This is a genomic window from Citricoccus sp. NPDC055426 (genome assembly GCF_040677445.1).
GTDB lineage: Bacteria > Actinomycetota > Actinomycetes > Actinomycetales > Micrococcaceae > Citricoccus.
Genome location: NZ_JBFARZ010000001.1, coordinates 167975 through 281961 on the forward strand (window position 1 = coordinate 167975; position 113987 = coordinate 281961).

A 113987-nucleotide genomic window follows, 5' to 3' on the forward strand; every position below is an offset into this window, starting at 1 on the left:
TCCTGCCGGTCGGCCTGACCGCGCCAGGGGGATCGTGGCTCGACCGCGGTGGGATCTGATCGGTCTGTGGTGTCGGTCATGGGGATCTCCTCTGGAGGGGCGACTGGGAGCCGGCTCAGCGTCCGAGCACGGCGTGGGGGGTCAGCGAGGCGTCGATGTCCGCGGCGGAGGGACGTCCCGCGTAGGCGCCGCGGTAGGCGGCGGCCGGATGGGTGTCCGCCACTTTGGTCTGGCCGGGACCGGCGACGTACTCGCGCAGCGTGCTGCCCTGGTAGTCATCCCAGACCCGGCCGCGCTTGCGCAGCTCGGGCACCACCAGGTCGATGAACTGCTCATACGAGCCCGGGGTGATCGCGTAGGCCAGGTTGATTCCGTCCAGTCCGGCGACATCCACCCACCGCTCGATCTCATCGGCCACGGTCTCCGGTGAGCCGACCAGCACCGGGCCGATCCCCCCGATGCCGAGGTACCGGGCGATGGAGTCGGGCGTCCATGACCGGGAGGGGTCCGCCGTGGTGAAGATCGACAGCGCCGAGCGAGCAGCGTTGGTGTCCAGGTACGCGAGTTCCTCGTCGCTGGCGTACTGGGAGAGATCCAGGCCGGACCAGCCCCCGTAGAAGGCCAGGGCGCCCTCGCGACTGGAATACGACTGGTACTCAGTGAAGAGTTTCTCGGCCGCGGCGTCCGAGTCGGCGACAACGGCAGTCACCAGTGCATAGAACCGGGCGGCGTTCCGGGGCCGCCCGGCCTCTTCGAAGGCATCGCGGGTGGCGTCGGTCGCCTTGCGCGTGATCTCCGGGGCGATGGAGTTCAAGAAGATTCCCTCCGCGTGCCGGGCCCCGAAAGCACGGCCCCGGGGCGAGGCCCCGGCCTGGAAGATCGCCGGCGTCCGCTGGATCGAGGGTTCGGACAGATGAATGCCCGGCACGGTGTAGTGCTCCCCGCGGTGGTCGATGGGATGGACGAGAGCCGGGTCGGTGAAGACGCCGCGCTCGGCATCGCGCACCACCGCCCCGTCCTCCCAGCTTCCTTCCCACAGCTTGTAGACCACCTCCATGAACTCCTCGGCGAGATCATACCGGGTGTCATGGTCGAGCTGGCGGCTCAGCCCCAGGTTCCGGGCAGCGGACTCCAGGTAGCTCGTCACCACGTTCCAACCGATCCGCCCGCGCGTCAGGTGGTCCAGAGAGGAGAACCGGCGGGCCAGCAGGTACGGCTGTTCGTAGGTCAGGGCGCTGGTGACGGCAAACCCGAGGTTCTTCGTCACCGCGGCCATCGCGCTGATCTGCAGGAAGGGGTCATTCAGCGGAACCTGGTCGCCGTCGGCCAAGGCCGGGGCGGACGAGTTGCGGTAGACGTCGTAGATGCCCAACACGTCGGCCAGGAAGACGGCGTCGAAAGTCCCTCGCTCCAGCAACCGGGCCAGATCGGTCCAGTACTCCAAGGTGTTGTAGTCCGCGGCCCGGTTCTCCGGATGCCGCCACAGCCCCGGGCTCTGGTGAGTTGGAGTGGTCATCGTGAACGCGTTGAGACTGATGCGGGACATCAGCGGCTCCCTTCGGTGGTCGGGGCTACGGGCTGGGACGTTTTCGGGCTCTGGGTCCGTGGTGGAGGGCGCCGGAACAGTGCATTAAGAGCGCTCGGTGACCCCGCGCGTCGGGTGAGGAGGACGCCCAGCACGAGGATGGCCAGCAACACCACACCTCGGCCGAGGCCCTGCCAGAAGAAGGACAGGCCGATGAGGTTCATGCCGTTGCTCAGCAGCGCAAACAGGAGCACGCCGACCAGGGTCCCGGGAACGGTCGCCCGGCCGAACTTGCTCAAGGTGGCGCCGATGAACACGGCACCGATGGCGTCCATGAGGTATGACTGACCACTGCCGGGGACGAAGCTGGTGGTGCGCGAGGCTAGGACAACACCGGCGAACGCGGCAACAAGGGAGCAGAGGATGTACGCGGAGGCCCCCAACCGGCGGACGCGCAAACCGCCAATGGCGGCGGCAGTGGGTTGCTCGCCGGCCATCGTGACGGCTCGTCCCCAGCGAGTGGCACTCAGCAGCAGGCCGGTGCCCAGAGCCACCAACACCAAGATGAGGATGGTGCCGTCAATGGTGTCGAGGAACCAGCCATGGCCCAGCAGGGCAAAACCTTCCGGGACCGGCCTCGAGGAGAGGTAGGTCGGGGCCCCTCCACCGGTGAGAAGTTGCTGGACGCTGGTCCCGATGAACCAGACGCTGAGGGTGGCCAGGAACGGCGGAATCCGCAGCAGAAAGATGAGCGCGGCGTTGATGGCGCCGACGAGCAGGCCGAACAGCAGACCGGCCACGATCGCCACCCAGGCACGGTACCCGTCGTAGATCAGAGCTGCTGCGGCCAAGGCGGACAGGTCTAAGGCCACGCCAATGGACAGATCGATGCCGCCGGCACGAACCGCGATGGTCAGACCGGTCGCGACCAGACCCAGGATCGACAGCTGGGCGAGCACGCCGAGCAGGTTCCCCGCGGTGAGGAACACCGGCGACATGGTCCCAAAGACGAACAGGACGGCGGCCAGAGCCACGGGGGTAATGAGGCGGGGTGCGAGGGCACCGGCCCGGCGCGCCGCCGTCGTCCTAGGGGTGCCGGCGGCTGTGCCAGTGCCGGGCGGCAGGTTGGCCGGTGTGGTCGGGGCGGGGGTGGAGCGTTCCTGGGTGAGGTTCATCGGGCGTTCCTTCCACGGAGGGCGACGACGGCAAGCACCAGCAGGATCAGCGCACCCTTGGCGGCGCCGGTCCACTGGCTGGTCACGCCGAGCAGTGTCAGTCCGTTGCTCAACCCGGCCACGAACACTGCGGCCACAACGGTGCCGGGCACGTTGACCACCAGGCGGCGGGAGAAGACGGCGGACATGTAGGCCACGAGAATGATGTCCAGCAGCACTTGGGCCCCGATGCCGGGAACGGCCGCGGAGAGCCGCGAGGCCAGCAGGATGCCGGCGGCCCCGCCGAGAACGGAGCTGATGACGTAGCTGCCGAACCGGTAGCGGTTCGGGTTCAGTCCCGCGACCGCGGCGGCCGTGGCATTGTTGCCGACCGCGTAGCTGTTGATCCCGAAGGGTGTTCGACCCAGCGCCCACCAAGCGAGGGCACCGATGGCGACGAGCACGAGCACGGCGGCGGGAAGGCCGGCGATGGAGCCCTCGCGAAGCCAACGGAACAGCTCCCCGTCAAGGGCGGTCTTGATGTTGCCGCTGATCACGAGCTCCAGAGAGGTCGCGATGCCCATGGTGGCGAGGGTCGCCAGCAGCGGCCGCAGACCGAGGACGACGGCGGCTCCGTTGGTGACGCCGATCGCTGCGGCCGCGGCGAGGGACACGAGGATAGCCGTTCCAGCCGGCAAACCGGCCGTCGTGGCGACAGCGGCGATCGTGCCGGCCAACCCGCAGACCGCACCGACGGACAAGTCGATACCGCCGGTGAGGACATCGTCGCCACCGGTGGCGATGACGGTGCTCAGGCCGATTCCGGCGACCGCGAAGACGGTGGCCTGGGTCAGCACCGCGCCGATGTTGCCGGGGGTGGCGAAGTGGGGGGAGGCCACGGCGAAGAAGCCGAGGACGAGGACCACGGCGGCGTAACCGGCCCAGGCGAGCACACTCTTCCGGGTCGCATTCCGGGGAACAGCCACGGGTGCTGTCGGTGTGGCGGTCGTGCTCATGCGGGTTCCTTCACGGATTCGGCGCCGGAGGCGATGGTGAGGACTCGGTCGGTGGTCACACCGTGGCCGGATAGGTCGGCGACGACGCGTCCCCGGTGCAGGACCAAAATCCGGTCGGCGATGCCGACCAGCTCTTCGAGGTCGACAGTCACCACCAGCACGGCGGCGCCGTCGTCGACCAAGCCGTTGAGGTGGGCGTAGATCTGGGCGCGACTGCCGACGTCGACGCCGGAGGTGGGCTGGTCGAGGATGAAGACGGACGCTTCGGTGGCCAGCCACTTTCCCAGGACGACCTTTTGCTGGTTGCCACCGGAGAGGCTTCCGCCGACGGCGTCGCCGTCCGCGGGGCGAACATCCAGCCGGTCGATCAGGCGTCCCGACAGGGCCCGCTCCCGGGCCTTGGAGAGAAAGCCGCCGAAGCGACTGATTTTTCGAAGGCTCGCGGCCGTGAGGTTCTCGGCCACGGTGTGCCGGATGAGCAGGCCGTCACGACGCCGGTTTGAGGGCACGTAGGCGCCACCGGCCGCCACGAAGCCCGCACTGTCCCGGACGGCGTGGCCGTTGACCCGGACGCTGCCGCTGGCGCGGATAATGCCGGTGATCGCGTCGGCCACCACGTCCACGCCGGAACCGACGAGCCCGGTGATGGCGACGACCTCACCGGGGCGGATCTGCAGGTCAAGCCCCTCGAGGGCACCGGGGACCGCGAGGGCCTCAATCTCCAGCGCTGGCTCGGCGGTAATCGGGGTGCGGGGCGTGCGGGCGTGGTCGAACTCGGTGACGGTCCGTCCGACCATCAGCTCGACAACGTCCTGGAGGGTGCCGCCGGCCCCGAGGTGGATGTCCCCGGCATTGCGGCCGTTGCGCAACACCGTGATCCGGTCCGTGATGTCCTGCAGTTCCTGCAGGTAGTGGGAGACATAGATGATGCCCACGCCTTGGCCCCGGAGTCGGCGGAGCGTGCCGAACAACTGCTCGACTTCACCAGAGGCCAGTGGCGCGGTCGGCTCGTCGAGGATCAGGACGCGCGGTTCGGCGAGCACGGCCCGGGTAATCTGGATGAGCTGCTGCTGGGCGACGGTGAGTTCGTCGGTGAGCAAGCCAGCGTCCAGTGACTGGCCGGTGCACCGTTTGATGTCCTCGGCGGCACGGCGCTCGAGTCCGCCGCGATCCAGCCAGCCAGTGCGTGGCAGATGGCCCAGGTAGAGGTTCTCGGCGACGGTGAGTCGACCGGCGAGGTGCCGTTCCTGGTGAATGACATGGATGCCCAAAGACTGGGCGTCGGCCGGTCGGTTGATCTGCACGGCGCCGCCGTCAAGTTCTATGGTTCCGCCGTCGGCGGTGTACAGGCCGGTGAGGATCTTGATCAGCGTGGACTTGCCGGCCCCGTTCTCACCGACCAGGCCCAGGACTTCCCCGCGGCGCACGGTGAGGTCGACGTCGTCCAGAGCACGAGCGGAGCCGAAGGACTTGGCAATGCCGCTCAGGCAGAGCAGCACGGGCTCAGATACCGAGGTCACTACGCACCTGCCCGACGTTCTCCTTGGTGATGAAGATCGGGTCGACATAGCTCGTGGTGCTGACTTCGTCCTCCCGGCCATCCAGGAAGAGCGCCACGTTGCTGACCGAGGACGCGGCGATCTCGTCTGTGGGCTGGGCGACCGTGAGCTCGTACGAGCTCTCCGGATCGGCGATCAGATCCAAAGCGCCGGGCTCGGCATCCACCCCGTAGAGTCCGATCCCCTCCCGACCGGCCCCGTCCACGGCTTGGGCGGCACCGATCAGAGGCATGTCCCAGCAACTCCAGATGGCGTCGACTTCCCCGTCGGGAATGCGGCGCAACTGGTCGTCGATCTGACGTCGGGCGTCCTCGATGGTGCCCTCGTACTTGTCCTGCAGCTCGGGTTCGATGATCTCGATCCCGGGATAGTCCTCGAGCACCAGTTGCAGGCTGTTGTAGCGGATCCGGCACGGGGCGACACCGGGGAACCCGTTGAAGGCCAAGATCTTGCCTTCCCCGCCGGTGTCCTCGGCGAGGGTCCGGGCAAGCGTGGTGCCGACGTTCCAGTTATCGCTGGTGACGTTGTTGACGCTGTACTCGGTCTGGAAGTCCACCGTGAACAGCGGGATCCCGGCCTCGTCCACCTTCTTCAAGGCAGGGGTAAGCGTCTGAGCATCGCCGAGAACCACGATGATCGCGTCCGGACGCTGAGCGATGAGGTTTTCAACGTCCGTGACGTGCTTACTATCCTGCGCCTCAGCCTGGGTGGCGATCACCGTGCCACCGCGGGCCTCAACATCGTCCTGCAACTGCTCATAGATCACACGGCTGTAGTCATGGAGGATGTCCTTCGCCGCGATCCCGACAGTCTTGCCCTCAAGTGAGGGCCCCTCTGCAACGATCGCCTCCGCGGCACCACCAGAGGAGGCAGCTGCGGCAGGCACTGCCCCAGACTGTCCCACGGGTTCCTTGAGCGAGCAGCCGGTTAAGGCCGCCGATCCCGCAAGCACGACGGTCAGCATCCTTATGCGAAACGACCGGGATGCATGTCTTGTCGTCGTCATCGTGTACTTCCTCCGGGTTTGGTACGGAAAATTACGCACACACCGCCGAACCCCTCCGGGCTGGACGGCTCGTGTGGAACTTCATCGGTCCTGGCTGGAGCACTCGCCGCGACGACAGTCACGGCCTTGCTGCGGCGTCGACGAGCCAGGTCTCTCAGCCGCTCTGGATGGTGCGCTCCGATAAAACCAGCCTCCCGGCGCAGGAACAGAATCACCCGTCAAACAGATGCCATGCGACGCCACGGGAGGACGCATTCGGCACACACCGGCCAATTTCGATGTGTGACGCCCGCCCTGGCGTCACACAGCGTCATACGTGCCGCACAGACCACTCCACGGCAAGCCGAGACTCCAAGGCCTGTCGAAAGGGAACACCATCGTCTTCTCCCCAGGGAAAGGGACAATTGGCGCAGTAGCGTGATGGACTCGGAGTGAGCGAGGTTGATGTGGAGAGTACTTCGCACCCACCGCGGACCGCGGTCAAGTGCTCATGCAATCCGAGGTCAAAACCCGATCTCTCACCTCGCGGTTAGACGCTAACCGGCCGCGTCCTACCAAGACAGCAGCCAGAAATCGGCCACACAGCCTCCAACATGGGGAAGTCATTCACACTGGCGGATTCGCATCCACCGCGAATACGGCAGTTTCTACCTTGACGTAATCAGGCTTCTCGGTCTTGGGGTCATTCGAGGCGGTGTCCATGCCGGTGACCATTCGACACTTCTGTCCACCGCACATCATGTGGTCACCAATACTGGGGCACGGGTATACCTACCTTGACACCCATAAGACGGGGAAATTGCCCACGCCTGTCGATGGACGGAATTCGAGGTCCCTGAGGTCAAGACGGTGCAGTGTCCTGGCCTCCGTTGGCATCACAACAGTCCCGCTTACTGTGACTATGAAGACCCGGCGACGGCGTTCTTCTGGAGCCACGTGGCGAGACCGGAAGGGACTGGCGCCGGCGCTGCGGTGGACGTCGGCTCGTGAGAGGTCACCCGGAGGCTCGTCCAGGGAGAAGCCCGGGCTTACTCGCCGCGTGGGAACTGCGCGGCGCCGGCGAAAATTGTGGGCTCGCGGATCACTCCCTGAGGAGATGGGTGTCTACGGAGGGTATGGTCTCGGACGTCGTGAGTTGGGCAGCGGAACCCTGGAGTTCCGAACAGGGACTCGTTTGAAGGCTCTACGCCATCATCCGCTCTGTGCGGATTGATGGTGACGGACCGACTACCGTGGAGCGGGTGAGCACGAACCAGCCAGCCGCCGAGAACGCCCGCCCCGCAGACCACGAAGGCGGACCGGGGGACGACTCCGGACTCGACCACGGGACAGGCCATGGCGCCCAAGTCTCCTCCATGTTCGACGGCATCGCCGATCGCTACGACCTGATGAACCTCGTCATGACGTGGGGCCAGGAGCCGCGCTTTGTCCGCCGGACCGTGGAGCGTGCCGAGCTGCCGGACGCCCCGGTGGTCCTGGACCTGGCCACGGGCACGGGGGACATCGCCCTTGAGGTGCTGCGGCGGCATTACGGTGCCACCATCACCGGCGCCGACTTCGCCCCGGAGATGATGGAGGTCGGCAAGCGCCGCCCCGGCGGCGAGCAGATCGAGTGGGTCGAGGCCGACGCCATGGACCTGCCCTTCGCCGAGGGCGCCTTCGACGCCGTGACCCACGGTTACCTGCTGCGCAATGTGGCGGACATCCCCGCCACCCTGGCCGAGCAATTCCGGGTGCTCAAGCCCGGCGGGCGCATGGTCGCCCTGGAGACCTCCCCGGCCCCGGACAACCTCATCAAGCCGTTCTCCACGGCCTACATCAAGTACGTGGTGCCGCAGATCTCCAAGCTGATCACCCAGGACCCCGACGCCTACGAATACCTCTCCGCCACGTCCCGCGGCTTCAAGACCCCGGCCCAGATCCAGGGCCTGCTGGAGGACGCCGGATTCACCGACGTCGGCCATGAGACGCACCTGTTCGGCACCCTGGCGATCCACTGGGCCACCAAGCCCCGCTGATCCGCCCCGCCCTCGTCGCGGCACCGGTTCCCCATCACGGCATCAGTTGATGTCGACTTCTCCGGCGAGTCTCGACCAGTAGCGCTCTCGTAATCAAGGGTGTCGAACTCTCGTGATGAGAGCCGGTCACGGACCGTTCACCTTCCCCGCCGGCAGATCTACGCTGGAGTGAAGGCCGGTGCCCCGGCATCGGCTCGCTCTGGGAGGCACGCCATGCATGAGAACGAGAACGAGAAGGTCCATCCCGTGGTCCGGGACAACACCGGGCTGTCCCTCGGATACCGCCTGCTCTGGCGGATCCGCTATGCGGCCAACGACGTCTACGGCCCGGCGAGCCGACAGGCCGGCCTGAACCCCCGCGAGGGGCTCCGGGCGGAACGTGCGCAACGGGTGGCGGCGGCCTACCGTGCCCACGGCGAGGAGCCGCCCCCCGCCGTCAAGCGTGCGGCGGGCGAAGCCGGTGCGCCCGCGTCCGAGAAGTCGGAGTTCTTGAGCCACCACGGACAGCCCCCGAAGCCGTTCCAGGAGGGCTACCGCTACATCATGGTGGACCAGGACGGGAACCCCGTGGACCCGGAGCAGACCGTGCAGACGGTCGAGCGGACTCCCCAGCCCGAGGACCCGCCCGCGTCCGAGGATCCCCGGCCCCGGACCGACGACTGACCGGCGCCCCACCCGGCCCGTGCGGCCAGATCGCGGCGCTACGCCGCCCCCGGGTGGACGCGCTCCATCAGCATCGTCATCAGCCGCTGCAGTTCGCGCAGCTCGGTCTCGTCCATCCGCAACCGCCGCATCATCTGGACGGGAACCTGTTCGGCCTGCCGTCGCAGGGTCCGCCCCGGCTCGGTGAGGGAGAGCGCCAGGCCGCGGCCGTCGTCGGGATCCCGGTCCCGGCGGAGGTAGCCCAGCGCCTCCAGGCGCCGCGTCATCGGGGAGAGGGTGGCCGTCTCCATGTGCAGCCGCTCGGCCAGGGCCTTCAGGGACAGCGGGGCGTGCTGCCACAGCGCGAGCATCACCAGGTACTGCGGGTGCGTGAGCCGCAGCGGCTCGAGCACGGGCCGGTAGGCGGCGATCACCCCCCGGGAGGCCACGGACAGCGCGAAGCAGATCTGGCTCTCGAGGGCCAGGGGGTCGGTGGCGGGGGTCGGCTCGGGCATGCCTCTAGGATGCCTGATGTGCCCGGCAGGCGGGCGCGCGGTGCCCGGCCTCCCCGTGGCTGCGGTGGAGGGAGGCGGCATGGTGGCGGATCCGCAGGGGGCGGACAGGCCCCAAGCACGACGTCGGCGCGGCAGGACCGCTGTCCTGCTCGCCTGCGCGGTGCTCGCCGGCGGCCTGGCGGTGCTGCCCCACCCGGCCATCACCGTCCCGTGGGTCGTCGTGCCGTTGCAGTCCCTGGTCCCGGTGTTGTGCCTAGTGGCTGTGGCTTTGGCCATGGTGATGGCCGTGGCGCGCCAGCGATGGGCCGCCCTGGTCCTGGTTGCCGGTGCGGTGGCGGGACTGGTGCCGGCGCTGGTGCCGATGGCCCCGCCCGCGGCGTCCGTGGCCCCGGATGATGCCGCCGGCGCTGGTGCGAGTGGTGGCGCGGGCAGCCCCCAGGCGCCCGCTGAGCTGACCCTGCTGAGCCTGAACGCCGAGTACGCCGGCGTCGATCCCGCCGCCCTGGCCTCGGTCATACGCGAGAACGGGGTGGACGTCCTCGTCCTGGTGGAGGCGGACGAGAAGCTGCTCGATGGTCTGCAGGCCCGTGGCGCCCTGGACGGGCTGCCGCACCGCACGGCGGCGATCCCAGAGGAGCCGCAGGGTGGGAAGGCCGGCGGAGCCGTGATCCTGTCCGCCCATCCGCTGCGCTCCGAGGGCGTGCTGCCGCGGTTCGCCGGGTACCGCCATTTCGACCAGCCGGTGGCGGTGGTGCAGGATCCGGGGCTGGGGGCCGTGCGCGTGGTGGGCATCCACCCGGTGCCGCCGATCGGGCCGGACTTCGTGCCCTCCTGGGATCAGACCCTGCGGGGCCTGGCCGGTTGGCAGGCGGAGCGGTCGGATCTGCCCCTGGTGCTGGCCGGGGACTTCAACGCCAGCGGGGCCCATCCGCAGTTCCGGACCCTGGCCGAGGGGTTCATCCCGGCGGCCGCAGCGGCCGGGCCCTGGCCGGGGGCGACGTGGCCGGTGGGCTCCTGGGTGCCGCCGTTCACGCAGATCGACCACGTGTTGCTGCGGGGGCTCGTGCCGCAGGACTACCGGCGGCTGACGTTGCCCGGGACGGACCACCGCGGCATCCTCACCACGGTGACGGCGGGCGGGATCTGAGGGATGTCTGAGGGGTGCTGAGGGGGCGCTTGGCCGGTCCTCAGTCCATGGCCGGCGCGTTGGCCCGGAACAGCTCGGTCATCGCCTCCGCCACCTGCGCGGCCCGCTGCTCACCGAGGACATCGATGAAGACCTCGTGGTTGGTGCGTGCGGCCATCGCAGTCAGCCGGCCGGCGACCTCGAGCCCCTCGGGGGTGAACTCGAGGAAGGTCACCCGCCGGTCGTCCGAGCAGGCGGCCCGCGTGACATACCCGCGTTTGGTGAGCTTATCCGCGAGCTTGGTGAACCCGCCGGTGGAGAACGAGGCCGCCTGCGCCAGTTTGGCCATCGGTGCGCGGTGCCCGGGCTGGCGGTGCAGGTTCAGCAGGACCTGCGTCTCGGCCGCAGTCAAGGAGAACTCCCGGTCGATCGCGTCGTGGAGCCGGCGGTTGGTCACCTCGAAGCCGTTGATGACCCGGCCCCAGAGCTCCACGGCCCGATGGTCGGTAGTGTGCTTCTCGTCGGCCCGCATGCTGCGGATGGAATCCATGACCTGGTCCTCCTCGTCATTCCTTCCTTCATAATACCTTCCCAGGAAACAGAATGGCAGTGCAGCACCACCCCGAACGACGACCACCCGATTCTCCGGAGGGAAACACCATGAGCAAGAAGGTCCTCATCACCGCAGGCGCCGGCGGCATCGGCTTCGCCACCGCCACCGCATTCGCCGCCGAAGGCCACCGCGTGCACATCGCGGACATCAACGCCGAGGCCGTGGCCGCCGCCGTCGCCTCCCACGAGAACATCACCGGCTCCGTCACCGACGTCTCCCAGGCCGACTCCGTCCAGGCGCTCTTCGACGACCTCCAGAAGGAGCTCGGCGGCCTGGACGTGCTGATCAACATGGCCGGCATCGGCGGTCCGACGGTGCCGGCCGAGGGCCTCGACCCTGAGGCCTGGAACGCCATCCTGGGCATCAACCTGACGGGCACCTTCATGGTGACCCAGCGGGCGATCCCGCTGCTCAAGCAGTCCGAGGCCGGCACCATCGTGACCATGTCCTCCCTGGCCGGCCGCTTCGGCTACGAGAACCGGATCGGCTACTCCACCACCAAGTGGGGCCTGGTCGGCTTCGCCAAGACCCTGTCCCTGGAGCTGGGCCAGTACGGCATCACCTCCAACACCATCCACCCCGGTGCCGTCGCCGGCCCCCGCATGGACAGCGTCCTGGCCGGCCGCGCGGAGGCCAACGGCACCTCGCTGGAGGCGGAGCAGGCCAACGCCCTGCAGAACCAGTCCGTGAAGGAGTTCATCGACGCGGCGGACATCGCCGCGCTGATCATCTTCCTCGCCGGCCCGCACGGCCGCACCATCACCGGCCAGCAGCTGCCGATCGACGGGGACTCCAAGGCCGCCTCCTGAGCGGAGCGGGCAGGACATGAGAGAACTGGGAGGGGCGCGGTGACCCCGGAGACGGCCTCGCCGGTTCCGCGGGTCACCGCCTTCGCCACCGCCGTCCTGGTCTTCGGGGCGGTCAACGCCCCCACCGTGCTCTACGCCGCCTGGCGTGCGGAATTCGGGTTCTCGGCCACGGTCCAGACCCTCGTCTACGCCATGTACGTGGGCGGGCTGATCCCCGGACTGCTGCTCACGGGCCGGTGGTTGCGGCGGCACAGCCCCCGGACGCTGATGGTGCTGGCGGCGGCCGCCTCGGTGGTGGCCGCCCTGGCGCTCGCCCTGGCGGGCGGGGCCGGGATGCTGCTGGCCGCCCGGTTCATCCAGGGCCTGGCGCTCGGGGTGGTGATGTCCGCCTCCAGCGCCGCCCTCTACGGTGCGGCCCCGCCGCGGGCCCGGTCCTTCACCGCGCTGCTGGTCACCCTGACCGCGCTGGTCGGGGCCTGCCTCGGTCCCGTGCTCGCGGGGGCGCTGGCGGACCTCTCCGCCGGAACCACCCTGCCGATGCTGGTGGCGGGCGCCTGCGTGGCCGCCGTGATGCTCCTGCTGCTCGTGCACGGGCGCTCCCCGGCCCCACCGGCGACGCCGGCCCCCACCGGTCCGTCCACCGGCCCCCTGGTCCTGGGGGAGGCAGGGGCCTCGGCGGTGGTTCCGGCCGAGTCCCCGGCGGCGGAACCGACGCGGGAGACAGCGCCGGCTTCCGCCCCGATGCTCGCGCCGCGGTCCCACCTGATGATCAGCCTCACCGCCGGCACCAGCTGGGCCATGGTGGGGCTCTACCAGTCGGTGGGACCCGGCCTCATCGGCACCGCCCTCGGCGTGGAGAGCCTGACGGTGCTGGGCGGGATCGTGGCCGCGGTGCTGGCGGTGGCCGGCATCGTCCAGGTGTCGGCCCGGAACGTGCCCGTCCAGCGGGGCCGCCGGCTGGGCCTGTCGGCCCTGCTCGTCGGGATCGGCGGCTTTGCCGCCATGCTGGCCACGGGGCAGGTGTGGTGGGCGCTCATCGCGGCGGTGGGGGCCGGCGTCGGGCATGGCTTCACGTTCTTCAGTGCCACGCAGGAGATCGGTGAGTTCAACCGCCGCCGCCCGCTCGGGGCGGCCGCCTCCATGAGCCGGTACTTCACGATCGCCTACCTCTGCCTGGCGGCGTTCACGCTGCTGCTCGGGATCGTCGGGGACCTGTGGGCCATGGTGCCGGCCGCCGTGACCCTGCTCGGGATCCTGGCCGCCGGTTGCGTGGCCATGCTGTTCTCCCGCAACGCCACCCCCACCCCCTGATCACGAGAGCGGCAACTGTCGATTTCATCGGCGATTCTCGACGTCAACTGCGGCCGTGATGGGGGTCGGGGTCATCCTGTGGGTGGACCCGCGGCGGGGCAGGATCGGAGCCGGGGCCGACGACGGTACGGGGCGGAGCGGCGAGAGTGGAAGCATGATGAATCGACCCGCAGCCCTGCCCGCACCCCTCCTCGTTGCCCGCGGCCTGAGGAAGTCCTATGGCACCACCCATGCCCTGGACGGCGTGGACTTGACCGTCGAGGCCGGGGAGTCCGTGGCCATCATGGGGCCCTCCGGTTCCGGCAAGACCACCCTGATGCACATCCTCTCCGGAATCCTGACGCCCGACGCCGGCTCGGTCCAGTTCACCGGTACCGGCACCGGGCCCACGGCGAGCGGCACCGAGGTGACCGCCTTGAACGAGGAGGCGCGCGCGAAGCTGCGCCGCGAACGTTTCGGCTTCGTCTTCCAGGACGGACTGCTGCTGCCTGAGCTGACGGCCGTGGAGAACGTCGCCCTGCCGCTGATGCTCTCCGGCGTGCCCCGTCCGGCCGCCGAGTCCCATGCCGCCCAGTGGCTGGCCGGCCTCGGGCTGGACGGGATGCAGACCCGCCGCCTGGGCGAGCTCTCCGGCGGACAGGCCCAGCGCGTGGCCATCGCCCGTGCGCAGGTGGCGGACCCGCACGTCGTCTTCGCCGACGAGCCCACCGGCGCACTGGACTCCGCCACCTCCGCCTCCGTGCTCGCCGCCCTGCTCGACTCCACCGTGGGCCGCGGGCGCACCCTGGTGATGGTCACCCACGACCAGGCCACCGCCGACCGCTGCTCCCGCCTGGTGCGCGTGGCCGACGGCCGGATCGTCGCCGACTCGGCCGCCACCGCCACCGGAGGTGTGCGATGAGGAACGAGACCGTTCGTACTGGCCGCCAGTCCGACCGGTCTGACCATCCCGGCGCGACGCCGGACGGTGACCTGGGCGCGCTCCCCGGCCGGCCGCCGTCGGGCACGGGCCGGGGGCCCACGGCCGGCACCGCCGCGGTGCTGAGGCTGTTCCTGACCAAGCTGTTCGCCGACCGCCAGGTCTGGGGGCTGCCCGTGACCGCGTTCGCAATCGTCGGCACGCTGGCCCTGCTCGTGGCCGGCGGCGCCGCCTCGTTCTGGACGATCTCGGGCGACCTGGCCGGCTTCTACCTGATCCTCTCGGTCTTCGCGCTGATGCTGCTCGTGTTCCCGCTGGCCGGGCTGGCCGGGTCCGCCGCCCGGCTGCTGGCCCGGCGCCGGGACGAGCGCCTCTCCTCCCTGCGCCTGCTGGGCGCGGGGACCCTCACCGTGCGGACCCTGGCCGTGGTCGAGTCCGTGGTGCTGGCCGCCGCGGGGCTGCTGCTCGGCGTCGTGGGGTACCTCGTGTTCATGCCCCTGGTCGGGCTGATCCCGTTCGCGGGGCGGCCCATCGGGCTGGAGGGCATGTGGCTCGGGACCGGCTGGCTGTTCGCCGTGGTCGGGGCCCTGCTGCTGATGGCCGCCGCGAGCTCGATGGCCGGGCTGCGACGGATCGAGATCACCCCCTTGGGCGTGCGCACCCGGCAGCAGGCCGCCACCGTCCACTGGGTCCGCGTGGTGCTGGCCGTGGTGGGACTGGTGCTGGCCCAGGTGCTGCTCAACGCCTTCGGGGCCGGGGAGATGATCGTCGTGCTGATCATGCTGCTCGCGGGCTTCGGTCTGCCGATGCTGGCCCTGCACTTCATCGGCCCCTGGCTGGTGGGCCTCGTGACCCGCCGCACCTGGCGCCGGGCGGAGACCGCCGAGCAACTCGTGGCGGCCCGGAACGTGCTCGAATCGCCGCAGCAGGCCTGGCGGCAGATCGGCGGCCTGGCGGTGACCACCTACATCGGCGTGGTCGGCGGGGCCGGCATGGGCCTGGCGAACACGGTCTCCGCCGAGGGGGCGCGGCCGGAGGACCTGGTGCTCATCGGTGACCTGCAGACCGGGGTGCTCCTGACCATGCTCATCGCCTTCGTGCTGACGGCCTGCTCCGTCGGCATCACCCAGGCGGCCCAGGTGCTGGACCGCGCCCAGATGTACCGGGGGCTGGGCCGGCTCGGCATGACCGAGGCGACCATGGAGGCCATCCGCCGCCGCTCCGTGATGGGGCCGCTGTGGATCGTGCTGGTCTTCACCCTCGTGGCCGCCGTGGTGACGACCCTGCCCGTGATCGGTGCGGCCGTCATCTTCAGCCCAGCGTCCATCGCGTTGGTGGCCGGGGCCCTGGTGCTCGGGGTGCTGCTGGTGCGGCTGGGCGTGGCCGCCTCTCGGCCCACGCTGCGCGGGGTGCTCGCGGAGCGCTGACCCGGGGCCTTCAGGACACAAGCCGTGGGTGGTCAGTGAGCGGTGGGTAGTCAGTTAGCCGTGGGTGGTCAGTTGGAGTGGCGATCAGGGCCGCGACCCCCACCCCAACTGACCACCCACCGTTGGTGTCAGCGCATCCGGTGGAGTTCAGTTCACGGTGCTTTCACCCAGGTCCACGGTGGCGGAGTGCTCGGCACCCTCGGCGTCCGCCCACGTCAAGGTCACGGAGTCACCCGGATCCGACGAGCCGACCTGATCGGAGAGTTCGGCGGAATCGGCCACCTCGGTGCCGTCCAGGACCGTGACGGTGTCGCCGGCCACCAGCCCTGCCGACTCGGCCGCGGATCCCGGGGCGACCTCCACCACGAGTGCGCCAGCGGCGGCATCCGTCACGGTGACCCCGAGCGCCCCGGAGGCGCCGACCTGCACGCTGTCCGACTCGGTGCCGGCCACGATCTGGTCCGCGATGCCCAGGGCCTCGGTGATCCCGATGCCGAAGCCGTTGACCTGTTCGGAGGTCTCCCCGGTGGAGGCCGCCGTGCTCATCCCGACGACCTGGCCGTCGTCGTCCACCAACGGCCCACCCGAATAACCGGGCACCACATCTGCGTCCGTCGCGATCAGCCCGGTCAGGTCCTCGGCGTCACCGAGCCGCTCCGCGGAGATGGACTGGTCCACGCCGGTCACCGTGCCGGAGACGGCGGTCAGGTAGCCCTGTCCGGAGCCGTTGCCCACGGCGGCCACGTCCTCCCCGGTATCCACGCCGGAGGGGTCCACGCTGGCGGTGTCCAAGCCGGAGGCATCCTGCAGCTGCAGCACCGCCACGTCATGGGCGGCATCCCGGCCCATCACCTCGGCCGTGTGGGTCTCACCGGTGTCCGCCACGGTGACCTCCACCTCGGAGGAGCCGTCCACCACGTGGTAGTTCGTCAGGGCGAGGCCATCCGCGCTCAGCACCATCCCCGAGCCGGCGCCCTCACCGTACGAGGTCTCGGTCTCCACCAGGAGCACGCCGGGGGCGTCCTGGACCTCGACGCCGGCATCCACCGGGGTGCCCTCGGCACCCGGGGCGTGGCTCGCGTCAGCCGGTGCGGCCTCCCCCTCCGGCACGGTGATGCCGTCGTGGGTGTGGTCCAGGGCCCCGGCCAGGGTCGCCGGGTCGGCGACGGTCTGCGCCGAGAGCTCGTTCCCCGAGGACGATCCACCGTTCGAGCCGCCGTTCGAGCCGCTGCCGGCGGCCGGTGAGGACGCGGCGGACGGGGACGGATCCGTGGCCACGGAATCGGCCACCACGCCACCCACGGCGCCGGCGACCAGGAGCCCGGCCGCTGTCATCGCGGCCACGGCCCCGCGCATCCGGCGCGGTCTCTTCGTCTCGGTCATCGCGTCCTCCTCGGAGTCGGCTGGTTCTTGGTCCGCCCACACACCACCATCACAGCCTCCGCGCCACGTGTGCCGTTCCTGTGACTGCGCTGGGTGGGCATCCGGACGCGTTGGCAAAGCTATCGCTTAACGATAGATTTGTGTCGAAAGACAATCGATGGAGGACTGTCATGCCCGCTTCCGTGTCCACCTCCGTACCGCGTTCCCTGGTGCTCGTCCTGCGGACCATGTTGGTGCTCGCCGCCACCGGCTCGCTCGTGGTCCTGGCGGTGATCCTGCCGCTGCTGTGGATCGACCTCGGCGCCGCGCCACCAGAGGTCGCCGTGTCCCTCATCGTGGTCCTGGCGCTGGGAGTGGTGAGCCTTCAGGTGGTCGGCGTCTGCATCTGGCGGCTGCTGACCCTCGTGCTGCGGGGTCGGATCTTCTCCCGGCAGGCCTTCCGCTCCGTGGACGTGATCACGGGGGCGATGGCCGGTGGTGGCGTGCTGTTGGTGGCCTTCGGGATCATCCTGAGCGGCGGCACCACCGCCCCGGGGCTCGTCCTGCTGATCGGTGGGGTGGCGTTGTTGGCCTTCGCGGCGGCCCTGACGGTCCACGTGGCCCGGCGGCTGCTGGCGCAGGCCGTGGAGCGCGACGATCAGGCCCGCCGCCTCGAGGACGAACTCTCGGAGGTGATCTGATGTCGATCGTGGTGGACGTGGACGTCATGATGGCCCGGCGCAAGATGTCCGCCGGCGAGCTGGCCGAGGCCGTCGGGATCACCCCGGCCAACCTGGCCGTGCTGAAGAACGGGCGTGCCAAGGCCGTGCGGTTCTCCACGCTGGCCGCGCTCTGCCGGGTGCTGGACTGCCAGCCGGGGGACCTGCTGCGCTGGGACGGAGCCGGCGGCGAGGTCGCCGGGGAGGGTGGCCCGGATGGCGGAACCGACTGACCGCGAGGCGCACGGAGCGCCCGACGAGCGCGCGGAGGGCGCGGACGTCATGGTGGTCGGTGCGGGGCTGGCGGGACTGCATGCCGCCACCCTGTTGGCCCGGTCCGGCAGGAGGGTGGTCCTCGCCGAGCGCCGCCCCACCCTGACCGGCACCGTCCGCACCACCGGGATCTTCGTGCGCCGCACCCTGGAGGACTTCGACCTGCCCGAGGAGCATCTCGGCCCGCCGATCCGCCGCATGGTGCTCTACCCGCCCGGATTGCGCGGCCCGGTCGAGCTGGCCAGCGAGAGGGACGAGTACCGCGTCGGGGACATGGGCCCGCTGTACGTGGACGCGGCCCGCGAGGCCGAGCGGGCCGGCGTCGAGCTGCGCCTCGCCACCCGCTTCCTGGGGCCGGCCGAGAGGTACGACGACGGCGCCCGGCAGGGCGGACCTGCCTACCTCCTCGAGGGGCCGGGTGGGCCGGCGCGGGTGCGGGCCCGGTACCTCGTGGGGGCGGACGGGGCGCGGTCCCGGGTGGCCCGCACGCTGGGACTGAGCCGGAACGCGGAACTGCTCGTGGGGGCCGAGGAGGTCTTCGCGGACCCAGACCCGGCCGTCGAGCCGGGGTTCCACTGCGTGGTGGACCCCCGGATCGCCCCCGGCTACCTGGCCTGGGTGCTGCGGGACGGCGAGCACATCCACCTCGGCACCGCCGGCTACGCGGAGCGCTTCCCGCGCGGGATGTATGCGGCGCTCCAGAGGTTCGCCGCGGCAGCCCCCGGAATGGACGGTGTGGTCCGTCCGGAGGCAGTGGAGAAGCGGGCGGGGCCCATCCCCGTGGGCGGCGTGCTGCCGCGGATCTCCTGCGCCGAGGGGCTGCTCGTGGGGGACGCCGCCGGGGCGGTCTCCCCGCTCACCGCCGGCGGGCTCGACCCCTGCCTGCGGCTGTCCGGGCACGCCGCCGAGATCCTGGACGAGGCCTTGCGTGCCGGCCGGCCCGAGGTCCTGGAGCACTACGACGGCGGCGCACTGCGGGCCCGGTTCCGCAAGCGGCTCCTGCTGCGGCAGGGCCTGGACGCCCTCCGCACCCCCGCGATGGCCTCCGCCGCCTTCACGGCGCTCCGGACCCCGCCGGGGCGTGCCCTGGCCCGCCGGATCCTCTTCGGCCACGGCTCATTTCCGCTGCCCTGACCTGGCCAGACCCCTCCGCTGGGTGGTCAGATCGTGCGGCAGTCTGGACCGGGATCGCCGCGGGAATTGACCACTCAGCCCATCCATCCCATCCAGCTCCTCCAGACCACCCGGCGGGAAGTTGAAATCTCAAGGAATGAATCGGAGGGGTCCCGGCGTTCTCCCTGACGTGACCGAGAATCCTGCCTCCCAGAGCCCTGCCGCGCTCGCGGCCCCGCGCCCCAACCCGTCCACCGAACGTGCCGACTCCGTGCCCGCCGGCACGCTCGAGTTCGGCCTGCACACCTTCGGGGACGTGACCCACACCGCCGAGGGGCAGCCCCTGAGCCACCCCGAGGTGCTGCGGAACGTGGTGGCCGAGGGCGTCATGGCAGACCAGTCCGGCGTGGACGTCATCGGCATCGGCGAGCACCACCGCCCCGACTACACCATCTCCTCGCCCGAGATGGTGCTCTCCGCCATCGCCGGGCAGACCGAGAACATCAAACTGATCTCCGCCGTCACCGTGCTCTCCTCGGATGACCCGGTGCGCGTCTACCAGCGCTTCGCCACCCTGGACGCCGTCTCGAACGGCCGGGCCGAGGTCTCCCTGGGCCGCGGCTCCTTCATCGAGTCCTTCCCGCTCTTCGGGTACGACCTGAAGGACTACGAGATGCTCTACGAGGAGAAGCTGGACCTCTTCTCCCACCTGCGCACCGAACGCCCCGTCACCTGGCAGGGCAACACCCGCGCCGCGCTGACCCGCCAGTCCGTGTTCCCCACGACGGCGCATGAGTTCGGCCTGCCCACCTGGGTGGCCGTCGGGGGCACCCCGACCTCCGTGGTGCGCGCGGCCACCTATGGCATGGGGCTCGAGTTGGCGATCATCGGCGGGGCGCCGGAGCGGTTCCGGCCCTTCGCCGAGCTCTACCGCCGCGAGATCGCCTCCCGCGGATTCGAGGCCCGGCGCGTGGCCCTGCACTCCCACGGATTCGTGGCCGCCACGGACGAGGAGGCCGCCGAGCGGTACTACCCGCACTGGGAGGCCTCCATGCGCAAGATGGGCGCCGAACGCGGCTGGCCCGCCCCCTCGCCCGCACAGTTCCGGCAGGAGATCACCCACGGCGCCCTGCACCTGGGCTCCCCGGAGACGGTGGCGCGGAAGGTGGCGGCGAGCGTCCGCGCCCTGGACGCCGGCCGCTTCGGCATGAAGTACGGCAACGGCTCCCTGCCGCACGAGTACATGATGGAGTCGATCGAGCTCTACGGATCGAAGGTCAAGCCGATGGTCCTGGACATGCTCTCCGGCTCCTGACCCTCCGCACCGACCAGTGGCATCACGAGAGCGATAACTGCGGATCGGCTCGGCGTGTCTCGACCTCTGGCGCGGCCGTGATCCCCGGGGTCAGGGGGTGCGCAGGGCGGCGGCGATGACCTGGACGAGGTGACGGCCCTGCAGGCCCGCGAGGTCCGCGACCTGGGTGCGGCAGGAGAACCCGTCGGCCAGGATCGGCTTGTCCGGCGAACGCTCCGCCGCGGCGAGGATGCCCTGCCGGGCGATCGTCTCCGAGACCTCGTAGTGGCCCTGCTCCATGCCGAAGTTCCCGGCCAGCCCGCAACACCCGTTGGACAGCTCCACGTCCACACCCATCGACTCCAGCAGGCCCCGGTCCGCGGCGTAGCCCATGACCGCGTGCTGATGGCAGTGCGGCTGGGCCAGCAGCTCCGCGTCCGCGGCGGTGACCCGCGGGGGCGTCCAGTCCAACTCAGCCAGCAGCTCGGCCACGGTCCGCACAGCGCTGGCCACCTCCCGCGCACCGGGGTGCTCGGGCAGCAACTCCACCAGGTCGGAGCGCAGCGCCGCGGTGCAGCTGGGCTCCAGTCCGACGACGGCCCGCCCCGCCCGCACGTGCGGCAGCAGGATCTCCACGGTCCGGCGCAGCTTCTGTTTCGCCGCGGTGAGCTGTCCGGTCGAGATCAGCGTGAGCCCGCAGCAGGCCTGCTCGCCGGCCGACTGCCCGACCACCTGCACCTCGCAGCCGGCGGCGTCCAACACCGTCAGGGCATCCGCGGGGATCTCCGGCGACAGCGCGTCCGAGAAGGAGTCCACCCACAGCACCACCGGCCGGCCGCCACCGGCCGGGGGAGCGACGCCCGCCTCCGACCAGCGGAACGGCGCCTTCGGCAGCAGCGGCAGGGAACGGCGGGGGTCCGCCCCCATCAGGGTCATCATGGCCCGCCGCACCGCCGGGACCCTCCCCGCGGCGTTGACCAGCGGGGCCAGCGGCGCCGCCAGCCGCAACCAGCCCGGCAGCCGCCCCAGCGTGTAGTGGGACAGCGGGCGCACCTTCCCCTGATACGTCCGGTGCAGGGTCTCGGACTTGTAGGTGGCCATGTCCACCCCCGTGGGGCAGTCGGTGGCGCAGGCTTTGCAGGACAGGCACAGGTCCAGGGCCTCGTGGACCTCGGGGGCGTCCCAGCCGAGCGTGACCACGGAGCCGTTGAGCATCTCCTGCAGCACCCGGGCCCGTCCGCGCGTGGAGTCCTTCTCGTCGCCGGTGGCCAGGTAGGACGGGCACATGAAGGTGCCCTGCTCCCGCAGGTCCGCCCGGCACTTGGCGATCCCCACGCAACGGTGCACGGCATCGGTGACGGAGCCGTCGTCGTGGGCGAAGGCGAAGCCGTCCGCGGCGCCCTCTGCGGCGGCGGCCGGGCGGCGCTGGGAGGCGTCCACGGGGTCCGGGTCCACCAGCACCCCCGGGTTCATCAGCCCCGCAGGATCCAACAGTGCCTTGAACTCGGTGAAGACCGCCAGCGCCTCGGGGGAGTACATGGCCGGCAGCAGCTCGCTGCGCGCCCGCCCGTCCCCGTGCTCGCCGGAGAGGGAGCCGCCGTAGCGGGCCACCAGGGCGGCGGCGGCCTCCATGAAACCACGGAACTCCGCGGTGCCGGCGGCGAAGGGGAAGTCGATGCGCATGTGGATGCAGCCGTCCCCGAAGTGCCCGTAGGCCAGGCCGGCCAGGCCGCGGGAGTCCATCAGCGTCTTCAGCTCGCGCAGGTAGTCGCCGAGGTGCTCGGGCGGCACGGCGGCGTCCTCCCAACCGGGCCAGGCCTGCGCGCCGGTGGCCGTGCGGACCGCGAGCCCGGAGCCGTCGGCCCGGATCTGCCAGAGTTTGGAGGCGTCCGGGCCGGCCGGCAGTACCACCGCCTCCAGGCCGTTCGCGGCGGCGACCATGGCCTCGGCGGCGGCCACCGCCTCGGCCTCGTCCGCCCCGCCGACCTCCACCATCAACCAGCCGCCGCCGGCCGGCAGCTCCGGGATGCCCGAGCCGGTGGGGGAGCGGCGCACCACCTCGACCATCTCCGCCGAGAGCCCCTCCAGGGCCAGCGGGCGGTGGGGCAGCAGGTGGGGGACGTCGTCCGCGGCGGCCGGCATGTCCGGGTAACCGATCACGGCCAGCGCGGGTGCCGGCGCGCGCGGCACCAGGTCCACCTCGGCCTCGAGCAACACCCCGCACGTGCCCTCGGTCCCCACCAGCGCGGCGGCCAGGTCCCGGCCGTTCTCCGGCAGCAGGTGCTCCAGGCTGTAGCCGGAGATCTGCCGGTCGAAGCGCCCCAGCTCCGTGCGCAGCAGCTGCAGGTGCCGCTGGATGAAGGACTCCAGCCCGGGCACCCGGTCCACGGCCTCCTGCCCCGGGGACACGTCCAGGATCCGGCCGTCCGGCAGCAGCCACCGCAGCCGGCGCACGTTGTCCGCGGTGCGCCCGTAGGCCAGCCCGTGCGGCCCGCAGGCGTTGTTGCCGATCATCCCGCCGAGGGTGCAGCGGCTCGCCGAGGACGGATCCGGGCCGAAGCGCAACCCGTGCGGCGCCGCGGCGGCCTGCAGGTCCGTCAGGATCACGCCGGGCTGCACGACGGCGGAGCGCGCCGCGGCGTCGATCGAGACGATGCGGTTGAGGTGCTGGCCCACATCCAGCACCAGCCCCGGCCCCACGGCGTTGCCCGCGATCGAGGTGCCCCCACCCCGCGGGGTCACGGGCAGCCCGTGCCGGGCGGCGATGCGGACCGCGGTGATGACGTCGGCCTCGTCCAGCGGGCAGACCGCCACCTCGGGGGCCACGCGGTAGTTGGAGGCGTCCGAGCTGTACAGGGACCGGCGGAGCGAGGAGGTGAGGACCTCGCCGCGCACCTCTCGCTCCAGCTCGCGCACCACGTCCCGAAGGGTGTCCTGGGTGAGGTCCGGGGTGAGGTCTCGGACGGCGGTGTCCACGTGCATGGGTCCCTCCACAGGGTGGGTAGCGGCGGCAGTCGGTTCCGGCATGGTCCCGTCCCTGCACTGTGCCGGACGTCGCAGGTCATCACAAGGGCGAGGGGTCCTGTCTGAAGTACCCCGGGCAGGCCATACTGGAGACATGAGTGATCCAGCCAACACTCCGGCCCCACCCGCACCCGTGACCCCACCCGACTGGAAGCCCATCCTCGCCGCGCTCGGCAATGAGGCCGCCCGCAACGTCTTCGCCCTGGCGACCCTCGGCGAGCTGGATGCGGCCACCCGCGCCGGACTGAACGCCAAGGAGCAGAAGTCCGTCGCCGGCTGGCTTTCCCTGGGCATCCTGACCGAGGACGCGGAGGGCTCCGTCACCGTGGACGGCGCCGCCGTGCGGGCGCCGCTCACGGCACCCGCCGCCGCCGGGGCCGGGAGGGCGCGGGCCGGCGTCGGGAAATTCCTGGTCGCAGGGCGGGGACCGCGGATCGAGGCGATGCCCGCGTCTGTGGCGGAGCGCGCCGAACTGCTGGCGTGGGTGCGCGACCACGCGCTCGCCTCCGACGAGGTGCTGAGCGAGGAGCAGCTGAACCAGCGGCTGCACGTGTTCCACCCGGACGTGGCGATGCTGCGCCGCTACCTCGTGGATGCATCGCTGCTCGAGCGCACGGCCGCGGGGACCGAGTACGCGATCCCCGCCGACTCCCGGATCTCCTAGGCCGGCCTCCGCGACCGCTGGATTCCAGTGGTCAGGGCAGGTTCAGCGCCTCCCGCACGGTGCGGGCCACCGAGAGGGCCGTCAGCCCGGAGGTCTTCGGGTTCTCGGGGCTCGGCGCCGACTCGAAGCTCAGCTCGATCCGGCCCGCCGGACCGGTGGCGAAGATTTCGTGGCGGCTGCGTCCGGCCCCCGGATCGGCCACGAGCTCCACCCGCACCCGGTCCAGGGAGCGCCGCAACAGCTCGGCGTCCGCCGGGGAGGGCCCGACGCCGGCCCCGGCACCTCGCGAGGACACGTCACCCTGCGCCGTCCCGGCACCGGGCGCGGGGTCACCGGGCGGGAGTGCGGGGCGTCCCCGCGTGGCCCAGGCCAGCCCGACCGCCACATTGACGTTGGCCGGGAACCGCTCGATCGCGCTGGCGGGTCCGCCGGAGAACACCGTCACGGGGTCATCACCGGGTCGTAGGGCCCGCAGCTCGGCCTCCTGCGGGCCGGACATCCACGGCCGGAGCAGGGAGGTGGGGAGTTTGGCGGTGCGGATGCGCACCTCGTCCAGCCCGCCGGCGTCGGCCGCGGCGCCGAGCACGTCGAAGCCGCCGATGGCGCCGTTGGTCACCCAGAGTCGGCCTGGCCCGGCCAGCAGCCGGCGTGCGGTCTCCGGATCCGCCAGCGCGCCCACGCTGGTGAGGACCAGGTCGATCCCGGCGGCGATCACGCCCGGCCCGTACTCGGCGGCGGGTTCTACGCCGGCGCACTCCACCACCAGGTCCGCCTCCGCCAGCGCCTCGTCCCAGGTGGGGCAGTCCGTGTCCGTGCCGGTGGTGGAGAGCTCGACCCCCGGGATGGCCCGGTCGCGATGGGCGGAGACCTCCCGTTCGGCCGCGCACATCCGCAGCAGGCCGGCCTCCCGCTCCGGGGCCAGCAGCGTGGCCACGTGGCGGCCGATCGCGCCGAAGCCCAGCAGGAGCACGCGCGGACAGGCTGCGAGGGCGTCGGGAGCGGGGTGGGCGGGGGAGGCTGCGGGCGTCATGCCCACAGTCCACACCACGACCGTCCCGGCGCCGGCCATGTTGCGGCTCTGGACAGCCGGCCGATCAGATCATGGTGCGCGCCGCCTGCTGCACGGCGGCGGTCAGCCGGTCCAGGGCCTCCGTCCCGGCCGACCAGCGCTGCCAGTGCAGGGGCACCCGGGACTGGCCGAGCTGTGGGATGGTCACCAGATCCGGGTGGGTGCCCTCCAGGACCCCCTCCGGAAGCTGGCCCGCCGGGATCATGCCCCAGCCCAGGCCCGCCGCCACGGCGGCGTTGAACCCGCCCACGGTCGGCACCTGGTGGCGCGGCGGCTCAGCGGTGGGTGCCGCGGAATCCTCCACCCGCCCGGCCCGCCACGCGGCGAGCCGGCTGCGCTGCAGGTTGTCCCGGGTGCCGAAGTCCTGCACCGGCACGGCCCCGAAGTCCACCGTGCCGTCCTCCCCTCGGTGCCGGTCCAGCAGGGAGGAGGCCGCCACCGCGTGGTAGTCCATGGTGCCCAGCTCCATGGAGATGCAGCCGGAGACCGGGGCGGGGTGCTCGGTGACCGCCGCGATCACCGAGCCGGAACGGAGCAGCTCATGGGTGTGCTCCTGGTCCTCCAGGTGCAGCTGCAGCACCGCGTCGTCCCAGGTGGCGGCCTGGCGCAGCACCTCCACGAACCACGTGGCCAGCGAGTCGGCGTTGACCGCCACGGACAGCACGGTGCGCCCGCCCGTGCCACGTCCGAGCGAACGCCGGGTCTCGTCCTCCAGCACGGCCACCTGCCGGGCTAGCCGCAGCATCCGGTCTCCCGCCGACGTCGTACCCACCGGGACGGTGCGCGTCAGCAGCACCTGGCCGGCGTCCTTCTCCAAGGCCTTGATGCGCTGGGAGAAGGCTGATCCGGAGATCCGCAGGGCGTCGGCGGCGGAATCGAAGGTGCCCTCGTCCACGGCGGCGGCGAGGGCACGCAGGTGATCGGTGTTCATGAAGGAAAGCTTAATACCCTGAAGGATATGCAGGTGGAACGGAAGCCGCAGGTCAACCTACCGTGATTGTTGTGACGATCTTCCTGACCGGTCTGTTGACCTGCCTCGCCCTCATCGTGGCCATCGGTGCCCAGAGCCTGTTCATCATGCGCCAGGCCATCCGCCGCGACCGCCTCCTGCTGGCGCTCGCCGTCTGCCTGGTGGGGGACATCGTGCTGATCACGGCCGGTACGGCCGGCGTCGGCGTGATCGCCGAGAACGCCCCCTGGCTGCTCGAAGTCCTGAAGTGGGGCGGCGTGGCCTACCTGCTCTGGTTTGCGTTCTCCTCCTTCCGCTCCGCGTTCGCCACCCGCCGGTCCATGACGGTGGACGAGGACGAGACGGCGGGGGTGCGGTCACAGGGCGCGGGGCACGACGACGGCGCGCGGCCGGCTGCCGACGTCGCCGACGAGGTGGCCGGCGGGACCCGAGGGGGCGAGCCCGCGCTGGTGGGCGCCGGGGCCGGCGTCGCGCCTGGGGCCGGGAACCGGCGGGGGAGCGGCGGCGGACCGTCGACCGGGACCCTGGCCGTGGTCTCGGACCAGCGGCGGCTGTCCGTGCGGATGGAGCGCTCCGGCTCCCCCCGGCGCGCGCCGAGCCCCGTCTGGACCGTGGTGCTGACCGCCCTGAGTGTCTCGCTGTTGAACCCGCACGCGATCCTGGACACGGTGGTCATGCTGGGCACCCTCGCCAACTCCTACGGGGCGCAGAAGTGGGTCTTCGCCGGCGGCGCGCTGGCGGGCTCGGCGCTCTGGTTCCTGACCCTGGGCTTCGGCGTCCGCGCGCTCGCACCGCTGCTGGACACCCCGCGCACGTGGAAGATCGTGGACCTCGTGGTCGGCTCGGTGATGGTGTTCATCGCCGGCGGCCTCGCCTTCGGCTGATCCGGCTCCGCATTCCGCGTGGCGGGAAGAGACCTCGCCGCCGCACTGTTGCCCCAGATGATGGACACGTCGTCGACAAGGAGCACAGCATGAAGATCGGCATCATCGGAGCCACCGGCATGGCCGGCCAGGAGATCTACCGCGAGGCGGTGCGCCGCGGCGAGGAGGCCGTGGCGCTGGTCCGCGACGCAGCCAAGGCGAGGGAGCTGCTGGGGGCCGAGGCCGCCGTCGTGGAGAAGGACGCCTTCGAGCTGACCGCCGCGGACCTGGCCGGCTTCGACGCGGTGGTCGACGCCTTCGGCACCTCGCCGGAACAGGCTTACACCCACAACGACCTCACGAAGCAGCTGGTGGCGGCTGCGCCCGCCGCGGACGAGGCATCCCCGCGCCTGGTGTTCATCCTCGGGGCCGGGTCCCTGACCAACCCGGAGACCGGGCGGCTGGCGATCGAGGACATCCGCAGCGCCCCCGGCTCCGAGGCCTGGATCAGCATCCCGGAGGCGGCCCTGGAGCAGCTGGAGTATCTGCGCACCGTGGACTCGGCGGAGTGGGTGGGGGTCTCCCCGCAGATGATGTTCACCCCCGGCGAGGCCACCACGCCACAGGTGGGCCGGGACTCCCTGCTGACCGCCGCTGACGGGGGCTCCCACACCACGGCCGGCACCATGGCCGTGGGCATCCTCGACGAGCTGCAGCACCCGTCCTACCGCAACACCCGGTTCACCGTCTCGGACGCCTGACTCCATCGCCGCCCCGGGCAACTGGAGTCAGCGGCGCTGGGACGGCTCGTGGCCGCGGGCGTCGAAGTCCAGGGCGCCGGGGCCGCGGAACCGCTCGGCGGGCACCGGCCGCCCGGCCAGGGCCATGATGAGGTCCTTGGCGGTGCCCTCCACCTCCGGCCCGGCGCCGACCCAGTGGTGCACGTCCCGGGCCACCAGGGTCAGCCCGCGGGCGCGCGCCTTGGAGGGGACCGTGAAGTTCGAGGACTCGAAGAACTGGAGCAGCGTCACCAGGACCTCGTCCGAGTAGCCCCGGTGCAGGCCGAGGGGCTGCCGGATGTCCTCGCCGTGGATGACCACCTCGCCCAGCCAGGCCGGCAGGGTCCCGGTCGGGGAGACGGTGGAGTCGATCGTCGCGCGGAACCGCTCCAGCGTGTCCGCCGGCGTGGGGCCCAGCCGCTCCTGGAGCCGCCGCTGGTTGTGGGTGTCCGCATTGAACCCGGCCCCGACGATGCTGCGGATCCAGGCCCAGAAGCCGATCGATGCCCCGGCTGTCAGATGGGCCACGACCTCCTCCACGGTCCAGGCGGTGGCGAGGGTGTGCCGCTTCCACTGCTCCTCGTCCAGACCCGCCAGATCCTCCGCGAGGGCGGTGCGTTCGGCGTGGATGAGCTCCCAGAGGTGGTTCACGCTCCCACCCTAGGTCACCCCGTTACACTCGGCCCATGGATCTGCCCGAGACCTCCGCCCGCCCCCTCGCCACCCATCCCTTCTCCCAGGTCAATGTGTTCTCGTCGGAGCCGTTGGCCGGCAACCCCGTGGCCGTGGTGCATGCGGCCGACGACGTGGACGAGGCGGAGATGGCCGCCTTCGCACGGTGGACCAACCTCTCCGAGACCACGTTCCTGCTGGCTCCCACGGACCGCGCAGCCGACTATCGGCTGCGGATCTTCACCCCGGGCGGTGAGTTGCCCTTCGCGGGGCATCCCACCCTCGGCTCGGCGCACGCGTGGCTGGCCGCGGGCGGCAGCCCTGGGACCGAGGGGCGGGTGGTCCAGGAGTGTGCCGCCGGCCTGATCACCCTGCGCCGGGAGGATGGAGACGGAGAGGCCCACGACGCCGGCCGCCTCGCCTTCGCCGCCCCGCCCCTGGTGCGCTCCGGTCCGGTGGACCCCGCCGACGTGGACCGGGCCCTGACCGAGGTGGGGCTGGGCCGGGCCGACCTGGTGGATGCGGCCTGGGTGGACAACGGGCCCGGCTGGATGGGGCTTCTGCTCACGGACGCCGAGGCTGTGCTCCGCGCCGCCCCGCAGGCCGGGTCCGAGCTCAAGGTGGGCCTCGTGGGACCGCACCTCGCGGCGGAGTCCCCGGCCGACGTCGAGGTCCGCGCCTTCATCCCCGGGATGGGGATCCCGGAGGACCCGGTGACGGGCAGCCTCAACGCGGGGCTGGCCCAGTGGCTCATGGGCGCGGGCCGGTTGCCGGGCCGGTACGTGGCCTCCCAGGGCACAGCCCTGGGCCGCGCCGGACGGGTCCACCTGGAACAGGACCCCGCGGAGCCGGGGACCATCTGGGTGGGCGGGGCCTGCGTCACGGTCATCGAGGGCACGGTGTCCCTGCGGGGCCGATAGCCGGATCGGCTAGGGCCTGGAAATCCTGGATCTCCCGGCGGCCGGGGCGCATCGCGCGCAGCGAGTTGACGATCGCCACCACGTCCACGACCTCCTGGAACAAGGCGCCGACGATCGCGGGGATCACCCCGAAGGCGGCTGTGATCATCAGCACCAGGGACAGCACGATGCCCGTCCAGATCGACTGCCGCGCCACCTGCAGGGTGCGCTGGCCCACCGAGACGGCCACGGCCGCGCGTGAGATGTCATCGGTGAGGATCACCACGTCCGCGGATTCGGAGGCGGCCGTGGAGCCGCGGGCTCCCATCGCCACGCCGACGTCGGCCACGGCCAGCACCGGCACGTCATTGACGCCGTCGCCGACCATCATCACGGGGCCGGGTCTCGCCTCACGGATCAGGCGGACCTTGTCCTCGGGCAGCAGTTCGGCGTCCACCTCGGTGATGCCGGCCTGGGCGGCGATATGTCCGGCGGTGGCCTCTGCGTCCCCGGTGAGCATCATCCGGTGCTTCACGCCGAGACGGTCCAGCTCGGCCAGCGTCGCGGCGGCGTTGCCGCGCAATTGGTCGGAGAGGATCAGGGTCCCGGCGAAGCGCCCGTCCACCCCGACATAGACGGCGGACTGGCCGGGCCGCAGGTCGGTCTGGGTGAGCCCGGTGGTGTGTGCGCGGACGTAGCCGTGCTTGCCCACGATCACCCGGCGTCCGGCCAGGGTGGCCGTCACCCCGTTGGTGGCCTCCTCACGGGCATCGGCGGCACTGATCAGGTCTAGGCCCCGGTCCACCGCGGCGGTGCGGATGGACTCGGCCAGCACGTGGACGGAGTACTGCTCGGCCGAGGCGGCCAGCCGCAGCATCTCCTCCCCGCCGATCCCGGGCTCAGGGCGGACCTGCAGCAGTTCGGGACGGCCGTAGGTGAGCGTGCCGGTCTTGTCGAATGCGGCCGTGCGGACCGAGCCCAGGGCCTCGATGATGCCGCCGGACTTGACGATGACCCCGTTCTTGGCCGCGCGGGACATCCCGCCCATGAACGCCACCGGGGCGGCGATCAGCAGCGGGCACGGGGTGGCGACCACCAGCACCTCCGCGAAGCGGACCGGGTCTCCGGAGGACCACCAGGCCACGGCGCCGATGAGATAGGCGATGGCGGTGAAGGGCACCGCATACCGATCGGCCAGGCGCACCATCGGTGCCTGGGATGCGGCAGCCTCCTGCACCAGGGCCAGGATCCGGGCGTACTGGGAGTCCTCGGCGGTGGAGTTGGCCACCAGTTCCACGGCCTGCTGCCCATTGAGCGCGCCGGAGAGGACCTCCTCGCCTGATATCCGGGTGACCGGCAGCGACTCCCCGGTCAACGAGGACTCGTCGAAGTCCGCCGAGATCTCCGCGCCGCCGGGGCCGGCCGCCAGGGTGCCGTCCACCGGCACGACCTCGGCCGGACGGATCAGCAGCCGGTCGCCGGGGCGGACCTCGCCCAGGGCGATGTCCTGGCTGGTGCCGTCCGGGTTCAGCCGGTGGGCCTGCTGTGGCGCGCGGTCCAGCAGGGTCGACAGGTCCTTCCGGGCCCGCCCGGCGGCATAATCCTCCAGGGCCTCGCCGCCGGTGAGCATCAGGCAGACCACCAGCGCCGCGAGATACTCACCGACCACGACGGTGGCGACGATGGCGGTGACGGCCAGGACGTCGACTCCCCAGTGTCCGCGAAGCAGGTCCCGCACCATGCCCACTGCGGTCCACGCGGCCACCGCCAGGGCGAACACCGAGGCGATCAGCTGGGCCACCGGTTGGGCGCCAGCCCACTCCAGGAGGCCCACCGTCGCCAGGCCCGCCAGGGTGGCGAGCACCCACGGGTACGAACGAGCCGCAGTGAAGATCATCATGGTCAGGGCCTCCTCGAGAATCCGATTCTGCCCCGTCACCATGAGGTTGGCCACGAAGGGCAGGCTCTCCTGAGCTCGCAGGCCTTCGGCAGTGTCCCGCAGGGCCTACCGGCGGGTACAACACGCCCTGCGGACATCTTCAACCTTTTCGGTGCGGCCGCGAGAAGATGGGGGGATGCAGAACACAGTTCCGGACGGATCCCGCGCCACCCAGCCGATCGAGGTGGCCGCGGTGGTTCTGTACCGTCCGAACGGTGAGATCCTCACGGTCCGGAAGACCGGCACCAGCATGTTCATGTTCCCCGGCGGCAAGCAGCAGGGGGACGAGTCCGCGCTGGACACCGCCATCCGCGAGCTGGCGGAGGAGACCGGACTGGCCGTCCCGCCGGAGGACCTGGAGTACCTCGGTGCCTGGGACACCCCGGCCGCGAACGAGAATGGCCTGCAGCTGCACTCGGAGGTCTTCGTCCTGCTGCGGCCCCTGGCCCGCAACGAGGTCCCCACGCCGGATGCGGAGATCGAGGAACTGGTCTGGATGGACCCGGCTGCGCCCCAGGCCCCCGACGGCCACGGGATGGCCCCGCTGCTGCTGGCCGTCTTCGAGCACCTCAAGGACCGCCGCCCGTTCTGAGGGCTCAGCCCTTGACGGCATCGCCGTGCGCATCGTGCTCGCGCAGGAAGCGGTGCTGGACCCGGGCATCGACCACCAGCAGGACGGCGACCACCGCGAAACCGGCCAGGGCCAGCAGGGCTGCCGGGCCGACGTCGTCCCCCCAGCCCGTCAGGGCGCGCGTCTCGTCCTGCCAGGGCCACAGGGTCCGCAGCCCGCCGACCATGACGCCCGTCAGCAGGGCCAGGGTGATGGTGTGGTGGTGGTCCAGCAGCCATTTGAGTAGCTTCACCACCACCACCATTCCCAGCGCCATGCCGAGCGCGAAGACCCCCAGGTAGGCGAGGTCGAGCTCGTCCACGGCGCGCAGCGTGGGCTCGTAGAGGCCGAACGTCAGCAGCAGGAACGAGCCCGAGAGCCCCGGCAACACGAGCGCGGACACGGCCACCATGGCCGCCGGCACCAGCACCAGGGGATGGGCCTCCACGGAGGCCGGCGGCAGGGAGACCAGCAGGAAGGTGGCCGCCGCCGCGAGCACCCCGCCGATCAGGTGGACCGGCCGCAGGCGGACCTCGGCGGGGTCCCTGCCCACGGCCACGCGGCGGAACCGCTCGGTGGCCAGGCCCTGCAGCATCATCCGGAACGGCACGGCCACGGAGGCCAGCACCATGCCGAAGAACAGCGCGCGCATCAGCACGGGGTGGTTCTCCATGGCATCGGCCATGGGCCCGGCCACCGTGAACACCGCGAGCACCATGGCGATCCCCACCGGGATGACCACGCGCCAGTGCACCCGGGCCAGGTGTTCGGCGGCGCCGGCCCGGCGGTCGGGGCCCGTGATGAGCCGGCGCCCGGCCGAGATCAGGTGGGCCGCCGAGTCGATGATGTGGTGGTAGATCCCCACCACGAGCGCCACCGTGCCGCCGGAGACCCCCGGCACGGTCTCCACCGCGCCGATCAGCGCGCCGCGGATGAGGTTTCCCATCAACGACGTCGGCCTCCCGGCCGGGGAGGTCGGCTCGGCCGGGGTGCCGGTCGGGGTGCCGGTCGGGTTGCCGGCGGGTGAGGCGGCAGGGGGTTCGGGACGGGACATGACGCGGGGGACCTCCGTGGATCACTGCAGGCGGCTGGCAGCCGGACGGCCCCCGAGTCTACCGACCGGCCGGCTCGGATCGTCCGACCGCCTCACGGTAGCGGCGACCGCGCCGCCAACAGCGCGCGGGTGAACGGGTCGGCCGGCTGGGCCCACACCTGTTCCACGGGCCCGTGTTCCACGATCCGCCCGCGGTGCATGACGGCGACCGTGTCGCAGACCTGGCGGATGACCGCGAGATCGTGGGAGATGAGCACCAGGGCCGTGCCGGTGCGCTCCTGCAGCTCACTCAGCGTCTCCAGGATCGAGGCCTGGACCGTGACGTCCAGGGCGGAGACCGGCTCGTCCAGCACGAGCACGGACGGTTCGGCGGCCAAGGCCCGGGCGATCGCCAGCCGCTGCCGCTGGCCACCGGACAGGGAGCGGGGACTGCGTCCCAGGACCGCGGCGGGCAGCCGCACCAGCTCCAGCAGCTCCTCCGGGGCGCGGCTGCTGCCGGAGGTCCGCAACGCCGTGCGCAGGATCCGCCCGGCGTTCCAGCGCGGGTCGAAGGAGCCCAGCGGGTCCTGGGGGACCAGCCGGACCAGATGGCGCCGGGCCCGGCGTCGGCGCTCGGGCAGCTCGCTCCACGGCTCGCGCGCCAGCTCCACCCGGCCCGCGTCCGGCGGTTCGGCGGCCACGAGGATCCGCGCCAGGGTGGACTTCCCGCTGCCGGACTCCCCGACCACCCCCAGCGCCTGGCCGCGGCGCACGGTCAGGTTCACGCCGTCGAGTGCGTGGACCGCGCCGCCGCCGGGCAGCCGGTAGCGGCGGTGCAGCTCCGTGGCCCGCAGCAGCTCCGGGGCCTCCGCGGGTACCGGTGGCCGATGGCCCGCACCCCGCGGAACGGCGGCCAGCAGGGTCCGGGTGACGGAGTGGGCGGGCCGGCCCAGCACCTCCTCCGCGCTCCCGGACTCCACCACGCGGCCGCCGTCCAGCACCACCACGTCGTCGGCCAGTCGCGCCACGGCGCCGAGGTCGTGGGTGATCAGCAGCACCGCCGTCCCCTCGTCCCGCAGCCGCCCGAGCAGCTCGAGCACGCCGCGGGCCACCGTGGCGTCCAGGGCCGTGGTGGGCTCGTCGGCGACCAGCAGCTGCGGCTCGGACACGATCGCCGAGGCGATGAGCGCACGTTGGCGCATGCCACCGGACAGCTCGCCGGAACGCTGGGCGGCACGGGTCGCCGGTTCGTCCAGGCCGGCGTGCGCCAGGGCCTGTTCCACCCGGCGCCGCCGCTGGGCTCCGCCCATCCCGCGCAGCTGCAGGGACTCGCCCACCTCGGCGCCCACGGTGCGCAGCGGGTCGAGCGACTGCAGGGCGTCCTGCAGCACGAAGCCCACGGCGGGGCCGCGCAGTTGCCGCCACTGCCGTGCGCCCGCGGCCCGGACGTCCTGACCGGTCACCGTGAACCGCTCGGCGGACACCGTGGCCGGGGCGCCGCCCTCCCCGGCCAGGCCGACGACGCTGCGCGCCAGCACCGACTTGCCGGCACCGGACTCGCCGACCACGGCCAGGCACCGCCCCGGTTCCAGCCGCAGGTCCACGCCCCGCAGCACCTCGCCGACGCCCGGGAAGGCGACGGTGAGCCCGGCGACGTCCAGGATCGGGGCCGCGCCGCTGGCCCCGGCACCTATGACGGCACCCCGGTCCGCGCTCATGCCAGCGCCACCGTGCTGAGGCGCCGGCCGAGCATCGTCAGCGCGGCCGCCGCCACCGTGATCGCCAGCCCCGGCGCCACCGTGAGCCACCACGAGGTGGTGAGGTGCAGCCGCCCGGCGTTGAGCATGGCCCCCCACTCGGGAGAGGGCGGCAGGGCGCCGAGGCCGAGATAGCTCAGGGCGGACACCCACACGATGGCCTGCCCGATGCCCAGGGTCCCCACGGCGATCAGCGGCCACATGGTGTTGGGCACCACGTGGCGCACGAACGCGGTGGGGGCGGACACCCCCTCCAGGCGGGCGGCGGTGACGTAGGGGCTGTGCACCACCGAGCGGGCGCGGGCGCGCAGGATGCGGGCATAGCCGGGGGCGGTGGCCAGGCCCACGGCGAGCACCGACGGCCCCACCCCCGCTCCGAGCACGGCGACGAGCAGCAGCGCGAGCACGAGGCTGGGCAGCGCGAAGAGCACCTCGATCACCCGGCTGAGGGCCCCGTCGAGCCAGCGCGGGCCCAGGGCGGCGCCGAAGCCCAGCAGGACCCCGAGGCCCAGGCCGATCGCGGTGGCGGCGGCCCCGACCCCCAGCGACTGGCCCGCCCCGTGCACCACGCGGGTGTAGACGTCCCGGCCGGAGGCATCGGTGCCGAAGAGGGCGGCCGGCCCGGGCGGCTGGTAGGCCTGCGCCGGGGAGACCGCGGTGGGGTCACCGGGGGCGAACAGCCCCGGGACCACGGCGGCCAGCACCATCAGGAGCACGACGCCGGCGCTCACCATCCCGCCCGGCCCCAGGTTCGCTGCCCAACGCCTCGCCCACCCGCTCACGCGACCACCTCAGAGGCGGGGGCCGACCGCACGGCCTCGACCCGGCCGCGCAGGCGGGGGTCGACCACCCGCTCCAACAGGTCGGCCACGGACATGACCACCACGTAGCCCAGGGCGATGACGAGCACCACGCCGATCACGAGCGGCACGTCCCGGGCATGGGTGGCGTCGATCAGCAGGCGGCCCAGGCCCGGCCGGCCGAACAGCGTCTCGACCACGACGGCCCCGGAGAGCAGCGAGCCGAACGCCCAGCCGGACAGCGCGATCGCCGGCAGCGCGGCATGGCGCAGCGAGTGGCGCCACAGCACCCACCGCTCCGAGGCACCCCGGGTGCGGGCCGTCGTCGCGAAGGGGGCCGTGTGCGCCTCTTCCAGGCCGTCCCGCATGACCTGCCCGAGGAAGCCGGCCACCGGGACCGCCAGCGTCACGGCGGGCAGGATGAGCGAACGCAGGGAGTTGTCGCTGCTCGTGGCGGGCAACCAGCCCAGCCCGCCGGCGAAGAGCGCGATCAGCACGGCGCCCAGCCAGAAGTGCGGCATGACCGAGGCCACCACCTCGCCGCCGCGCAGCAGGCCCACCGCCCGGCGTGCCAGCGGGCCGCGGGCGCGCACGGCCAGCGTGGCGACGGTCAGGGCTAGGAGCCAGGCGAGCACCAGCCCCAGGCCGGCCAGGGCCAGGGTGCCGGGCAGCTGGTCGCCGATGAGCTCGGACACGGGCCGGCGCCGGGCGTAGGAGTCACCGAGCTGGAACGTGACGGTCCGGACCAACTGGAGCAGGTACTGCACCCACAGGGGTTCGTCGAGGGAGTACTCGGCGCGGACCCTCGCCATCGACTCCTCACTCGCCTGGGAGCCGGGGCCCCCGAGGATGGCCTCGGACGGGTCGCCGCCCGCGGCCCGCAGGGCGAAGAACACCACGGTGGCGACCACCCAGGCCACCAGGGCCGCCGCGGCCAGGCGGCCGAGCAGCCAACGCAGCACGGCCTTCATGCGCTGTCCGTCCGACCCCGTCTCACGGGGTCACTGTTGCCGGGACCACTGCTACCGGGGTCACGGCTGGGTGAGCCGGGCGTTGATGAAGGTGGGCGTGGACACCGTCCCGAGGGTGGTCACGCCGCTCACGCCGCGAGTGAGGAAATGGTTCTGCTGGTCGTACAACGGCAGGATGTAGTAGCCCTCCAGCACCTGCCGCTGGGCCTGCTCGTACAGGGCCGGTCGCTCCCCCGGGTCGGTGATCCGGGCGGCCTCCTCCAGCGTGGCGTCCAGCTCCTCATCCGTGACCTGGGACAGGTTGGCGAAGTATCCGCTCGGCGCGGGCTGGGTGCCGTCCGAGTGGTAGAGGGTGCGCAGCACGTCCGGGCCGACCTTGGTGTACGGGGCGCTGACGGCTTCGTAGCTGTTCTCCCCGCCGTCCTCCGGGGCCGCCAACGCGCCGTACCAGGCGGACAGGTCCAGCGGCGTGAGAACCACCTCGAAGCCCACCTCGCGGGTGTTGGCCTGGATCTGCTCGAACAGGGCCTGCTCGGCGGCCACCGACTGGTTGGTGCTCACCGGGAAGCGCACGGTCAGGCGTTCCCCGTCCTTGACGCGGTAGCCCTCCGAGTCGGTCTCGTTCCAGCCGGCCTCGTCCAACAGCCGCGCCGCGGCGTCCGGGTCGGTGCCGAAGAGCTCCGGATCGCTGTAGGCCATCGGCTCCACGCTGGACAGCGGGGAGTGGGAGCGGGTGGCCACGCCCTGGTAGAGCGCCTCGATGCCCGGGTCCACGTCCGCGGCCCGGACGAAGGCCTCGCGCACCCGCTCGTCGTCGAACGGGGGCTGGGAGGAGTTCAGCTCGATCCGGTTCACCGATCCGGGCCGGGGCGCGTCCAGGTGGGTGAACTGATCACCGGCTGTGCCGTTCTCGGCGGCCACGATCGCCTCCGGCTCGGGGTTGTCGATGACGTGGACCTCGCCGGACTGCAGGGCCGCCCAGCGGGTGGCCGGGTCCGGCAGGAAGCGCCACTCGATGCGCTCGAGGTGGGCGGGGCCGCCGTGGTCCGCCTCAGGGCCGTGGGAGGCGTAGTCCTCGTTGCGCTCGAGGATCACGTGCTGCTGGGGGACCCACTCGGCCACCGTGAAGGGACCGGTGCCGATCGGGGCGGCGCAGTTCTCCTCCATGCCGCGCTCGATCCCGGCGGGGGACTGGATGGCGGTCCACTGCATGCTCAGGGACTCGAGCAGGGCGGAATCCGGCTCGCTGAGGTGGAAGCGCACGTGGGTGGCGTCCACCGGCTCCACCTCGGCGATCTTCTGCACGGCGAGGAAGCCGGTGGAGGAGGCGGTCTCCGGGTCCTGCAGGTGCTCGATGTTGGCCTTCACCGCCTCGGCATCCAGCGGCGTGCCGTCGGTGAAGGTGATGCCCTCGGCCAGGGTCATCTCCCACGTGAGGCCGTCCTGGCTGACCTCCCAGTCGGTGGCCAGCCAGGGCTGGATCTGCCCCTCCGCGTCCCGGCCGACGAGAGGCTCGAGGTACTGGGTGCTGATCAGGGCCTGCGGGTAGTTGCCGCCCACATGGGGGTCCAGGCAGGTGGGTTCGGCGTCCCCGGTGGCATAGACGAGGGTGCCGCCGGCGACCGGGTCACCGGCTCCGCCCTCACCGGCGGGATCGGAGCCATCGGCGTCGGTGGCGCCGCCGCTGCAGGCCGTGAGCAGCAGTGCCAGCACGGCCGCACCGGTGGCCAGGCGGACTCCGCGTCGGGGGGAAACGGTGGACAGCCGGGCATCGGCCATAGGGACATGCACCTTCACTCGTGATTGACACGTCAATCGTAGTCGAGCGGCCCCGGCCGGATTCATCCGGCGTCATGCCGCTCAGGCACTGCGGGCACGGGTGCGCTGCTGGCATGGCTGCGCCGCTGGAGGCGATCGCCACAGCCGCCCCGGAATGACCCGAGCACTTTCAGGGCAATCTCACCGGGTGGGATTGCCCTGAAAACAGGATTGCCCTCAAAACGGGGGGAGGGGTGCGGGGTCAGGCGGCCGGCTTCTCCGCGATCTGGAAGGTGGCCCCGGCCGGGTCGGCGACGGTGGCGAGCCGGCCGAAGGGGGTGTCCATGGGTCCGTCCAGCACGGTGCCGCCCTGCGTGCGGATGAGCTGCGCGGCGGCGTCGGCGTCCCCCACGGTGAAGTAGGCCCGCCAGAACGAGGGAGTTCCCTCGGGGAACCACTCGCGCGGCGCCCCGCACAGGCCGGCCGTGGCGGCGTCGCCCGGATGGTTGTTGGCGTAGTCCACGTCCTCGCCGCCCCCGCCCCCGGACTCACTGGACCCGCTGGATTCCTGGCCGTCGCTGCCGAGTGGTGTCAGGTCCCAGCCCCAGACGGTGCGGTAGTACTCCGCGTCGGCGCGGTAGTCGAAGCTCATGACCTCGAACCAGGCCGGCGCGCCGACGGCACCGTCCAGGACGAAACCCTCGAAGCCGTCGGACTGCCACAGCCCCATGGCCTCGCCGCCGGGGGTCGTGACGATGCCCATGGACCCGAGCCCGGGCATCGGCATGGCCGGGTAGATCACGCTGCCACCCGCCGCGGCCGTGTCCGTCAGGGACTTCTCGATGTCCTCGGTCTTGAGGTAGACGGTCCAGGCGGCGGACTCGTCCTGATCCCCCTCCGGCATGGACATGGCCCCGCCGACGTGCGCGCCGTGGTTCGTGATCATGTGGTAGTTGCCGTAGTCCGGTCCCATGTCCTCGAACCGCCAGCCGAACAGGGACGTGTAGAAGCCCTGCACCGCGGCCAGGTCCGGGACGCCGAGGTCCACCCAGACGGGGGAACCCGCGGTGATCGTTCTGGCCGCCGTGGTGAGGTTCTCGGAGGAGGAAGTGTTCTCCGTCATGTCGGTCTCCTGGTGCTTGCGGTGGGCGGTCGGTCCGGTGCCGGACGGTGGGTGGTTCAGCCGCCGGGCCGCAGGCCCGGCAGCAGGGAGGGCAGCGCGCTGAGCAGCGGGAACTGCCACGGGGCGGCGAAGTCCAGTACCAGCGGCACGGTGGCAGAGCCGGTGAGCGGCTGAGGATGGACCCCGACGGCGGGCCGCGGGTTGGCGAGGTGCTCCACCGGTTCTGCGGTGGTTGGGACCGCGGTGGCCAGCAGCCACGGGGCGGAGGCGACGACGGGCAGCCGGAACGCGCCCTCACCGAGGCGGAGCACCCCGGTCACGGGCAGCCCGGCCGGGGACGGCGCCGGGTAGAACCCGATCCAGACGAGGGCCTCCAACCCGGGTCCGCCCCGCAACCGGGGCGGCAGGTGCACGGTGCCCTCCACGGTGCCGACCTGGCCGGTGGCCGGGTTCGGCCACCCCGCGGCCACGTGGGCCTCGGTGACGCCGGGCGGGTAGAGGGCGAAGGGGCTCGGGGTGGACACGGACAGGGAATCCGCCAACCGGCGGAGCTCCGAGGGGGCCACCCCCACCTCCTCACGGAAGCGGCGGGTGAATGTGCCGGGGGAGGAGAATCCGACCTCGTGGCAGATGTCCACCACCGAGTGGTCCTGGGTCAGGAGTAGTTCCTTGGCCCGGTGGAACCGGACGCCCGCGAGGTAGCGGTTGGGCGTGACGCGCAGGTTCTCGGCGAACATGCGGGTGAAGTGGAACTGGCTGTAGCCGACGGCATCGGCCATGTCCGCCACGGTGATGGGCTCGGTGACGTGCTCGGTGATGAAGCGGGCCGCCCGCCGCGACGCGGCCTCGTGTTCGCCACTCTGGTCTTTCACGGACCCAGTGTGAGGTCCGGTCCGGGTTGCTGTCACCATGTCGCCTGCTCCCGTCGCCCTTCCCGCCCACCCGTGCCCCCGACCGGAGGGTGCCGGGGCTGAGCTGGCGATGGAATCGACCCTAGGACCATGAGGTCCCAGGGCCGACTCCGATCCTGCGCAGCCCACCACGCTGCCGACCACGCACCTGATGCGGCACCCTGGCCGGGGCTCCTGACATCGAATAGGGAGGACACGCCGGCGTCAGCACGACGTTGTCAGTGTGTCCTCCCTCCTCGAATGACGGGTCCTGAGGTCCTGGGGCCGACCCGGGCGGTCCCGGGTCAGGCCATGGCCAGTCCCTGCACCGGGGCCAGCTTGGCGGCCCGCTGGGACGGCGCAACGGAGGCGAGCAGTCCGGCGAGCACGGAGACTGCCACGATCACGGCGAGCTCCCACCACGGGACCACGGGCCAGACGATCGCCTGGCCGATCCCCGCGGCCATCGGCCCGAAGACCGTGTGGGCGCCCATGCCGCCGTAGACCGTTCCGAGGGCACAGCCGATCAGGGCCGCCACCCCGGAGATCAGCACGGCCTCCAGCGCCAGCATGCCGCGCAGCCCGCGCCGCGTCAGGCCCAGGGCCCGCATCAGCGAGTTCTCCCGGGAGCGCTCGATCGCCGACAGGGACAGGGTGTTGGCCACGCCGATCAGGGCGATCAGCACGGAGACCGCGAGCAGTGCGGTGACCACCATGAGCATGCCGTCGATCACCACGGAGAACAGCAGCCGCACGCTCAGGTCCCCGGTGATCTTGTCCTGGGAGACCCCGGCCGCCTGGGCGATGTCCGTGTTCAGCTGCTGCAGTCCGTCCATGGTGACGCCGTCGGAGGCGTCGAGCCAGAGCAGCGGTGCCGCGGCCTCCTGGCCGGACCCCGTGGTGGCACCCTCGTCCCAGCCGATCCCGCGGGCGTCCTCCAGGGTCATCACGGGGCGGAGGGCGGACGAGGCGCTGTGGATGACGTCCAACTCCACGGAGCCGGTGGCACCGGCGACGGTCAGGGTGTCCGCCTCGATGGTGTTGGGCACCAGGATGGTCCCGGGGTCACCGAGACGCTCGGTAGCGTCTCCGGCGGGCATTCCCGACACCACGGAACGCAACTCGTCCGGGTCGGCGGCGAAGACGGGAACGCCCTCGGCCTGCGCCCCGGCATCAGCCGCGGTGGTGCCGGCCGGCAGCAGCAGGGCGGCGGAGTCGATGCCGTCCACGCCGCCCACGGCCTGCTGGGCGGCGGCGTCCTCGCCACCGAGGAGCTGGACCTGCAGGTCCACCGGGAACTCGGCGGAGAAGATGGTGTCCATCTGCTGCTGGGCAGTGCGCCCACCCGTGAGCATCATCGCCACCAGGGTGGTGCCGATCAGCAGCGCCGCCGCGGTGGAGGCGGTGCGCCCCGGGTTGCGCACGGAGTTCAGCCGGGCCATCCGGCCGGGGACACCGGCGGGCTTGGCGGCCAGACCGGCCACGGACACCACGGCCGGTACGAACAGGATGGCGAGCATCAGCACGCCCACGAAGGACAGGGCGCCACCGGCCACGGCGATGGCCAAGTTCGCGACCGCGGCACCCCAGACCAGCCCGGCCAGCCCGGCCAACAGGAACAGGGACCCGAACACCAGGCGGACGACGCCGGCCCGGTTGCCGACCGCGGCGTCCTCCCGGGGGCGCATGGCCTCCAGCGGTGAGACCCGGGTGGCGGCCAAGGCGGCAGAGAACGAGGCGACGATGGTCAGGACCATGCCCACGGCCACGCAGGCGAGGAGGTCCCGCACGTTGGCCTCGAAGGTCAGGAACCCGAAGCCCTGGTTGGTGGCGCCCCATGCCACCAGGGCGGCGACGATGCCGCTGGCCAGGGCCGAACCGATGATCGCGCCGACCACGCCGATGATGCCGGCCTCGGTCAGGACGGCACCGCGCACCTGCTGACGGGAGGCGCCCAGGGCGCGCTGCAGGGCCAGGTCGCGGGAACGCTGGGCCACCAACACCGAGAAGGTGTTGGAGATGACCAGGGCGGTCACCAGCAGGGCGATGACCGCGAAGGCGCCGAGCACGTACACGAAGATGTTGGACCCGGCCATCTGGGCGACCTGTTCCTGCGCCTGGACGTCCGGGGTGGCCACGGAGGCCCCCATCCCCTCGGTCTCGGCGAACTCCTCCAGGGCGGCTTGGACGGTGGCGACATCGGCGCCGTCCGCCAGCCGGATGAGGACGTGCTCGGCGTAGTCGCGGCCCAGCATCTCCTCGATCTCCGCCGCGTCGAGCCCTTCCGAGCCAGCCGCGGCCCCGGCCTCCGATGTCATCGCCCGGGCCATGTCCGCCTTGAGGGCCCCGGCCAGGGCATCGTCCATCTTCAGCTGGATGGCGCCGATCGCGTTGGGATCCTGGGAGACCTCGGTCAGCCCGGTCACGGTGACCTTGCGGCCGGCCGCGTCCTCCGAGCTGCTGGACATCAGGAAGGTGCTGGAGCCGACGTCGAGCCCGAAGTCCTGCGCGGTGCGCTCGTCCAGGGTGATCTCCGTGGCGGATCCGGCGGCCGGGTACTCGCCGGCCACGAGGGGCTCGGCCATCAGGGAGGTGTCCTCGGGGACGGTCGAGGCGAGGGCGAAATCAGAGTCAGCGGTCCAGGTGCCCTGGCCCTGGGCGTCGGCCGGGCGCTGGAGGCCCACCGCGGCGACCACGTGGGCATAGGCCTCCCGGACGCCCTCGACGTCCTGCAGGGGGCCCGGCTCGGCGGACGATCCGGCCACTTCGGCCAGGGCCTCCATGGTGCCGTACGTGTCACCGGTGCCGGCCTCCGGGGCCATCACGAGGTCGGCCTTCGAGTAGGTGGCCCCCAGCGAGTTGCGGAGGCTGGCCGTGGAGGAGGAGCCCACGAGCAGGGCGGAGGCGAGGAAGGTCACGCCGATGGTGATGGCCAGCAGCACCGAGATGTAGCGGCGCGGCTGGTCCCTGAGCTGGGACAGTGCGAGCTTCAGCATGGCTCAGGCGCCCCCGACCATGTTCAGTTTCGCCAGTGACGCCAGGACGTTCTCCGGGGTCGGATCGGTGATCTCCCCGGCGAGCTGGCCGTCGGCGAGCAGGACCACTCGGTCGGCGTAGGATGCGGCCGAGGGGTCGTGGGTGACCATGATGATGGTCTGGCCCATCTCCCGCGAGGAGCGGCGCAGCAGGGAGAGCACCTCGGCGCCGGTGGCCGAGTCCAGGTTGCCGGTGGGCTCGTCGCCGAACACCACGTCCGGCCGGGTCAGCAGGGCGCGGGCCACGGCCACGCGCTGCTGCTGGCCGCCGGAGAGCTCGTGCGGCTTGTGCTTGAGTCGGTCGGTCAGGCCCAGGATGCCGACCACATCGGCCATCCAGGACCGGTCCACCGGCTTGCCGGCCAGGTCCAGCGGCAGCACGATGTTCTGCTCGGCCGTCAGGGTGGGCACCAGGTTGAAGGCCTGGAAGACGAAGCCGATGCGGTCGCGGCGCAGCTTTGTCAGCGAGGTGTCGTTCAGCCCTGTGATCTCCTGGCCGCCGAGGACGATGGAGCCGGAGTCGGCGGTGTCCAGCCCGGCCAGGCAGTGCATCAGGGTGGACTTGCCGGAGCCGGAGGGGCCCATGATGGCCGTGAACGCCCCGGCAGCGAAGTCCACGTCCACGCCGGCGAGGGCGTGCACCGCGGCCTCGCCCTTGCCGTAGGTCTTCACGAGGCCGCGGGCGGAGACGGCGGTGGATGCAGTGTTCTGCGAGGGGGGAGCGGTGGGGGAGATGACGTCGGTAGTGGTGTCCATGCAAGCCACTCAACCGCATCCGCGGTCGCGGCGAATCCACCGACGGGCCTGTTCCGTGGCCGTTCAGGGTCATCCTCCGGGATGACTCGGGGTCATCCCGGAGACTCCGGTGACGTCCCGTTCAATGACCGGCATGGGCCCGCGCGCTGGACACCGGGGTAGCATTCGGCGGGGCGGTTCCGGGACCGGAGGCCGCCAGATCGCATCGTCTCGGTGAAGGGGGAGGCCGTCAGTGGATGTCCTCATGGCGGCGCTGCCCATCGCGCTGACGCTCGGGCTGTTGCCGACCAGGCTCCCTTCCTGGGTGGCCCCCGGCGCGGGCCTGGCGGCCGCCCTGGTCATCGCCCTGTCCTGGTTCGGTGCACGGTGGGCGGACCTGGGCGAGGCCTTCGGCGGCGGGGCCTGGACCGTGGTGGAGGTCCTGGCGATCATCGGCGGCGGGGTGCTGCTCGCCCGGGTCATGGACCGCACCGCCGCGCAGCAGCGGATCGCCGTCTGGCTCTCGGCCGGCGGCGGCCCCACCGTGGCCTCGGCCCTGCTCATGGTCACGGGCGTGGTGCCCTTCATGGAATCCGTCACGGGCTTCGGCGTCTCCGTCATCATCGCCATCCCGCTGCTGCGCGCCCTGGGCTTCACGCCCCTGCGCGCCGCCCTGCTGGCCCTGCTGGGGCTGACCGTGGCGCCCTGGGGATCCATGGCCCCGGGCACCCTGCTCGGCTCCGAGATCGCCGGGGTCTCCCTGATGGATCTGGGCCTGGCCTCCGGCGTCTTCAACGTGCTGCCCTTCGTGGCCGGCGGGGCGCTCGCCGCCGTGGTGGCCGGCCGGGGCTCCCACGAGGTGGGGGCCTTCCGCGGGCAGGCCGACGCCAAGGCCTATGCCATGTGGACAGCCACGGGCTGCGCCGCCGGCCTGGTGCAGAGCACGCTGGTCATGCTGAGCAACCTGCTCCTCGGCACCGCTGTGGCGGGCGCGGTGGGCTCCCTGCTGATGTCCGCCGGCTGGGCGCTGGTCATCAGCCGCGGCCGACTCCACCCCACCCCCTGGCGTTCCCTCGCCCCCTACCTGATCCTGCTGGTGGGGACGATCTCCGGCCAGGTCCTCGAACGGACCCTGCTGCCGAACGGCTTCGGGGCCGTGCTGGGCTCCCCGGCCCTGTGGTCCATCACCGGGGCGCTGGCCGGCACCTGGGTCCTCGGGATGGAGAGCCACCACCGCTGGCTGCTGCCGCGGGAGACCGGCCGGGTGTGGTTGGGCGCCGCCGTCCCCACCGGCCTCTACCTGTTGCTGGGCTACGCCGTCTCCGGGGGCGGCCTGGCGGAGTCCCTGGCCACCGCGCTGACCACGTTGGGCGGCGGATACCTGTTCCTGGTCCCGTGGATCGGCGGGCTCGGCGGCTACATCACCGCCTCCAACACGGGGGCGAACTCCATGTTCGGCGGTACCCAGACCGCCGCCGCCCACGCCCTCGGAGTGGACCCCCTGTGGGTGATGGCCTCCCAGAACGCCGCGGCCGGCCTGGGCTGCCTCACCAGCCCCGCCCGCATCGAGCTGGCCTACCGGCTGGCCAGCCAGGAGGACCACGCCGACCACCCGGGCCCGCGCGTGACCCGCGGCAACCTGCTGCGCGTCACCCTGCCGTTCTTCCTGGTGTGCCTGGTCCTCTGGGCCGTCGCCGGGCTGCTGTTCCTGCCGACCACCGGGTAGCAGCGGTCGGCAGCCCCCAGCCGGGCACTCACGGCTGGGCGATCCCGGTCCGGTAGGCCGTCACCACGGCCTGGACGCGGTCCCGGGCGCCGAGCTTGGCCAGCACGCGGCCCACGTGGGTCTTCACGGTGGCCTCGGAGAGAAAGAGCCCCGCGGCGATCTCCTGGTTGGAGTCCCCGCGCGCCATCAGTCCGAGCACCTCACGCTCGCGCGGCGTCAGCGAGTCCACCGCCGCCGACTCCCGCTGCCACCGCTGGTCCGCGGCGTTCTCCCGGCGCAGCGTGGGGGCCATGTGGTCCAGCAGCCGGCGCGTGGTGGACGGGGCGATCACCGCGTCCCCCCGGTGCACCGTGCGGATCGCGGCCAGCAGCTCCTCCGGCGGGGCGTCCTTGAGCAGGAACCCCGAGGCACCGGCCTCGATCGCCTCCAGCGCGTACTCATCCAGGTCGAAGGTCGTCAGGACCACGACGCGCGGGCCGTCCGGTTCCGCGGCGGGTGCGGGGCCGGCGTCGTACCCCTCGGGCAGCAGGGCCCGGGTGGCGGCGATGCCGTCCATCTGGGGCATGCGGATGTCCATCAGGACCACGTCCGCACTCCGTACGGCGGGGGAGGCCACGGCGTCGCGGCCGTTGGAGGCCTCGGCCACGACCGTCAGGTCAGGCTGGGAGTTGATGAGCATCGCCAGCCCGGAGCGGACCAGTTGCTGGTCGTCCACGAGGGCGACGCGGATGGGTGCGGGCGTCTCGGTCTCAGTCACGGTTCCATCATCCACGGTAGTCCTCAGATCTCCTGGTACGGCACCGTGGCGTGCACGGCGAAACCGCCGCCCTGGCGCGGGCCGGAGCTGACGGTGCCGCCGAACAGCCCGATCCGCTCGCGCAGCCCCACCAGTCCCTGCTGGGATCCCTGGGTGGACTGGTAGGCGGCGGCACCGCGGCCGTTGTCCACCATCTCGATGTCCAGCCCCCGGCCGGTCCACCGCAATCGCACCGTGGCGGCGGCGTTCGGGCCACCGTGGCGGACGGTGTTCGTCAGGGCCTCCTGCACGGCGCGGTAGGCCGCGAGCTCACCGCCGGCGGGCAGGGCGCGGCGGGCGCTGCCCTCCACGGCGAAGTCCACGGTCAGGCCCGTCAGGCGGATGGTCTCCACGAGGTCCTCGAGATCCCCCAACGCCGGCTGCGGATGGAACTCGGTGGCCTCCGGCCCGCGCAGCACCCCCAGCAGCCGCCGCATCTCCCCGAGGGCCTTGCGGCCAGTCTCCGAGATGGTGCCCAGCGTGTCCACCGCCACCTGCGGGTCCTGGGCGCCGGCGTACCGCCCGCCGTCCGCCTGGGTGATGACCACCTGGAGGGAATGGGCCACGATGTCATGCATCTCCCGGGCGATGTGGTTGCGCTCGTCCGCCGCCGCCAGTTCGCGCTCCTGAGCGGCCTCCACCTCGAGCTGCCGGGCACGGTCCCGCAGCTGGTCCAGGGCGAGCCGGCGCGTTCGGGCGAGGTCGCCGAAGGCCCAGGCCGCGAGCACGATCGAGGCGGCACCGACCGCGAAGGAGCCGGCAATGACGGCTTGTTGGACGGGATCGGTGTTGGCAGAGATGTTGTTGGAGATCATGTCCGCACCCGGATCCAGGAACGACGGCGGAGCATAGGCGATCTTGAGCCCGTTGAGCACGGAACCGCCGAGCGCCGTGCCGATCCCGGCCAGCGAGGCCCACCGCGGCCCGTTGACGGCCAGGTTGTGCACCATCAGCGGCACGGCGATGATCGAGGGCAGCAGGTCCGGGCCGATCAGCAGCTGCAGGAGGCAGAAGAACACCGTGATGCCGGCTGCCAGCACCGGCTTCCACCGCCGGATGGCCCACGGGACGAGCTGACCCACCGAGATGACGAAGGCCAGCGACAGCCAGGGCACTACGGCGCCGTCGCTGGGCCCGATGGGTGAGGCGGCCCCGATGGAGAGGCTGGAGAAGGTCAGCACCAGCAGGCACGTCACCAGCACGTCCGTGATGACGGGGTGGGTGCGGAACCAGGTGTCGATGCGACGCAGCGGATTCACGGAGTCAGGCTCTCCAGGATCTGCTCCGCTGGGGCCGTCCGGGTGCGCGCGGCCCCGATTCCGGCCCACAGGCTGACGGACTCCGGATCACCGGCCACGGTGGCCGCGGCACGCAGGGGCTTGGTCAGGTCGTTGACCTCCGGGTAGGCGGCCGGGGCGTCGGCGTGCTCGCGCATGAAGCCGTTCTCGAGCCCGCGGGCCCAGCGCCCGGAATAGGCGCGGGTCAGCGCGGTGCGGGCGGAGCCGTCGTCGCGCGCGAAGCGGGTCCCGGCGGCCACCTGATCCAGGGCGGCGCGCTGCAGCGCGGAGGTCCCGGCCTGATCGGCGCGCAGGAACGCGGTCCCGCACTGGGCGGCGGTGGCCCCGGCGGCCAGCACGGCACGCACCCCGTCCGCGTCCATGATCCCGCCCGCGGCGAACAGCGGAACCGAGGGCCCGACGGCGGCCCGCACCTCGGCCAGCAGGTCCCCCAGGGCGGTGGTCTCGGGAGCTGCTGCGGGATCATGCACCGAGCGGTGACCGCCGGACTCGGGACCCTGCACGCAGAGCAGGTCTGCGCCGTGCTTCAGGGCACGGGCTGCCTCGGCGGCCGTGGTGACCGTGACCCCCAGGACGGAGCCGGAGGCGTGCAGACGGCGGAACACCTCGGCCGCGGGCAGTCCGAAGGTGAAGGTCACGAGCGGCCAGCGGCCGGCCTCGGCGGCATCCAGCTTGGCGTCCCAGCCGTCGGTGGCGTCCGGGTCCAGGGCGTCCGCGGCCGGCAGGTCGCCGGGGTCCACGCCGAGGCGCTCCGCCTCGGGGAGCAGGCTGGAACGGTACGCGGCCACCTCGGCCGCGCGCCGCCGTCGTGCTTCCGATCCGGGCGCCGAGCGCTCGGCGGGGATGGCCGTGTTGGCCGGTTCCGGGACGAAGAGGTTCACGCCGAAGGGTGCCGGGGTGGCCTGACGGGCCGCATCAACGTCCTGGACGAGTCCCTCCACCGGACGCATCCCGCCGGCGATGAAGCCGATCCCGCCGGCGGCGGACACGGCCGCGGCGAGCTGCCACGTGGAGGGTCCGCCGGCCATGGGCGCGGCGACCACGGGAACGGCGGGCGGGTTGAAGCGGGGTGCCGGGTGCGTGGCGGTGCGCGGGGCGGGAGGTGGTGTGGCGGGTCGGTCAGGGCTCATGGGTGGATTCTGGCATGTTCGCCGGCGTGGGGATTGAGTGTGAGGGGTGAGTGTGGGGTTGGAGTGCGGGGCTCACCCGGCGCTGAGCCGGCCGCCGATCAGTCGGGTCACCCCGGCGGCGGTCAGTCCGGAGACCAGGATGGCCGCGAGGACCACTCCCTGCCCGGCACCGGTGAGCTGGGTCAGGAACGTGCCCACGAGGATCATGGCGAGCAGTGCGGCGAGGAGGACGCCGCCGAGGCCGTCGGACGGTGCCGGGTGCGTCCCCGCCGGGCCGGTCCCGGTGGGCTGCCGGACGTACCCCGCGGGCGTGGGCTCGGCGGTGTCCGTGAGGTCCTCGGCGTAGCCGGAGGCGGAGATGACGTGGTGGACGGGGTCGGCCGTGGGCTCCGTGCCGGGGACGGTGATGACGCGGAGGCCGGCGGTCTGGTCGGGGGCGTGGGCCGTGGCGGCCGAGGTGCCGGAGAGGGCGGTGGATTCCGTGGCGGTGATGGTCGGCGTGCTCATGGTCTCCACGATGCCCGGCGGCCCGGGTCTCCCAGAAGCCACCGGGGGGTGAACCTGGGTGGCGCGGACTCATCCTGGGGTATGACTCTGACCCTGACCCGGAGTCCCACTCATCAGTTGCTGGATTCGGAGGGGGTGTTCGACCTCAACACCCCCTCCGAATCCAAGAACTGGTCCAACCACCTGGCCCCGGACGCCGACGGGAGGTCAGAGGATGCCGAGCATGCCGGCCTCCGGGGAGACACAGGCCATGGGATCCACCGAGGCCGTCAGCGCCGCGTTCCGGTTCAGCAGCGGCACGGTCCACTTCTCCCCGGGGTGCATGGTCTTCTCCCGGCCCTCCACGTTGAGGTGGATGGGGTGGGCGGAGCCCTCGAGCAGCTGCAGGGTGATGCAGTACTGGGTGATGCGCACGCTCAGCGGCTGCCGGCGGAACCGGATGGTGAACTGCACCCCGGGCACCTCCAGGGGCAGCAGTGGATGCAGCCACAGGGTGTTCGAGCGGGTCTCCACCCCCGCATAGCAGCGGATGACCATGTCCACCGTGCCGGCCATGGCCCCGAGGTGGATGCCCTCCCGGGTGGTGCCGCCCTGGGTGTCCGAGAGGTCGGCCTCGAGGGCCTCCTCGAACAGCTCCCAGGAGCTCGAGCGGTCGGTCCGGGCCGCCACCCAGCCGTGGACGAGCCGGGACAGGGTGGAGCCGTGGGAGGTGCGGGCCAGGTAGTAGTCCACCGTGGCCGTGAAGTCCTCCGAGGTGAAGTGGTACCCCATCCGGTTCAGGATTCCCTGGAGCTCCTCGGAGGAGAACAGGTAGGCGAGCATCAGCACGTCCGCCTGCTTGGAGAGCTTGTAGTGGTTGGTGCTGTCGCCCTCGGCCTGCAGGATCAGGTCCAGCCGGCCGATGTTCCCGTACCGGTCCCGGTAGGCGGCCCAGTCGAACTCCTCCAGGTCCTCATAGCCGTCGAACTGGCTCATCACGCCGCCTGACTGGAACGGCACGCGCAGCTTCAGGCTCATGTCCGCCCACTGCGCCAGTTCGTCCTCGAAGACGTCCAGCCACTCGGTCAGCGGATCGTCCAGCCCGTCCAGCCACTGCACCAGCCGCACCGTCTCGGAGAGCACCCAGGACAGCAGCACATTGGTGTAGGCGTTGTTCCGCACCCCGGAGCCGGGGGTGTCCGGGTAGCCGTCGTGGTACTCGTCCGGCCCCATCACGCCGTGGAGCTCGTACCGGCCCCGCTCCGGGTTGTAGTGCGCCATCGAGACGAAGAAGCGGCAGATCTCCACGAGCATCTCGGCGCCGTAGTCCGAGACGAAGGTCTGGTCCTGGGTGGCCTCCACATAGCGCAGCACCGAGTACGCCACGGCCAGGGAGACGTGCCGCTGATTGTGGGAGTTGTCCGGCATCCACTGTCCGGAGCGCTCGTTCCACAGCTCGGTGGGGGTCTCCTCCCGGCCGTCGGAGCCGGACTGCCACGGGAACATGGCCCCGCGGTACCCCTCGGCGAGGGCGTTGGCCCGGGCCTCCCCGAGACGGCGGTAGCGGTACATCAGCAGGCCGCGCGTCAGGTCCGGCCGGCGCAGGGTCAGCATGGGGTAGACGAAGATCTCGTCCCAGAAGATGTGGCCGCGGTACCCCTCGCCGTGCAGGCCCCGGGCGCCCAGCCCCGCGTCGAGGTCACTGCGGGAGCCGAACGAGGTCTGCAGCACGTGGAAGGTGTGCAGGTTCAGCGCCAGCTGGTGGCGCTGGGTGGTGCCCGCCCGGACCAGCGCCTCCGTGGCCTCGAGCCGGGTGGCCGGCGGCAACAGGTGGCCCTGCAGCTCGGGGGCGGGATCCAGCCGCACCGCGAAGCGGGACCAGTTCACCCCCCACATCTCCTCGTGGAAGGTCAGCATCTGGCGGAAGGAGCCGCTCCGCTCGACCCTCTTGACCGCGTTGTGCCACACGGTGGAGGTCGCGTGGTCATGGGTGTTGGCCGCGGCGGTGATCTTGTCGAACATCACCGGCACGCCCTCCGCCAGTGCGATCTCGATATCGTGCCCGATCACCAGGGAACCCAGCTCCACCGGCGTGCGGACGGGTTCGGGGGCGTCGGAGGGGGACTGGAAGCGGGTCCGCGAGGACAGGGCCACGTGGACGCGGGACTGGCTGGCGACCGTCTCCAGCAACACGGTCTCGCCGTCCGTCTCCCGGGCGTCGACCGGTTCCCAGTGGTCCGAGGCCAGTTCGCGGTCGTCCGCGACGTTCTGGTTGGCCACCCGGCCGTCGATCAGCGAGCGCACCGTGGCGGTGCCGGACCAGTCCTCCGCCTCCACCGTGAGCTCCAGGGCGGCGAGGTGGTGGTCCGCGAAGGACTGGAACTGGCGGGTGCTGACGCGGGTGGTCCGTCCCCGGTCGTCACGGAAACGCATGGTGCGGGTCAGCAGTCCCCGGCGCAGGTCGAGTTCCTGCCGGTAGGAGATCAGGTCCGGGTTGTCCGGCAGCAGCTGATCCCCGCCGGCCAGGGTGACCCGCAGGTACGTCCAGTCCGGTGCGTTGACCATGTGCTCGGTCTCCACCGTCTTGCCCTGCACCGTGGACTGCAGGCGGTTGAAGACCCCGGCCACGTAGGTGCCGGGGTAGTGGGTGGTCCCGGCCGTGGTGCCGGGCACGGAACCGCGGGTGCCCCAGTAGCCGTTGGCGAGGGTGCACAGAGCCTCCCGGGTGCCCTCCTCGGCCGGGTCGAAGTGGTCGTAGGCCAGGACCCAGTTCGGGTCGAAGGGCCGGGTGGTGCGCTGGCCCAGGTGGAGGGTGGAGAAGTCCTCGACCACCACGTCCGCGCCGGCGTCCTTGAGCCGCTGCGGATCGAGGGCCCGGTCCACGCCGACCACCAGGCCGAAGCCGCCGTCACGGGCGGCCTGCACGCCGGAGGCCGCGTCCTCGAGCACGATCGCGTCCACCGGCTCCACCCCCAGCTGCTGGGCGGCGAGCAGGAACATCGCCGGATCCGGCTTGCCCGGCAGCCCCCGCTCCAGGGCGGTGTTGCCGTCCACCACCACGTCGAACATCCGCTCCACGTGGCCCGCGCCCAGCACGGCGGCGGAGTTCCGCGAGGAGGTGACCAGCGCCGTCGGCACCGCGCCCTGCCGCAGCTCCGTCAACAGGGAGAGGGCCTCCGGGAACACGGTGACCCCGTCCCGGTGCAGGACCTCCTCGAAGAAACCCTGCTTGCGTTCCGCCAGGCCCTGCACGGTCAGCGCAGCCGCCGGGGTCCCGGCCGCATCCGCAGCCGCCGGTGTCCCGGGTGCCTCCGGCACCAGGAGTCCACGGGACGCGAAGAAGGAACGCACGCCGTCCTCGCGTGGCTTGCCGTCCACGTACTCCAGATAGTCCGAGCGCTCGTCGAAGGGGCGCAGCGCCCTCGGGGCGGCCGCCACGGCCGCCTCGTTCTGCGGCAGGGCGCCCACCGCCGGCAGGCACGAGTCGAAGAGGTCCTTCCACGCCCGGGCGTGGACGCCGGCGGTGTCCGTCACCACGCCGTCCATGTCAAAGACCACCGCGCGGAAATGGCGCAGTGCGTGGCGACGGGCGGGACCCGAGAGCTCGATGGGACGGGTCAGAGGATGCATGGATCCAGCCTAGCCATGGGGGCGCCGGGCCCAGAATCAGCGCCGCTCCAGCAGCATCAGCACCTCGTAGTGCTTCGTCTGCGGGAACATGTCCAGCAGCCGCGCCCGCACCGGCCGGTAGCCGGGCAGGTGTTCCAGGTCCCTGGCCAGGGTGGCCGCGTTGCAGCTGGAGTACAGCACGTGCCGGACCCCGGACCCCTCCAACCAGCCGGCCAGCTCCGCACCGATGCCCCGCCGGGGCGGATTGACCACGACGGCGTCCGGCACCTCCTCCGGTGCCTCGCCCCGGACGGTGGCATCCCCGACGGCGAAGCGCACCCGGTCCGCCACGTCCAGTTCGCGGGCGGTCACCTGGGCGGCGGCGACGGCGTCCGCGGAGGTCTCGAGGCCCCACACCGAGCGCTCGGTGCCGGCGGGCAGGGGCCCGGCCGGGCCGGCGTCGTGCGCCCGGACCTGCGCGAGCTGGAAGCCGAAGCCGCCCACGCCGCAGTACAGGTCCCAGACGCTGGCGGCCTCCGTGGCGTCGAGCCACTCGGAGGCCAGCGCGTAGAGGGCGGCGGCCAGCGCGGTGTTGGTCTGGAAGAAACCCTGGGGGCGCAGGTTCAGGGGGATCCCGTTCAGGGGCATCCGCAACGTGGGCTCCCCGGCGAGGTGGATCTCCTCCGGACCTTCCAGCAGGGCACGGTGCTCGGGCAGCAGGTTCGCCGTGATGACCTGGGCGTCCGGCAGGGCCCGCCGCAGCGCGGGGACGGCGGCGCGCAGGGCCGGCAGCTGGTCCGTGGAGCGCAGCACGAAGCGGATCATCAGCCCGCCGGTGGGGGAGAGGGTCAGGATCACGTGCTTGAGCTCACCCGTGCGGGCGCCCACGTCGTACGGGATCAGGCCGGAGGCGGTGATGACCTCCGCCACGGCACCGAAGGCGGCGCCGAGGGCGGGTTCGTAGAGGCCGCAGTCGCGCAGATCCACCCCCGCGCCGTCGTGGTGCTTGGGGTGCTGGCGCGGATCGAGGATGCCGAGCCGGGGCGCCTCGGCGGTGCCGGTGACCACCATCTTGGCCTTGTTCCGGAAGCCGGACTCCGCGGAGGGCACCGGCTCGTCCCACAACTCGCCACCGCCCGGGGCGAGGGTGCCGGCCACCGGGTCCAGCAGGGCGCGGACACCGGCCTGCTTGGTGGCCAGCTGCTCGGCGTAGGGCACACCCATCAGGGGGCAGGAGCGGCACTCGCCGGCGTCGAAATGGGGGCATTGCATGGTCCCCCAAGGATAGTGGTGCCGCGCGGTCCGCCAGCCCGCCGGAAATTTTCTTCAGCGCGGACCCATCCGCTCCGGGGACGGCTCCGAACACCCCACGACAGCCCGCCCGGGACGAGCGGCGGGACGCACCAGCGGGGCCCCGGGTCCCACACCCAAGGAGTAGTCATGAAGACGACGATGCGACGCACTTCCCGAATCACCCTGTTGAGCCTGACTGCCGTGGCAGCCCTCGGTCTGACCGCCTGCGGCGGCGCCACAGACGATCCCGCGGCCTCGGAGGACACCTCGATGTCCGCCTCGCCGTCCATGTCCTCCTCCATGGAGGAGTCGATGGAGGGCTCCGAGTCGGGCGCCCCCAGCGACTCCGAGTCCATGATGGACCCGGCCGCCAACCTGGTGGGCCCGGGCTGCGCGGCCTATGCCGAGGAGGTCCCGGACGGGGCCGGCTCGGTGGAGGGCATGGCCATGGACCCGGTGGCCACCGCGGCCTCCAACAACCCGATGCTGACCACGCTAACCTCGGCCGTCTCCGGCGAGCTGAACCCGGACGTGGACCTGGTGGACACCCTCAACGGGGACGAGTTCACCGTGTTCGCCCCCGTGGACGACGCCTTCGCCGAGATCCCCGAGGAAGACCTGAACGCCGTGGTGGAGGACGCCGACATGCTGTCCTCGGTGCTGACCTACCACGTGGTCCCCGGCCAGATCTCCCCGGACGAGATCGAGGGGATGCATGCCACCGTCCAGGGTGAGGACCTCGAGGTGACCGGCAGCGGCGACGAGATGATGGTCAACGACGCCAACGTCATCTGCGGCGGCGTCCAGACCGCCAACGCGACCGTCTACCTGGTCGATTCCGTCCTGATGCCCCCGATGGACTGAACGGACTGAACGGACTGAACGGTCCGGACGGACCGCACGGGCTCCACAGCCCGCGCATCACCGTCCGGCCCGGAACCGCAGCCGCGGGACCGGGTCGGCCCTTGCCGTCGAGCCGAGGGAGAGAAGAATGAGTGCCATGACCGGGACACCCGATCCGCGTCCACCCCGCTGGCGGCGATCCCGGCGGTGGCCCTTCGCCGCCTCCGGGGCCATCGCGGCCGCCCTGCTGTTCGGGGTGGCCGAGATCGTCTCCGTGCTGTTCTCCCCGGCGTCCTCGCCGCTGGTGGCCGTGGGTGCCGCCTTCATCGACGTCACTCCGGCCTGGTTGAAGGACTTCGCCATCGACGTCTTCGGGACGGCGGACAAGCTCGTGCTGTTCATCTCCATGGGCGTGGTCGCCCTGGTGGTGGCGGCGGGGCTGGGGCTGCTGGCGCGCCGACGGCTGGCCGTGGCCTCCGCCCTGTGTGTGGCCATCGCCGTGCTCCTGGGCGTGGCGGTGGTGTCCCGGGCCGGGGCCGGGGCGGTCGACCTGGTGCCGACCGCGGCCGGCGGGGTGGCCGGTCTGGCGGCCCTGAATGGGCTCGTGCGGCTGGCGCACCGCAGCGTCCCGTCCGGCGGTTCCCCGCCCTCCGCCGCGGAGCGCCCCGGGGCGCGGCCCGCGCGGCGCACCTTCCTGGTGGCCGCCGGCCTGACCACGGTGGTGGCGGCGGTGACCCTGGCCGGTGGCCGCGCCCTGTCCGCCGCCGGCAGCGCGGTGGCGGCCACCCGTGACGCCCTGAAGCTGCCGGGCGCACGCCGGACCGCGGCCGCCCTGCCGGACGGGGTGGGGGCTCCGGCCCCCGGGATGCCGCCGTTCGTCACCCCGAACGGCGAGTTCTACCGCATCGACACGGCCCTCTCCGTGCCCCGGATCGACCCCTCCACGTGGGAGCTGCGGGTCCACGGGATGGTCGAGGAGGAGTTCACGCTCAGCTTCGCTGAACTGCTGGAGCTGGACCTCGAGGAGACCTGGCTGACGCTGACGTGTGTGTCCAACCCGGTGGGCGGCGAGCTGGCCGGGAACGCGAAGTGGCTGGGCTATCCGATCCGGGACCTGCTCGCCCGGGCCCGGCCGCAGGCCGGCGCGGACATGGTGCTGTCCACCTCGGCCGACGGCTTCAGCGCCTCCACGCCCCTGGAGGCCCTGACCGATGACCGCGCCGCCCTGCTCGCCGTCGGCATGAACGGGGAGCCGCTGCCGCTGGAACACGGCTTCCCGGTGCGCATGGTGGTCCCCGGGCTCTACGGCTATGTCTCGGCCACCAAGTGGGTGGTGGACCTGGAGGTCACGCGCTTCGCGGACCGGACCGCCTACTGGACCCAGCGGGGGTGGTCCGAGCGCGGGCCGATCAAGCTGGCCTCAAGGATCGATGTGCCGCGGGGCTTCGAGACGGTGCCGGCCGGTGGGGCCGTCCTCGGCGGCACGGCGTGGTCCCAGACGATCGGCATCGAGGCCGTCCAGGTCCAGGTGGACGAGGGGGAGTGGCAGGACGCCACCCTGGCCGCCGAGGCCACGGTGGACACCTGGCGCCAATGGTCGTTCGACTGGGACGGCGAGCCGGGCGAGCACACCGCACGGGTCCGCGCGGTCAACCGGGACGGCGAGGTCCAGACGTCCGAGCGGGCCGACACCGTCCCGAACGGGGCGAGCGGCTGGCACCAGGTCCGGTTCCGCGCCGAGTAGCGCGCGGCCCCGGCCTCGGTCTGCCGCCGCGTCCCCGACGCCGGCCCCGGCCTCAGTACTCCGGCTCGGCCCGCAGGTCCGGCCGGGAGTGCCGCTCGGCCAGGCGCCCCAGGGCGTCCTCGGCGGCCGCGGCGAGCACGGAGTCCGGATCCATCAGCAGCCCCTGCAGTGCCGTGGCCGCCCGTTCGCCGCCGACCTCCCCGAGGGCCAGGGCGGCCGCGCTGCGCACCCGGGGCTCGGGGTCGACCAGCAGGGACTCGACCGTCGCGGCGGCGTCGGCCAGTGCCGGCGTCCCCTGGACGGCCACGATCCGGCAGCACGCCTGCCGCACGGCCGGGCTCTCATCTGTCAGCGCGGTCAGCACGGCCTGCGCGGCCCGGGGGTGCCAGTGGTACTGGAGCACGCGGGCCCCGAGCCACCGGGGCAGGTGCGGGTCCAGGACGAGTTCCGGATCCAGGTCGGTGACCTCCCCGCGGATCAGCGCGATGTCCGGATCCCCCGGGTCTCCCGGCCGGGCCCGTCCGGTCAGCAGGCGCACGGCCCAATCGGCCAGCTGGGGCCCGCCCACCTGCTCGACGGCGGCCGTCACCCAGGTGGGATCGGCGCCTTCCGCTGCGGCCGGCAGGGAGACGTCCCAGTATCCGCGGTCCTCATGCTCTCGGTGGTCCATCAGCGGTCCTCCCATGGTTGATCGGACTGTGAGGGCGATCCCCACGGGTGAGGATTGCCCTCACAACGTGGGGTCGCAGTGTCGTGGGTCACGGTGTCTGTTCCTTCAGCAGGTGGTTGGGGAGCCGGTTGCCCGGGGCCTGTCCCCGGATGCGCAGCAGGGTCCGGGCGTGCTCCCACAGCCGGTGGTCCTCCTCGCTGACCGGTGCCCACGCCGGCACGGGCACCGAGGTGCCCTCTCCGTCCCGGGCCACCATGACGGTGATGCAGTTCGTGGTCGGCTCCAGCGGGCCGCCCTTCGGATCGCCGGAGCGGACCTCCACGGCGATGTGCATGCCCTTGTAGCCGGTGTAGATCAGCCGCGCCTCGACCTCCACGAGGTCACCGATGCGCAGCGGGTGCAGGAACCGGATGCCCCCGGAGAAGACGGCCACGGTGTCCAGGCCGCAGTACCGGGAGGAACAGAGGTAGGCGGCCGTGTCGATCCACTCCATGACGATCCCGCCGTGGACCTTGCCGCCCCAGTTCACGTCCGTGGGCGCGGCGAGGAAGCGCAGCAACACCTTCTCCGCCGTGCCCTCCTCCGTGTAGTCCTGCCGGCGCAGCTCGGCCGTGATCTCGTCCCGGACCCGGATCCGTGAGGTCGCGTAGTCCCGGGCCAGCTCCTGCTCCAGGGTGCGGGGGACGAACTCGGGGACGGCAGTGGAGCGGCCCTCGGTGTCCACGGCCACGAAGATCACCAGGCAGCGGGCCCGTTCGGTGAGCAGCCCCGTCTTCGGATCGCCCGAGCGGACGGTGGTGTTGATGTGCATGGAGGACCGGCCCGTGTAGAGCACGGAGGCGGTCACCTCCACCATCTCGCCGACCTGGACCGGGTACTCGAAATGGATGTTGCCCACATAGGCCGTGACGCAGTAGCTGCCGCTCCAGCCGGTCGCGGCGGCGAAGGCGGCCTTGTCCACCCACTCCAGCACCCGGCCGGCGTCCACGGTGCCGGCTTTGCCCCGATCGGTGGGGGCCGCGAGGAACCGCAGGGTGACCTCGTGCCGGCGGTCCGCGGCCGATTCCGGCACCGCGGCGGCCGGTGGCCGGCCGGGGGAGGGGGCGGCCGGCGTCGGGAAGTTCTCCATCCCCCCATTGTGGCCGACCGGCCAGAGGCTGGTGGACGGCTGGGAGCCTGCTGGTATTTGACGAAGAGTTTCCACTCGGTGGGATCCCGATGAACGTGGCGCCCGTCACAGGTGCTAATTTTGTTTACATGCCCACCCACAGCTCCATCGCCCTGCAGTTCAGGGCCGAGTCCTATGACCACCCTGATGGGACCGTGGACGCCGGAACCGTCATGACCTGGATCGACAAGACGGCCTACGCCTCGGCCGCGTCCTGGTCCGGCACCAACGTGGTGTCCTCCTACGTGGGCAACATGCACTTCGGCCAACCCGTGCCGGTGGAGACCCGTGTGGTGGTCCAGGCCCGCGTGGTGCTGACGGGGCGGACCTCCGTGCACGTGCAGACCCGGGTGGTCCTGCCGGAGGTCAAGGACGCCCACGGCAGGGCCACCGTGAGCACGGAGTGCGTCATGATCTACGTGGCGGTGGACCATGAGGGCAACTCCATCCCCGTGCGCCCCTGGACCCCCGAGACCCCGGAGGAGGAGGAGCGGCAGCGGCTCGCCCAGCTGCGCGGGTCCATCCGCCGGGACGCGGAGGAGGCCATGATCGAGGCCCCGCCGCCGGCGGCCGAGCTGACCGGGGAATCCGTGGTCCTGCGGTTCGTGGCGAACACCCGCGAGGTGTACCCGGGCGAGAAGGTCCAGGGCGGGGCGGTGATGCGGTGGATCGACGAGGCCGCCAACGTCTGCGCCTCCCGGTGGTCCGGCCAGCCCGTGGTGGCGGTCTTCGCCGGCGGGGTGCGCTTCTACCAGCCCGTCCGCGTGGGGGACCTGGTGGAACTCGAGGCCCGTCTGGTGCACACCAGCTCGAGGTCCATGCACGTCTCCGTGCGGGCCCGCGCCGGGGACCGCCGGGAGCGCGAGCCCATGCTGATCGCCCACGGGCTGACCGTCATGGTCTCCACGGGCCCGGACGGCCGGGCCGCCCCGGTGCCCCAGTGGCCCGCCCGGACCGAGCAGGACCAGGACCTGGAGCGGCGGGCCCTGGAACTAGTGGGCCTGCGCAACAAGGCCGCCCACGAGTGGGCCGGCGGGTAGTACCGGTCACGGGAGCCGGGGACCCTGGAGACCCGGGCGCAGCGCCGGCCGCTCAGGCGTAGAAGCCCTCGCGCAGGTTGATCCCGTGCTCCACCCAGGCCTTCAGTGCCGCCAGCATGCCGGTCCAGCCCATGCAGTTGCCGAAGGCGTTCTGGGCGCCCTCCGGAGTCGGCTGCCAGGAGGACTCCGTGATGGACACCAGGGTGCGGGTGTTGCCCTCCAGCGGGGAGAAGGTGAAGGTCACCGTGGTCATCCCGGACTCGTCCTGCGCCGCCTCGCCGTCCCAGCGCAGCACCAGTCGTTCCGGGGCACGGGCCTCGAGGACCTCGACGGGGAAGGCGCCCGGGAAGTCGGCGAAGTCCCACTGGACCGAGGTCCCGGACTCCAGGCGGCCCACGGCCCCACCGGTGGTGAAGTACCGCGAGAGGCGTGCCGGGTCCGCCACTGCCTCGTAGACCTCCTCCACGGGGCGGGCGATGCGACCGGTCACCGTGAAGGACAGCTCGGTCAGGTCGTTGCGGTCACTGGCGTCCCCGGCCTCGTGGCCTGCGGCGGGTGCCGTGTCCGGTGCTGGCGTCATCCTCAGAAGGTATCCCCTGTGCCGGCCCCGGGGATAGGGTCCACGCATGGACTTCTCGCCGAGCCCCGCATCCGAATCCCAGCCGTGGGACGGCGTGATCCTGTGCGCCACCTGCGGGGTGGAGCAGGAGGCCGTTGACCCGGCCGGGCTTCCCGCTGTCTGCGCGATCTGTGCGGACGATCGCCAGTGGATTCCCGCCGAAGGGCAACGCTGGACCACCGTGGGGGAGCTCCGCGCCGCCGGGGCGGGCCTCGAGGTGGCCGAGCTGGAACCGGACCTCTGGGTCCTGCGGGTGAGGGCCGGCGTCGGGATCGGCCAGCACGCCAAGGTCCTGCGCACGCCCGCGGGCAACCTCATGGTGGACGTGCCCACGTACATCGACGCCGCCGCGGTCCAGGCGGTCGCCGGGCTCGGCCCCCTGGCGGGGATCATCGCCTCCCACCCCCACATGTACGGGGTCCAGTCGGCGTGGTCGGAGGCGCTGGCCGGCCCGGAGGGGCCCGTTCCGGTCTACGTCTCCGAGCCCGACGCCGGCTGGCTGGCCCGGCGGCCGGCTGCGGTCCGCGTGTGGTCGGGCTCCCTGGCGCCGGTGGCCGGCCTCCCCGGCGTGAGCGCCTCCCAGCCGGGCGGCCACTTCCCGGGCAGCGTGGTGGTGCACTGGCCCGGCCGTGACGGGGCCGGGGTGCTGCTCGCCGGGGACACCGTGGGGGTGGCCCGGGACCGGCAGTGGGCCACCTTCATGCGCTTGTTCCCGAACTACCTGCCGCTGTCCGGCGCCGTGGCCGAGCGCATCGCCGCCCACCTGGACCGGTACCGCTATGAGCGGCTCTACGACAACTTCTCCGGAGTCCTCGGTGTTCCGGGCGGCGGGGCGTCGAGGGTGGTGCACCACTCGGCGGCCCGGCATGCCGACTGGGCCGAGGGCCGGATGGACCACCTGACCTGAGGGGCGCCTGCCGGACCCGTTGCAACTGGAGGTCGATGGGTGACCCGAAACCACCGGATTCCCGGGCGTGTCCGTCATCCATCGACCTCCAGATGCAGGTGGGGTTGACCCTGACGCGACGTGAGGCTGTTCAGTGGGAGACATGAAGAACCAGAGGAACCCGGCCCGGCGCACGGGACCGGCCCGGCCGCGGGGCATCCACCCCGAGGTCGCGCTCATGACCGTGGGGGAGACCGCCTCCGCCACCGGGGTGACCGTGCGCACCCTGCACCACTACGACCAGATCGGCCTCGTCTCGCCGGCCGCCCGCTCTTCCGCCGGCTACCGCCTCTACGCCCCGGAGGACGTCGACCGTCTGCAACAGGTCGTCGCCTACCGGCGGTTGGGCCTGGGTCTGGAGGACATCGCCGCCGCGCTGGACGGGTCGGACGGGCCGGCCGGGCTGGAAGGAGGCCGGCCCGCAAAACCGGCCGGCCGCCGTCGCGCCTTGGAACGCCAGCGCGAGCTGGTGGAGGAGAAGATCACCGAACTCTCGCGGCTGCTCGCCGCGCTGGACACCGCATTGGAGAAGGACATGAAGGACATCGACCTGACGGAGGCCGAGATGCGTGAACTCTTCGGGGACTCCTACACGGAGCACTTCGAGGAGTATCAGACCGAGGCCCAGGACCGCTGGGGCCAGACGGACGCCTGGGCCGAGTCCCGGCGCCGGACGGCGGCCTACACCAAGGCCGACTGGGAGCGGATCAGCGCCGAGACCGAGGAGAACAACCGGCTGATCCTCGCCGCGATGGACGCGGGACAGCCCGCCGACTCGGAGCAGGCCATGGACGCCGCCGAGGCCGCACGGGCCCACCTGGACCGCTGGTTCTTCCCCGTGGACGGCACCTTCCACCGGAACCTGGGGGACATGTATGTCCAGGACCCGCGGTTCGCGAAGACCTACGAGGACCTGCGGCCCGGGCTGAGCCGGTACCTGCGGGACGCGATCCACGCCAATGCGGACCGGCTCCACGGCTGACCCCCCTCGCATCTGGAGGGCGATGGATGACCTGTTTCCCGTGAATTGCCGGATGATGGGTCATCCATCGACCTGCCGTTGCCCGGCCGGCGCTCTCCGATCCTGCGGCATCGGTTCACTGTCAGCGGATCGTGCCCTATTCTCCGCGGTTTTCGGGCATGATGACCATGGACCATTTTCGGCTCCGCGATCCCCGAACCCCAGCCGTCTCGGCCGTCCGGGCATCCCTGTGTCCGCAGGTGGTCCCGCCGATATCCCTCCCGCCCTCAGCGACGGTGAGGAACGAACGAACCGGAAGCGAAACCCATGCTGTGGAAACTCGTCCGGCACTACGGCAGGCCCTATTGGGGTCATGTCGTTGCCGTCCTGGTGCTCCAGCTGGCCGCCACCCTGGCCACGCTGTACCTGCCCAGCCTCAACGCCGACATCATCGACAACGGGATCGCCACGGGCGACACCGAGTACATCTGGCGCGTGGGCGCCGTCATGTTGGCCGTGGCCCTGGCCCAGGTCATCACGGCGATCGCCGCCGTCTGGTTCGGTGCGCGCATGTCCATGGCGATCGGCCGTGACATCCGCCAGGCCGTCTACACCCGCGTGGACCACTTCTCCGCCGAGGAGATGGGCCACTTCGGCGCCCCGACGCTGATCACCCGCGGCACCAACGACGTGCAGCAGGTGCAGATGGTGGTGCTGATGGCCTTGAACTTCATGGTCATGGTCCCGATCATGTCCATCGGCGGGATCGTGATGGCCATCCAGGAGGATCCCGGCCTGTCCTGGCTGGTCTGGGTGTCCGTGCCCGTGCTCCTGGTGATCGTCGGGCTGCTGGTGCGCCGGCTGATGCCTCTCTTCGAGAGGATGCAGACCAACATCGATGACATCAACGGCGTGATGCGCGAGCAGATCATGGGCATCCGCGTGGTCCGGGCCTTCGTGCGCGAGCGCCACGAGGCCCGGCGCTTCACCGACGCCAACGAGGCCCTGACCCGGACCTCCATCAACATCGGCCGCCTGTTCATCCTGATGGGCCCGGTCATCACGATGGTGCTGCACCTGGCCACGGCCGCCGTGCTGTGGTTCGGCGGCCAGCGCGTGGACGCCGGCCTCGTGGAGGTCGGCGCGCTGACCGCGTTCATGCAGTACCTGCTGCAGATCCTCATGGCCGTGATGATGGGCACCTTCATGTTCATGATGTTCCCCCGCGCCGTGATCACCGCGCGGCGCATCGGCGAGGTGCTGACCACCACGGGCTCCGTGCAGGAGCCGGCGTCCCCCACCGAGCCGCGGCGCCAGGACGGCACCGTCGAGTTCCGGGACGTCACCTTCTCCTACCCCGGAGCCGATGCCCCCATCCTGGACGGGGTGTCCTTCACGGCGGAGGCCGGCAAGACCACCGCGATCATCGGCTCGACGGGGTCCGGCAAGACCACGCTGATCAACCTCATCCCGCGGCTCTACGACGCCACCGAGGGCGCCGTGCTGATCGACGGCGTCCCGGTGGAGCAGATGTCCCGGTCCTCGCTGACCGCGGCCGTGGGACTGGTCCCGCAGAAGCCCTACCTGTTCTCGGGCACGGTGGCGGAGAACCTCCGCTTCGGCAAGCCGGAGGCCACGGAGCCCGAACTCTGGAACGCCCTGGACACCGCCCAGGCCACCGACTTCGTACGGGACCGGACCACGGGGGAGGGGGAGACCGCGGCCCACGGGCTGGGCTCGGGCATCTCGCAGGGCGGCACCAACGTGTCCGGCGGCCAGCGCCAGCGGCTGTGCATCGCCCGGGCGCTCGTGGCCAAGCCGCGGGTGTACCTGTTCGACGACTCCTTCTCCGCCCTGGACGTCACCACCGACGCCCGGTTGCGGGCCGCCCTGACGGGTTACACGGACGGGGCCACCACGCTCATGGTCGCCCAGCGGGTCTCCAGCATCACGGAGGCCGACCAGATCATCGTCCTGGAGGAGGGCCGGATCGTGGGGCGCGGAACCCACCACGAGCTGCTCGAGACCTCGGAGACCTACCGGGAGATCGTGGATTCCCAGATCAGTGCGGAGGAAGTGGCATGAGCCAGCGTGAGCACCACGGGCCCGCCGGGGCCCAGACGGACCGGAGCCGGCGCCCGGAGGACCTGTTCCCCGCCGTCCAGCGCCCCGCCTATCGGTCCACCGCGGCCGGGGGCACGAAGGGCGACGGCGCCGCGAAAGGTGCCGGGGCCGGCGTCGTCTCCGAGCAGGAGATCGCCGAGCTGCAGGACAGCGTGGGCGCCGACGAGTGGGGCAACAGCTCCGCGCCGCGCAAGGCGAAGTCCTTCTGGCCGTCCCTCGGACGCCTGTTCGGCACCCTGAAGGACCACAAGCTCGGGGTGGTGCTGACCTTCCTCTTCGGCGCCGTCTCCACCGTCCTGACGGTGTGGGCCCCGGCCATCCTCGGCCAGGCCATGGACGTGATCTTCGACGGCTGGCTGGGCGACGGCATCGACTTCACCATCCTGTCCCGGCTGCTGGCCGTGGTGCTGGGCATGTACGTGGTGGCCTCCCTGTTCGACTGGCTGCAGGGCTTCGTGCTCAACGAGATCGTCATGCGGGTGGTCTACCGGCTGCGCCAGCAGATCGAGGACAAGGTCAACCGGCTGCCACTGAGCTACTTCGACACGCGTCAGCGCGGCGACCTGCTCTCCCGCACCACCAACGACGTGGACAACGTGCAGACCGCCATGCAGCAGGCCTTCGCCTCCCTGTTCTACGCGGTGATGACCATCATCGGCATCACCATCATGATGTTCGTGCTGTCCTGGCAGCTGGCCCTGATCGCGCTGATCGCCCTGCCGATCGCGGCCGTGGTGGTGGGCCTGGTCGGCTCGAAGTCCCAGAAGCTGTTCACCGCCCAGTGGAAGAACACCGGTCGGCTGAACGGTCACATCGAGGAGTCGTTCACGGGCCACGAGCTGGTGACCGTGTTCGGCCGCCAGGAGGCCATGCGCGAACGCTTCGACGAGCGCAACGAGGACCTCTACGAGGCCTCCTTCCGCGCCCAGTTCTACTCCGGCATGATCATGCCGATCATGCAGTGGGTGACCTACCTGGGGTACGTGGGGATCGCCGTGGTGGGCGGGCTGCGCGTGGCCACGGGGCAGATGTCCTTGGGCCAGGTCACCGCCTTCATCCAGTACTCCCGCGAGTTCAACGCCCCGCTGGGCGAGATGGCGGGCATGGCCAACATGCTCATCTCCGGCGTAGCCTCGGCCGAGCGGATCTTCGAGTTGCTGGATGCCGACGAGCAGGACGAGGACCTCTCGGTCCAGGCTCAGAAGGGCACGACGCCGGCCGGGGCCTTGGCGGGCAAGGCACCCGGGCAGTTGGCCCAGCCCGTGTACGGGCGCGTGGAGTTCGACCACGTGCGCTTCTCCTACACCGCGGAGAAGCCGCTCATCTCGGACCTGTCCCTCGATGCCCGGCCGGGGGAGACCATCGCGATCGTGGGCCCCACCGGTGCGGGCAAGACCACCCTGGTGAACCTCATCATGCGGTTCTACGAGATCGACGGCGGCCAGATCCGGCTGGACGGGGTGGACATCGCCACCCTGGACCGGGGGGTGCTGCGCGGCCAGATCGGGATGGTCTTGCAGGACGCCGTGCTGTTCGGCGGGACCATCCGGGAGAACATCCGCTACGGGCGGCTGGACGCCACGGACGAGGAGGTCGTGGCCGCGGCCACGGCGACCTTCGTGGACCGGTTCGTGCACACCCTGCCGGACGGCTACGACACGGTCATCGAGGCGGAGGGGGCCAACATCTCCGCCGGTGAGCGCCAGCTCATCACCATCGCCCGGGCCTTCCTCGCGGACCCCGCCCTGCTGATCCTGGACGAGGCCACCTCCTCCGTGGACACCCGCACCGAGGTGCTCGTCCAGGAGGCCATGGCGGCGCTGCGCACGGACCGGACCTCGTTCGTCATCGCGCACCGGCTCTCCACCATCCGGGACGCCGACGTGATCCTGGTGATGGAGCACGGGGACATCGTGGAGCAGGGTTCGCACGAGCAGCTGCTGGCCGCCGAGGGCGCCTACTACCGGCTGTACATGTCCCAGTTCACCCAGGGGGTGGACCTGGACGCCGAGGAGGCCGCCGTGTCCGTGGGCACCGGGGCGATCCCGGTGCTCGGCGAGCCCACGGTCGGTGACACCCCGGTCGGCGAGGCCACGGGCGCCGTGCCCGTGGTGTCCGGCGCCGTGCCGCAGGTGGACCCTGGGCAGCAGCGTCCCGGGCCCTCCGGGCGGTGACGGGCGCGGTCCCCGGCCCGGCGGGCCCCGCGGTAGTCGTCCGTCTGGGCGTCCTGCTGGCCGGGGACGTGCCGGCAGGGCCGGACGTGACGGCAGGGCCCGACGTGCCGGACGTGCCGGGCGAGCCGCCCCCGGCGGACCTCGCGTCCCGGTTGACGGCCGAGCTGGGCGCCGCCTACCCGGGGCTCTCCTGGGAGGTGGAGGTCGTCCGGGAGGAGCTCGGCGAGGCCGAGGAGGACGAGTCGCTGGACCTGCTCGAGTACACCCGTGACCGGATGCTGGACGAGGGCTGGGATCTGGCCGTCGGGCTCTGCGGGGAACCGCTGCGCCAGGGCAAGCACACGCTGACCAGGCAGGTCTCGCCGGCGCACTCGTCCGCCGTGGTCTCCCTCGAGCTCGCGGGCACGAGCCCCCGGCAGGCGGTCGTGGCCGCCGTCGCCGGGATCCTCGGCCTGGACCCGGACGACGCCCAGCCCCCCGCGGCCCACCTGCGCGGGGCCGTCCACGCCGCCCGCCAGCTGGCCACGGACGTGGAGGAGCGCGGCGGGGAGAACGAGGTGACGTACGGCTGGCGCGTGGCCACGTCCAACCTGCGCCTGCTGCTGGCCACCATCCGCGCCAACCGTCCGTGGACGCTGGCGGCCTCCCTGTCCCGCTCCCTGTCCGCGGCGCTGGCGACCGGGGCCCTGACCCTGATCACCACGGACCTGTGGTTGCTCTCGGCGGAGTACAACGGCCTGCAGATGGCGCTCGTGGCGGTGGTGGCGATCGTCTCCGTGACGGTGGCCCTCGTGGTCGGCGCCAAGCTCTGGGAGAAGCCCCGGCGGCGGGGCGAACGCGAGCAGTCCATGGTGTTCAACCTGGCCACCGTGGTCTCCGTGGTGATCGGCGTGAGCGTCCTCCACGTGGCCCTGTTCCTCGCCGCCCTGGCCGGGTCCCTGCTGCTCGTGGACCCAGAGGTCTTCGGCTCCGTCACCGGGGAGCCGGCCCAGTTCACCGAATACCTGAAGCTGGCCTGGTTCGTCGGCGGCCTGGCGACGATCGGCTCGGCACTCGGCGCCGGCCTGGAGGAGGGCGACGACGTCCGCGCCGCCATCTTCACCCGCGGCAGTTCCTGACGGGGCCGCTCCTCACGGCGGCGCTCCCGACGGGCTGTCACCTCCGTCCGCGCCGATAGCATGGGCACATGACCCAGGAACCGAGGCAGGCGCCCCGTCAGCCGTACCCCCAGCCCGGTACCCGGCAGGCCATCCCCGCGGGCTGGCCCGGCCGCCGGCCCCAGGACCGGATCGTCCTGGACCCCGGCAAGCCGACCTGGATGGACCTGGTCACCGTGCTGGCCTACGTCCTGATCTTCATCCTCGGCGGGGCCGTGCTGGTCACCCTGATCCCCGGCTTCCGCGAGCAGTTCACGCAGGCGGACGGCACCCTGAATCAGGGCTCCTTCACCTTCGCGATCAACCTGGTCTCCTACTCGGTCCTCACCGTGCTGGCCCTGATCGCCTGCTGGCGGCCCTTCGTGGACTCCCTGCGCACCTTCAAGCGGTACGGCTGGCTCAAGATCGGTCTCATCCCGGTGATCTGGTTCGCCTGCATCCTGGTCAACGCGGCGGTGGTGATGTCCGCCGGCGGGGACATCAAGAGCGCCAACCAGGTGGCGATCGAGGAGATGACCACCGAGGTGTCCTTCCTGCCCATGGTGCTGGTGACGGTGTTCATGGCCCCGTTCGTGGAGGAGTACATCTTCCGCCACCTGATGATCGGCAAGCTCTCCCGCTGGATCAACGTGTGGGTGTGCGTGGGGATCTCCATGGTGCTGTTCGCCTCGATCCACTTCATCAGCACCGGCTTCAACTTCGACCCGGTCCAGATCATCCCCTACCTGACGCTGGCCGCCGCCATCACCGTGGCCTACGTGCTGACCGGTAGATCACTGGCCTACGCGACCATCCTGCACGTGTTCAACAACCTCGTCTCGATCGTGGTGGCCTACACCGTGCTGCCGCTGCTGTCCGAGGGGATGTGACCGTTTCCCCCCGGGACACCCGCCCGGTCTCCCGCCAGATCCTGGCGCTCGCGGTGCCCGCCTTCGGCGCGCTGCTGGCCGAACCGCTGTTCCTGCTCGCCGACACCGCGATCATCGGCCACCTGGGCGTGACGGAACTGGCCGGCGTCGGCGTCGGAACCACCATCCTGCACACCGTGACCGGCCTGATGATCTTCCTGGCCTATTCCACCACCCCGGCCGTGTCCCGGTTCCTCGGCGCCGGCAACCTGGGTGCTGCGATGGACCGGGGGCGCGACGGCGTGTGGCTGGCCCTGCTGCTCGGTGCGGTCCTGGGGGTGGCCGGCTGGATCGGCGCCCCGTGGCTGGCCGGACTGATCGGGGCCGAGGGGGCGGTGCTGGCCAACGGGGTGGCCTACCTGCAGTGGTCCATGCCCGGCATCCCGGCCATGCTGGGGGTGCTGGCGGCCACCGGCATCCTGCGTGGCCTGCTGGACACGAAGACGCCGCTGGTGGTGGCCGGTGCGGGCTTCGGGCTGAACATCGCCCTGAACTTCGTCCTGGTCTACGGGGCGGGCCTCGGTGTGGCCGGTGCCGCGCTGGGCACCTCGATCGTCCAGTGGGGGATGCTCGCCGTCTACCTGGCCGTCCTCTACCCGCGCTTCCGAACGGCCGGCACCCACCTGGCGCCCTCGGCCGCCGGCATGCGCGCCACCGCCCAGGTGGGCTCCTGGCTGCTGCTGCGCACCGCCAGCCTGCGCGCCGCCATCCTCGTCACCGTCATGGCGGCCACCGGCCTGGGCGTGGCCACCCTCGCCGCGCACCAGCTCGTCTTCACCGTCTACTCCACCCTGGCCTTCGCGCTCGACGCCCTGGCGATCGCCGCCCAGGCCCTGATCGGCCGCGAGCTCGGGGCGGGGCGCCGCGAGGAGGCCCGCGCCCTGACGGGCACCATGATCCGCTGGTCGCTCTGGTTCGGGGTCATCACCGGGGCCCTGCTCGCGGTGCTGGCCTGGGTGCTGCCCCCGCTCTTCACCCCGGACCCCGCCGTCCAGGCCGCCGCCACCGCCGGGCTGCTGGTGCTGGCGGCCTCGCAGCCGGTCGGGGGGTATGTGTTCGTCCTGGACGGCGTGCTCATCGGAGCCGGCGATGCCCGCTATCTGGCCCTGGCCGGCGTCGTGAACCTGGCGGTGTACCTGCCGGCCCTGGCCGGGCTGGTCTGGCTCGCCACGGGGGCCGGGACCGGTCAGGCGCCCGACGCCGGCGCGCAGCTGGCGCTGCTGTGGGCCGGTTTCGCGGGGGTCTTCCTGGGCGCCCGCGCGGTCACGCTGGGACTGCGGGCGCGCTCGGACGCGTGGATGCGCGTCGGCGATGCCTGACGGCGATGTCTGACGGTGCCGCCCGAGGCTGCCATGCGTCATGCGTATATCCGGTGTGTCGCTGCCCTGGAGAGCAGACACACCGGATATTCGCATGACGGTTCGCACGCGTGAGGTCCCTGGGCACTGGACGGAGGTGGCCGAGGCCTAGAATGGCCGGGTGCCTGCCGCAAAAGCCCCCGTCGAAACCGCCGCGATCATGTGGAAGCCCATCCTGATCCGCGCGCTCATTGCCGTCATCTTCGGCCTGACCACCGTGTTCCTGCAGGAGCCGGGACTGGGCGTGCTGAAGTACGGGCTGGCCGCCTACTTCGTGTTCTCCGGCTCTGGGCTGTGGGAGTACCTGCGCCGCGAGCCGGTGCCAGAGCAGATGCGCGGACCGCTCTCGATCGCCGCGGCCCTCTTCATGCTCGGGGCCATCGCCCTGCTGTTCGCCGGATCCGTGTTCGTGGCCGGGATCATCGCCGGCGTGGCGCTGATCGGCTCCGGGGTCGCCGAGCTGGTCGCCTGGGCGCGGCACCGCAAGGAATTCGTCCCGGCCCGGGACCAGCTGTACACGGGGCTGGTGGGCGCCCTGTCCGGCGTCGGGCTCCTGCTGTTCCTGCACCTGGACGCCCACGGGCTGCTCGGCATCGTGGGCGGCGGGGCCATCGTCATCGCCGTGGTGCTGGCCATCTCCGGCTTCGGGTTCCGGCACGACGCCGGCCCGGCTGCCCGTGCGCAGGCGGAGCCGCGGGCGCCGCGGAAGTAGCCCTCCGGCCCCGGACCGACCCGTTCTCTACACGCCGTAGAATGGTGGGGTGCGCCGTGGCCCGCCGGCCCGCGCACCGGACCGCAGCAGACCAGGAGACCAGTACGTGAGCACGCCCCAGACCGGCCCCCAGCCCGAGGACCAGCGCCCCAGCGGTGCCCCGAAGGAGAGCCGCGAAGGCAAGCCCGGCTTCCTGCAGTCGATCAAGGGACCGCTCTGGTTCTCCTTCGCGCTGGCCCTGATCGGCGGCGCCGTGGCCACCATGGCGTCCTCCGGCGGCACTGACAACCCCGTCCGGTTCGACCTGGGGCTGATCGCCTTCGGCGTGTTCTTCATGGTGTCCCTGGTGGTGGTGGCGATGCTGCAGCTGGCCGCCAAGGACAACCCGGAACACCTCTCCCAGGGCTCGGGCGTGCACCGCTCCTCCGAGGAACTGCACCGTCAGGCGGTGGCGAAGCGCAAGGCCGAGGCCCAGCGCAAGCGCGAGGAGTCCGGCCGTGGGGCTGCCGGGGAATCCGGCGGACCTACTTCTTCTTAGCCTTCTTCTTGCCTGGCTTGCCGTTCTTCTTGCCCGGCTTGCCGCTCGGCTTGGCGGGCTGGTCTGCCTCCTCTGCAGCCCTTGGTGCGGCGCCGGGTGCGGCCCCCGGCGCAGCCTCCGCCGCGCGCCGGGCCCGGTAGGCCTTCACGTGGGCGCGGTTGGCGCAGTTGGCCTCGTCGCAGAACTGCTTGGAGCGGTTGCGGGTCAGGTCCACGAAGGCGTTGGAGCAGTCCTCCCCGGAGCACGTCCGGAGCCGGCTCAGCTCCCCGGCCAGCGCCACATCGGTGAGGGCCAGGGCGATCGCCGTGGACAGGGACTTGTCCGGGGCATCACCGTCCTGCCCCGCGACCAGCACGGCGGGGGATCGGACGGTGGAGTCGGCGGGCAGGATCGCCCGGACGGCCCCGGCCGCCCCGATCAGGGAGTTGATCCCCTCGAGCGCGGCGTCAGCATCCTGCGCCGCGGCGTCCTGCCAGATACCGGCGACGACGGCCCGCAGCTTGCGGACGGAGCGCAGGGTGGCGCTGGACGGATCATCCTCGAACCCCCAGTCGGGCAGGATCGAGGGCAGCGGTGAGGGGAGTCCGGCCGGCCCGTCGAGCCGATCCGGCAGCTGACGGCCGCCCCGGAAGCCGGGCGCCGTGTTGGCGAGCGTGGCCGCCTGGGCCAGGCGTGCGGTGGTGATGGCAGAGAACATGGTGCATTGACTCCTTTGCTCCTGACGAGCCTCCGGGGATGGAGGCCGCAGGCGGTGACAGCACTGTACGTCGCGTTGGAGGTTCACGTCAGCGGATCGGGCCGAACCACGTGGTGTTCAGGAACCGGCCACGTGGGCACGGCGCGGACGAGGGGTTCCGGTGGGGACGACACATGCTGCCACAGCGCGGGGGCGGGCACCCGGGCTGGGGTAATTTGTATGAAGTTCGCCCAGCGCGCCGCCCGAGGACCATCCCGGGCTGCGGGATCGGCAGGGCCGGAACCGCACACAGTCCAAGGAGCCCTGAATGAGCACTGAACAGTCCACGGCCACAACGAAGTCGGCCGGACACGTCATCGTCGACACCCTCGAGGCCCACGGGGTCAAGCGGATCTACTCCGTCCCGGGCGAGAGCTACCTCGATGTCCTGGATGGCCTGCACCATTCTCCGATTGAGAACGTCATCTGCCGCCACGAGGGCGGCGCCGCCTACATGGCCGAGGCGGACGGGAAGATGAACTCCGTCCCCGGCATCGCCATGGTGACCCGGGGCCCCGGTGCCGCCAACGCCCATGTGGGGCTGCACACCGCGTGGCAGGACTCCACCGCCATGGTGCTGTTCGTGGGACTCATCCCCTTCGAGCACCGCGGCAAGGAGGCCTTCCAGGAGTTCGAGCCGCAGGCCTGGTTCGATTCCGGGGCCAAGCGCGTCATGATCCTGGACCACGCCGAGCGGGCCTCCGAGATCGTGGCCGAGGCCATGTTCGCGGCCACCTCCGGCCGCCCCGGCCCGGTGATCGTGGGTCTGCACGAGGACATCATCAAGGAGCAGATCGACCCCACCCTGCACCCGAACATCCCGGTGGCCACCGGCGGGATGACCGTGGAGGACTGGAAGGCCCTCAACGAGGCACTGCAGGATTCGGACAAGCCCCTGTTCATCACCGGCGGCAACGACTGGACCCATGAGGGCGCCGAGGCGCTGACCGCCTGGCTCGAGGAGCACAACATCCCGGCCGCCGCCGAGTGGCGCACCGAGGGCACCGTGCCGTTCACCTCCCCCTCCTATGTGGGTCCGATCGGCTACGGCCGTCCGAAGCCGACCTACGACCTGCTGGAGGAGACCGACCTCATCGTCTTCGTGGGCACCGTGCCCGGCGACGTGGTGACGGACGGCTTCACCATCCGCCAGAACTGGGACAAGAACAACTTCCTGGTCACCATCGACCCCTCGCTGCGCGGCCGTTCCGGGCCCGTCTCCCACCAGATCGTGGCCAAGCCGGACGTCTTTGTGCGGGACCTGGTCCGCATGGACCTCGCCGTGAAGGACACCTGGAAGGAATGGACGTCCCGCATGCGCGGCGAGCAGGAGAAGTTCGCCGCACTGCCGCCGGCCGAGCCGTCCGAGGGCCAGGCCCGCATGGACACCCTGATGGCCAACCTGGTGCAGTCGCTGCCCGAGGACTCCCTCATCACCCTGGGCGCCGGGGAGCACACCAACTGGGCGCACCGCTATTTCCCCACCAACTCCTACGCCTCCATGGTCTCGGCCCGCAACGGCTCCATGGGCTACTCGGTGCCCTCGGCCGTGGCCGCGTCCCTGAACTACCCCGGGCGCCGCGTGGTGACCATCGCCGGTGACGGCGAGTTCCTGATGAACGGGCAGGAGCTGGCCACCGCCGCCCAGTACGGTGCCACCCCGCTCGTGGTCGTCATGGACAACCAGGAGTACGGCACCATCCGCACCCACCAGGAGCGTGACTACCCGGACCGGGTCTCCGGCACGCAGCTGAAGAACCCCGACTTCGCGAAGATGGCCGAGGCGTTCGGCGGTTTCGGTGTGCGCGTGGAGCTGGACGCCGATGTCCCGGCCGCGGTGGAGGCCGCCACCCGGGCCATCGACGAGGACGGGGTCTTCGCCCTGATCCACCTGATCGTGGACCAGCGCGTCAGGGCCTACTGAGCCGCTGCGCCGGACCGAGACGGTCCGGATCCGCGGCCTCCTCCGATTCCACGCAGAATCGGCGTCATAGCCGCGGGCCGATGCGCGGAATCGGATGACACGACGGCGGCCGCCCCCTAGTCGGGGCGGCCGCCGGTGTTTTCAGCCGGCGTCCGGGTACGGCGGGTCCAAGCCGACCTGCCCGTCCACGGCCTTGCGGATCAGGTCCGCATGGCGGAGGTGTTTGGAGTACTCCTCGATGAGGTCGGCGATCACCACGGAGCTGGTGGCCTCCCGGGCAGGTGTCTCCGCCATCGGGTTCGGCACCACGCTGCTGGCGGCTGGCTGCCATGTCGCCGGTGGTGACGTGGGCCACAGTTAGGGATACCGTGGGTGCACCGCCACAGCCAGGAGACGTTGCCATGACATTCCCGTCCACGGAATCCACCCGCATCGCAGTGACCGAGGGAGTCGGCACGGAGCGTGCCGCCGGCATGCCCGATGCACGCTCGGTGCTGGACGCCCGGCCCGAAGTCGACGGCGAGACCGTGTCCCGCGTCGGCATGACCCAGGCTGCGCTCGACTTGATCGGCTCGCTCCAGCAGGTCCACGGACCGTTGATGTTCCACCAGTCCGGCGGCTGCTGCGACGGGTCCTCGCCCATGTGCTTCCCGGACGGCGACTTCAAGACCGGGGGAGCCGACGTCCTGCTGGGAACGTTCGACCTGCCCGACGGCACGGAACTGCCGTTCTGGATGAGCCGTGAGCAGTTCGAGTACTGGAAGCACACCCACCTGACCCTGGACGTGGTCGACGGCCGCGGCTCGGGTTTCTCCGTGGAGGCACCCGAAGGCAAGCGCTTCCTGATCCGATCACGGCTGATGGACGTCGCATGACCTTGCCCCTGTCTGGTCCCGCCTACCAGCTGGCGGTCGAGCGGGCCCATGGTGAGTTGGCCGCACTGGCGAGGTCCCCGGGCCGGGGGCTGGGCCAGCTCCGGGGGGAGGTCGCGGATTCGTGGCGCCGGTCCTGGGTGACCCTGGGCGGTCCGGCCGGGCGTCGGGAGCCCCGGGTCGTCAGCGATGACGCCCTGCGGGACGTGCGGCAGGGGCATCCCTTGTCCCCGGTGCTGCCGATCATCCGCCGGCTCCTGGTGGACCCCGCACAGGATGCGGGCCTGATCGTGGCGCTGGGCAACGCCGAGGGCCAGCTGCTGTGGGTCGAGGGGGATCCCGTGGCCCGCCGCCGCGCCGAGGCCATGGGGTTCGTCCCCGGGGCGGACTGGTCCGAGGCCTCCATGGGAACCTCCGCGCCGGGGGTGGCCCTGTACTCCGGCCGGCCCGTGCAGGTCAGCCGGGCCGAGCACTTCCATCCCGTGGTGCACCCGTGGAGCTGCTCGGCAGTGCCGTTGCGGGACCCGGCGGACGGCAGGATCGTCGGCGTCATCGACCTGACCGGCGGGGACGAGGCCATCTCGCCCCTGGCGCTGCCGCTGCTGAGCGCCGCGGCCGAGGCGGTGCACTCGGCCTGGCGGGACCACGCGCTCCCCGCCCCCGCAGTGCCCGCCCCTGCGGTGCCAGCCTCGGTGAAGCCGTCCGCGTCGGGGCCCGACGCCGGCCGGGAGGTTCTCGTACGCGTCACCGGCGGGCTGCCCCCTCGGGTCGCCGGCCCCGGCGGCGCCTGGTGCGAGGCCTCCGGCAAGCATGCCGAGATCCTGACCCTGCTGGACTGGCACGGCCCGGGCCTCGACGGCGCGGAGCTGGAGGAGCTGCTCTACGGCCATCAGGCCGGGACCACGCTGCGGGCGGAGATGCACCGGCTGCGCCGCTTCCTCGCCGTGAGCCTGCCCTCGGTGTCCATCCGGTCCCGTCCCTACCGGCTGGACGGCGCCCTGGCCACGGATGCCGTGCTGGCGCGGGATGCCCTGCGCCGCGGCGAGGTGGGGGTGGCCCTGTCCCATGCGGCCGGGCCGGTGCTGCCGCGCTCGGCGTCCCCGGGCATCACCGAGATCCGCCGGCAGCTGGAGGCGGACCTGCGGGAGTCCGTGCTGGGGAACGCCGGGATCGAGGACCTCTGGTCCTACGCCGGGCGCCCGGAGGCGGCCAGCGACCTGGACGTGTGGATGACGGCGCTGCAGCTGCTGCCGGCCGATTCCCCGCGCCGGTCCCTGGCCGTCAGCGCCGTGGAGCGGCTGCAGGCCGAGGGGGCCTAGCGAGGTCCCGGCTCGGGGAGGCCGTGCCGGGGATGCAACGTTGATGCAACCTGAGTGTGAGTAGCCTCACAGTCAGCAGTCCAACCATCCCCGCCATCCAGGAGCTGACATGACCATCTACGCGAACCCCGGAACCGACGGATCGAAGGTGTCCTTCAAATCCCGCTACGAGCACTACATCGGCGGCGAGTGGGTAGCGCCCGTGAAGGGCCAGTACTTCGAGAACCCGTCCCCGGTCACCGGCAAGACCTTCACGGAGGTCGGACGCGGCACGCCGGAGGACATCGAGGCCGCCCTGGACGCCGCCCACGCCGCGGCGCCGGCCTGGGGCAGGACCACCCCGGCGGAGCGGGCCGTGATCCTCAACAAGATCGCCGACCGCATGGAGGCCAACCTCGAGATGCTCGCGGTGGCCGAGACGTGGGACAACGGCAAGGCCGTCCGCGAGACGCTCAACGCGGACATCCCGCTGGCAATCGACCACTTCCGCTACTTCGCCGGCACCATCCGGGCCCAGGAGGGGTCCCTGTCCCAGATCGACAAGGACACGGTGGCCTACCACTACCACGAGCCCCTCGGGGTGGTGGGGCAGATCATCCCGTGGAACTTCCCGATCCTGATGGCCACGTGGAAGCTGGCCCCGGCGCTGGCGGCCGGCAATGCCGTGGTGCTCAAGCCCGCCGAACAGACCCCGGCGTCCATCCTGGTGCTGGCCGAGCTGATCGGGGACCTGCTGCCGGCTGGCGTGCTGAACATCGTCAACGGCTTCGGCCTGGAGGCGGGCAAGCCGCTGGCCTCCAACAAGCGCATCCGCAAGATCGCCTTCACCGGTGAGACCACCACCGGCCGGCTGATCATGCAGTATGCCTCGGAGAACCTCATCCCCGTCACGCTCGAGCTGGGAGGCAAGTCACCGAACATCTTCTTCGAGGACGTCATGTCCGCCGATGACGCGTACTGGGACAAGACACAGGAGGGCTTCACCATGTTCGCCCTCAACCAGGGCGAGGTGTGCACCTGTCCCTCTCGCGCCCTCGTCCAGGAGTCCATCGCGGATCCCTTCCTCGAGGCCGTGGTGGAGCGCACCCGCGCCATCGTCCAGGGCAACCCGCTGGACACCGACACCCAGATGGGCGCCCAGGCCTCCAACGACCAGCTCGAGAAGATCAAGTCCTACCTGGACATCGGCCGCCAGGAGGGGGCCGAGGTGCTGCTCGGCGGCGAGCAGGCCCACCTGGACGGGGACCTGGCCGGGGGCTACTACGTCCAGCCGACGATCTTCCGGGGCAACAACTCCATGCGCGTCTTCCAGGAGGAGATCTTCGGACCCGTGGTCTCGGTGGCCACGTTCAAGGACTTCGACGACGCCATGACCATCGCCAACGACACCCTCTACGGTCTCGGCGCCGGCGTCTGGTCCCGCAATGGCACCACCGCCTACCGGGCCGGCCGCACCATCCAGGCCGGCCGCGTCTGGGTGAACAACTACCACGCCTACCCGGCCCACGCGGCCTTCGGCGGCTACAAGTCCTCGGGCATCGGACGCGAGAACCACAAGATGATGCTCGACCACTACCAGCAGACCAAGAACCTGTTGGTCTCCTACTCGGAGAACAAGCTCGGCTTCTTCTAGACCCGGGCCCGCCACCCCGCTCCAACACCCCCTCCACCCATGACCCGGGCCCCGCGCGCCCACGAGGCGCCGCGGGTCACCGGCGGGCTGAGCGCGCCCACACCGAACACCACAACACCACAGCACCATCCACGAGTACACGACCCAGGAGTAACCATGAGCACCATGAAGGCCGCAGTCGTCGAGAACTTCAACCAGGACCTGGCCGTCAAGCAGGTCCCCATCCCCGAGCCGGGTCCGGGCCAGGCCCTGGTCAAGCTGATCTCCTCGGGGGTGTGCCACACGGACCTGCACGCGGCCACGGGCGACTGGCCCGTCAAGCCCTCCCCGCCGTTCATCCCCGGCCACGAGGGGGTCGGTGTGGTCGAGAAGCTCGGCGAGGGCGTCACCGAGCTCAGCATCGGCCAGATGGTCGGCAACGCCTGGCTCTGGAGCGCCTGTGGGACGTGCGAGCACTGCCGCACCGGCTGGGAGACCCTGTGCGAGAACCAGCAGAACGGCGGTTACTCCACGGACGGCTCCTTCGGCGAGTACATGCTGGTGGACGCCAAGCACGCCCCGATCATCCCCGAGGGGTCCGATCCCTATGAGGTGGGCCCCGTGCTCTGCGCCGGGGTCACCGTCTACAAGGGCCTGAAGCGGACCGAGGTGCGGCCCGGCCAGTGGGTCGTCATCTCCGGGATCGGCGGCCTGGGCCACATCGCGGTCCAGTACGCGGTGGCCATGGGCATGCGCGTGGTGGCCGTGGACGTGGCGGATGACAAGCTGGCCCTGGCCCAGAGGCACGGTGCTGAGATCGTGGTCAACGCCAATGTCGCCGAGCCCTCGGTGGAGATCCAGGAGAAGATCGGCGGGGCGCACGGCGTGCTGGTCACGGCCGTCCACCCGAAGGCCTTTGGGCAGGCCATCGCCATGACGCGGCGCGGCGGGACCATCGTCTTCAACGGGCTGCCCCCGGGCGACTTCCCCGCCCCGATCTTCGACATCGTGCTCAAGGGGCTGACGATCCGCGGCTCGATCGTCGGTACCCGCCAGGACATGGTGGAGGCGCTCGAGTTCTACGCCGCCGGGAAGATCCGGCCGACCTATTCCAAGCGCCCGATCGAGGACATCAATGCCATCCTGGACGAGATGCACCACGCCAAGATCGAGGGCCGGGTGGTCCTGGACTACTCCGCCTCATAGGTCCCAGCCCGGGACCGGACCGGTCCGGGACAGGGGCGGGCCCCGGGTGATCCGGCTGCGTGAGGGGGGACGCATCAAGCCGGGCCCGGGGCCCTGTCCTTCATCATCACTCGCACCTTGATGAGGTGCTCTCCACGGTAGGGGCCGGACCTGTTCGGGCACTCGGCTGCGGCTGGGAAACCGCTGGCAATCCGGCCCCGGGTGCCTAGAGGTACCGCCCGGCCAGGCGGGTGAGGGAGGCGCGGATGCCGTTGGCGTTGTCCTGCGGGCGGCGGGTCAGCTCGTAGCCGCGGGCCACCACGTGCCGGGTCCAGGAGTAGTCGAAGGTCTCGGTGACCACGGTGCTGCCGTCCCCCTGGTCCTCGAAGCGCCACCGCCACCGGTGCCCGCCCGGGTGCTTCCACTCCACGACCTCGTCCTCGTCCGCCGCCGTCACCACGAGCGTCATGGTGTAGGGGACGCCGAACATCTTCATGGCCACCGAGAACTCGTCCCCGACGCGCACCAGGTCCGGCCCGGACTTCGCGTACTGGACCGTGGCGGAACCGTCCACCTCGTGGTGCCGGTGCGGGTTGGCCAGGATCGGGTACAGCTCGGAGGCCGGGGCATTGACGCGGATGCGGTAGCTGACCTGCAGGGGGCCGGTGTCCACCGGCTCGGGCCACCCGGCCTGCGGGGCCGAGGTGGGCAGCCCGGTCTCGGGGTTGACGGTGGGCTGGGAGGCGCGTTCCGGCTCGTTGCTCATCCTCCCAGTGTAGGAAGTGCCGGAATCCGGCCGCGGCTAGGCTGGCCTCGTCACCCCCGCACCGATGGAGATCCCGCCATGCCCGACGCCGCCCCCTCGCCTGAGCGTGCCCCGAACCACCCCGAGGTGGCCCAGAACCTGGCCCTGAGCCAGGACGGCGCGAGCCCCGAGGAACGGCAGTCGGTGTGGCGCACGCTGCGCCGGCCGCGCTGGCTGAAGACGGAGCTGCTCGGCGGCCTGGTGGTGGCCCTGGCCCTGATCCCCGAGGCCATCGCGTTCTCGCTGATCGCCGGCGTCGACCCCAAGGTGGGGCTCTACGCGGCGTCCGTGATGGCCATCGTGATCGCCTTCCTGGGTGGGCGGCCGGCCATGATCTCCGCGGCCACGGCCGCCACCGCCCTCGTGGTGGCCCCCGTGGTGGCCAGCCACGGCGTGCAGTACCTGTTCGCGACCGTCATCCTGGCCGGGGTGTTCCAGCTGGTGCTGGGCCTGCTCGGCGTCGCCAAGCTGATGCGCTTCATCCCGCGCTCGGTGATGACCGGCTTCGTCAACGCGCTGGCGATCCTCATCTTCATCGCCCAGCTGCCCGACCTGATCGGGGTGCCGTGGCCGGTCTACGTCCTGGTCGCGATCGGACTGGCCATCATCTTCCTGTTCCCGCGGCTGACCACGGCCGTGCCCGCCCCGCTGGTCTCGATCGTGGTGGTCACGCTGCTGGCCCTCGCCGTGCAGCTGTCCGTCCCCACGGTGGGGGACAAGGGCGAGCTGCCGGACGCCCTGCCGGTCTTCCTCATCCCGGACGTCCCCTTCACCCTGGAGACTCTCCAAGTCATCGCCCCGTATGCGCTGGCCATGGCGGTGGTCGGCCTGCTGGAGTCGCTGATGACCGCCAAGCTGGTGGATGACATCACGGACACCCGCTCCTCCAAGACCCGGGAGTCCCTGGGGCAGGGCGGGGCCAACATCGTCGCCGGATTCTTCGGCGGCATGGGCGGCTGCGCCATGATCGGCCAGACCATGATCAACGTGAAGGCCTCCGGCGCCCGCACCCGCCTGTCCACCCTCACCGCCGGCGTCATGCTGATGGTGCTCGCGGTGGCGCTCGGGGACCTCGTGGGGATGGTGCCGATGGCGGCCCTGGTCGCCGTGATGGTCTTCGTCTCCTGGGCCACCTTCGAGTGGCACTCCATCCGGCCGGCCACCCTGAAGGCCATGCCGAAGTCGGAGACCGCGGTCATGCTGGTCACGGTCGCCGCCACGGTCGCCACCTCCAACCTGGCCATCGGCGTGGGGCTCGGCGTCCTGACCGCCATGGTGCTCTTCGCCCGCCGGGTGGCCCACTTCGTCACGGTGCGCCGCACCGTCCAGGAGCACGACGCCGGCTCGGTCACCTACCGGGTGGACGGCGAGTTGTTCTGGGCCTCCTCGAACGACCTCTACACCCAGTTCGACTATCTGGAGGACCCAGGGCGGGTGGTCATCGACCTGTCCCGCTCCCACCTGTGGGACGTCTCGACCATCGCCAGCCTGGATGCCATCACGGAGAAGTACGAGCGCTACGGCAAGACCGTGGAGGTGGTGGGGCTGAACGCGGCCAGTGAGGCCATGCGGGAGCGGCTGCGCGGTAGGCTGTCCCCGGGCGACTGACGCCTCCGGCGCCGCGGCCCGGTCTGCCGGGCGACGGCGGCCCGCCACCGCGGTGGATCGGCCGGTGCGATGATGGGGCCATGCAACCCGACGCCCTCGACGCCCGGCTCATCCAGTTGCTGACGGATGAGCCACAGCTGCCCATCCTGGAGTGCGCTCGGCGGCTGGGCGTCGCCCGGGGCACCGTGACCAGCCGGCTGGCCCGGCTCCAGGCGCGGGGCGTGGTCTCGGCGATCGTCCCACAGGTGGACCCGGCCGGCTTCGGCTACGACCTCGTGGCCTTCTGCTTCGTGGACATCATCCAGAACGTGGGCCACGGGCCGGTGACGGAGGCGATCCTCGAGGCCATCCCTGAGGTCACCGACCTCTACACGGTCACCGGGGACCACGACCTGCACCTGCGCGTAGTCGCCCGCAACGGCCAGGACCTGCAGGACGTGCTGGACCGGATCTCCCAGCTGGCCGGCGTGGCCCGCACCTCGTCCTCCCTGGCCCTGCGCACCCACATCCAGTCCCGCACCCTGCCGCTGCTGCACGCGGTGGCGGGCACGGACCACCCACCCTCGGCGGGCTAGGCAGTCTGTTCAGTGATCATCAGGGCAGTGCGGTCAATGTGCACAGCGTGACCAGTGAATCCTGAGTGGATTGCGTAGTGCCCGTCCGGCGTCCACACTTCTCGGCAGGACCTGACCGCCCATCGCCGAGGAGCCACCGCCATGACCGCCACCCCCACCGTGACCCCCGTGCCCACCGCCAGCGAGGCATCGGCGCCCTCGATGTCATCGACATCAATGACCGCCGCGTCTGCCCATCAGTCCGCCCGCGCCACGGTGCCCCAGGCCGTGGCCGGAGCGGTTCGCGAGAACGCCGAGGTGCTCTTCGGCCTGATGGGCAACGGCAACGCGCACCTGATCAGCGAGCTGACCAGCACCGGGTTCCCGCTGGTGACCGTCCGGCACGAGGCCGGTGCGGTCGCCGCCGCCGATGCCTACCACCGGGCCTCGGGCCGAGTCGGCACCGCGACCACCACCTACGGCGCGGGCTTCACCAACACGATGACCGCGCTCGCCGAGGCCGCCATGGCCCGCATCCCGCTCGTGCTGATCGTCGGGGACGCCCCGAGCACCGGGGCCCGAGCCTTCGACGTGGACCAGACCGCCATGGCCGCGGCGGCCGGCGTCGAGACCGTCCGCCTGGACCAGCGGGACCCGGGTGGCGAGGTGCGCCGCGCCTATGCCGCGGCCGCCCGCGATCGCCGACCGGTCGTCGTCGCGATCCCCTATGACCTGGTGGAGACGCCGGTCGAGGCCGCACCCGGCACCGCGTCCAGCAGCGAGATCGACACCGGGTCCGGCGACCGTGCCGAGACGCCGGTGGCCTCGGCGGCCCCGAGCGAGGAGGAGCTGGCGCCCCTGCTGTCCGCCCTGCGCGGGGCCGAGCGCCCGCTGCTGGTCGCCGGCCGCGGGGTGGTCGACTCCCCGGGGGCCCCGCAGGCCCTGCGCGACGTCGCCGACCGGCTGGGCGCCCTGCTGGCGAACTCCGTGATGGCGCGCAACGTGGCCGGCCCCGAGGGCGATCTGGGCATCGCCGGCGGCTTCGGCCGGCTGGAGCGGGTGGAGATCATGCGCCAGGCCGATGTGGTGCTGGTGCTCGGGGCCGGGATGAACCCCTTCCAGATGCGCTACGGCACCGTGTACGGCGCCGAGGCCACCGTGCTGCAGGTGGACCTCGACCCGACCCGGCGGCACGAGCGCACCGAACACTTCCTCGCCGCGGACACCGGCACCGTCCTGCGGGCGCTCGCCGGACACCTCGCCGAGACTCCGGCGGGCAACGGACGGCCCGACGGCGGCTGGCGAGCCCTCCAGCCGATCCCGCCGGCCCCGCGCCTGGAAACCGGAAAGGCTGAGCAGGACGGGTGGGACGGCGACGTCGGGAATGAAGGACGGGCCGGGCTGGCCCCGGACGGCCGGCTCGACCCGCGCGCGATGGCCCTGGCGCTGGAGGAGATCCTGCCGGCCGAGCGGACCTTCGTGCAGGACGGCGGGCACTTCATCGGCTGGGTCCCGCTGATGTGCTCGGTGCCGGACCCGCGCTCACACCTGTTCGTCGGCACCGCCTTCCAGTCGATCGGCCTCGGATTCCCCGCCGCCGTGGGGGCCGCGGCGGCCCGGCCGGAGCGGACCACAGTGCTGGTGACGGGGGACGGCGGCGGGCTCATGGCCCTGGCGGACCTGGAGAGCTTCCTGAGCCAGGCGCGTTCCGGCGTGGTGGTGGTCTTCAACGACGCCGCCTACGGTGCCGAGCTGCACCAGTACGCCGCCCGGGGGCTCCACGACCAGGCCATGCTCATCGACGAGGTCGACTTCGCCGCCGTCGGGAAGGCCTTCGGAGCCGAGGGGATCAAGGCCCGCAGCCTGGCCGACCTGGACGTCCTGGCCGACTGGGTGTCCCGCGGCGCGGACGGCGTGTTCGTGCTGGACCTGCCGATCTCCCAGGATGTGGTGGCCGAGTACATGACCGAGTCGATGGCCGGCGCGCAGCCCGCTCCGCGCCCGCTGCCTGTGGACTGACAGGTTCCACCGAAAGGTCGATGGACGACCCCGATCGCCCGGAATCCCGGGCGCTGCGGTCTCCATCGACCTTTCGATGTCTCCGGGGCGCCGATGAGGTGTTGCGCATCACGCTGAATCGTATACGATTGCTGGCAGAGAGAGCTGGATCACCCGGCGGCGGCGTCGCCTCCGCGCGGAGTCCATCGTCCGGGGGAGCCCGGAGCACGCAACCCACGAAGGCAGGACGGCATGGCAGAGACGACTTCCGACCCGAACCAGGTCGCCGGACCGGTGGACTTCACGGCCGGGGAGCACCGGCCCGGCAAGGTCATCGCCCTGCACCTGAACTACCCCTCGCGGATCGCCCAGCGGGGACGCAGCCCGAAGTTCCCGGGCTACTTCCTCAAGGCCGGGACCTCGATCGCCTCCACGGGCGACAGCATCGAGCGCCCCGCCGGCACCGAGCTGCTGGCCTATGAGGGCGAGATCGCGCTCATCATCGGCGAGACGTGCCGCCGTGTGAGCCCGGAGGACGGCTGGTCCAAGGTCTCCGGCATCACGGCCGCCAACGACTGGGGCCTGTACGACCTGCGGCACGCGGACAAGGGCTCCAACGTCAAGAACAAATCCGGTGACGGCTACACCCCGCTCGGCCCGGACGTGATCCCGGCCGCCGGCCTCGACCCGGAGCACCTGCGGGTCCGCACCTGGGTCAACGGGGAGATCGTCCAGGAGGACACCACCGCGGGGCTCGTCTTCCCCTTCGGACAGCTGGTGGCCGACCTGTCCCAGTTGATGACCCTCGAGGCCGGCGATGTGATCCTCACCGGCACCCCGGCCGGGTCCTCCGTGGCCCAGCCCGGCGACGTCGTCGAGGTCGAGGTGGACGCCCCCACCGCCCCCGGCGCACCGAGCTCCGGCCGGTTGGTCACCGCAGTCACCGCCTCCGAGCACGGCATGGCCCCCTACGGTCACGGCCCGCAGGTGGACGACAGACAGCGCGAGGAGGCCTGGGGATCTCGCGAGGCCGCAGGCCTCGGTCCGCAGTCGTCCGGCGACGGAGACGCGTCCGGTGAGGCAGCCGCGGCAGGTGCCGGGGCCGGCATCGGGCACCTGCACTATGTGCCCTCCACCCCGGTGGCCGACCGCAGCCTGCTCACCGAGCAGCTGAAGGCGAAGATCAACGAGACGGCCGTGGCCACCATCACCGCCCAGCTGCGCAAGCGCGGCATCAACAACGCCACGATCGACGGCGTCAAGGCCACCCACCCCGGCCAGCGCATCCTCGGCTACGCCAAGACCCTGCGCTATGTGCCCAACCGCGAGGACCTCTTCAAGGCCTTCGGTGGTGGCTACAACGCCCAGAAGCGGGCCATGGACTCGGTCGAGCAGGATGACGTGGTGGTGATGGAGGCCCGCGGTGAGAAGGGCACCGGCACCCTCGGGGACGTGCTGGCCCTGCGCGCCAAGGTGCGCGGCGCCGCCGCCGTGGTGACCGACGGCGGCGTCCGGGACAGCGCGGCCGTCGCCGAGGTGGGCCTGCAGGTCTACTCCAACGGCACGCACCCCTCGGTGCTCGGCCGGCGTCACGTGCCCTGGGAGGTGGGCGGCACCATCGCCTGCGGCGGCACCACCGTCCAGCCCGGGGACATCGTCATCGGCGACGACGACGGCGTGGTCGTGGTGCCCCCGGCCCTGCTCGCAGAGGTGGTTGAGGACGCCTGGGAGCAGGAGCAGCAGGACGCCTGGGTGTATGAGCAGGTGGAGGCCGGCCACCCGGTGGACGGGTTGTTCCCGCCGAACGCCGAGTGGAAGGCCCAATACGCCGCCTACCGCGCGAGCCGAGACGGTCGGTGACCATGACCTCCACGGCTGCGGTGGGCTCCAAGGCGGACCAGGCCTACCGCCAGATCCTGGCCGGCATCAACGCCGGGCGGTACGCCCCCGGGGCACGCCTGGTGCTGTCCCAGCTCGCCGCCGAGCTGGATATGTCCGTGGTGCCGGTGCGGGAGGCCATCCGCCGCCTGCAGTCTGACTCGATCGTGGCCTACACCCGCAACGTCGGGGCGACCGTGATCGGGATCGACCCGGAGGTCTACCACCACACCATGGAGACCCTGGCCGTGGTGGAGGGTTTCTCCACCGCCCAGTGCGCCCCGCTGGTCACGGCGGAGGAGCTGGGCCGGGCGCGGGAGCTCAACGAGAGGATGCGGGCGCTGCTGACGGACTTCGACGCCCAGGAGTTCACCACCCTGAACAAGGAGTTCCATTCGGTGCTCTTCGAGCACCACCAGAACCCCCACATCCTGGACCTCGTCCACCGCGGCTGGGCCCGGCTGGCCGCCCTGCGGTCCTCGACCTTCGCCTACGTGCCCGGCCGGGCCAAGACCTCGGTGGCCGAACACGACCACCTGCTGGACCTGATCGCGGCCGGCGCCGACTTCGCCACCGTGGAGGAGACCGCCCGCCGGCACCGGCTCAACACCCTGAACGCCTATCTGGACCACGTCGCCGGCACCGCCGATGACGCCGACACCCCGTCTGTCTGACGACCGAGAGGACCATGATGACTGCCCAGAGCAACGACTTCGTTCCCGCGAACCTGCCCTCGACCATCCAGCACTACATCGGCGGCAAGCACGTCGACTCCATCGACGGCGACACCTTCGAGGTGTTGAACCCCGTCACCAACCAGCCCTACCTGAAGGCCGCCTCCGGCAAGGTCGCCGACATCGACGCCGCGGTCGCCGCCGCCAAGGACGCCTTCGAGAACGGCCCCTGGCCGCGCATGCTGCCCCGCGAACGCTCCCGGGTGCTGAACCGGATCGCGGACATCGTGGAGACCCGCGGCCAGGAGCTCGCCGAGATGGAGTGCTTCGACACCGGGCTGCCGATCTCGCAGGCCCTGGGCCAGGCCCGGCGCGCGGCGGAGAACTTCCGCTTCTTCGCCGACCTGATCGTGGCCCAGCACGACGACGCCTTCAAGGTCCCCGGCCGCCAGGCCAACTATGTCAACCGCAAGCCGATCGGCGTGGCAGGGCTGATCACCCCCTGGAACACCCCCTTCATGCTCGAGTCCTGGAAGCTCGGCCCGGCCATCGCCTCCGGCAACACCGTGGTGCTCAAGCCGGCGGAGTTCACCCCGCTGTCCGCCTCCCTGTGGCCGGGCATCTTCGAGGAGGCCGGACTGCCGACCGGCGTGTTCAACATGGTGCACGGCTACGGCGAGGAGGGCTTCGCCGGCGACTCCCTGGTCAAGCACCCGGACGTCCCGCTGATCTCCTTCACCGGTGAGTCCACCACCGGGCAGATCATCTTCGCCAACGCCGCCCCGCACCTCAAGGGCCTGTCCATGGAGCTGGGCGGCAAGTCGCCGGCCGTCGTGTTCGACGACGCCGACCTCGACGCCGCCATCGACGCGACCGTCTTCGGGGTGTTCTCCCTCAACGGCGAGCGCTGCACCGCCGGCTCCCGCATCCTGGTCCAGCGCGGCATCTACGACGAGTTCGTGCAGCGCTACTCGGCCCAGGCGAAGCGCGTGAAGGTCGGGTTGCCGCACGAGGAGTCCACCGAGGTCGGCGCCCTGGTGCACCCGGAGCACTTCGAGAAGGTCATGTCCTACGTGGAGATCGGCAAGACCGAGGCGCGTCTGACCGCCGGCGGCGGCCGTCCCGAGCAGTTCCCCTCAGGGAACTTCATCCAGCCGACCGTCTTCGCCGACGTGGCCCCGGACGCCCGGATCTTCCAGGAGGAGATCTTCGGACCGGTGGTGGCCATCACGCCGTTCGACACGGACGAGGAAGCCCTCGAGCTGGCGAACAACACCAAGTACGGCCTGGCCGCCTACATCTGGACGAACGACCTGAAGCGGTCCCACAACTTCGCCCAGAACGTGGAGGCCGGCATGGTGTGGCTGAACTCCAACAACGTGCGGGACCTGCGCACCCCCTTCGGCGGCGTCAAGGCCTCCGGCCTGGGCCACGAGGGCGGCTACCGCTCCATCGACTTCTACACCGACCAGCAGGCCGTGCACATCAACCTCGGCGAGGTCCACAACCCCGTCTTCGGCAAGCAGGAGGAAGCCGCCGAGCAGCTCCAGGCCTGAGCGGCAGCCCCACCGGACGCCCCGTCCCCCTCCACGCCACCACCCCACCAGCGCAAGGATTGACATGACACACCTCGACGACCGGACCATGACGTCCTCCGGCTTCTACGTCTCCCAGGACGCCCCCATCGTCTCCGACAACCCCATCCCGACCCCGCAGGCCCCGGCCCCGGACATCCTGCGGTGCGCCTACATGGAACTCGTGGTCACCGACCTGGCCGCCTCCCGCCAGTTCTACGTGGACGTGCTCGGCCTGACCGTGACCGAGGAGGACGAGGACACCATCTACCTGCGGTCGCTGGAGGAGTTCATCCACCACAACCTGGTCCTGCGCAAGGGGCCGGTGGCCGCCGTCGCCGTGTTCTCCTACCGGGTGCGCAGCCCCGAGGAACTGGACCGGGCGGTGGCCTTCTACGAGGAGCTCGGCTGCCGGGTGGAGCGCCGGGCCGAGGGGTTCACGAAGGGCATCGGCGACTCGGTGCGCGTGGAGGACCCCTTGGGCTTCCCCTACGAGTTCTTCTACGACGTGGAGCACGTCGAGCGACTGGCCTGGCGCTATGACCTGTACACCCCGGGGGCCCTGGTGCGCCTGGACCACTTCAACCAGGTGACCCCGGACGTCCCCCGCGCCACGAAGTTCATGCAGGACCTGGGCTTCCGCGTCACCGAGGACATCCAGGACGACAAGGGCACCGTGTACGCCGCGTGGATGCGCCGCAAGCCGACCGTGCACGACACCGCCATGACCGGCGGCAACGGCCCCCGCATGCACCATGTCGCCTTCGCCACCCACGAGAAGCACAACATCCTGGCGATCTGCGACAAGATGGGCGCCCTGCGCATCTCCGACCGGATCGAGCGCGGCCCCGGCCGCCACGGTGTGTCCAACGCCTTCTACCTGTACATCCTCGACCCGGACGGCCACCGCGTGGAGATCTACACCCAGGACTACTACACGGGAGACCCGGACAACCCGGTGATCACCTGGGACGTGCATGACAACCAGCGCCGCGACTTCTGGGGCAACCCCGTGGTCCCGTCCTGGTACACCGAGGCCTCCCTCGTGCTGGACCTGGACGGCCAGCCCAAGCCGGTCGTCGAGCGCACGGAGAGCTCCGAGATGGACGTCACCATCGGCGCCGACGGGTTCTCCTACACCCGCGAGGGCGACGCGGACGGGACCTACACGGGCGAGGCCGCCAAGGGCTTCAAGCTCGGGAACCAGCTGTAGGGAGGGGGCACGCTCATGCTTGACCACGCCACGCACGCCGCCATCGCCGACGAGCTGCACGCCGCCGGGCAGGACCGCCAGCCGGTGCCGCTGCTCACGGCGCGCTATCCGGAGATGGAGATCGAGGACTCCTACGCGGTGCAGGGCATCTGGGCCCAGCGCCAGCAGGAGGCCGGCCGGAGGAAGGTGGGCCACAAGATCGGCCTGACCTCCAAGGCCATGCAGGACGCCACCGGGATCGACGAGCCCGACTACGGGGTCATCTTCGACGACATGGTGATGGAGTCCGGCCACGTGTACCAGTGGGACCGCTACACCCACCCTCGGGTGGAGATGGAGCTGGCCTTCGTCCTCAAGGAGACGCTGGCCGGACCGGGCGTCACCCTGTTGGACGTGCTGCGCGCCACCGAATACGTGGTGCCGGCGCTGGAGGTGCTGGACTCCCGGATCGAGATGGCCGGCCGCACCATCGTGGACACCATCAGCGACAACGCCGCGATGGGGGCCATGGTGCTCGGTGGCCGGCCGGTGTCCGTGGACGCCGTGGACCTGCGCTGGGTGGCGGGGATGCTCTCGCGCAACCAGGAGATCATGGAGACCGGCGTAGCCGCCGGGGTGCTGAACCACCCGGCCAACGGCGTGCACTGGCTGGCCAACCGGATCGCCGGGCACGGGGACGTGCTCGAGGCCGGGGAGACCATCCTCGCCGGCTCCTTCACCCGGCCCATGTGGGTCTACGCCGGGGACACCGTCTATGCCGACTACGGGGAACTGGGGACCGTGACATGCCGATTCGTCTGACGCCGCAGCCGAGCCTGAAGGACCTGTTCACCCCCGAGGCACGGGCGGCCCGGGACGGGCGGCCGTCCGCCGGGATGTTCGTCAACTCCGGGGACCCGACGGCCACCGAGATCTGCGCCTCCGCCGGCCTGGACTACGTGCTGCTCGACGGCGAGCACGCCCCGATGGGACTGGAGACCGTCCAGGCGCAGCTGCGGGCCATGGCCGGGTACCCAACCATCCCGGTGGTGCGCGTCCCGGCCCTGGACGCCGTGCTGGTCAAGCAGTACCTGGACCTGGGGGCCCAGTCCCTGGTCATCCCGATGGTGGACACCGTGGCGGACGCCGAGGAGGCGGTGCGCGCGATGCACTACCCGCCCCGCGGCATCCGCGGGGTGGGCTCGGCCCTGGCGCGCTCGGCGCGTTGGAACCGGATCCCGGACTATCTGCACCGTGCCGGGGACCTCGTCACCCTGGTCGTCCAGATCGAGTCCGCCGCCGCCGTCGCCGAGGCCTCTCGGATCGTCGAGGTGGACGGGGTGGACGGCATCTTCATCGGCCCCTCCGACCTGGCCGCGTCCATGGGGCTGATCGGCCAGCAGAACCACCCGGACGTCGTGGCGGCCGTGACCTCCGTGATCGGCCAGGTCAAGACCGCTGGGAAGTTCGTCGGCGTCAACGCCTTCGCCCCCGAACAGGCCCGGGACTACGCAGCTGCCGGGGCCGACTTCGTGAACGTCGCCGCGGACGTCGCGATTCTCGCCCGGGCCACCGAGGCCCTCGCCGACACGTGGTGCCCCGCACCGACCCTCGACTAGAACCGCCGGTCCTGCCACCGCCCTGACACCGATCCGCCACAGACTTTCCAAGGAGTCGTTATGCTCTTCCACCACAACGGGTACGTTTCCACGGACCCCCGCATCCAGCCCGCCGCCGGGGTGGGCCTCGACCGATCCTCCGAACTGCCGGACACCATGGACGTGCTCGTGGTCGGGGCCGGCCCCGCCGGGATGACCGCCGCGGCCCAGTTGGCGAGTTTCCCTGAGGTCATGACCTGCCTCATCGACCGCCGCCCCCGGCGCCTGGAGATCGGTCAGGCCGACGGCATCCAGGCCCGCAGCGTCGAGACCTTCCAGGCCTTCGGCTTCGCCGATGAGATCATCGCGGAGGCCTACCACCTGACCGAGATGAACTTCTGGAAGCCGGACCCCCAGAACCCGGACCACATCACCCGCACTGCCCGGGCGGAGGACGATCCGAGCGGTGTCAGCGAGTTCCCGCACCTGATCGTCAACCAGGCCCGGGTGCTGGACTACTTCGCCCGGTTCGCGCGGAACGCCCCGTCCCGCACCGAGCCGTACTTCGGCTGGGAGTTCGTCTCCCTCGAGCTCGGCGAGGGCGAGTACCCCGTCACCGCCACCCTGCGGCGCAGCGGCGACACGGCCCAGGCGGGCATCGAGCCCGGCGCGGAGCGGGTGGTGCGGGCCAAGTACGTGGTCGGCGGCGACGGCGCCCATTCCAAGGTGCGCCGGGACATCGGGGCCCAGCACGTGGGCGCGGTCTCCTACCACGCCTGGGGTGTCATGGACGTGGTGGCCGAGACCGACTTCCCGGATATCCGCACCAAGTGCGCCATCCAGTCCCGGCACGGCTCCATCCTGCACATCCCCCGCGAGGGCGGCTTCCTGTTCCGGATGTACGTGGATTTGGGGGAGGTGGACCAGGACGATGCCGGCGCCGTGCGCAAGACCCCGATCGAGTCGATCATCGCCCAGGCCAACCACATCGTCGCCCCCTACACGGTGGACGTGAAGGACGTGGCCTGGTGGAGCGTGTACGAGGTCGGTCACCGCGTGACGGACCGCTTCGACGACGTCCCGACCGAGCAGGCCGGCCAGCGCGAGCCGCGGGTGTTCATCGCGGGGGACGCCTGTCACACCCACTCGGCCAAGGCGGGTCAGGGGATGAACGTCTCGATCCAGGACGCCTTCAACCTCGGCTGGAAGCTCGGCCAGGTGCTGACCGGGGTCGCCACCCCGAAGCTGCTGTCCACCTATTCGGCCGAACGGCAGCCGGTGGCGCAGAACCTCATCGACTTCGACCGCGAATGGTCCTCGATGATGGCCGCCAAGCCGGAGGACCTCGAGAGTGAGACCGCGCTCGAGGAGTTCTACCAGAAGACCTTCGAGTTCCCGGCCGGGTTCATGACCGAGTACCCCGCGGGACTGCTCACCGGGCCGGCCACCCATCAGCACCTGGCCACCGGGTTCCCCCTGGGCAAGCGCTTCAAGGCCCACCCGGTCAAACGGGTCTGTGACACCACCCCGCAGCGACTGGGCCACCAGCATGTGGCCGACGGCCGGTGGCGGATCTACGCCTTCGCCGACTCGGCCGCGTCCTCGGCACCGGATTCCGCGCTGCGGGCCTGGGGCCAGTGGATGGACTCTGAGGACTCCCCGCTGCATCGGTACACGCCGGCGGGGAAGGACGCGGACGCGCTGTTCGACGTCTACGCCGTCTACCAGCAGCCTCACGAGCAGGTGGAGTTGATGCAGTCCCCGGCGGCCTTCCGCCCGAAGGTCGGACGGCTCCACATCTCCAACCTGAACAAGGTCTTCGGCGTGGACCCGGCGGAGGACATCTTCAAGGCCCGCGGCATCAGCCGGGACGGTGCCGTGGTGCTCGTCCGCCCGGACCAGTACGTGGCCGGCGTGTTCCCCCTGGACGCACCGGCTGAACTGGCCGACTTCCTGTCCCCGATCTTCGACACCCGCTCCTGAGGAACCCGTGACCACCACCTCCCATCGCTCCGAACGGGCGAACCAGCGCCGCGTGGCGGCCGCCACGCTGGTCGGCACCACCGTCGAATGGTGTGACTACTTCATCTACGCCACGATGGCTGCCGACCTATGAGTCCGCCGGAGTCCTCGCGGTCTGGCCGTTGTTCCTGCTGATCGACTCGGGCAGCCTGGCCAACCTCTACCTCGGCCTGGCACTGGTCTGCATCGGCACCGGGCTGACCTACGGCCCCCAGTCGGCGCTGTACTCGGAGCCGTCGGCCTACGCCGCCTCCTCCCAGGCTGGCTAACCGGCGGGCTCCGCCCGGGAGCCTGAGCCGGCGGGCTCGGACCCGTCCACGCGGGGGATGCTGCCGGTGATGAGGGAGACGGCGGGACCCGGGTCCTGGGCCCGGAAGACGCTGTGCTGGGAGCGAAGGGCCCAGCACAGCGTGCCGCCGAGGTCTGCGACCAGTCCGTTGCGGCGTTCCACCAGGGCCCGGCGCACATCCCCGGGGAACCACTGGTACCGCAGGCCGACCTCACCGTCCTGCAGCCAGGGGACGTAGCGGTCCGTGGCCTGCCGGGCCCACGCGTCCACCAGTCCGGGGCGCGCCCGCTCGGTGAGGGCCAGGGAGCCGAAGTACCGGCCGTTGAGGTCGATCAGCCGGTGCACGCCGTCCTCGGAGATCAGGAACTGCAGCTCCACCAGGCCGGACCACTCCACCCGGGCCAGGAGTCTCTCGGCCGACGCGGCCAGGGTCCGGTCCACCGGGACGGTGCGGGCGCGCGCGGAGGACCCGGCCGGCGTCGGCCACAGGCGGGGCGATTCCTGTTGCACCCGGCCGACCAACCGGCCGTTGTGGAACAGGCCGATCAGTGCCCCGAGCCTCCCGGGACGGTACTGCTGGAGGATGGGCTCGTCGCCGTCGGCACGGAATGCGGCCAGGGCGTCCCGGAGCTCGGCGTGGTCGGCGCAGACCCGCGTCTCGAGCCGCAGGGGCCGGAGCTGCCCCGGCCGCCAATGACGCCGATTCTTGACCACGAGCGGGAAGTCTCGTGCCGTCAGCCGGTCCAGGACCGCCGCGGTGGCGGGCAGGGTCTCCGGTGCGGCGAGCCCGGCGTCCTCCGCCCAGCGCGAGAGCAGCAGCTTGTCCCCGGCCCGCTTCACGGCCACCGCCGGGGGATGGGCCACCCGCGCCGGCAGCCGGTCCCGGTAGTGGGACAGCGCGGACAGGGAGTCGTCCCCGGCCCCGACCAGCAGCTCGTAGCCGACCTCGGCATGGGCCGCCCGGATGGCCGCGAGGAAATCGCTCGCGTCCCCACGCGGGCGGGGCACCCGGTGGACGTGTGCCACGGCGTTCGACCCGCCCACCAGGCCGCCGCCAGCGTCCGGCACCCCGGCCCCGACCGTCCACCCGGCGGCCCGCAGCGACCGTGCCGCTGCGACGGCGCCCCGGTCCCGCGATCCGGCGATGATCAGCACCGAGCGGCGACGGCCAGGACCCTCTGACGCGGCCGCGGAACGCGGGCGAGTCGCCGTGGCCGGTGCCTCGGCGGCGGAGCGGGAGGAGGGGGAGCGGGAGGAGGGGGAAGAGGGGGAGGAGCGGGGCGCGAGGGTCATGGCCTCACGCTAGGAAGAGGCCATGAGACCCCCATGAGACGTGCATGAGCGGTGGATGAGACTGCTGCGGCTACCGGCGGGCGAACCGCGTCAGCCGCAGCGAGTTGGCCACGACCAGCACGGAGCTGGCTGCCATGGCCGCGCCGGCCAGCATGGGGTTGAGCAGGCCCACGGCGGCCACGGGGATGCCGAGCGTGTTGTAGGCGAAGGCCCAGAACAGGTTGGACTTGATGATGCCCAGGGTCTTGCGGCTCAGCTGCACTGACTGCACCACCTGGCCCAGCGAGGAGCCCATCACCGTGATGTCCGCGGCCTCGCGGGCCACGTCCGTGCCGGAGCCCATGGCGATCCCCAGGTCCGCCTGGGCCAGCGCCGGGGCGTCGTTCACGCCGTCACCCACCATGGCCACCACGCGGCCGGTCTGCTGGAGCTCCGCCACCTTCGCCACCTTCTCCTCGGGGCGCACCCCGGCGAACACGTCCTCGGGGGAGATCCCGACGGCGGCCGCCACCTGGGCGGCCACGGCGGCGTTGTCCCCGGTCAGCAGGATCGGGCGCAGGCCGAGGCGCCGGAACTCGGCGATGGCCGGTGCCGAGGACTCCTTGACGGTGTCCTGCAGGGAGATGATCCCGGCGATCCGGCCGTCCACGGCCACCCAGATCGCGGTGGCGCCGGCCTCCTCCGCCTCGGCGAGCTGCTGCTCCTGGGCGGTGGTCAGCGCCCCGGAGTCCAGCTGCGTGACGATGTAGCTGGACCGCCCCGCCGCCACGATCACCTCTCGGCCGGGGCCTCCTTCACGCTGGGTGGTCAGTTCCGGTGGCGATTGACCGTCATCCGGCACGGGACCTGACCACTCAGCGCCAGGGGTGACGGTGCCGCGCACGCCCCCGCCGGCGGCCGAGGAGAAGTCGGTGACCTCGGGGACCTGGCCCGTGGCCGAACGCTCGCGGGCGGCGGCCACGATCGCCGTGGCGATGGGGTGCTCGGAATGCGATTCGACCGCACCCGCCAGAGCCAGGAGGTGGCCGGCGTCGGGCCCGTGGTCCTGTTCCCGGAGTGGCGTCACCGAGGTGACGGCGAGGTCGCCGGAGGTCACGGTGCCGGTCTTGTCCAGCAAGATGGTGTCCACGGTGCGGGTGTCCTCGAGGACTTCGGGGCCGCGGATGAGGATGCCGAGCTGGGAGGCGCGGCCGGTGCCGGCGAGCAGGCCGACCGGGGTGGCCAGGCCCAGCGCGCAGGGGCAGGCGATGACCAACACGGCGACGGCGGCGCGGAAGGCGGAGTGCAGATCGCCGCCGGAGAAGACCATCCACGCACCGAAGGTGAGTACCGCGATGACCAGGACGATCGGCACGAAGACCGCCGAGATGCGGTCCGCCAGGCGGGCGATCGGGGCCTTGCCGGTCTGGGCGTCCGAGACGAGGCGGCCCATCTGGGCGAGCGTGGTGTCCGAGCCGGTCCGGGTGGCCCGGACCAGCAGCCGGCCGGAGGTGTTGACGGTGGCGCCGGTGACGGTGTCCTCGGGGCCGACCTCTTCGGGGACCGATTCGCCCGTGATCAGGGAGGTGTCCACGGCCGAGTGGCCGGAGATGACGAAGCCGTCCGTGGCGACCTTCTCGCCGGGGCGGACCACGAACTCGTCACCCGGGACGAGGTCGGCCGCGGGGACGGTGTGTTCCGTGCCGTCGCGCAGCACCGTGGCGGTCTTGGCCCCCAGGTCCAGCAGGGCCTTCAGGGCGTGACCGGCCTGCTTCTTGGCGCGGGCCTCCAGCCAGCGGCCGAGCAGCAGGAACGTGGTGACCACGCCGGCGGTCTCGAAGTAGAGCTGGTGGTCGGCCATCGAGGCCATGTCCCCGGCACCCATGGCGGCGCCGGCGTGCGCGGTCATGGCGGGGTCGAGCAGGAGCTCGACCGTGGAGAACGCCCAGGCGGCGAGCACGCCGAGTGAGACCAGGGTGTCCATGGTGGAGGAGCCGTGGCGTGCCGCCTTGAACGCGGCGGTGTGGAACGGCCAGGCGGACCAGAAGGTCACCGGCGTGGCCAGGACGAGGGCGACCCAGCCCCAGTGGGGGAACTGCAGGGCCGGGAACATCGAGATCAGGAACAGCGGGACGGTGAGGATCGCCGCCCCGATGAGCCGCGGCCTGATCACATCCCCGGTGGGCCCGTGGTCCAGGTGACCGCCGTGACCGCCGTGACCGCCGTGGTCGGCGTGCTCCGGAACGTCGAGGGGCTCCGGAGGGTCGAGGCGCTGCCCCTCGCCCCCCTCCCCAGGCGCAGAGTGACCCTGCCCCCGCCGAAGTGACGTGGTCTGGTCACTCTGTGCCCCGGTTGTTGCCGGGCGGCGCAGGGAGGCGGTGTAACCGGCCTGGTCCACCGCCGCGAGGATCTGCTCGTCCGTGATGGAGGACGGAACCGTCACCGCAGCGGACTCCAGGGGCAGGTTGACGGTGGCTGTCACCCCGTCGATCTTGCCGAGCTTGCGCTCCACCCGGCCGACGCAGGACGCGCACGTCATGCCCGTGATGTCCAGGTCCACCCTCCGGACGGCTTCGAGCGTCCCGCTGGTGTCCGGTGCTGCGGTGTCCATGATCCGTCCTGTCTGTTGCGTCTGACCCGCCGGGTCCTGTTCCTGCCGCGGGTGCTGTTCGTCTAACCGGTCCGGGGCGCGGACCTGGGTTCAGGCGAGGTCCAGACCGGGGGTGGCGACGGCGTAGCCGGCTTCCTCGACGGCGGCCTTCAGGTCCTCGGGGGCCACGGTGCCCGTCCCGGTGGTCACGGTGGCCGTGGAGGTCCCGCCGGCCACGAGCTTGACCTCCACACCCGTGACGCCGGGCAGTTCCTGCAGTTCCTCGGTGACGCTGGCGACGCAGTGGTTGCAGGTCATGCCGTTGATCTTGATGTCGGTGGTGCTCATGATGGTTCTCCTCGGGATCGAAACGATGGCGGTGACGATGGTGATGGCGTTGGCGGCGTGGCAGGGCGTGGGACGGCGCGTCAGCGCATGAGGCGCGCGATGGCCGCGGTGGCCTCGGCGACCTTGGCCTGGACGGCCTCGTCGTTGCCCGTCTCACGGGACTCGCGGGCAGCATCGGCCACGCAGTGACCCATGTGGTCCTCGAGCAGCCCGAGACTGACGGCGTGCAAGGCCTTCGTGGCGGCTGCCACCTGCGTGAGGATGTCGATGCAGTACTGGTCCTCATCCACCATCCGGGAGATGCCGCGGACCTGCCCCTCGATGCGGCGCAGCCGCTTGAGGTAGGCGTCCTTGTTCGGGCTGTACCCGTGGTGGGCCTGCTCGTCCGTGGACTCAGGCTGTTCGGCGATCTCCGTGCTCATGCCTGCACTGTATACCCCCTATGGGTATCGGTTCAAGTACCCATAGGGGGTATCGAGTCGCGGTCAGGACATGCCTGCGGCCCGCCACCGGGTGGTGGCGGGCCGCAGGAGGGAAGAGTGGTGTGGCGGGGCAGGCTCAGGCGCTCATCCGCAGGGTGGCGCCCCCCTGGCCAGCGCTGTCGCCAGCGGTGCCGACGGACCCATCGGGCTGGACGCCGAGCTCTCGCATCAGGCCCAGGACCCGGGCCTCGAGATCGTCCCGCATGGCGCGGATGTCCGCCAGGGAGCGGCCCACGAAGCTGGGGATGTCCCAGTCGCGGACGTCCTGGCCGGACAGCTGTTCCACCTGCTCGGCGCAGGCGAAGGTCACCACGTGCTGGGCGGCCCGGTGCACATCCTCGGAGAGGGGCTTGGGGTACGCCTGGTCCAAGGGGACGCCGATCTCCGCCATGACGGTCACGGCGTCCTCATGCAGGTGTCCGGCGGGCGCCAGCCCGGCGGAGCGCGCGGTGATGCGCCCCGCGGAGTGCCGGAGCAACAGGGAGGCGGCCATCTGGGAGCGCCCGGCGTTGACGTCGTCGATGAACAGGACGCGGGGCAGCGGCGACTCGATGATGCCCTGGGCGATGCCGAGGGCGCGCAACCGGCTGTCCGCGAAGTTGCCGGCCAGCAGGGGCAGGTAGGCCTTCACGGTGGCCCGCCGGTCCATCTCCCGGTAGCACTCGGCCAGGACGCGGTCCACCGTGGGGCGGTCCGCCACCCGCGCATAGCGCTCATGCAGGTGTGCTGCGGTCCGCTCCAACACGTGGCGGTCCAGGGCGGGGGCGGAGGCGGCGGTGCCGGCGTCGCCCTGTGGCGACTCCTCCTGGGGGGCGTGCTTGCCGTTCATGACTGCTCCTTCGCAGGGCGTGCGGGTCAGGCGGCGGCTGCGACCGCTTGAGTCGCCGCGTCGCGCTCGGCGGGGCCCGCCGCCAGCCGGCGCAGGCGGTCCTCGGCCTCGCGGATGGCCAGGGTGGGCAGAAAGGTCTTCAGCCGTGCGGTCCGGTCCAGCTCGCGGTAGGCGGTGTTGACGGTGGAACGGATCAGGTCCGGCTCCAGGGCGGCGTACGTGGCCTGCAGGCCACGTACGGCGCGGCCCAGCACGTGGGCATGCAGGATGTGGTTGGCCCCGGTGGGCAGCGCGCCGTCCATGCCGTTTCCGGCGGGAGCGGGGGCCGAGTGGTGGCCGGCGGGCCGGGCGGCGCTGCGCTGCGCCGCGGCCGATGATGTTGTCTGGGTCATGACGTGGGTGGTCATGGGCACCTCCTTCTCTGATCCCGGCGACCTCTCGTCGGCGGGTCCGTCCTCGTCCTGAGGTGAACACCAGGTGAACGGAACATGAATCAGCATAGTCTATTCGGTATTGTTCCGGTAGTGCGTGGCTGAGAGCCACCTCACAAAGGCGTCATGGAGACCCCTGTCAGAACCCGGTCAACGCCCTGCCGGCACCTCATCGACAGCCCCGCCGGGCCCTGATGTGACCCGCCTGCGTCCGCGATTCCCGCGGGGTTAACCCGGGCGTGCCAGAATCGGCCACCGTGACGGACTTCAGCGCAGCCCCGCAGACCGCCACCGGCCGAACGCCCCTGACCGGCGTCCCGGACGGCGGTTCCGGACCCCTGTCCCGGCTCCTGTCGATCCGCCGCCTGACCAGCCCGGTGGCCCGCGAGTCCCTCGCGATCTGGATGGCCATCGCCGCCGGGGTGGCGGGCGCCGCCGTCGGGATCCTGGTCTTCGTGGGGCGCCGCGCGCCGCTGTCCGGGGACTTCTCGGTGGGCACCGCCGCCGGCATCCTCACCGCCGTGGCCGCGGGGCTGGCCTGCCTGGTGGGCCTGGCCCGCTCCACCCGCACCACGCACCAGTGGATGATCCAGCGGCACTGGGCGTGGATGGTGGCGGATGCGGTGGGGCTCGTGGTGGTGCACGCCTCGATCGCAGTGATGGCCTGCCTGGCCCTGTTCCGCCTGTTCCAGGAGTCGTTCACGGGTCTGACGGTGGACGGGATCGCCTCCACCGTGATGCTGACGATCACCGGTTCCGTGGCCGGCTACCTGGGGTTCAACTCCGCGGCCCGGATCTCCACGCGCTCCCTGTCCTCACTGCTGGCGCTGTTCATGGCCTCCGGCATGATCGTCTCGATGCTGCTGGCGGAGAACCCCTTCTGGTGGCACGCGTTCTTCTCCGAACTCGGCACGGGGCAGGCCGGCATCCTGTCCTTCTGGACGTTCAACACCACGCTCACGGTGTCCGGCCTGGTCCTGACCACCCTCTCCTCCTTCATCACCCAGGACCTCTTCTCCTGGGCCCGCGCCCGCGCCCGGCAGGGGGTCCGCAAGGCCCGGATCGGGGTGCTGCGCTGGTCCCTGTTCATCATCGGGCTGTGCATGATGGGCGCCGGCGTGGTCCCCATCAACTTCTCCGACCCCGTGCACTCGACCTTCATCCGCATCCTCGGCGTAGTGTTCATCGTCCTGCTGGCCTCGATCCAGATCTGGCTGCCCGGCTTCCCGGCCGCGGTCTACGTGGGCACCTACCTGATGCTGGCCCTGGCGGTGATGGCCACCCTGCTCTGGCTCCCGCTGCGCTACTACAACCTCACCGGCTTCGAGCTCGCCATGGGCGGGGTCATCTACGCCTGGCTCGTGGTGTTCATCCGCAACCTCGACGCCGTGCTCACCGAGGCCGGCCTGGGCGACCGGGCCCGCGAGGCCGCCGTCGAGGAGGCGGCGGTGGGGGCGAACGGAGAGGAGGCGGAGGTGCCGGGGCAGGGCCCGGCGCTGGTGTCCGGCACGGCGGCCCGCACGACGCCGGCCCTGCAGCCGGACGGTCGGCCCGCCTACCGCGGATGGCAGGTGGGGCACGACCGGCACGACCAGCGCGGCGATCCCGACGGGTACACCCGGTGGCCGTGACCCGAGGGGCCGGGCCCGGACCGACCACCACGGTGGGGCTGGCCCGGGAGGCCGTGGTGCTTGTCGGTGCGGGTGCCGCGATCCTGCTGCAGGTGTCCCACCGCCCCGTGGGGGCCGGGGTGGCACGGCACTCAGACTTCGCCGCCGACCCGCTGAAGCGGCTGCGTCACACCCTCCAATTCGTCTACGCGGCCGTCCTGCCGGAGGCCGAGCCGGCGCGGGAACGGATCGCCGCCTGGGTGGGCGCCGCGCACGCGCCGGTCCGTGGCGCCGACGCCGGGGGTCGTGCCTACTCCGCGGCCGATCCCCAGGCGCAGCTGTGGGTCACGGCCACCCTCTACTGGGCGGCGGAGCGCACCCGGTGGCGGATCTGGGGGGAGCTGGACCCCGCGGACGCCGAACGGATCTACCGCGACTACGCGGAGCTCGGGACCCTGCTGGGGATGCCCGCCGGTCTCTGGCCGAGCGACCGGGCGGCCTTCGCGCGGTACTGGGAGGCCGCCGTCGTGCGCCTGGAGGTGACCCAGGAGGCGCGGGACATCGCGCGGGACCTGTTCGCCGCGGAACAGGCCCCCTGGTGGCTGCGGCGGGTGATGCCGGTGGCGCGGTTCGTGACCGCGGGGATGCTGCCGGGACGGATCCGCACCGAGCTGGGACTGGACTGGGACGGGGTCCAGGCACGCCGCGAGGCCCGCCTGTGGGGCGTGCTCCGGGCCGTGTACCCCTGCCTGCCGCGCCGGCTGCGACACCTGCCCTCAGCATTGGTGGTGCGCACCCTGCGCGCTGGCACAATGCGGGGGTGACCATCTCGACTGCCTCCCGCCCCGCGGCCAGCCCTGCGGCCTCCTCTTGGGTCTACCTGGCGGTCTGCGTGGTCCTGGTCTCCCTCAACCTGCGGACCCTGTTCTCGAGCTTCTCGGCGATCCTGCCGGAGATCATCGCGGCCACCGGCCTGCCGGACTGGGGTGCCACCCTGCTCACCACCGTCCCGGCCACGCTCCTGGGCGTCTTCGCGCCCGTGGCACCGGTGCTGGCCCGCCGCTTCGGCACCTGGCAGGTACTGTTCGGGGCGCTGGTGCTGCTCACCGCCGGCCTGGTGCTGCGCGCGGTCCCGGTGCCCGACGGCGGCGCCCTGCTCCCGCTGCTGGCGGGCACCGTGGTCTCCGGCGCGGCCATCGCCCTGGCCAATGTGGTGCTGCCCAGTATCGTCAAACAGGACTTCGCCGAGCACCAGGGCCTGATGAGCGGCCTGTACACCACCGCGATCTGCGGATCGGCGGCCTTCGGCGCCGGACTGACCTTCCCGCTCTACGGCTCGATGGGGTCATGGCACCTGGCGCTGGGCGTCTGGGCCGTGCCCGTGGTGCTGGCCGCGGCGCTGCTGGTGCCGGTGCTGCTGCGGCACCGCTCCGCTGCGAGGGTGTCCACCTCGACCACGGGACGCAGCCCGCTGACCTCGCCCGTGGCCTGGCAGATCACCGGCATGATGGTCTGCCAGGCCATGACCTCCTTCACCTGCTTCGCCTGGCTGGCCCCCATCCTGCGCGAGCGGGGGATCGACGGCGGCACGGCGGGGGTGATCGTGGCCCTCTCGATCGTGCTGCAGATGGCAGGATCCCTGTTCGGCCCCGTCTGGGCGGCCCGGCTGCGCTCGCAGTCCGGGCTCAACGTGGCCGCCGCCGTGCTGACGGCGGGCGGGTTCATCCTCTCCATCCACGGACCGCTGGGCGCGATCTGGCTCTGGACCGGGATCCTCGGCGTCGGGCAGGGAGCGCTGACCGCTTTGGCCCTGACCATGATCGCGCTGCGCAGCACCACCTCCCACATGGCGATCCGCGTGTCGGGGATGATGCAGGGGCTCGGCTACGGCCTGGGCTCGGCCGGCACCTTCATCACCGGTCAGATCTTCGCGTCCACGGGCTCCTTCGGCCCCGCCGCGTGGCTCTTCGCCGCCTCCGGGCTCGGGGCGGCCGCCTTCGGCTGGCTCGCCGGCCGGGACCGCACCATCCAGGGGTAGCCGACCGGCCGTCGTCGGGCAGGAGGACCGGGTCGGCGTGGTGGCCTCTGGTCTCATCATGCGAACGTCCGGTGTGTCGCCGCCGCTCAGGACCGACACACCGGATATTTCCATGACGCGTCACAGGGTGGGGGCGAGGACGACGATCGGCCCTGAACGTCACGGGGCGTCCATGGGAGAATGGCGGGGATGGCTGAGACTTCTCGTCCCCGCGGAGGGGACCACCGCCCGGACCGCACCGCCCGGACCACTGCCGCGCGCCCGGCCGACCCCGCCGACGCGCGCCTGGAGCACGCCCGGGACGGAAAGCTCAAGCTCAACCGCCCGAAGCGGGGGCTGATCGACGAGACCGAGGCGAAGCAGATCGCCGAGGATCGCGCCCGGCTGCAGCAGCAGGGGATCGGCGGACCGTTGGACGGCCGCATGCTCTCCAACCCCGCCGCCGAGACGGGCCGCCCCCAGGTCCGCCCCCAGACGGAGGGCTGGACCCAGCCGACCGCCGACGACGGCCGGCCGCTGTTGCAGTTCAAGCAGCCCCGCGTGGCGCAGCCGAAGACCCACCTGGCCGACCTGACGCTGGCCGAGCGCGAGGCCAGGGTCAAGGAGATGGGGCTGCCGGGATTCCGCGCCAAGCAGCTCTCCACCCACTACTTCACGCACTTCACCTCGGACCCCGAGCGGATGACGGACCTGCCCGCCGGGCAGCGGGATCAGCTGGTGGGCGAGATGATGCCACCGCTGCTGACCGAGGTCCGCCGGCTCACCACGGACAACGGGGACACCGTGAAGTTCCTGTGGCGCCTGTTCGACGGGGCGCTGGTGGAGTCCGTGCTCATGCGCTATCCGGGGCGGGTGACGCTGTGCGTGTCCAGCCAGGCCGGTTGCGGCATGAACTGCCCCTTCTGCGCCACCGGCCAGAACGGCCTGACGCGCAACATGTCCACGGCGGAGATCGTGGAGCAGGTGGTCCGCGCCAACGAGGTCATCGCCTCCGGCGGACTGGGCGGGCTGCGCCGGGACGGCGGGCACAACGCCGAGCGCGTCACCAACATCGTGTTCATGGGCATGGGCGAGCCGCTGGCCAACTACAAGCGGGTGATCGCCTCCGTCCGCCGCATGGTGGACCCCGCCCCGGAGGGCCTGGGGATGTCCGCCCGCCACATCACCGTCTCCACGGTGGGGCTGGTGCCCGCCATCAACAAGCTGGCGGCCGAGGGCATCCCGGTCACCTTCGCGCTGTCCCTGCACGCCCCGGACGATGAGTTGCGGGACGAGCTGATCCCGGTGAACTCGCGGTGGAAGGCGGACGAGGCCATCGACGCGGCCTACAACTACTTCGTGCAGACCGGGCGGCGCGTGTCCATCGAGTACGCGCTGATCAAGGACATGAACGACCACGCCTGGCGGGCGGATCTGCTGGCCAAGAAGCTCAACGCCCGCGGCCGCGGCTGGGTGCACGTGAACCCCATCCCGCTGAACCCGACCCCCGGGTCCATCTGGACGTCCTCCGAGCCGGACGTGACGGACGAGTTCATCGACCGGTTGAACGACGCCGGCATCCCCACGACGCTGCGGGACACCCGGGGCAAGGAGATCGACGGTGCCTGTGGCCAGCTGGCCGCCGAGGGGGACGAGGACGAGGCGGACGGCACCGTGACTGACCCGGGCCCCGGCCGTCGTGGCCGCGGCGGCGCCGCGGAGTCGATCGACATCCGCGGCTGAGGCCTCACCCTCACCCCTGCAACTGGGGGTCGAAAGATGCCCGCGACACGCCGGAGATACGGCGTGTCGCGGGCATCTTCTGACCTGCAGTTCTTGGTGCCCGACGGCGGCCGGTGCGTTGCGCTGGGAGGCGCGGGGCCGGCGTCGGGCCCGGTCTTCAGGCCTGTTGCCTGGGACCGATGTTCAGGCCCGGTCTTCGGGTCGGAGCAGCCGGGCCATGTGTTCCAGCGCGAGGCGGTAGCCGTGGGCCCCGGCCCCGGCGATGACCGCCTCGGCCACCTTGGAGACGTAGGAGTGGTGGCGGAACTCCTCCCGACGGTGGATGTTGGTGAGGTGGACCTCGATCACCGGCAGCTCCGCGGCCAGCAGCGCGTCCATGATGGCGATCGAGGTGGTGGTGTAACCCGCCGGGTTCAGGATGACGCCGGCGCCCGACTCCCGGGCCTCCTGGATCCAGTCGATCAGGACGCCCTCGTGGTTGGACTGCCGGAAGTCCACCGCGAGGCCCAGGCCGGAGGCGGTCTCCTCACAGAGGGAACGCACATCCGCCAGGGTCGAGGTGCCGTACTTCTCCGGTTCACGCTGGCCGAGGAGGTTCAGGTTCGGTCCGTTGAGCACGTAGACGGGCTTGTTCTGGGTCATGACGCCTCAGACTATCGGGTGGCGCGCTGGGACGGACGCTGGGAGCCATGGTGCAGCCCGGCCTCGATCTCCGCGTCCGAGACGGGGTTGCCGAGCTCGGCCAACGGCGTCTTGTACGTCTCGCGGGTGGTCAGGGCCACCAGGGTCGCCAGGATGGTGGCGCCGGAGACCAGCCAGGCGGCCGGCCCCCAGTTCGCGTAGTTGTCCCCGACCAGCGCGGAGGCGATCATCGGCGTGAAGCCGGAGACCAGGATGCCGACCTGCAGTCCCACCGCGACGCCGGAGTAGCGCACCTTGACGTTGAACAGCTCGGAGAACCAGGCCGGGTAGACGGCGTTGGAGAGAGCGTAGGTCACGCCGAGGATGGTCGTGGAGGCCACGAACACCAGGGCGATGTTGCCCGAGGCGATGGCGTTGAAATACACCCAGATCATCACGGCGGTGGTGGCGGTACCGGCCACGAAGGTCGGCCTGCGGCCGATCCGGTCAGAGAGGTAGGCCGCCGCCGGCGTGGTGAAGATGGCCACGATGTTGCCCACGATGGTCACCCACAGCATGGTGGAGGAGTCGATGCCCACCTGGGTGGCGTAGGACAGGCCGAACGCCTGCATCAGGGTGTTGGTCACGACCTGCAGGGACAGGATGGAGATCTGGACGAACTGCACCGGGTGGGTGCGGAGCATGACCAGGAAGGGGGCCTTCTCCTGCTCGCCGGCGTCCTTGGTCTCCTGGAAGTCCTCGGGCTCCTGCAGGCTCCGGCGGACGAACCAGGCCACCGCCAGCACGAGGATCGAGGCGAGGAACGGCAGGCGCCAGCCCCAACTGAGCATGGCCTCCTCGTCCATGGCCGTGACCGGCAGGAACGCCAGGGAGGCCAGGACGATTCCTGCGGCGATGCCGGAGATCGAGAAGGACGGGAAGAACCCGCGCAGCCCCACGGGCGCCTCCTCGGTGCTCAGCGCGGAGGCGCCGGCGATCTCGGCGCCGGCGGAGAGCCCCTGGGCCAGCCGGAGCACCACGAGCAGGATGGGCGCCCAGAGGCCGGCCTGCGCGTAGGTGGGCAGGATGCCGATCAGGAAGGTGGCCGCGCCCATCAGCAACAGGGTGGCCAGCAGGATTGCCTTGCGGCCGACCCGGTCACCCAGGTGCCCGAAGAAGATCGCGCCGAAGGGGCGGGCCACGTAGGCCACTCCGAGGGTGCCGAAGGACGCCACCAGGGTGAGGGCATCGCTGCCGGTGTCCGGGAAGAAGACGCGGGGGAAGATCAGCGAGGCCGCCGTGGCGTAGACGAAGAAGTCGTAGTACTCGAGGGCCCCGCCGAGGAAGGCCGACCAGCCGGCGCGCTTGGCGCGGACCATGCGGTACTGCTGGTCCTCGGGCGACATGGTGTCCAGCTGACCGCTGGTGTCACGGGGGGCCGTGTGGGTGGTGCTCATGGTTACTCCCAGGTCAGGGGATGGTTCTTCGGCCATGCCGCCAGCGCTCCCGGGTGCCTGTGCTGCGTTCGACAGGCTGGGTGCCACCGCGGCCGGCGGTCCGGTTGGTCAGCGCGGTCCGGTGCTGTGAACGGGGTCACGCGGCTGTTCGAGAAGACTGCCTGCCGCCGGGGGCGTCGCCAAACAGTGGCCCATTGAATGGGTTGCCGGGGTCTAGGCTGGACCTCATGGCGAACTCGACGTCCGGGGAATCGGTGATCACCAGGGTGGCCCGGCTCCTGGACTGCTTCGACGCCGGCCACCCCGAGCTCTCGGCCGCGCAACTCTCCGCACGGACGGGGCTCTCGCCCTCCACCGCACACCGCCTGGCCTCCGACATGGCCGAGGCGGGGCTGTTGTTCCGTACGGGGCGCGGCCGCTTCCGGATCGGCCTGGCGCTCTGGGAGGCGGGGCAGCGTGGATCCCGGTTCCAGGCGCTGTCCCAGCTGGCGCTGCCCTTCATGGAGGCCATCCACGTCACCCTGAAGCAGAATGTCAGCCTGTCCATCCTGGACGAGCCGGCGGGGGAGATCATCTACCTGGAGCGGCTCACCCACCGCGGGGCCCGGGAGGACCTCACCCAGGTGGCGCTCCGGCAGCCGGTCCTGGCGGCCTCGTCCGGACAGGTGATGCTCGCGTTCTCCCCGCCGGACGTGCGCGAGCGCATCCTGGCCATGCCCTGGGACGCCAGCACGCTGCAGTCGGGGATGACGGAGGGGCACCTGAGGCGGCGGCTGGCTCAGGCGAGGGCGGACGGATACGTGCACCTGCCGGGCGTGCTGGTGGGCTCCCTGGCCGGCCTGTCAGCGCCGGTGCTGGACGCGCACGGCGGAGTGGTGGGCGCCCTGACCATCGTCCAGACGCTGGCCGACGTCAACCTCCGGGTCCAGGTGCCGGTGCTGCTCTCCGCCGCCCGCGGCCTCTCCGGCATGGCCGGCAGCAGCCTGCCCCGGCTGTGACCCCCTTCACGGCATATTCCATTCAATGGGCGCTCGTGTGACGGGCCGGGTGTGAACGGGATTACATGGGACCATGCCTACCGCCACCGGCCGCCTCCTCGGCGTGGCCCAACTGTCCCTGCTCTCCGCCGCCCCGCCCCGGCTGGTCCAGCTGGCCTCGGACGCCGGCTTCGACTTCGTGGGCGTCCGGGTGCGTCCCGTCACGGATGCGGAGGTCCCCTTCGACGTCCAGCCCGGCTCACCGCTGCTGGCCGAGACCCTCTCCCGCATGGCGGACACCGGCGTGGTGGTCCGGGACATCGAGTTCCTGCTGCTGGACGGAACGGACCAGCGGGACGCCTGGCTGCGGATGTTCGAGGCGGGCCAGGCCCTCGGCGCTGAATCGCTGACGGTGGCCTGCGGTGACCCGGATCTCTCCCGCGCCCGGGACACGCTCGCCCAGATGGCCGAGGACGGCCGCCCCTACGGGATCAGCCCGGCCCTCGAGGCCATCAGCTATCAGAGCGTCCGGTCCATCCCGGTGGCAGACGAGCTCGCGGTCCACGCCGGCTGCGACCTCGTGGTGGACACCCTGCACGTGGGCCGGTTCGGGGCCACCGCCGCCGAGCTGTCCGCGGCGGCGGGCCGGGCGCCGATGGTCCAGCTCTGCGACGCCCCGGCCGAACGGCCCGCCACCCGGGAGGCCCTGGTCACGGAGTCGCGCTCGGCACGGCTGGCCCCGGGGGAGGGCGGGCTGGACCTGCTCGGGGTGGTGGCCGCCCTGGAGGCGGGGCTCGCCACGACCCCGCGCGCCGGAAGCCAGCTCCCCGTCTCCGTGGAGGCCCCCAACAGCGAGGCGGTGGCCCGGCTCGGGGACGCCGGCTGGATCGAGCACCTGCACTCCTCGGCCGTGCGCCTGCTGGAGCAGAATCCCACGCCGGCCGCCACAGGCACGGCCGGAACCGACGCAGAAGCGAGGACCCCATGACGAACGCCACCGCACAGCAGCCCCTCACGGAGGAGGAGGCCCTGGCCCTGGGCATCCCCGTGGTGGACACCGACGTCCTCGTGGCCGGCTCCGGCGCCGGTGGGCTGGCCGCGGCCGTGACGGCGGCCTATCACGGCCTGGCCGTGATGGTGGCGGAGAAGGCCCCGGTCTGCGGCGGCGCCACGAGCTGGTCCGGCGGCTGGGCCTGGACGCCGGGCACCGCCCTGGCCCGGGCCGAGGGCGTGGAGGAGGACCGCGAGCAGTTCCGCACCTATCTGCGGGCCGTGCTGGGCGAGCGCTACACCGAGGCCGCCGGTCAGAAGATCGACGCCTTCCTCGAGGCCGTCCCGCACATGGTCGACTTCTTCCACACCAAGACCTCCCTGCAGTTCGTCACCGGCGCGAAGATCAATGACATCTACGGCGATCTGCCCGGCGCCGGCACCGGCAACCGCTCGGTGGGCCCGGCCCCGGTGCACGCCCGGGAGTTCGGCCCGTCGCTGCTGAAGAAGATGCGCCGCCAGTACTACGCCACCTCCTTCTTCGGGATGGGGATCATGGCCGGCAAGGACCTCTCCACCTTCCTCAAGGCCTCCCAGTTCAAACCCGAGGGCTGGGTGCACTCTGTCAAGAGGGTGGTCCCCCACGTGCTGGACATGGTCACCCGGGGCCGTTCGATGCACCTGGTCAACGGCACCGCCCTGACGGGCCGGCTGATGAAGTCCGCCGATGACCTGGGCGTCCAGATCCACGTCAACACGCCGGTGCAGCGGCTGGTCCGCTCCGCCGGGGGGCGCGTCACCGGTGCCATCATCGGGGGGCCCGACGGCGGCCGGTACGTCCGCGCGCAGCGCGGCGTGGTGCTGGCGACCGGTGGATTCCCGAACGATGTGGGCCGGCGCCGTGAGCTGTTCCCCAAGACCCCCACGGGCAACGAGCACTGGACCCTGGCCCCGGAGGAGACCACCGGCGACGGGCTGGAGATGGCACTGGGCTCCGGTGGGGTCTTCGACACGGACATGGCCTCCCCGGCGGCCTGGTGCCCGGTCTCCCTCGTGCCCTATCCGGGGAACCGGCACGGGGTGTTCCCGCACATCATGGACCGAGCCAAGCCGGGCTCCATCGGGGTGCGCAAGGACGGCAGGCGCTTCGTCAACGAGGCCAACGGCTACTACGACTACGTCAGCGGACTGCTCGACGCCACGGCTGAGGGGGAGGCGGTGGAGTCCTGGCAGATCGCCGACTCCACCGCGATCCGCCGCTACTCGCTCGGCTTCGCCAAGCCGATCCCGATGCCGCTGACCCCCTACCTGAAGACCGGTTACCTCGTGCAGGCGGACACGATCGAGGAGCTGGCCCGGAGATGCGGGATCGACCCGGAGGGGCTGGCCCGGACCGTGCGGGAGTTCAACGAGCACGCCCGGCGCGGCGAGGACCCGGCGTTCGCCCGGGGCGCCACGGCCTTCAACCGCTCCGGCGGTGACCCCGAGGTCGGCCCGAACCCCTCCCTGGCACCACTGCAGAAGGGCCCCTTCTACGCGGTGCACGTGCGGCCGGGCTCCTTCGGGACCTTCGCCGGCATCGCCGCGGACACCCGGGCCCGGGTGGTGGACGGACAGGGCGCCCCCATCGAGGGGCTCTACACGGCCGGCAACGACCACGCCTCCATCATGCGCGGGTACTACCCGGCCGGCGGCATCAACCTGGGCCCCGCCCTGACCTTCGGCTACGTGGCCGGCCGCCACCTGGCCGGTGCTGATGGTCCCGACGGCGCCGAGACTCCTTCGCAGACCTCGGGGGAGACGCAGTGAGCACCACGGACGAGTCCTATCTCATCGGGCTGATCGGGGACGGCATCACCGCCTCCCTCACCCCGCCCATGCACGAGCGGGAGGCGCGCGAGCACGGACTGCTCCACCTCTACCGCCCCGTGGACACCGCGGCACTGGGCCTGGCCGGGGAGGCCGCGCAGCAGGCGGCGCCGCGGCTGCTGGCGGCCGGCCGGGAGCTCGGCTTCAACGCCTTCAACATCACCCACCCGTTCAAGCAGACCATCATGGCGCACCTTGACGAGGTGGACCGGGACGCCCGCAACCTCGGGGCCGTGAACACCGTGGTGTTCCGGGAGGGGCGCTCGGTGGGGTACAACACCGACTACTCCGGGTACATCACCGGCCTGCAGAGCGCGATCGCCGAACCGGACCTGGGCGAGGTGGTGCAGCTGGGGGCCGGCGGGGCGGGCTCCGCCATCGCGTACGCCCTGCTGCGTGCCGGGGCCCAGAGGCTGACGCTGATCGACCTGGACCTGGACCGCGCCACGGCCCGCGCGGCCGCGCTGCAGGAGCAGTTCCCGGACCAGGTCGTGCGGGCCCGCCCGCACGCGGACCTGCGGGACGCCCTGGCCGCCGCCACCGGCCTGGCCCACTGCACCCCGGTGGGCATGCACACCCATCCCGGGATGCCGGTCCAGGCCTCCTGGCTGCGGCCGCAGATGTGGGTCTCCGAGGTGGTCTACCTGCCGGTCGAGACCGAACTGGTGGTGGCGGCCCGCGCGGCCGGCTGCCAGGTGGTGGACGGTGGGCGGATGGCCGTGGGGCAGGCCCTGGACGCCTTCGGGCTGATGACCGGCCGCCAGGCCGACCCCGAACGGGTGCGCCGCCACTTCCTGGAACTCGTGGCCCGGAACCAGGGCTGAGATGCGACGTAGGGTTAGCTCATGAGCCAGATCTCCTCCCCGGGTGTCACCCGCATGCAGAAGACCTCGATCGCCACGGTGTGCCTGGCCGGCACGCTCGAGGAGAAGATGCGGGCCGCGGCGGAGGCCGGATTCCACGGTATCGAGGTGTTCGAGCCGGACCTGGTGGCCTCCCCGCTCTCCCCGGAACAGGTCCGGGACCTCGCCGAGGAACTGGGCCTGACCCTGGACCTCTACCAGCCGTTCCGGGACCTGGAGGGCGTGCCCGAGGAGCAGTTCCAGCAGAACCTGGGCCGCCTCGAGGCCAAGTTCCAGCTGATGCGGCGCCTCGGGGTGGACGTGATCCTGCTGTGCTCCAACGTGGGCACGGCCACGAGCTGGGAGGACCCGGTGGCGGTGGAACAGCTGCGCCGCGCCGCGGACCTGGCCGCCGGGTACGACATCCGCATCGCCTATGAGGCCCTGGCCTGGGGCCGCTTCGTCAACACCTACGAGCACGCCTGGTCCCTGGTCGAGCAGGCTGACCGGCCCAACCTCGGCCTCTGCCTGGACTCCTTCCACATCCTCTCCCGCCGCGGCGACGTCACCGGGTTCCGGGACATCCCGGGGGAGAAGATCTTCTTCGTGCAGATGGCCGACGCCCCCATCATGCTGATGGACGTGCTGTCCTGGTCCCGGCACCACCGCAACTTCCCCGGCGAGGGCGGCTTCGACCTGGTCACCTTCATGCGGGAGCTCTACGCCACGGGCTACACCGGCCCGGTGTCCCTGGAGGTCTTCTCGGACATCTACCGCCAGACCGAGTCCGTCCGCACCGCCCGCGAGGCCATGCGGTCCCTGCAGTGGCTGGACGACGCCCAGGCCGGCGACGTCCCCGCCCACCCCACCGGCTGGGACTTCGCCGAGGTCCGGGCCGCCGAACCGGCCGACCTCGCGGAGGTGCTGGTCCAGCTGGGCTTCGAGGACCGCGGCCGCCACCGCACCAAGGACGTCCACCTGTTCGCCACGGGCAACGCCCGGGTGGTCACCAACGACCGGGTCGAGGCACCCCTGGAGCATGCCGGGGGGTCGGTCATCGCCTCCGTGGGGCTGCAGGTCCCGGATCCCCGCAGCACCGCGGACCACGCTCGAGCCCTGCACTACCCGAAGGCGTGGCGCGCCAACCGCGCGGACGAGATGGTCCTGCGCGGCGTCCAGGCCCCGGACGGCACCGAGGTCTTCCTGGCGCCGACCTCCTCCGCCGCACCCCAGTGGGTCGAGGAATACGGGCGGAACGACGCCGGCCGGACAGCCGGCAGCGCAGCGTCCGGTGACGCCGGGGCTGGGTCCCGGCCGGCCGACGTCGTCCCCGGTGGGGTGGAGGGTGACGGGCTGATCCTCGGGATCGACCATGTGAACCTGGCCCAGCCGTGGCAGTGGTTCGAGGAGGGCGTGCTGTTCTACCGCTCGCTGTTCGGGCTCGCCGCCCAGGTCAGCAACGATGTCGCCTCCCCGCAGGGGCTCGTGCGCTCCGAGGTGATGCGGACCCCGGACGGCGCCGTGCGCATCCCGCTGAACCTGATCCCGCACGGGCTGGACCCGGGACGCTCCGCGGAGGCGCGGCCCCTGAGCGGCCACGTGGACCGTGACGAGCTGCGTCTGAAGGCCGCCTACCCGCAGCACGTGGCGTTCCTGGCCACGGACGCCGTCGAGGTGGCGCGGCGGGCCCGGGGCCGCGGCCTGCGGATGCTGCCGGTGCCCTCGAACTACTACGAGGACCTGGCCGCCCGCTTCGACCTGGACGGGGACTTCCTGGCCGAGCTGCAGCGCAACGACGTGATGTACGACCGGGACGAGGGCGGGGAGTTCCTGCACTTCTACACCCGGACCGTGGGCACGGTGTTCTTCGAGGTGGTGGAGCGCCGCGGCGGCTACGAGGGCTACGGCGCCGGCTCCGCCCCGGTCCGGCTGGCCGCCCAGTACGACCTCGACCGCCAATAGCCCCCACCCCGGATACAACTGGAGGTCGAAAGCGCCCCGTTTTACGTGGTTACTCACCAGTAAACGGGCCGCTTTCGACCTCCAGATTCGGGTTCGGGCGTCAGTGGACCGGGGCGTCCTCCGGGCTGCGTTCCCCCGCCAGGACGTCCGGCTCCTCGTCGGCGGGGACGGACTTCACGAAGAAGGACCCGGCGAAGGCCACCAGGGAGATCACGGCGCCCCAGACCATGGCGTTGTGGATGCCCGTCATCAGGGCCGCCCCGGGAACGGCGCCGCTGGCCGCGCCGGCGAGGGTCGCCGTCGTCATCACCGTGATGAACACCGCGGTGCCGGCCGCGCCCGCCACCTGCTGGAGCGTGGACAGGATGGCCGAGCCGTGCGAGTACAGCCGGCGGGGCAGGGAGCCCAGGGCCGCCGTCATGAGCGGGGAGAACATGAAGGACAGCCCGCCGTTGAGGAGCATGTGCCAGGCGATGACCGTGCTCTGGGCGCTGTCCCCGGTCAGGGTGGTCATGCCCCACAGGGCGGTGGCCACCACGGCGGTGCCCGGGATCACGAGGGGGCGGGCACCGACCCGGTCGAAGAGCCGGCCGACGATCAGGCCCATGACGCCCATCAGCAGGCCGCCGGGCAGCAACGTCAGGCCGGTGTGCATGGCGTCCAGGCCCAGCACGGACTGCAGGTAGATCGGCAGCACGATCAGGGTGCCGAACATGCCCATCATGCCGATGCACATCATGACCAGCGAGATCGTGAAGGTGGGGGTGCCGAAGGCCCGGACGTCCAGCAGGGCGTGGTCCCGCAGCCCGAGCTGG

The 113987-nt window shown here is 71.5% G+C and carries 99 protein-coding genes (2 of these 99 running past the window's edge); 55 read left to right on the forward strand and 44 right to left on the reverse strand.

Translation table 11 applies throughout. The annotated features are described in order from the left end of the window. The 6 genes in view from AB0K08_RS00825 to AB0K08_RS00850 are tightly spaced (at most 35 nt apart) and all read right to left on the reverse strand, a layout consistent with a single transcriptional unit that may run on beyond the window. Positions 1–80, reverse strand: the 5' end (the start) of a protein-coding gene (locus tag AB0K08_RS00825) for an acyl-CoA dehydrogenase family protein (RefSeq protein WP_363350688.1). Its footprint begins 1165 nt before the window's first position; only the first 80 of its 1245 coding nucleotides appear in the window; its start codon is at positions 78–80; its stop codon lies off the left edge, out of view. A 35-nt stretch (positions 81–115) separates the two neighbouring features. Next, on the reverse strand, positions 116–1546 hold the full coding sequence (locus tag AB0K08_RS00830) for an LLM class flavin-dependent oxidoreductase (protein WP_363350690.1): 1431 nt from the start codon (positions 1544–1546) through the stop codon (positions 116–118). Continuing rightward, positions 1546–2700 (reverse strand): ABC transporter permease, encoded by a 1155-nt coding sequence (locus AB0K08_RS00835; RefSeq protein WP_363350692.1) that lies wholly within the window; start codon positions 2698–2700, stop codon positions 1546–1548. The genes AB0K08_RS00830 and AB0K08_RS00835 overlap by 1 nt, the downstream gene beginning before the upstream one ends. After that, positions 2697–3695 (reverse strand): ABC transporter permease, encoded by a 999-nt coding sequence (locus AB0K08_RS00840; protein WP_363350694.1) that lies wholly within the window; start codon positions 3693–3695, stop codon positions 2697–2699. The genes AB0K08_RS00835 and AB0K08_RS00840 overlap by 4 nt, the downstream gene beginning before the upstream one ends. Then, complete coding sequence (locus AB0K08_RS00845; RefSeq protein ID WP_363350696.1) at positions 3692–5215, reverse strand: sugar ABC transporter ATP-binding protein; 1524 nt, start codon at positions 5213–5215, stop codon at positions 3692–3694. The genes AB0K08_RS00840 and AB0K08_RS00845 overlap by 4 nt, the downstream gene beginning before the upstream one ends. Further along, positions 5199–6218: a substrate-binding domain-containing protein gene (locus AB0K08_RS00850; RefSeq protein ID WP_363350698.1), complete on the reverse strand. Its 1020-nt coding sequence runs from the start codon at positions 6216–6218 to the stop codon at positions 5199–5201. Before AB0K08_RS00850 ends, AB0K08_RS00845 begins: the two co-directional genes overlap by 17 nt. 1283 nt (positions 6219–7501) lie before the next feature. On the opposite strand from AB0K08_RS00850, the gene AB0K08_RS00855 reads away from it, so the two are divergent. Together AB0K08_RS00855 and AB0K08_RS00860 are read left to right on the forward strand one after the other, a co-directional pair. Continuing rightward, a complete protein-coding gene (locus AB0K08_RS00855; protein WP_363350700.1) occupies positions 7502–8278 on the forward strand; it encodes a ubiquinone/menaquinone biosynthesis methyltransferase in 777 nt (258 codons plus the stop codon). A 213-nt stretch (positions 8279–8491) separates the two neighbouring features. Further along, positions 8492–8941: a hypothetical protein gene (locus AB0K08_RS00860; protein WP_363350702.1), complete on the forward strand. Its 450-nt coding sequence runs from the start codon at positions 8492–8494 to the stop codon at positions 8939–8941. A gap of 38 nt (positions 8942–8979) precedes the next feature. Here the strand turns inward: AB0K08_RS00860 and AB0K08_RS00865 are convergent, their stop codons facing one another. After that, positions 8980–9435: a MarR family transcriptional regulator gene (locus AB0K08_RS00865; protein WP_363350704.1), complete on the reverse strand. Its 456-nt coding sequence runs from the start codon at positions 9433–9435 to the stop codon at positions 8980–8982. Positions 9436–9475: 40 nt separating this feature from the next. Between AB0K08_RS00865 and AB0K08_RS00870 the strand changes: the two genes are divergently transcribed. After that, a complete protein-coding gene (locus AB0K08_RS00870) occupies positions 9476–10582 on the forward strand; it encodes an endonuclease/exonuclease/phosphatase family protein (protein ID WP_363350706.1) in 1107 nt (368 codons plus the stop codon). Between the two features lie 40 nt (positions 10583–10622). Here AB0K08_RS00870 and AB0K08_RS00875 read toward each other — a convergent pair whose 3' ends face one another. After that, a complete protein-coding gene (locus AB0K08_RS00875) occupies positions 10623–11111 on the reverse strand; it encodes a MarR family transcriptional regulator (protein WP_363350708.1) in 489 nt (162 codons plus the stop codon). Between the two features lie 110 nt (positions 11112–11221). Between AB0K08_RS00875 and fabG the strand changes: the two genes are divergently transcribed. The 4 genes from fabG (at position 11222) to AB0K08_RS00895 (ending at position 15640) form a co-directional block, all read left to right on the forward strand. Then, positions 11222–11983: a 3-oxoacyl-ACP reductase FabG gene (fabG, locus tag AB0K08_RS00880; protein WP_363350710.1), complete on the forward strand. Its 762-nt coding sequence runs from the start codon at positions 11222–11224 to the stop codon at positions 11981–11983. Positions 11984–12022: 39 nt separating this feature from the next. Then, positions 12023–13294 (forward strand): MFS transporter, encoded by a 1272-nt coding sequence (locus AB0K08_RS00885; RefSeq protein ID WP_363350712.1) that lies wholly within the window; start codon positions 12023–12025, stop codon positions 13292–13294. 154 nt (positions 13295–13448) lie between these two features. Beyond that, entirely contained in the window at positions 13449–14195 is a 747-nt protein-coding gene (locus AB0K08_RS00890; RefSeq protein WP_363350714.1) for an ABC transporter ATP-binding protein, read from the forward strand. Beyond that, on the forward strand, positions 14192–15640 hold the full coding sequence (locus tag AB0K08_RS00895; RefSeq protein WP_363350716.1) for a permease: 1449 nt from the start codon (positions 14192–14194) through the stop codon (positions 15638–15640). The genes AB0K08_RS00890 and AB0K08_RS00895 overlap by 4 nt, the downstream gene beginning before the upstream one ends. 147 nt (positions 15641–15787) lie before the next feature. On the opposite strand, the gene AB0K08_RS00900 is transcribed toward AB0K08_RS00895, so the two are convergent. Continuing rightward, positions 15788–17023 (reverse strand): trypsin-like peptidase domain-containing protein, encoded by a 1236-nt coding sequence (locus AB0K08_RS00900; RefSeq protein WP_363350718.1) that lies wholly within the window; start codon positions 17021–17023, stop codon positions 15788–15790. Positions 17024–17193: 170 nt separating this feature from the next. Here AB0K08_RS00900 and AB0K08_RS00905 point away from each other — a divergent pair, with 170 nt between their 5' ends. The 4 genes from AB0K08_RS00905 (at position 17194) to AB0K08_RS00920 (ending at position 20422) form a co-directional block, all read left to right on the forward strand. Beyond that, on the forward strand, positions 17194–17703 hold the full coding sequence (locus tag AB0K08_RS00905) for a DUF2975 domain-containing protein (RefSeq protein ID WP_363350720.1): 510 nt from the start codon (positions 17194–17196) through the stop codon (positions 17701–17703). After that, the gene (locus AB0K08_RS00910) at positions 17703–17954 is read left to right on the forward strand and encodes a helix-turn-helix transcriptional regulator (protein ID WP_363350722.1); all 252 of its coding nucleotides are present in this window, start codon (positions 17703–17705) and stop codon (positions 17952–17954) included. Before AB0K08_RS00905 ends, AB0K08_RS00910 begins: the two co-directional genes overlap by 1 nt. Further along, positions 17938–19128: an NAD(P)/FAD-dependent oxidoreductase gene (locus AB0K08_RS00915; RefSeq protein ID WP_363350724.1), complete on the forward strand. Its 1191-nt coding sequence runs from the start codon at positions 17938–17940 to the stop codon at positions 19126–19128. Before AB0K08_RS00910 ends, AB0K08_RS00915 begins: the two co-directional genes overlap by 17 nt. Before the next feature lie 250 nt (positions 19129–19378). After that, complete coding sequence (locus AB0K08_RS00920; RefSeq protein WP_363351818.1) at positions 19379–20422, forward strand: LLM class flavin-dependent oxidoreductase; 1044 nt, start codon at positions 19379–19381, stop codon at positions 20420–20422. 90 nt (positions 20423–20512) lie between these two features. Here the strand turns inward: AB0K08_RS00920 and AB0K08_RS00925 are convergent, their stop codons facing one another. Next, positions 20513–23428, reverse strand: a complete 2916-nt coding sequence (locus AB0K08_RS00925) for an FAD-binding and (Fe-S)-binding domain-containing protein (protein ID WP_363350726.1) — start codon at positions 23426–23428, stop codon at positions 20513–20515. A 91-nt stretch (positions 23429–23519) separates the two neighbouring features. Between AB0K08_RS00925 and AB0K08_RS00930 the strand changes: the two genes are divergently transcribed. Next, positions 23520–24089, forward strand: coding sequence for a DUF2087 domain-containing protein (locus AB0K08_RS00930; protein ID WP_363350728.1), 570 nt, complete (start codon positions 23520–23522; stop codon positions 24087–24089). A 31-nt stretch (positions 24090–24120) separates the two neighbouring features. Here AB0K08_RS00930 and AB0K08_RS00935 read toward each other — a convergent pair whose 3' ends face one another. Both AB0K08_RS00935 and AB0K08_RS00940 read right to left on the reverse strand, forming a co-directional pair. Continuing rightward, positions 24121–25119: an aspartate dehydrogenase domain-containing protein gene (locus AB0K08_RS00935; RefSeq protein ID WP_363350730.1), complete on the reverse strand. Its 999-nt coding sequence runs from the start codon at positions 25117–25119 to the stop codon at positions 24121–24123. 64 nt (positions 25120–25183) lie between these two features. Continuing rightward, positions 25184–26089, reverse strand: coding sequence for an ArgP/LysG family DNA-binding transcriptional regulator (locus AB0K08_RS00940; RefSeq protein ID WP_363350732.1), 906 nt, complete (start codon positions 26087–26089; stop codon positions 25184–25186). 71 nt (positions 26090–26160) lie between these two features. Here AB0K08_RS00940 and AB0K08_RS00945 point away from each other — a divergent pair, with 71 nt between their 5' ends. Then, on the forward strand, positions 26161–27012 hold the full coding sequence (locus tag AB0K08_RS00945; RefSeq protein WP_363350734.1) for a LysE family transporter: 852 nt from the start codon (positions 26161–26163) through the stop codon (positions 27010–27012). Positions 27013–27101: 89 nt separating this feature from the next. Further along, positions 27102–27752, forward strand: a complete 651-nt coding sequence (locus AB0K08_RS00950; protein ID WP_363350736.1) for an NAD(P)H-binding protein — start codon at positions 27102–27104, stop codon at positions 27750–27752. Positions 27753–27779: 27 nt separating this feature from the next. Here the strand turns inward: AB0K08_RS00950 and AB0K08_RS00955 are convergent, their stop codons facing one another. Beyond that, the gene (locus tag AB0K08_RS00955; RefSeq protein WP_363350738.1) at positions 27780–28421 is read right to left on the reverse strand and encodes a maleylpyruvate isomerase family mycothiol-dependent enzyme; all 642 of its coding nucleotides are present in this window, start codon (positions 28419–28421) and stop codon (positions 27780–27782) included. Positions 28422–28456: 35 nt separating this feature from the next. On the opposite strand from AB0K08_RS00955, the gene AB0K08_RS00960 reads away from it, so the two are divergent. Beyond that, the gene (locus AB0K08_RS00960) at positions 28457–29362 is read left to right on the forward strand and encodes a PhzF family phenazine biosynthesis protein (RefSeq protein ID WP_363350740.1); all 906 of its coding nucleotides are present in this window, start codon (positions 28457–28459) and stop codon (positions 29360–29362) included. Here the strand turns inward: AB0K08_RS00960 and AB0K08_RS00965 are convergent. Further along, positions 29328–31238: a heavy metal translocating P-type ATPase gene (locus AB0K08_RS00965; RefSeq protein WP_363351820.1), complete on the reverse strand. Its 1911-nt coding sequence runs from the start codon at positions 31236–31238 to the stop codon at positions 29328–29330. The two genes, AB0K08_RS00960 and AB0K08_RS00965, sit on opposite strands and share 35 nt — an antisense overlap. Positions 31239–31416: 178 nt before the next feature. Between AB0K08_RS00965 and AB0K08_RS00970 the strand changes: the two genes are divergently transcribed. Further along, entirely contained in the window at positions 31417–31872 is a 456-nt protein-coding gene (locus tag AB0K08_RS00970) for an NUDIX domain-containing protein (RefSeq protein ID WP_363350742.1), read from the forward strand. Between the two features lie 4 nt (positions 31873–31876). On the opposite strand, the gene AB0K08_RS00975 is transcribed toward AB0K08_RS00970, so the two are convergent. The 9 genes from AB0K08_RS00975 to AB0K08_RS01015 form a co-directional block, all read right to left on the reverse strand. Then, positions 31877–32944, reverse strand: a complete 1068-nt coding sequence (locus AB0K08_RS00975; protein ID WP_363350744.1) for a DUF368 domain-containing protein — start codon at positions 32942–32944, stop codon at positions 31877–31879. Positions 32945–33036: 92 nt separating this feature from the next. Continuing rightward, entirely contained in the window at positions 33037–34641 is a 1605-nt protein-coding gene (locus tag AB0K08_RS00980; RefSeq protein ID WP_363350746.1) for an ABC transporter ATP-binding protein, read from the reverse strand. Beyond that, positions 34638–35462 carry an ABC transporter permease gene (locus AB0K08_RS00985; RefSeq protein ID WP_363350748.1) on the reverse strand — a complete coding sequence of 275 codons (825 nt, stop codon included), beginning with the start codon at positions 35460–35462 and terminating at the stop codon, positions 34638–34640. The genes AB0K08_RS00980 and AB0K08_RS00985 overlap by 4 nt, the downstream gene beginning before the upstream one ends. Then, positions 35459–36451 (reverse strand): ABC transporter permease, encoded by a 993-nt coding sequence (locus tag AB0K08_RS00990; protein WP_363350750.1) that lies wholly within the window; start codon positions 36449–36451, stop codon positions 35459–35461. Before AB0K08_RS00990 ends, AB0K08_RS00985 begins: the two co-directional genes overlap by 4 nt. Positions 36452–36511: 60 nt before the next feature. After that, positions 36512–38230, reverse strand: coding sequence for an ABC transporter substrate-binding protein (locus AB0K08_RS00995; protein ID WP_363350752.1), 1719 nt, complete (start codon positions 38228–38230; stop codon positions 36512–36514). Positions 38231–38471: 241 nt separating this feature from the next. After that, on the reverse strand, positions 38472–39332 hold the full coding sequence (locus AB0K08_RS01000; protein ID WP_363350754.1) for a VOC family protein: 861 nt from the start codon (positions 39330–39332) through the stop codon (positions 38472–38474). A gap of 56 nt (positions 39333–39388) precedes the next feature. Continuing rightward, on the reverse strand, positions 39389–40204 hold the full coding sequence (locus AB0K08_RS01005) for an AraC family transcriptional regulator (RefSeq protein ID WP_363350756.1): 816 nt from the start codon (positions 40202–40204) through the stop codon (positions 39389–39391). 323 nt (positions 40205–40527) lie between these two features. Next, positions 40528–43218, reverse strand: coding sequence for an ABC transporter permease (locus tag AB0K08_RS01010; protein WP_363350758.1), 2691 nt, complete (start codon positions 43216–43218; stop codon positions 40528–40530). Positions 43219–43221: 3 nt separating this feature from the next. After that, on the reverse strand, positions 43222–44013 hold the full coding sequence (locus tag AB0K08_RS01015; RefSeq protein ID WP_363350760.1) for an ABC transporter ATP-binding protein: 792 nt from the start codon (positions 44011–44013) through the stop codon (positions 43222–43224). Between the two features lie 244 nt (positions 44014–44257). Between AB0K08_RS01015 and AB0K08_RS01020 the strand changes: the two genes are divergently transcribed. Then, entirely contained in the window at positions 44258–45718 is a 1461-nt protein-coding gene (locus AB0K08_RS01020) for an L-lactate permease (RefSeq protein WP_363350762.1), read from the forward strand. A gap of 28 nt (positions 45719–45746) precedes the next feature. Here AB0K08_RS01020 and AB0K08_RS01025 read toward each other — a convergent pair whose 3' ends face one another. The 6 genes from AB0K08_RS01025 to AB0K08_RS01050 all read right to left on the reverse strand — a co-directional run bounded on the left by AB0K08_RS01025 (position 45747) and on the right by AB0K08_RS01050 (position 54309). Then, positions 45747–46475, reverse strand: a complete 729-nt coding sequence (locus AB0K08_RS01025; protein WP_363350764.1) for a response regulator transcription factor — start codon at positions 46473–46475, stop codon at positions 45747–45749. A 23-nt stretch (positions 46476–46498) separates the two neighbouring features. Next, positions 46499–47773, reverse strand: a complete 1275-nt coding sequence (locus AB0K08_RS01030; RefSeq protein ID WP_363350766.1) for a histidine kinase — start codon at positions 47771–47773, stop codon at positions 46499–46501. Beyond that, entirely contained in the window at positions 47770–48942 is a 1173-nt protein-coding gene (locus AB0K08_RS01035) for a nitronate monooxygenase (RefSeq protein ID WP_363350768.1), read from the reverse strand. Before AB0K08_RS01035 ends, AB0K08_RS01030 begins: the two co-directional genes overlap by 4 nt. A gap of 72 nt (positions 48943–49014) precedes the next feature. Continuing rightward, positions 49015–49449 carry a hypothetical protein gene (locus tag AB0K08_RS01040; protein ID WP_363350770.1) on the reverse strand — a complete coding sequence of 145 codons (435 nt, stop codon included), beginning with the start codon at positions 49447–49449 and terminating at the stop codon, positions 49015–49017. Positions 49450–49656: 207 nt separating this feature from the next. Further along, positions 49657–53058: a beta-phosphoglucomutase family hydrolase gene (locus AB0K08_RS01045; RefSeq protein WP_363350772.1), complete on the reverse strand. Its 3402-nt coding sequence runs from the start codon at positions 53056–53058 to the stop codon at positions 49657–49659. 36 nt (positions 53059–53094) lie between these two features. Beyond that, positions 53095–54309 (reverse strand): methyltransferase domain-containing protein, encoded by a 1215-nt coding sequence (locus AB0K08_RS01050; protein WP_363350774.1) that lies wholly within the window; start codon positions 54307–54309, stop codon positions 53095–53097. 180 nt (positions 54310–54489) lie between these two features. Between AB0K08_RS01050 and AB0K08_RS01055 the strand changes: the two genes are divergently transcribed. Beyond that, complete coding sequence (locus AB0K08_RS01055) at positions 54490–55194, forward strand: fasciclin domain-containing protein (RefSeq protein ID WP_363351822.1); 705 nt, start codon at positions 54490–54492, stop codon at positions 55192–55194. Positions 55195–55330: 136 nt separating this feature from the next. Beyond that, on the forward strand, positions 55331–56917 hold the full coding sequence (locus AB0K08_RS01060; protein ID WP_363350776.1) for a molybdopterin-dependent oxidoreductase: 1587 nt from the start codon (positions 55331–55333) through the stop codon (positions 56915–56917). Between the two features lie 52 nt (positions 56918–56969). On the opposite strand, the gene AB0K08_RS01065 is transcribed toward AB0K08_RS01060, so the two are convergent. Together AB0K08_RS01065 and AB0K08_RS01070 are read right to left on the reverse strand one after the other, a co-directional pair. Further along, a complete protein-coding gene (locus tag AB0K08_RS01065; RefSeq protein WP_363350778.1) occupies positions 56970–57587 on the reverse strand; it encodes a HEAT repeat domain-containing protein in 618 nt (205 codons plus the stop codon). A gap of 88 nt (positions 57588–57675) precedes the next feature. Further along, positions 57676–58716, reverse strand: a complete 1041-nt coding sequence (locus AB0K08_RS01070; RefSeq protein WP_363350780.1) for an acyl-CoA thioesterase — start codon at positions 58714–58716, stop codon at positions 57676–57678. A 128-nt stretch (positions 58717–58844) separates the two neighbouring features. On the opposite strand from AB0K08_RS01070, the gene AB0K08_RS01075 reads away from it, so the two are divergent. Next, a complete protein-coding gene (locus AB0K08_RS01075; RefSeq protein WP_363350782.1) occupies positions 58845–59795 on the forward strand; it encodes a hotdog domain-containing protein in 951 nt (316 codons plus the stop codon). A gap of 52 nt (positions 59796–59847) precedes the next feature. Here AB0K08_RS01075 and AB0K08_RS01080 read toward each other — a convergent pair whose 3' ends face one another. Beyond that, positions 59848–60375 (reverse strand): SRPBCC family protein, encoded by a 528-nt coding sequence (locus AB0K08_RS01080; RefSeq protein ID WP_363350784.1) that lies wholly within the window; start codon positions 60373–60375, stop codon positions 59848–59850. 46 nt (positions 60376–60421) lie between these two features. Between AB0K08_RS01080 and AB0K08_RS01085 the strand changes: the two genes are divergently transcribed. The 9 genes from AB0K08_RS01085 (at position 60422) to AB0K08_RS01125 (ending at position 71292) form a co-directional block, all read left to right on the forward strand. Continuing rightward, positions 60422–61321, forward strand: coding sequence for a hydrolase (locus AB0K08_RS01085; protein ID WP_363350786.1), 900 nt, complete (start codon positions 60422–60424; stop codon positions 61319–61321). A gap of 142 nt (positions 61322–61463) precedes the next feature. Beyond that, entirely contained in the window at positions 61464–62342 is an 879-nt protein-coding gene (locus AB0K08_RS01090; RefSeq protein ID WP_363350788.1) for a MerR family transcriptional regulator, read from the forward strand. Between the two features lie 306 nt (positions 62343–62648). Beyond that, positions 62649–64406, forward strand: a complete 1758-nt coding sequence (locus AB0K08_RS01095; RefSeq protein WP_363350790.1) for an ABC transporter ATP-binding protein — start codon at positions 62649–62651, stop codon at positions 64404–64406. Then, on the forward strand, positions 64403–66619 hold the full coding sequence (locus AB0K08_RS01100; protein WP_363350792.1) for an ABC transporter ATP-binding protein: 2217 nt from the start codon (positions 64403–64405) through the stop codon (positions 66617–66619). Before AB0K08_RS01095 ends, AB0K08_RS01100 begins: the two co-directional genes overlap by 4 nt. Next, positions 66616–67737 carry a hypothetical protein gene (locus AB0K08_RS01105; protein WP_363350794.1) on the forward strand — a complete coding sequence of 374 codons (1122 nt, stop codon included), beginning with the start codon at positions 66616–66618 and terminating at the stop codon, positions 67735–67737. Before AB0K08_RS01100 ends, AB0K08_RS01105 begins: the two co-directional genes overlap by 4 nt. Positions 67738–67805: 68 nt before the next feature. Then, positions 67806–68645, forward strand: coding sequence for a type II CAAX endopeptidase family protein (locus tag AB0K08_RS01110; RefSeq protein ID WP_363350796.1), 840 nt, complete (start codon positions 67806–67808; stop codon positions 68643–68645). Further along, complete coding sequence (locus AB0K08_RS01115) at positions 68642–70003, forward strand: MATE family efflux transporter (protein WP_363350798.1); 1362 nt, start codon at positions 68642–68644, stop codon at positions 70001–70003. Before AB0K08_RS01110 ends, AB0K08_RS01115 begins: the two co-directional genes overlap by 4 nt. Before the next feature lie 160 nt (positions 70004–70163). Further along, positions 70164–70754 carry a hypothetical protein gene (locus AB0K08_RS01120; protein ID WP_363350800.1) on the forward strand — a complete coding sequence of 197 codons (591 nt, stop codon included), beginning with the start codon at positions 70164–70166 and terminating at the stop codon, positions 70752–70754. A gap of 106 nt (positions 70755–70860) precedes the next feature. Continuing rightward, positions 70861–71292, forward strand: coding sequence for a hypothetical protein (locus AB0K08_RS01125; RefSeq protein ID WP_363350802.1), 432 nt, complete (start codon positions 70861–70863; stop codon positions 71290–71292). On the opposite strand, the gene AB0K08_RS01130 is transcribed toward AB0K08_RS01125, so the two are convergent. Then, the gene (locus AB0K08_RS01130; protein ID WP_363350804.1) at positions 71279–71989 is read right to left on the reverse strand and encodes a CGNR zinc finger domain-containing protein; all 711 of its coding nucleotides are present in this window, start codon (positions 71987–71989) and stop codon (positions 71279–71281) included. The two genes, AB0K08_RS01125 and AB0K08_RS01130, sit on opposite strands and share 14 nt — an antisense overlap. Before the next feature lie 307 nt (positions 71990–72296). Between AB0K08_RS01130 and AB0K08_RS01135 the strand changes: the two genes are divergently transcribed. Further along, entirely contained in the window at positions 72297–73952 is a 1656-nt protein-coding gene (locus AB0K08_RS01135; RefSeq protein WP_363350806.1) for a thiamine pyrophosphate-dependent enzyme, read from the forward strand. A 141-nt stretch (positions 73953–74093) separates the two neighbouring features. On the opposite strand, the gene AB0K08_RS01140 is transcribed toward AB0K08_RS01135, so the two are convergent. Then, positions 74094–74246, reverse strand: coding sequence for a hypothetical protein (locus AB0K08_RS01140; protein ID WP_363350808.1), 153 nt, complete (start codon positions 74244–74246; stop codon positions 74094–74096). Between the two features lie 179 nt (positions 74247–74425). On the opposite strand from AB0K08_RS01140, the gene AB0K08_RS01145 reads away from it, so the two are divergent. The 4 genes from AB0K08_RS01145 (at position 74426) to adhP (ending at position 78961) form a co-directional block, all read left to right on the forward strand. After that, positions 74426–74827: a DUF779 domain-containing protein gene (locus AB0K08_RS01145; protein WP_363351824.1), complete on the forward strand. Its 402-nt coding sequence runs from the start codon at positions 74426–74428 to the stop codon at positions 74825–74827. After that, on the forward strand, positions 74824–76143 hold the full coding sequence (locus AB0K08_RS01150; protein ID WP_363350810.1) for a GAF domain-containing protein: 1320 nt from the start codon (positions 74824–74826) through the stop codon (positions 76141–76143). Before AB0K08_RS01145 ends, AB0K08_RS01150 begins: the two co-directional genes overlap by 4 nt. Positions 76144–76252: 109 nt before the next feature. Next, complete coding sequence (gene adh / locus AB0K08_RS01155; RefSeq protein WP_363350812.1) at positions 76253–77776, forward strand: aldehyde dehydrogenase; 1524 nt, start codon at positions 76253–76255, stop codon at positions 77774–77776. A gap of 156 nt (positions 77777–77932) precedes the next feature. Beyond that, a complete protein-coding gene (gene adhP, locus AB0K08_RS01160; RefSeq protein WP_363350814.1) occupies positions 77933–78961 on the forward strand; it encodes an alcohol dehydrogenase AdhP in 1029 nt (342 codons plus the stop codon). 205 nt (positions 78962–79166) lie between these two features. On the opposite strand, the gene AB0K08_RS01165 is transcribed toward adhP, so the two are convergent. Continuing rightward, the gene (locus AB0K08_RS01165; protein ID WP_363350816.1) at positions 79167–79706 is read right to left on the reverse strand and encodes an SRPBCC family protein; all 540 of its coding nucleotides are present in this window, start codon (positions 79704–79706) and stop codon (positions 79167–79169) included. Positions 79707–79784: 78 nt separating this feature from the next. Here AB0K08_RS01165 and AB0K08_RS01170 point away from each other — a divergent pair, with 78 nt between their 5' ends. From AB0K08_RS01170 to AB0K08_RS01225, 12 genes are all read left to right on the forward strand, one after another. Further along, the gene (locus tag AB0K08_RS01170; RefSeq protein ID WP_363350818.1) at positions 79785–81353 is read left to right on the forward strand and encodes a SulP family inorganic anion transporter; all 1569 of its coding nucleotides are present in this window, start codon (positions 79785–79787) and stop codon (positions 81351–81353) included. 80 nt (positions 81354–81433) lie between these two features. Beyond that, entirely contained in the window at positions 81434–81928 is a 495-nt protein-coding gene (locus tag AB0K08_RS01175) for an Lrp/AsnC family transcriptional regulator (protein ID WP_363350820.1), read from the forward strand. 141 nt (positions 81929–82069) lie between these two features. Continuing rightward, positions 82070–83926, forward strand: a complete 1857-nt coding sequence (locus tag AB0K08_RS01180; protein WP_363350822.1) for a thiamine pyrophosphate-binding protein — start codon at positions 82070–82072, stop codon at positions 83924–83926. Positions 83927–84157: 231 nt separating this feature from the next. Then, entirely contained in the window at positions 84158–85765 is a 1608-nt protein-coding gene (locus AB0K08_RS01185) for a fumarylacetoacetate hydrolase family protein (protein WP_363350824.1), read from the forward strand. Positions 85766–85767: 2 nt separating this feature from the next. Then, positions 85768–86457, forward strand: coding sequence for a GntR family transcriptional regulator (locus tag AB0K08_RS01190; protein ID WP_363350826.1), 690 nt, complete (start codon positions 85768–85770; stop codon positions 86455–86457). Between the two features lie 17 nt (positions 86458–86474). Then, positions 86475–88013: a 5-carboxymethyl-2-hydroxymuconate semialdehyde dehydrogenase gene (gene hpaE / locus AB0K08_RS01195; RefSeq protein ID WP_363350828.1), complete on the forward strand. Its 1539-nt coding sequence runs from the start codon at positions 86475–86477 to the stop codon at positions 88011–88013. A gap of 64 nt (positions 88014–88077) precedes the next feature. Beyond that, positions 88078–89244, forward strand: coding sequence for a 3,4-dihydroxyphenylacetate 2,3-dioxygenase (hpaD, locus tag AB0K08_RS01200; RefSeq protein ID WP_363350830.1), 1167 nt, complete (start codon positions 88078–88080; stop codon positions 89242–89244). Between the two features lie 15 nt (positions 89245–89259). Beyond that, the gene (gene hpaH, locus AB0K08_RS01205) at positions 89260–90045 is read left to right on the forward strand and encodes a 2-oxo-hept-4-ene-1,7-dioate hydratase (RefSeq protein ID WP_363350832.1); all 786 of its coding nucleotides are present in this window, start codon (positions 89260–89262) and stop codon (positions 90043–90045) included. Then, positions 90030–90842, forward strand: coding sequence for an aldolase/citrate lyase family protein (locus AB0K08_RS01210; protein ID WP_363350834.1), 813 nt, complete (start codon positions 90030–90032; stop codon positions 90840–90842). The genes hpaH and AB0K08_RS01210 overlap by 16 nt, the downstream gene beginning before the upstream one ends. 60 nt (positions 90843–90902) lie before the next feature. Then, complete coding sequence (locus AB0K08_RS01215; protein WP_363350836.1) at positions 90903–92804, forward strand: FAD-dependent monooxygenase; 1902 nt, start codon at positions 90903–90905, stop codon at positions 92802–92804. A gap of 7 nt (positions 92805–92811) precedes the next feature. Beyond that, positions 92812–92937, forward strand: coding sequence for a hypothetical protein (locus AB0K08_RS01220; RefSeq protein ID WP_363350838.1), 126 nt, complete (start codon positions 92812–92814; stop codon positions 92935–92937). Next, positions 92897–93112: a hypothetical protein gene (locus AB0K08_RS01225; RefSeq protein WP_363350840.1), complete on the forward strand. Its 216-nt coding sequence runs from the start codon at positions 92897–92899 to the stop codon at positions 93110–93112. Before AB0K08_RS01220 ends, AB0K08_RS01225 begins: the two co-directional genes overlap by 41 nt. Here AB0K08_RS01225 and AB0K08_RS01230 read toward each other — a convergent pair. The 6 genes from AB0K08_RS01230 to AB0K08_RS01255 form a co-directional block, all read right to left on the reverse strand. Beyond that, positions 93109–94425 (reverse strand): hypothetical protein, encoded by a 1317-nt coding sequence (locus tag AB0K08_RS01230; protein WP_363350842.1) that lies wholly within the window; start codon positions 94423–94425, stop codon positions 93109–93111. The two genes, AB0K08_RS01225 and AB0K08_RS01230, sit on opposite strands and share 4 nt — an antisense overlap. A 70-nt stretch (positions 94426–94495) precedes the next feature. Next, positions 94496–97015, reverse strand: coding sequence for a heavy metal translocating P-type ATPase (locus tag AB0K08_RS01235; RefSeq protein ID WP_363350844.1), 2520 nt, complete (start codon positions 97013–97015; stop codon positions 94496–94498). A 90-nt stretch (positions 97016–97105) separates the two neighbouring features. After that, complete coding sequence (locus AB0K08_RS01240; protein ID WP_363350846.1) at positions 97106–97342, reverse strand: heavy-metal-associated domain-containing protein; 237 nt, start codon at positions 97340–97342, stop codon at positions 97106–97108. Positions 97343–97422: 80 nt separating this feature from the next. Continuing rightward, a complete protein-coding gene (locus tag AB0K08_RS01245; protein WP_363350848.1) occupies positions 97423–97764 on the reverse strand; it encodes a metal-sensitive transcriptional regulator in 342 nt (113 codons plus the stop codon). A gap of 136 nt (positions 97765–97900) precedes the next feature. Then, the gene (locus AB0K08_RS01250) at positions 97901–98653 is read right to left on the reverse strand and encodes a three-helix bundle dimerization domain-containing protein (RefSeq protein ID WP_363350850.1); all 753 of its coding nucleotides are present in this window, start codon (positions 98651–98653) and stop codon (positions 97901–97903) included. Between the two features lie 26 nt (positions 98654–98679). Then, complete coding sequence (locus tag AB0K08_RS01255; protein ID WP_363350852.1) at positions 98680–99060, reverse strand: three-helix bundle dimerization domain-containing protein; 381 nt, start codon at positions 99058–99060, stop codon at positions 98680–98682. Between the two features lie 281 nt (positions 99061–99341). Here AB0K08_RS01255 and AB0K08_RS01260 point away from each other — a divergent pair, with 281 nt between their 5' ends. From AB0K08_RS01260 to rlmN, 4 genes are all read left to right on the forward strand, one after another. Next, positions 99342–100715 (forward strand): hypothetical protein, encoded by a 1374-nt coding sequence (locus AB0K08_RS01260; protein WP_363350854.1) that lies wholly within the window; start codon positions 99342–99344, stop codon positions 100713–100715. Beyond that, positions 100706–101518: an oxygenase MpaB family protein gene (locus AB0K08_RS01265; protein ID WP_363350856.1), complete on the forward strand. Its 813-nt coding sequence runs from the start codon at positions 100706–100708 to the stop codon at positions 101516–101518. The genes AB0K08_RS01260 and AB0K08_RS01265 overlap by 10 nt, the downstream gene beginning before the upstream one ends. Further along, positions 101515–102732: an MFS transporter gene (locus AB0K08_RS01270; RefSeq protein WP_363350858.1), complete on the forward strand. Its 1218-nt coding sequence runs from the start codon at positions 101515–101517 to the stop codon at positions 102730–102732. The genes AB0K08_RS01265 and AB0K08_RS01270 overlap by 4 nt, the downstream gene beginning before the upstream one ends. Before the next feature lie 423 nt (positions 102733–103155). After that, positions 103156–104454 carry a 23S rRNA (adenine(2503)-C(2))-methyltransferase RlmN gene (rlmN, locus tag AB0K08_RS01275; protein WP_363351826.1) on the forward strand — a complete coding sequence of 433 codons (1299 nt, stop codon included), beginning with the start codon at positions 103156–103158 and terminating at the stop codon, positions 104452–104454. A 183-nt stretch (positions 104455–104637) separates the two neighbouring features. Here the strand turns inward: rlmN and aroQ are convergent, their stop codons facing one another. Both aroQ and AB0K08_RS01285 read right to left on the reverse strand, forming a co-directional pair. After that, positions 104638–105096 carry a type II 3-dehydroquinate dehydratase gene (aroQ, locus tag AB0K08_RS01280; protein ID WP_363350860.1) on the reverse strand — a complete coding sequence of 153 codons (459 nt, stop codon included), beginning with the start codon at positions 105094–105096 and terminating at the stop codon, positions 104638–104640. An 11-nt stretch (positions 105097–105107) separates the two neighbouring features. Then, on the reverse strand, positions 105108–106532 hold the full coding sequence (locus AB0K08_RS01285; RefSeq protein WP_363350862.1) for an MFS transporter: 1425 nt from the start codon (positions 106530–106532) through the stop codon (positions 105108–105110). Positions 106533–106759: 227 nt separating this feature from the next. On the opposite strand from AB0K08_RS01285, the gene AB0K08_RS01290 reads away from it, so the two are divergent. The 5 genes from AB0K08_RS01290 to AB0K08_RS01310 all read left to right on the forward strand — a co-directional run bounded on the left by AB0K08_RS01290 (position 106760) and on the right by AB0K08_RS01310 (position 113172). Then, on the forward strand, positions 106760–107530 hold the full coding sequence (locus AB0K08_RS01290) for an IclR family transcriptional regulator (RefSeq protein ID WP_363350865.1): 771 nt from the start codon (positions 106760–106762) through the stop codon (positions 107528–107530). A gap of 73 nt (positions 107531–107603) precedes the next feature. After that, positions 107604–108497, forward strand: coding sequence for a TIM barrel protein (locus AB0K08_RS01295; protein ID WP_363350867.1), 894 nt, complete (start codon positions 107604–107606; stop codon positions 108495–108497). Next, positions 108494–110308 carry an FAD-dependent oxidoreductase gene (locus tag AB0K08_RS01300; RefSeq protein WP_363350869.1) on the forward strand — a complete coding sequence of 605 codons (1815 nt, stop codon included), beginning with the start codon at positions 108494–108496 and terminating at the stop codon, positions 110306–110308. Before AB0K08_RS01295 ends, AB0K08_RS01300 begins: the two co-directional genes overlap by 4 nt. Continuing rightward, the gene (locus AB0K08_RS01305; protein WP_363350871.1) at positions 110305–111192 is read left to right on the forward strand and encodes a shikimate dehydrogenase; all 888 of its coding nucleotides are present in this window, start codon (positions 110305–110307) and stop codon (positions 111190–111192) included. Before AB0K08_RS01300 ends, AB0K08_RS01305 begins: the two co-directional genes overlap by 4 nt. Positions 111193–111213: 21 nt before the next feature. Further along, positions 111214–113172: a TIM barrel protein gene (locus AB0K08_RS01310; RefSeq protein ID WP_363350873.1), complete on the forward strand. Its 1959-nt coding sequence runs from the start codon at positions 111214–111216 to the stop codon at positions 113170–113172. Positions 113173–113272: 100 nt separating this feature from the next. On the opposite strand, the gene AB0K08_RS01315 is transcribed toward AB0K08_RS01310, so the two are convergent. Beyond that, positions 113273–113987 carry the 3' portion of a DHA2 family efflux MFS transporter permease subunit gene (locus AB0K08_RS01315; RefSeq protein WP_363351828.1) on the reverse strand. It continues 710 nt past the right edge of the window, so only the last 715 of its 1425 coding nucleotides appear in the window; its start codon lies beyond the right edge, outside the window; it ends in the stop codon at positions 113273–113275.

Coding starts and splice junctions, on each gene's coding strand:
- AB0K08_RS00830 (WP_363350690.1), bottom strand. CDS start 1,546: ATGTCCCGCATCAGTCTCAACGCGTTCACGATGACCACTCCAACTCAC.
- AB0K08_RS00835 (WP_363350692.1), bottom strand. CDS start 2,700: ATGAACCTCACCCAGGAACGCTCCACCCCCGCCCCGACCACACCGGCC.
- AB0K08_RS00840 (WP_363350694.1), bottom strand. CDS start 3,695: ATGAGCACGACCGCCACACCGACAGCACCCGTGGCTGTTCCCCGGAAT.
- AB0K08_RS00850 (WP_363350698.1), bottom strand. CDS start 6,218: ATGCTGACCGTCGTGCTTGCGGGATCGGCGGCCTTAACCGGCTGCTCG.
- AB0K08_RS00860 (WP_363350702.1), top strand. CDS start 8,492: ATGCATGAGAACGAGAACGAGAAGGTCCATCCCGTGGTCCGGGACAAC.
- AB0K08_RS00865 (WP_363350704.1), bottom strand. CDS start 9,435: ATGCCCGAGCCGACCCCCGCCACCGACCCCCTGGCCCTCGAGAGCCAG.
- AB0K08_RS00875 (WP_363350708.1), bottom strand. CDS start 11,111: ATGGATTCCATCCGCAGCATGCGGGCCGACGAGAAGCACACTACCGAC.
- fabG (WP_363350710.1), top strand. CDS start 11,222: ATGAGCAAGAAGGTCCTCATCACCGCAGGCGCCGGCGGCATCGGCTTC.
- AB0K08_RS00890 (WP_363350714.1), top strand. CDS start 13,449: ATGATGAATCGACCCGCAGCCCTGCCCGCACCCCTCCTCGTTGCCCGC.
- AB0K08_RS00895 (WP_363350716.1), top strand. CDS start 14,192: ATGAGGAACGAGACCGTTCGTACTGGCCGCCAGTCCGACCGGTCTGAC.
- AB0K08_RS00900 (WP_363350718.1), bottom strand. CDS start 17,023: ATGACCGAGACGAAGAGACCGCGCCGGATGCGCGGGGCCGTGGCCGCG.
- AB0K08_RS00905 (WP_363350720.1), top strand. CDS start 17,194: ATGCCCGCTTCCGTGTCCACCTCCGTACCGCGTTCCCTGGTGCTCGTC.
- AB0K08_RS00910 (WP_363350722.1), top strand. CDS start 17,703: ATGTCGATCGTGGTGGACGTGGACGTCATGATGGCCCGGCGCAAGATG.
- AB0K08_RS00915 (WP_363350724.1), top strand. CDS start 17,938: ATGGCGGAACCGACTGACCGCGAGGCGCACGGAGCGCCCGACGAGCGC.
- AB0K08_RS00925 (WP_363350726.1), bottom strand. CDS start 23,428: ATGCCGGAACCGACTGCCGCCGCTACCCACCCTGTGGAGGGACCCATG.
- AB0K08_RS00930 (WP_363350728.1), top strand. CDS start 23,520: ATGAGTGATCCAGCCAACACTCCGGCCCCACCCGCACCCGTGACCCCA.
- AB0K08_RS00935 (WP_363350730.1), bottom strand. CDS start 25,119: ATGACGCCCGCAGCCTCCCCCGCCCACCCCGCTCCCGACGCCCTCGCA.
- AB0K08_RS00940 (WP_363350732.1), bottom strand. CDS start 26,089: ATGAACACCGATCACCTGCGTGCCCTCGCCGCCGCCGTGGACGAGGGC.
- AB0K08_RS00950 (WP_363350736.1), top strand. CDS start 27,102: ATGAAGATCGGCATCATCGGAGCCACCGGCATGGCCGGCCAGGAGATC.
- AB0K08_RS00960 (WP_363350740.1), top strand. CDS start 28,457: ATGGATCTGCCCGAGACCTCCGCCCGCCCCCTCGCCACCCATCCCTTC.
- AB0K08_RS00965 (WP_363351820.1), bottom strand. CDS start 31,238: ATGATCTTCACTGCGGCTCGTTCGTACCCGTGGGTGCTCGCCACCCTG.
- AB0K08_RS00970 (WP_363350742.1), top strand. CDS start 31,417: ATGCAGAACACAGTTCCGGACGGATCCCGCGCCACCCAGCCGATCGAG.
- AB0K08_RS00975 (WP_363350744.1), bottom strand. CDS start 32,944: ATGTCCCGTCCCGAACCCCCTGCCGCCTCACCCGCCGGCAACCCGACC.
- AB0K08_RS00980 (WP_363350746.1), bottom strand. CDS start 34,641: ATGAGCGCGGACCGGGGTGCCGTCATAGGTGCCGGGGCCAGCGGCGCG.
- AB0K08_RS00990 (WP_363350750.1), bottom strand. CDS start 36,451: ATGAAGGCCGTGCTGCGTTGGCTGCTCGGCCGCCTGGCCGCGGCGGCC.
- AB0K08_RS00995 (WP_363350752.1), bottom strand. CDS start 38,230: ATGGCCGATGCCCGGCTGTCCACCGTTTCCCCCCGACGCGGAGTCCGC.
- AB0K08_RS01000 (WP_363350754.1), bottom strand. CDS start 39,332: ATGACGGAGAACACTTCCTCCTCCGAGAACCTCACCACGGCGGCCAGA.
- AB0K08_RS01010 (WP_363350758.1), bottom strand. CDS start 43,218: ATGCTGAAGCTCGCACTGTCCCAGCTCAGGGACCAGCCGCGCCGCTAC.
- AB0K08_RS01015 (WP_363350760.1), bottom strand. CDS start 44,013: ATGGACACCACTACCGACGTCATCTCCCCCACCGCTCCCCCCTCGCAG.
- AB0K08_RS01020 (WP_363350762.1), top strand. CDS start 44,258: ATGGCGGCGCTGCCCATCGCGCTGACGCTCGGGCTGTTGCCGACCAGG.
- AB0K08_RS01035 (WP_363350768.1), bottom strand. CDS start 48,942: ATGAGCCCTGACCGACCCGCCACACCACCTCCCGCCCCGCGCACCGCC.
- AB0K08_RS01040 (WP_363350770.1), bottom strand. CDS start 49,449: ATGAGCACGCCGACCATCACCGCCACGGAATCCACCGCCCTCTCCGGC.
- AB0K08_RS01045 (WP_363350772.1), bottom strand. CDS start 53,058: ATGCATCCTCTGACCCGTCCCATCGAGCTCTCGGGTCCCGCCCGTCGC.
- AB0K08_RS01050 (WP_363350774.1), bottom strand. CDS start 54,309: ATGCAATGCCCCCATTTCGACGCCGGCGAGTGCCGCTCCTGCCCCCTG.
- AB0K08_RS01055 (WP_363351822.1), top strand. CDS start 54,490: ATGCGACGCACTTCCCGAATCACCCTGTTGAGCCTGACTGCCGTGGCA.
- AB0K08_RS01060 (WP_363350776.1), top strand. CDS start 55,331: ATGACCGGGACACCCGATCCGCGTCCACCCCGCTGGCGGCGATCCCGG.
- AB0K08_RS01065 (WP_363350778.1), bottom strand. CDS start 57,587: ATGGACCACCGAGAGCATGAGGACCGCGGATACTGGGACGTCTCCCTG.
- AB0K08_RS01070 (WP_363350780.1), bottom strand. CDS start 58,716: ATGGAGAACTTCCCGACGCCGGCCGCCCCCTCCCCCGGCCGGCCACCG.
- AB0K08_RS01075 (WP_363350782.1), top strand. CDS start 58,845: ATGCCCACCCACAGCTCCATCGCCCTGCAGTTCAGGGCCGAGTCCTAT.
- AB0K08_RS01080 (WP_363350784.1), bottom strand. CDS start 60,375: ATGACGCCAGCACCGGACACGGCACCCGCCGCAGGCCACGAGGCCGGG.
- AB0K08_RS01085 (WP_363350786.1), top strand. CDS start 60,422: ATGGACTTCTCGCCGAGCCCCGCATCCGAATCCCAGCCGTGGGACGGC.
- AB0K08_RS01090 (WP_363350788.1), top strand. CDS start 61,464: ATGAAGAACCAGAGGAACCCGGCCCGGCGCACGGGACCGGCCCGGCCG.
- AB0K08_RS01095 (WP_363350790.1), top strand. CDS start 62,649: ATGCTGTGGAAACTCGTCCGGCACTACGGCAGGCCCTATTGGGGTCAT.
- AB0K08_RS01100 (WP_363350792.1), top strand. CDS start 64,403: ATGAGCCAGCGTGAGCACCACGGGCCCGCCGGGGCCCAGACGGACCGG.
- AB0K08_RS01110 (WP_363350796.1), top strand. CDS start 67,806: ATGACCCAGGAACCGAGGCAGGCGCCCCGTCAGCCGTACCCCCAGCCC.
- AB0K08_RS01130 (WP_363350804.1), bottom strand. CDS start 71,989: ATGTTCTCTGCCATCACCACCGCACGCCTGGCCCAGGCGGCCACGCTC.
- AB0K08_RS01135 (WP_363350806.1), top strand. CDS start 72,297: ATGAGCACTGAACAGTCCACGGCCACAACGAAGTCGGCCGGACACGTC.
- AB0K08_RS01140 (WP_363350808.1), bottom strand. CDS start 74,246: ATGGCGGAGACACCTGCCCGGGAGGCCACCAGCTCCGTGGTGATCGCC.
- AB0K08_RS01145 (WP_363351824.1), top strand. CDS start 74,426: ATGCCCGATGCACGCTCGGTGCTGGACGCCCGGCCCGAAGTCGACGGC.
- AB0K08_RS01150 (WP_363350810.1), top strand. CDS start 74,824: ATGACCTTGCCCCTGTCTGGTCCCGCCTACCAGCTGGCGGTCGAGCGG.
- adh (WP_363350812.1), top strand. CDS start 76,253: ATGACCATCTACGCGAACCCCGGAACCGACGGATCGAAGGTGTCCTTC.
- adhP (WP_363350814.1), top strand. CDS start 77,933: ATGAGCACCATGAAGGCCGCAGTCGTCGAGAACTTCAACCAGGACCTG.
- AB0K08_RS01165 (WP_363350816.1), bottom strand. CDS start 79,706: ATGAGCAACGAGCCGGAACGCGCCTCCCAGCCCACCGTCAACCCCGAG.
- AB0K08_RS01170 (WP_363350818.1), top strand. CDS start 79,785: ATGCCCGACGCCGCCCCCTCGCCTGAGCGTGCCCCGAACCACCCCGAG.
- AB0K08_RS01175 (WP_363350820.1), top strand. CDS start 81,434: ATGCAACCCGACGCCCTCGACGCCCGGCTCATCCAGTTGCTGACGGAT.
- AB0K08_RS01180 (WP_363350822.1), top strand. CDS start 82,070: ATGACCGCCACCCCCACCGTGACCCCCGTGCCCACCGCCAGCGAGGCA.
- AB0K08_RS01185 (WP_363350824.1), top strand. CDS start 84,158: ATGGCAGAGACGACTTCCGACCCGAACCAGGTCGCCGGACCGGTGGAC.
- AB0K08_RS01190 (WP_363350826.1), top strand. CDS start 85,768: ATGACCTCCACGGCTGCGGTGGGCTCCAAGGCGGACCAGGCCTACCGC.
- hpaE (WP_363350828.1), top strand. CDS start 86,475: ATGACTGCCCAGAGCAACGACTTCGTTCCCGCGAACCTGCCCTCGACC.
- hpaD (WP_363350830.1), top strand. CDS start 88,078: ATGACACACCTCGACGACCGGACCATGACGTCCTCCGGCTTCTACGTC.
- hpaH (WP_363350832.1), top strand. CDS start 89,260: ATGCTTGACCACGCCACGCACGCCGCCATCGCCGACGAGCTGCACGCC.
- AB0K08_RS01210 (WP_363350834.1), top strand. CDS start 90,030: ATGCCGATTCGTCTGACGCCGCAGCCGAGCCTGAAGGACCTGTTCACC.
- AB0K08_RS01215 (WP_363350836.1), top strand. CDS start 90,903: ATGCTCTTCCACCACAACGGGTACGTTTCCACGGACCCCCGCATCCAG.
- AB0K08_RS01230 (WP_363350842.1), bottom strand. CDS start 94,425: ATGACCCTCGCGCCCCGCTCCTCCCCCTCTTCCCCCTCCTCCCGCTCC.
- AB0K08_RS01235 (WP_363350844.1), bottom strand. CDS start 97,015: ATGGACACCGCAGCACCGGACACCAGCGGGACGCTCGAAGCCGTCCGG.
- AB0K08_RS01240 (WP_363350846.1), bottom strand. CDS start 97,342: ATGAGCACCACCGACATCAAGATCAACGGCATGACCTGCAACCACTGC.
- AB0K08_RS01245 (WP_363350848.1), bottom strand. CDS start 97,764: ATGAGCACGGAGATCGCCGAACAGCCTGAGTCCACGGACGAGCAGGCC.
- AB0K08_RS01250 (WP_363350850.1), bottom strand. CDS start 98,653: ATGAACGGCAAGCACGCCCCCCAGGAGGAGTCGCCACAGGGCGACGCC.
- AB0K08_RS01255 (WP_363350852.1), bottom strand. CDS start 99,060: ATGACCACCCACGTCATGACCCAGACAACATCATCGGCCGCGGCGCAG.
- rlmN (WP_363351826.1), top strand. CDS start 103,156: ATGCTCTCCAACCCCGCCGCCGAGACGGGCCGCCCCCAGGTCCGCCCC.
- aroQ (WP_363350860.1), bottom strand. CDS start 105,096: ATGACCCAGAACAAGCCCGTCTACGTGCTCAACGGACCGAACCTGAAC.
- AB0K08_RS01285 (WP_363350862.1), bottom strand. CDS start 106,532: ATGAGCACCACCCACACGGCCCCCCGTGACACCAGCGGTCAGCTGGAC.
- AB0K08_RS01290 (WP_363350865.1), top strand. CDS start 106,760: ATGGCGAACTCGACGTCCGGGGAATCGGTGATCACCAGGGTGGCCCGG.
- AB0K08_RS01295 (WP_363350867.1), top strand. CDS start 107,604: ATGCCTACCGCCACCGGCCGCCTCCTCGGCGTGGCCCAACTGTCCCTG.
- AB0K08_RS01300 (WP_363350869.1), top strand. CDS start 108,494: ATGACGAACGCCACCGCACAGCAGCCCCTCACGGAGGAGGAGGCCCTG.
- AB0K08_RS01310 (WP_363350873.1), top strand. CDS start 111,214: ATGAGCCAGATCTCCTCCCCGGGTGTCACCCGCATGCAGAAGACCTCG.